100 protein-coding genes and 2 pseudogenes (1 of these 102 running past the window's edge) are annotated in these 115,343 nt (G+C 33.6%); 62 read left to right on the top strand and 40 right to left on the bottom strand.

Features of this window, described 5'->3' with window-relative positions; translation table 11 throughout:
* From BAQ44_RS09350 to BAQ44_RS30300, 8 genes are all read left to right on the top strand, one after another.
* Positions 1-276, top strand: the end of a protein-coding gene (locus BAQ44_RS09350; RefSeq protein ID WP_000406895.1) for a DUF6094 domain-containing protein. 846 nt of this gene lie to the left of the window's left edge; 276 of the gene's 1,122 nt are visible here — the last part of the coding sequence; the start codon falls outside the window, past its left edge; it ends in the stop codon at positions 274-276.
* 15 nt (positions 277-291) lie between these two features.
* Positions 292-519 carry a hypothetical protein gene (locus tag BAQ44_RS09345; protein ID WP_000114818.1) on the top strand — a complete coding sequence of 76 codons (228 nt, stop codon included), beginning with the start codon at positions 292-294 and terminating at the stop codon, positions 517-519.
* A 71-nt stretch (positions 520-590) separates the two neighbouring features.
* Entirely contained in the window at positions 591-2,270 is a 1,680-nt protein-coding gene (locus BAQ44_RS09340; protein WP_061129934.1) for a DEAD/DEAH box helicase family protein, read from the top strand.
* A gap of 700 nt (positions 2,271-2,970) precedes the next feature.
* Entirely contained in the window at positions 2,971-4,770 is a 1,800-nt protein-coding gene (gene ltrA / locus BAQ44_RS09335; RefSeq protein WP_001272778.1) for a group II intron reverse transcriptase/maturase, read from the top strand.
* A 60-nt stretch (positions 4,771-4,830) separates the two neighbouring features.
* Positions 4,831-6,513: a DEAD/DEAH box helicase gene (locus BAQ44_RS09330; protein WP_080466598.1), complete on the top strand. Its 1,683-nt coding sequence runs from the start codon at positions 4,831-4,833 to the stop codon at positions 6,511-6,513.
* Between the two features lie 16 nt (positions 6,514-6,529).
* Positions 6,530-7,243, top strand: a complete 714-nt coding sequence (locus BAQ44_RS09325) for a hypothetical protein (protein WP_000494456.1) — start codon at positions 6,530-6,532, stop codon at positions 7,241-7,243.
* A gap of 330 nt (positions 7,244-7,573) precedes the next feature.
* On the top strand, positions 7,574-8,203 hold the full coding sequence (locus tag BAQ44_RS09320) for a hypothetical protein (protein WP_000586356.1): 630 nt from the start codon (positions 7,574-7,576) through the stop codon (positions 8,201-8,203).
* Complete coding sequence (locus tag BAQ44_RS30300) at positions 8,203-8,838, top strand: hypothetical protein (protein WP_048558861.1); 636 nt, start codon at positions 8,203-8,205, stop codon at positions 8,836-8,838. The genes BAQ44_RS09320 and BAQ44_RS30300 overlap by 1 nt, the downstream gene beginning before the upstream one ends.
* A 50-nt stretch (positions 8,839-8,888) precedes the next feature.
* Here the strand turns inward: BAQ44_RS30300 and BAQ44_RS09310 are convergent, their stop codons facing one another.
* Together BAQ44_RS09310 and BAQ44_RS09305 are read right to left on the bottom strand one after the other, a co-directional pair.
* Positions 8,889-9,503 carry a hypothetical protein gene (locus BAQ44_RS09310; RefSeq protein WP_000377937.1) on the bottom strand — a complete coding sequence of 205 codons (615 nt, stop codon included), beginning with the start codon at positions 9,501-9,503 and terminating at the stop codon, positions 8,889-8,891.
* Positions 9,487-10,077: a hypothetical protein gene (locus BAQ44_RS09305; RefSeq protein WP_000916415.1), complete on the bottom strand. Its 591-nt coding sequence runs from the start codon at positions 10,075-10,077 to the stop codon at positions 9,487-9,489. The genes BAQ44_RS09310 and BAQ44_RS09305 overlap by 17 nt, the downstream gene beginning before the upstream one ends.
* A gap of 125 nt (positions 10,078-10,202) precedes the next feature.
* On the opposite strand from BAQ44_RS09305, the gene BAQ44_RS09300 reads away from it, so the two are divergent.
* The 15 genes from BAQ44_RS09300 to BAQ44_RS09230 all read left to right on the top strand — a co-directional run bounded on the left by BAQ44_RS09300 (position 10,203) and on the right by BAQ44_RS09230 (position 19,595).
* On the top strand, positions 10,203-10,586 hold the full coding sequence (locus BAQ44_RS09300) for a hypothetical protein (RefSeq protein ID WP_002163370.1): 384 nt from the start codon (positions 10,203-10,205) through the stop codon (positions 10,584-10,586).
* Between the two features lie 16 nt (positions 10,587-10,602).
* A complete protein-coding gene (locus tag BAQ44_RS09295) occupies positions 10,603-11,241 on the top strand; it encodes a nuclease-related domain-containing protein (protein ID WP_000865998.1) in 639 nt (212 codons plus the stop codon).
* A gap of 348 nt (positions 11,242-11,589) precedes the next feature.
* Entirely contained in the window at positions 11,590-11,910 is a 321-nt protein-coding gene (locus BAQ44_RS31370; RefSeq protein ID WP_000439354.1) for a hypothetical protein, read from the top strand.
* A 55-nt stretch (positions 11,911-11,965) separates the two neighbouring features.
* A complete protein-coding gene (locus BAQ44_RS30995) occupies positions 11,966-12,139 on the top strand; it encodes a hypothetical protein (RefSeq protein ID WP_002163368.1) in 174 nt (57 codons plus the stop codon).
* A 56-nt stretch (positions 12,140-12,195) separates the two neighbouring features.
* Entirely contained in the window at positions 12,196-12,621 is a 426-nt protein-coding gene (locus BAQ44_RS09280; RefSeq protein ID WP_001082099.1) for a hypothetical protein, read from the top strand.
* A gap of 41 nt (positions 12,622-12,662) precedes the next feature.
* On the top strand, positions 12,663-13,058 hold the full coding sequence (locus tag BAQ44_RS09275; protein WP_000339405.1) for a hypothetical protein: 396 nt from the start codon (positions 12,663-12,665) through the stop codon (positions 13,056-13,058).
* Positions 13,059-13,062: 4 nt separating this feature from the next.
* A complete protein-coding gene (locus tag BAQ44_RS09270) occupies positions 13,063-13,323 on the top strand; it encodes a hypothetical protein (RefSeq protein WP_000930819.1) in 261 nt (86 codons plus the stop codon).
* A gap of 91 nt (positions 13,324-13,414) precedes the next feature.
* Positions 13,415-13,678 carry a hypothetical protein gene (locus BAQ44_RS09265; RefSeq protein ID WP_011167263.1) on the top strand — a complete coding sequence of 88 codons (264 nt, stop codon included), beginning with the start codon at positions 13,415-13,417 and terminating at the stop codon, positions 13,676-13,678.
* 222 nt (positions 13,679-13,900) lie between these two features.
* The gene (locus tag BAQ44_RS09260) at positions 13,901-14,320 is read left to right on the top strand and encodes a hypothetical protein (protein WP_001104249.1); all 420 of its coding nucleotides are present in this window, start codon (positions 13,901-13,903) and stop codon (positions 14,318-14,320) included.
* A gap of 292 nt (positions 14,321-14,612) precedes the next feature.
* On the top strand, positions 14,613-17,276 hold the full coding sequence (locus BAQ44_RS09255; protein WP_000520749.1) for a type IA DNA topoisomerase: 2,664 nt from the start codon (positions 14,613-14,615) through the stop codon (positions 17,274-17,276).
* 190 nt (positions 17,277-17,466) lie between these two features.
* The gene (locus BAQ44_RS09250; RefSeq protein ID WP_000708141.1) at positions 17,467-18,111 is read left to right on the top strand and encodes a thermonuclease family protein; all 645 of its coding nucleotides are present in this window, start codon (positions 17,467-17,469) and stop codon (positions 18,109-18,111) included.
* A gap of 33 nt (positions 18,112-18,144) precedes the next feature.
* Complete coding sequence (locus BAQ44_RS09245; protein ID WP_001014120.1) at positions 18,145-18,345, top strand: hypothetical protein; 201 nt, start codon at positions 18,145-18,147, stop codon at positions 18,343-18,345.
* Between the two features lie 76 nt (positions 18,346-18,421).
* Complete coding sequence (locus tag BAQ44_RS09240; protein ID WP_000078380.1) at positions 18,422-18,709, top strand: hypothetical protein; 288 nt, start codon at positions 18,422-18,424, stop codon at positions 18,707-18,709.
* Between the two features lie 76 nt (positions 18,710-18,785).
* A complete protein-coding gene (locus BAQ44_RS09235) occupies positions 18,786-19,205 on the top strand; it encodes a disulfide oxidoreductase (RefSeq protein ID WP_000454806.1) in 420 nt (139 codons plus the stop codon).
* A gap of 96 nt (positions 19,206-19,301) precedes the next feature.
* Positions 19,302-19,595, top strand: a complete 294-nt coding sequence (locus tag BAQ44_RS09230) for an ArsR/SmtB family transcription factor (RefSeq protein WP_000207870.1) — start codon at positions 19,302-19,304, stop codon at positions 19,593-19,595.
* A gap of 305 nt (positions 19,596-19,900) precedes the next feature.
* On the opposite strand, the gene hfq is transcribed toward BAQ44_RS09230, so the two are convergent.
* The 3 genes from hfq to BAQ44_RS09220 form a co-directional block, all read right to left on the bottom strand.
* On the bottom strand, positions 19,901-20,086 hold the full coding sequence (gene hfq, locus BAQ44_RS09225; RefSeq protein ID WP_000557400.1) for an RNA chaperone Hfq: 186 nt from the start codon (positions 20,084-20,086) through the stop codon (positions 19,901-19,903).
* A 175-nt stretch (positions 20,087-20,261) separates the two neighbouring features.
* Positions 20,262-20,402, bottom strand: a complete 141-nt coding sequence (locus tag BAQ44_RS30990; protein WP_001233271.1) for a hypothetical protein — start codon at positions 20,400-20,402, stop codon at positions 20,262-20,264.
* Entirely contained in the window at positions 20,399-21,493 is a 1,095-nt protein-coding gene (locus BAQ44_RS09220; RefSeq protein WP_000561969.1) for a Rap family tetratricopeptide repeat protein, read from the bottom strand. Before BAQ44_RS09220 ends, BAQ44_RS30990 begins: the two co-directional genes overlap by 4 nt.
* A gap of 347 nt (positions 21,494-21,840) precedes the next feature.
* Here BAQ44_RS09220 and BAQ44_RS09215 point away from each other — a divergent pair, with 347 nt between their 5' ends.
* Together BAQ44_RS09215 and BAQ44_RS09210 are read left to right on the top strand one after the other, a co-directional pair.
* On the top strand, positions 21,841-22,236 hold the full coding sequence (locus tag BAQ44_RS09215; protein WP_000549611.1) for a hypothetical protein: 396 nt from the start codon (positions 21,841-21,843) through the stop codon (positions 22,234-22,236).
* Positions 22,237-22,412: 176 nt separating this feature from the next.
* Positions 22,413-22,739 (top strand): hypothetical protein, encoded by a 327-nt coding sequence (locus tag BAQ44_RS09210; RefSeq protein ID WP_000749219.1) that lies wholly within the window; start codon positions 22,413-22,415, stop codon positions 22,737-22,739.
* A gap of 71 nt (positions 22,740-22,810) precedes the next feature.
* Here BAQ44_RS09210 and xerS read toward each other — a convergent pair whose 3' ends face one another.
* The 6 genes from xerS to BAQ44_RS09180 all read right to left on the bottom strand — a co-directional run bounded on the left by xerS (position 22,811) and on the right by BAQ44_RS09180 (position 29,246).
* Positions 22,811-23,896 carry a tyrosine recombinase XerS gene (gene xerS, locus BAQ44_RS09205; protein ID WP_000066152.1) on the bottom strand — a complete coding sequence of 362 codons (1,086 nt, stop codon included), beginning with the start codon at positions 23,894-23,896 and terminating at the stop codon, positions 22,811-22,813.
* 27 nt (positions 23,897-23,923) lie between these two features.
* Positions 23,924-25,009, bottom strand: a complete 1,086-nt coding sequence (locus BAQ44_RS09200; RefSeq protein ID WP_002073815.1) for a PD-(D/E)XK nuclease family protein — start codon at positions 25,007-25,009, stop codon at positions 23,924-23,926.
* A gap of 287 nt (positions 25,010-25,296) precedes the next feature.
* Positions 25,297-26,421, bottom strand: a complete 1,125-nt coding sequence (locus BAQ44_RS09195) for a stage II sporulation protein P (protein ID WP_001207347.1) — start codon at positions 26,419-26,421, stop codon at positions 25,297-25,299.
* Positions 26,422-26,588: 167 nt separating this feature from the next.
* Positions 26,589-26,798, bottom strand: a complete 210-nt coding sequence (locus tag BAQ44_RS09190; RefSeq protein ID WP_001198645.1) for a DUF2933 domain-containing protein — start codon at positions 26,796-26,798, stop codon at positions 26,589-26,591.
* 360 nt (positions 26,799-27,158) lie between these two features.
* Entirely contained in the window at positions 27,159-28,526 is a 1,368-nt protein-coding gene (locus tag BAQ44_RS09185; RefSeq protein WP_000822722.1) for a sensor histidine kinase, read from the bottom strand.
* 36 nt (positions 28,527-28,562) lie between these two features.
* Positions 28,563-29,246 (bottom strand): response regulator transcription factor, encoded by a 684-nt coding sequence (locus BAQ44_RS09180; RefSeq protein WP_000565448.1) that lies wholly within the window; start codon positions 29,244-29,246, stop codon positions 28,563-28,565.
* A 164-nt stretch (positions 29,247-29,410) separates the two neighbouring features.
* Here BAQ44_RS09180 and BAQ44_RS09175 point away from each other — a divergent pair, with 164 nt between their 5' ends.
* Both BAQ44_RS09175 and BAQ44_RS09170 read left to right on the top strand, forming a co-directional pair.
* Positions 29,411-31,075: a multicopper oxidase family protein gene (locus BAQ44_RS09175; RefSeq protein WP_000820021.1), complete on the top strand. Its 1,665-nt coding sequence runs from the start codon at positions 29,411-29,413 to the stop codon at positions 31,073-31,075.
* A gap of 207 nt (positions 31,076-31,282) precedes the next feature.
* A complete protein-coding gene (locus BAQ44_RS09170; RefSeq protein ID WP_000512863.1) occupies positions 31,283-32,026 on the top strand; it encodes a tyrosinase family protein in 744 nt (247 codons plus the stop codon).
* 462 nt (positions 32,027-32,488) lie between these two features.
* Here BAQ44_RS09170 and BAQ44_RS09165 read toward each other — a convergent pair whose 3' ends face one another.
* The 3 genes from BAQ44_RS09165 to BAQ44_RS09155 form a co-directional block, all read right to left on the bottom strand.
* Positions 32,489-33,235 carry an amino acid ABC transporter ATP-binding protein gene (locus BAQ44_RS09165; protein ID WP_000511339.1) on the bottom strand — a complete coding sequence of 249 codons (747 nt, stop codon included), beginning with the start codon at positions 33,233-33,235 and terminating at the stop codon, positions 32,489-32,491.
* Between the two features lie 15 nt (positions 33,236-33,250).
* Positions 33,251-33,910: an amino acid ABC transporter permease gene (locus tag BAQ44_RS09160; RefSeq protein ID WP_000007171.1), complete on the bottom strand. Its 660-nt coding sequence runs from the start codon at positions 33,908-33,910 to the stop codon at positions 33,251-33,253.
* 66 nt (positions 33,911-33,976) lie between these two features.
* Positions 33,977-34,750 (bottom strand): amino acid ABC transporter substrate-binding protein, encoded by a 774-nt coding sequence (locus BAQ44_RS09155; RefSeq protein WP_000825672.1) that lies wholly within the window; start codon positions 34,748-34,750, stop codon positions 33,977-33,979.
* A 1,017-nt stretch (positions 34,751-35,767) separates the two neighbouring features.
* On the opposite strand from BAQ44_RS09155, the gene BAQ44_RS09150 reads away from it, so the two are divergent.
* From BAQ44_RS09150 to BAQ44_RS09125, 5 genes are all read left to right on the top strand, one after another.
* Complete coding sequence (locus tag BAQ44_RS09150; protein ID WP_000839996.1) at positions 35,768-36,397, top strand: NAD(P)/FAD-dependent oxidoreductase; 630 nt, start codon at positions 35,768-35,770, stop codon at positions 36,395-36,397.
* Positions 36,398-36,440: 43 nt separating this feature from the next.
* The gene (locus BAQ44_RS09145; RefSeq protein WP_000910569.1) at positions 36,441-36,767 is read left to right on the top strand and encodes a thioredoxin family protein; all 327 of its coding nucleotides are present in this window, start codon (positions 36,441-36,443) and stop codon (positions 36,765-36,767) included.
* 771 nt (positions 36,768-37,538) lie between these two features.
* Positions 37,539-39,350 (top strand): SH3 domain-containing protein, encoded by a 1,812-nt coding sequence (locus tag BAQ44_RS09140; protein ID WP_000721639.1) that lies wholly within the window; start codon positions 37,539-37,541, stop codon positions 39,348-39,350.
* Positions 39,351-40,704: 1,354 nt separating this feature from the next.
* Positions 40,705-41,346, top strand: coding sequence for a DUF1326 domain-containing protein (locus tag BAQ44_RS09130; RefSeq protein ID WP_000047658.1), 642 nt, complete (start codon positions 40,705-40,707; stop codon positions 41,344-41,346).
* A complete protein-coding gene (locus BAQ44_RS09125; protein WP_001095946.1) occupies positions 41,346-42,176 on the top strand; it encodes a DUF2182 domain-containing protein in 831 nt (276 codons plus the stop codon). The genes BAQ44_RS09130 and BAQ44_RS09125 overlap by 1 nt, the downstream gene beginning before the upstream one ends.
* Before the next feature lie 442 nt (positions 42,177-42,618).
* On the opposite strand, the gene BAQ44_RS09120 is transcribed toward BAQ44_RS09125, so the two are convergent.
* Together BAQ44_RS09120 and BAQ44_RS09115 are read right to left on the bottom strand one after the other, a co-directional pair.
* A complete protein-coding gene (locus tag BAQ44_RS09120) occupies positions 42,619-43,350 on the bottom strand; it encodes an urease accessory protein UreH domain-containing protein (protein WP_000493107.1) in 732 nt (243 codons plus the stop codon).
* Between the two features lie 70 nt (positions 43,351-43,420).
* On the bottom strand, positions 43,421-44,425 hold the full coding sequence (locus tag BAQ44_RS09115) for a F510_1955 family glycosylhydrolase (RefSeq protein WP_000721963.1): 1,005 nt from the start codon (positions 44,423-44,425) through the stop codon (positions 43,421-43,423).
* A gap of 556 nt (positions 44,426-44,981) precedes the next feature.
* Here BAQ44_RS09115 and BAQ44_RS30805 point away from each other — a divergent pair.
* Positions 44,982-45,248 (top strand): hypothetical protein, encoded by a 267-nt coding sequence (locus BAQ44_RS30805; protein ID WP_000323414.1) that lies wholly within the window; start codon positions 44,982-44,984, stop codon positions 45,246-45,248.
* A 430-nt stretch (positions 45,249-45,678) separates the two neighbouring features.
* Here the strand turns inward: BAQ44_RS30805 and BAQ44_RS09105 are convergent, their stop codons facing one another.
* The 3 genes from BAQ44_RS09105 to BAQ44_RS09095 all read right to left on the bottom strand — a co-directional run bounded on the left by BAQ44_RS09105 (position 45,679) and on the right by BAQ44_RS09095 (position 47,707).
* Positions 45,679-46,005 (bottom strand): four-helix bundle copper-binding protein, encoded by a 327-nt coding sequence (locus BAQ44_RS09105; protein WP_001180616.1) that lies wholly within the window; start codon positions 46,003-46,005, stop codon positions 45,679-45,681.
* Positions 46,006-46,279: 274 nt separating this feature from the next.
* Positions 46,280-47,113 (bottom strand): prolipoprotein diacylglyceryl transferase, encoded by an 834-nt coding sequence (lgt, locus tag BAQ44_RS09100; protein WP_001050886.1) that lies wholly within the window; start codon positions 47,111-47,113, stop codon positions 46,280-46,282.
* Positions 47,114-47,122: 9 nt separating this feature from the next.
* Positions 47,123-47,707, bottom strand: a complete 585-nt coding sequence (locus BAQ44_RS09095; protein ID WP_000702218.1) for a peroxiredoxin family protein — start codon at positions 47,705-47,707, stop codon at positions 47,123-47,125.
* 257 nt (positions 47,708-47,964) lie between these two features.
* Here BAQ44_RS09095 and BAQ44_RS09090 point away from each other — a divergent pair, with 257 nt between their 5' ends.
* Entirely contained in the window at positions 47,965-48,150 is a 186-nt protein-coding gene (locus tag BAQ44_RS09090) for a hypothetical protein (RefSeq protein ID WP_000747418.1), read from the top strand.
* Between the two features lie 332 nt (positions 48,151-48,482).
* The gene (locus BAQ44_RS09085; RefSeq protein WP_000718097.1) at positions 48,483-49,775 is read left to right on the top strand and encodes a cell wall-binding repeat-containing protein; all 1,293 of its coding nucleotides are present in this window, start codon (positions 48,483-48,485) and stop codon (positions 49,773-49,775) included.
* Between the two features lie 100 nt (positions 49,776-49,875).
* Here the strand turns inward: BAQ44_RS09085 and BAQ44_RS09080 are convergent, their stop codons facing one another.
* Positions 49,876-50,427 (bottom strand): hypothetical protein, encoded by a 552-nt coding sequence (locus BAQ44_RS09080; RefSeq protein ID WP_000109258.1) that lies wholly within the window; start codon positions 50,425-50,427, stop codon positions 49,876-49,878.
* Positions 50,428-50,636: 209 nt separating this feature from the next.
* On the opposite strand from BAQ44_RS09080, the gene BAQ44_RS09075 reads away from it, so the two are divergent.
* The 8 genes from BAQ44_RS09075 to BAQ44_RS09040 all read left to right on the top strand — a co-directional run bounded on the left by BAQ44_RS09075 (position 50,637) and on the right by BAQ44_RS09040 (position 60,745).
* A complete protein-coding gene (locus BAQ44_RS09075) occupies positions 50,637-51,590 on the top strand; it encodes a metal ABC transporter substrate-binding protein (RefSeq protein WP_001228573.1) in 954 nt (317 codons plus the stop codon).
* 277 nt (positions 51,591-51,867) lie between these two features.
* Positions 51,868-52,179 (top strand): metal-sensing transcriptional repressor, encoded by a 312-nt coding sequence (locus BAQ44_RS09070; RefSeq protein WP_000509716.1) that lies wholly within the window; start codon positions 51,868-51,870, stop codon positions 52,177-52,179.
* Positions 52,180-52,191: 12 nt separating this feature from the next.
* Positions 52,192-54,588 (top strand): heavy metal translocating P-type ATPase, encoded by a 2,397-nt coding sequence (locus BAQ44_RS09065; protein ID WP_000360777.1) that lies wholly within the window; start codon positions 52,192-52,194, stop codon positions 54,586-54,588.
* Between the two features lie 20 nt (positions 54,589-54,608).
* Entirely contained in the window at positions 54,609-54,812 is a 204-nt protein-coding gene (copZ, locus tag BAQ44_RS09060; RefSeq protein WP_000156565.1) for a copper chaperone CopZ, read from the top strand.
* 728 nt (positions 54,813-55,540) lie between these two features.
* A complete protein-coding gene (locus tag BAQ44_RS09055) occupies positions 55,541-56,191 on the top strand; it encodes a TnsA endonuclease N-terminal domain-containing protein (RefSeq protein WP_000277808.1) in 651 nt (216 codons plus the stop codon).
* The gene (locus BAQ44_RS09050) at positions 56,184-58,163 is read left to right on the top strand and encodes a TnsB C-terminal domain-containing protein (RefSeq protein WP_000044817.1); all 1,980 of its coding nucleotides are present in this window, start codon (positions 56,184-56,186) and stop codon (positions 58,161-58,163) included. Before BAQ44_RS09055 ends, BAQ44_RS09050 begins: the two co-directional genes overlap by 8 nt.
* Before the next feature lie 15 nt (positions 58,164-58,178).
* Entirely contained in the window at positions 58,179-59,180 is a 1,002-nt protein-coding gene (locus BAQ44_RS09045; protein WP_000134102.1) for an AAA family ATPase, read from the top strand.
* A gap of 38 nt (positions 59,181-59,218) precedes the next feature.
* A complete protein-coding gene (locus BAQ44_RS09040) occupies positions 59,219-60,745 on the top strand; it encodes a hypothetical protein (protein ID WP_001010919.1) in 1,527 nt (508 codons plus the stop codon).
* Positions 60,746-61,293: 548 nt separating this feature from the next.
* On the opposite strand, the gene BAQ44_RS30985 is transcribed toward BAQ44_RS09040, so the two are convergent.
* From BAQ44_RS30985 to BAQ44_RS09030, 3 genes are all read right to left on the bottom strand, one after another.
* Positions 61,294-61,434: a hypothetical protein gene (locus BAQ44_RS30985; RefSeq protein WP_000523765.1), complete on the bottom strand. Its 141-nt coding sequence runs from the start codon at positions 61,432-61,434 to the stop codon at positions 61,294-61,296.
* 15 nt (positions 61,435-61,449) lie between these two features.
* Positions 61,450-62,352 (bottom strand): permease, encoded by a 903-nt coding sequence (locus BAQ44_RS09035; RefSeq protein ID WP_000005252.1) that lies wholly within the window; start codon positions 62,350-62,352, stop codon positions 61,450-61,452.
* A gap of 77 nt (positions 62,353-62,429) precedes the next feature.
* Positions 62,430-62,885 (bottom strand): MarR family winged helix-turn-helix transcriptional regulator, encoded by a 456-nt coding sequence (locus tag BAQ44_RS09030; protein WP_000129743.1) that lies wholly within the window; start codon positions 62,883-62,885, stop codon positions 62,430-62,432.
* A 224-nt stretch (positions 62,886-63,109) separates the two neighbouring features.
* Here BAQ44_RS09030 and BAQ44_RS09025 point away from each other — a divergent pair, with 224 nt between their 5' ends.
* The 4 genes from BAQ44_RS09025 to BAQ44_RS09010 all read left to right on the top strand — a co-directional run bounded on the left by BAQ44_RS09025 (position 63,110) and on the right by BAQ44_RS09010 (position 66,231).
* The gene (locus tag BAQ44_RS09025) at positions 63,110-63,403 is read left to right on the top strand and encodes a carboxymuconolactone decarboxylase family protein (protein ID WP_000880520.1); all 294 of its coding nucleotides are present in this window, start codon (positions 63,110-63,112) and stop codon (positions 63,401-63,403) included.
* Positions 63,404-63,414: 11 nt separating this feature from the next.
* Positions 63,415-64,638, top strand: coding sequence for an ATP-grasp domain-containing protein (locus BAQ44_RS09020; RefSeq protein WP_001064922.1), 1,224 nt, complete (start codon positions 63,415-63,417; stop codon positions 64,636-64,638).
* 6 nt (positions 64,639-64,644) lie between these two features.
* Positions 64,645-64,938 carry an ArsR/SmtB family transcription factor gene (locus BAQ44_RS09015; protein WP_000930885.1) on the top strand — a complete coding sequence of 98 codons (294 nt, stop codon included), beginning with the start codon at positions 64,645-64,647 and terminating at the stop codon, positions 64,936-64,938.
* 150 nt (positions 64,939-65,088) lie between these two features.
* Positions 65,089-66,231, top strand: coding sequence for an inorganic phosphate transporter (locus BAQ44_RS09010; RefSeq protein ID WP_000665209.1), 1,143 nt, complete (start codon positions 65,089-65,091; stop codon positions 66,229-66,231).
* Positions 66,232-66,326: 95 nt separating this feature from the next.
* On the opposite strand, the gene BAQ44_RS09005 is transcribed toward BAQ44_RS09010, so the two are convergent.
* Positions 66,327-67,592, bottom strand: coding sequence for a tetratricopeptide repeat protein (locus tag BAQ44_RS09005; RefSeq protein WP_000901452.1), 1,266 nt, complete (start codon positions 67,590-67,592; stop codon positions 66,327-66,329).
* A 379-nt stretch (positions 67,593-67,971) separates the two neighbouring features.
* Between BAQ44_RS09005 and arsL the strand changes: the two genes are divergently transcribed.
* The 12 genes from arsL (at position 67,972) to BAQ44_RS08940 (ending at position 77,412) form a co-directional block, all read left to right on the top strand.
* Positions 67,972-69,246 (top strand): arsinothricin biosynthesis radical SAM protein ArsL, encoded by a 1,275-nt coding sequence (gene arsL / locus BAQ44_RS09000; RefSeq protein ID WP_001023736.1) that lies wholly within the window; start codon positions 67,972-67,974, stop codon positions 69,244-69,246.
* A gap of 16 nt (positions 69,247-69,262) precedes the next feature.
* On the top strand, positions 69,263-69,985 hold the full coding sequence (locus BAQ44_RS08995; protein ID WP_001205149.1) for an MIP/aquaporin family protein: 723 nt from the start codon (positions 69,263-69,265) through the stop codon (positions 69,983-69,985).
* A gap of 19 nt (positions 69,986-70,004) precedes the next feature.
* Positions 70,005-71,114 carry a GTP-binding protein gene (locus BAQ44_RS08990; RefSeq protein ID WP_000100984.1) on the top strand — a complete coding sequence of 370 codons (1,110 nt, stop codon included), beginning with the start codon at positions 70,005-70,007 and terminating at the stop codon, positions 71,112-71,114.
* A gap of 13 nt (positions 71,115-71,127) precedes the next feature.
* Entirely contained in the window at positions 71,128-71,508 is a 381-nt protein-coding gene (gene vcpD / locus BAQ44_RS08985; RefSeq protein ID WP_001038621.1) for an ArsD-related vicinal cysteine protein VcpD, read from the top strand.
* An 87-nt stretch (positions 71,509-71,595) separates the two neighbouring features.
* Positions 71,596-72,090 (top strand): GNAT family N-acetyltransferase, encoded by a 495-nt coding sequence (locus BAQ44_RS08980; RefSeq protein ID WP_000456785.1) that lies wholly within the window; start codon positions 71,596-71,598, stop codon positions 72,088-72,090.
* Between the two features lie 483 nt (positions 72,091-72,573).
* Complete coding sequence (locus tag BAQ44_RS08970; RefSeq protein ID WP_001188007.1) at positions 72,574-72,921, top strand: ArsR/SmtB family transcription factor; 348 nt, start codon at positions 72,574-72,576, stop codon at positions 72,919-72,921.
* A gap of 29 nt (positions 72,922-72,950) precedes the next feature.
* Positions 72,951-74,006: an ACR3 family arsenite efflux transporter gene (arsB, locus tag BAQ44_RS08965; RefSeq protein ID WP_000072358.1), complete on the top strand. Its 1,056-nt coding sequence runs from the start codon at positions 72,951-72,953 to the stop codon at positions 74,004-74,006.
* Positions 74,007-74,032: 26 nt separating this feature from the next.
* Positions 74,033-74,437 (top strand): arsenate reductase (thioredoxin), encoded by a 405-nt coding sequence (gene arsC, locus BAQ44_RS08960; RefSeq protein ID WP_071721507.1) that lies wholly within the window; start codon positions 74,033-74,035, stop codon positions 74,435-74,437.
* Positions 74,438-74,501: 64 nt separating this feature from the next.
* Positions 74,502-74,861 carry an arsenite efflux transporter metallochaperone ArsD gene (arsD, locus tag BAQ44_RS08955; protein WP_000717835.1) on the top strand — a complete coding sequence of 120 codons (360 nt, stop codon included), beginning with the start codon at positions 74,502-74,504 and terminating at the stop codon, positions 74,859-74,861.
* 18 nt (positions 74,862-74,879) lie between these two features.
* Positions 74,880-76,640, top strand: a complete 1,761-nt coding sequence (gene arsA / locus BAQ44_RS08950; RefSeq protein ID WP_000183539.1) for an arsenical pump-driving ATPase — start codon at positions 74,880-74,882, stop codon at positions 76,638-76,640.
* Positions 76,641-76,678: 38 nt separating this feature from the next.
* Positions 76,679-76,960: a HesB/IscA family protein gene (locus BAQ44_RS08945; RefSeq protein ID WP_001027741.1), complete on the top strand. Its 282-nt coding sequence runs from the start codon at positions 76,679-76,681 to the stop codon at positions 76,958-76,960.
* 26 nt (positions 76,961-76,986) lie between these two features.
* Positions 76,987-77,412 (top strand): protein-tyrosine phosphatase family protein, encoded by a 426-nt coding sequence (locus BAQ44_RS08940; RefSeq protein WP_000186246.1) that lies wholly within the window; start codon positions 76,987-76,989, stop codon positions 77,410-77,412.
* Between the two features lie 374 nt (positions 77,413-77,786).
* On the opposite strand, the gene BAQ44_RS08935 is transcribed toward BAQ44_RS08940, so the two are convergent.
* From BAQ44_RS08935 to BAQ44_RS08905, 7 genes and pseudogenes are all read right to left on the bottom strand, one after another.
* Positions 77,787-78,191 carry a hypothetical protein gene (locus tag BAQ44_RS08935; protein WP_000701128.1) on the bottom strand — a complete coding sequence of 135 codons (405 nt, stop codon included), beginning with the start codon at positions 78,189-78,191 and terminating at the stop codon, positions 77,787-77,789.
* 310 nt (positions 78,192-78,501) lie between these two features.
* The gene (locus BAQ44_RS31365) at positions 78,502-78,711 is read right to left on the bottom strand and encodes a hypothetical protein (protein WP_001021329.1); all 210 of its coding nucleotides are present in this window, start codon (positions 78,709-78,711) and stop codon (positions 78,502-78,504) included.
* A gap of 482 nt (positions 78,712-79,193) precedes the next feature.
* Complete coding sequence (locus tag BAQ44_RS08925) at positions 79,194-80,204, bottom strand: zinc-ribbon domain-containing protein (RefSeq protein WP_000609152.1); 1,011 nt, start codon at positions 80,202-80,204, stop codon at positions 79,194-79,196.
* A 13-nt stretch (positions 80,205-80,217) separates the two neighbouring features.
* The gene (locus tag BAQ44_RS08920) at positions 80,218-80,520 is read right to left on the bottom strand and encodes a hypothetical protein (protein ID WP_000263523.1); all 303 of its coding nucleotides are present in this window, start codon (positions 80,518-80,520) and stop codon (positions 80,218-80,220) included.
* A gap of 1,080 nt (positions 80,521-81,600) precedes the next feature.
* A pseudogene (locus BAQ44_RS08915) lies at positions 81,601-83,443 on the bottom strand (sensor histidine kinase).
* Positions 83,443-84,123, bottom strand: coding sequence for a response regulator transcription factor (locus BAQ44_RS08910; protein ID WP_000756749.1), 681 nt, complete (start codon positions 84,121-84,123; stop codon positions 83,443-83,445). The pseudogene BAQ44_RS08915 and the gene BAQ44_RS08910 overlap by 1 nt, the downstream one beginning before the upstream one ends.
* Before the next feature lie 28 nt (positions 84,124-84,151).
* Entirely contained in the window at positions 84,152-84,967 is an 816-nt protein-coding gene (locus tag BAQ44_RS08905) for a C39 family peptidase (protein ID WP_001997354.1), read from the bottom strand.
* 2,414 nt (positions 84,968-87,381) lie between these two features.
* Between BAQ44_RS08905 and BAQ44_RS08900 the strand changes: the two genes are divergently transcribed.
* The gene (locus BAQ44_RS08900; RefSeq protein ID WP_000589748.1) at positions 87,382-87,912 is read left to right on the top strand and encodes a cysteine hydrolase family protein; all 531 of its coding nucleotides are present in this window, start codon (positions 87,382-87,384) and stop codon (positions 87,910-87,912) included.
* Between the two features lie 477 nt (positions 87,913-88,389).
* Complete coding sequence (locus BAQ44_RS08890; protein WP_071721506.1) at positions 88,390-103,422, top strand: beta strand repeat-containing protein; 15,033 nt, start codon at positions 88,390-88,392, stop codon at positions 103,420-103,422.
* 327 nt (positions 103,423-103,749) lie between these two features.
* On the opposite strand, the gene BAQ44_RS08885 is transcribed toward BAQ44_RS08890, so the two are convergent.
* The 8 genes and pseudogenes from BAQ44_RS08885 to BAQ44_RS08845 all read right to left on the bottom strand — a co-directional run bounded on the left by BAQ44_RS08885 (position 103,750) and on the right by BAQ44_RS08845 (position 113,904).
* On the bottom strand, positions 103,750-104,910 hold the full coding sequence (locus BAQ44_RS08885) for a Ger(x)C family spore germination protein (protein ID WP_061531599.1): 1,161 nt from the start codon (positions 104,908-104,910) through the stop codon (positions 103,750-103,752).
* A gap of 842 nt (positions 104,911-105,752) precedes the next feature.
* Entirely contained in the window at positions 105,753-106,907 is a 1,155-nt protein-coding gene (locus tag BAQ44_RS08875) for a Ger(x)C family spore germination protein (RefSeq protein ID WP_000766211.1), read from the bottom strand.
* The gene (locus tag BAQ44_RS08870; protein ID WP_000881732.1) at positions 106,904-107,599 is read right to left on the bottom strand and encodes a spore germination protein; all 696 of its coding nucleotides are present in this window, start codon (positions 107,597-107,599) and stop codon (positions 106,904-106,906) included. Before BAQ44_RS08870 ends, BAQ44_RS08875 begins: the two co-directional genes overlap by 4 nt.
* A gap of 301 nt (positions 107,600-107,900) precedes the next feature.
* Positions 107,901-108,383: pseudogene (locus tag BAQ44_RS31360) on the bottom strand (sulfotransferase family 2 domain-containing protein); the annotation flags it as partial.
* Between the two features lie 786 nt (positions 108,384-109,169).
* On the bottom strand, positions 109,170-111,437 hold the full coding sequence (gshAB, locus tag BAQ44_RS08860; protein ID WP_000425291.1) for a bifunctional glutamate--cysteine ligase GshA/glutathione synthetase GshB: 2,268 nt from the start codon (positions 111,435-111,437) through the stop codon (positions 109,170-109,172).
* A gap of 74 nt (positions 111,438-111,511) precedes the next feature.
* On the bottom strand, positions 111,512-111,784 hold the full coding sequence (locus BAQ44_RS08855; RefSeq protein WP_000264853.1) for a hypothetical protein: 273 nt from the start codon (positions 111,782-111,784) through the stop codon (positions 111,512-111,514).
* Positions 111,785-111,950: 166 nt separating this feature from the next.
* On the bottom strand, positions 111,951-112,784 hold the full coding sequence (gene fghA, locus BAQ44_RS08850) for an S-formylglutathione hydrolase (RefSeq protein WP_071721505.1): 834 nt from the start codon (positions 112,782-112,784) through the stop codon (positions 111,951-111,953).
* 4 nt (positions 112,785-112,788) lie between these two features.
* The gene (locus tag BAQ44_RS08845) at positions 112,789-113,904 is read right to left on the bottom strand and encodes an S-(hydroxymethyl)glutathione dehydrogenase/class III alcohol dehydrogenase (protein ID WP_000842153.1); all 1,116 of its coding nucleotides are present in this window, start codon (positions 113,902-113,904) and stop codon (positions 112,789-112,791) included.
* A 122-nt stretch (positions 113,905-114,026) separates the two neighbouring features.
* Here BAQ44_RS08845 and BAQ44_RS08840 point away from each other — a divergent pair, with 122 nt between their 5' ends.
* Positions 114,027-114,383 carry a winged helix-turn-helix transcriptional regulator gene (locus BAQ44_RS08840; RefSeq protein WP_000234699.1) on the top strand — a complete coding sequence of 119 codons (357 nt, stop codon included), beginning with the start codon at positions 114,027-114,029 and terminating at the stop codon, positions 114,381-114,383.
* A gap of 699 nt (positions 114,384-115,082) precedes the next feature.
* Here BAQ44_RS08840 and BAQ44_RS08835 read toward each other — a convergent pair.
* Positions 115,083-115,343, bottom strand: a 261-nt coding sequence (locus tag BAQ44_RS08835) for a Tn3 family transposase (protein ID WP_131801853.1), incomplete at its 5' end; no start/stop codon positions are given.

The raw sequence follows: 115,343 nt of genomic DNA, 5'->3' as shown, positions 1-115,343 counted from the left end.
GGAAATGGTTACTCACTTCAAGCTGAGAAAACAGCTGCAGAGAGAGCAAAGATGCCAATTGCTTCTGGACAATTAGGACTATTGCTGATAACGGGTGTGGCAGATGGATTGCTTGGTGAAGGTGATACACTCCATGCTGTTCGTGGTTCTGAAAATGTGTTTTTTGAAACTTCATTCGAGAAACTGGAAACAACAACGAAAGAAGTTGTATTACAAAAACGCCGCGCGAAATTTATCATCGCAACACCAACTGGTGAAGTCAAAGAACTTGTCTAGGAAAGGAAGAGAGATATGTCTGTACTGTTAGGGATAGGAGCACTATACATTGTATGGGAGTTTAGCAATCGTATATTTCGTATTGCTATTGTACTTACAGTTATTTGTTTATGTGCTTCTCAATTAGGTGCAGGTACATCTTTGGAAGTATTAGAGCAATTCTCTGTTTTTCAAGGTGCCAGTGATATGCTCCATGCGGCTGAACAATCATTACCAGAGTGGAAACAGTTTATAGATTTTTAACCAATAAATTGAATGAGTAGGACATGAAACGTATCGAATAAGATGCGTTTTTTATTTTAGGAGGGAAACTTATGTTACAAGAAATAATTCAACAAGATACATTTGACCAGGAACAAACACCAGCGATGTTGCAATTGGAGACAGGCACTGCTTCACATTCAGCTTTCTGCTTTGCTATGGCAGTTAATCATAACAACCAAATGCAATTTGCAGTGTTAGGTGCGAATGACAGTACATTAAAGTCATTCAGAGCAGCCATATCAATGGGTACTAGTCGTTTGTATTTTGGAGAGGGGCAAAAAGAAGAATTACATTATGTATTAGGCAAAAAAATGAATGTAAATTCGAAAGGGCAATTTGAGTTTATAAATACACAAACAGTAAATAGAAAAAAGGCAATTATTGCGTTTTCTAAAGAATTAGAAGAAAAGTATATTGTGGCAATTGATGAAGCACCAGAAATGCAAGTAAGAGATTTCTTAATGGCTCCTCCATATGGTCTCCCAATTTTAGAAGAATGGGCGAAACCAATTTATGAAGAGATGTTAACAAGAAATTTGTTACAACCATTAAATGTGTATTTTGATAGAAATGAATTTACTTCTCTATCTATTGCGCAGGTAGCGTTAAAAGAGGAGGATTGTAAAGAGTTTTTATCAGAAATGATACGTACTGGAAAATGTCAATTCCCGCAAGAGGGTACAGGTGAAAAGATCAATGAAATTAATGATTTAAATGAATATCTATTGGAATATTCGCCTGTCATGCTTGATAAAGTAACAAAATTAGATGAGCCTTTACATCAACCGATGAAAGAACAGGCATTATCTCATTTTGATACATACCAAAGACCATTATTCCCTGTACAGGCACATGTAGCAACAGGTGCAGCAAAAGCATTACAAGTACAAAAAGGGATCATTATACAGGGGGAAATGTCGAGCGGAAAAAGTGCAATTATGACAGCGACAGTAGATGGATATTTCCATTTGACAGGACAAAAAGGATATCGTACCTGCGTATTTGTGCCACCGACTCTAACTGAGAAGTGGGCAAAAGAAGAAATACGACACTTAATACCAGACGCAGATGTACATCTGATTAAACGTACAGAGGATTTAATTCGCATTCATCAATCTTGGATCCAGGCAGGAAGACCAAAACCAGAAAAGCCAACCTTCTTTGTCATTAGTTTTACTACAATGCGAGGGGATTCTATTAAACAGATGCCATTACCTTATAAGCAAATTGCACTTTCCAAGAAATCGGAGGAAGAGGTGCAAAGATATTATAAGAATGGATACTATTGTCCAGATTGTGGTGCTAAGTTACGTAAAAAAACGTCTTCTATTATAGTTCAACAAGCTAATGGTGAACAGAAAGAAGTCTGCCAGTATAAAGATTTTACAGCAAGTGACTTAGATTCGAAAACAAATAAAAATAGTGTATGTGCTGATTGTAATTCAAACATTTGGAGTCCAAAAGTAAAAACGAAATATGCGAGTTTTAAAGATTGGACCAAATATGAAAATAAATTAGTACAAGCAATAAAAGAGGGAAATAAACCGCTGCAAAAACAACTAGAGCTAGAGAATCGTGTGAAGCCATATGATGCGAAACAATCAGGAAGAGCATATCGAAAGGTAGCTACTGTTGAGTATATTCGTAGAAAAATGAAACACTTCTTTGATGCTCTTATCGTTGATGAAGTTCACGAATGTGTGACACGTTACCTTATAAGTGTCGCTTAATTGATACGAAATAGGTGGCCTAAAAGTATTTTAGGTACAACTGATATACCGATGTCAGGAATGAAAGCCGTCATGTTGAGCTGAAACTGACAGTCTAATACTCCTACATGCATTTATCTTGATAGAGATACATTGCGTTATGTATGAAACTAGGTGAAGTCGGCTGAATCTAATTCTAAAGCCACTCTTACAGAGAGGGTATGGTTAGAGATAGGCCGGGACGCTATAAAATACCTATGATGAGAATGTTCCATGGGGAACTGACGAAGACTGCGAATGTACGCGCCTATAGGACTAAAGAATGGGAAACCTTTCTTGCTACTTATGTAGTGTGAGATACCGATGAGTAAGATTATTCGTTATGAAAATCGGCATAGTCAACAAAGAGACTATAAGGCTCACAGGTGTAAAGCAGCCATCTAAGGGTATATGTAAAGCTAGGTATATTGGAACGTGGTAAGCAGCCAACTTCTATACCAAACACCTATCAGTGGGAAGTTCACTATAAGATTCAATAACGAATCGAAATGTGTTTATGGTTGTGAAAGTAGGGTCACAGTACCGTTGAAGCTATGGAAACATAGTGGAGGGATAGGCCCAAGTCTAGTTTTACCAATAGAAATTCGAGTTAGAGTTGTAGCTCATATTTCGGGTAAGAAGGTGAGTTGGAAATCACTTAGAGGAGCTGATTTCTACACCAATGAGCGCGATAGCAAATCGACATAAACAATACTACGATTTCACAGGAATACAGAATGATTTATTCCAAAGAAGTCGTGAGGGTACTAAGAATTTCAAGAACCTACTAGAGATTGTCATTTCGGATGAAAATATTTTATTAGCATATCGGCAAGTTAAATCAAACACCGGTTCAAAAACCCCGGGTACTGATGACAAAACAATTTTGGATCTTGCTAATACTAATCAAGATGAGTTCATTCATTATATGAGAGAACTAGTGTTAAACTACAAACCAAAATCGGTTAGACGTGTATGGATAGATAAAAATTACTCAAAAGGGAAAAGACCTTTAGGTATTCCTTGCATACAAGACAGAATCGTCCAACAAATGTTCCTGAACGTTCTGGAACCAATATGCGAAGGGAAATTCTACAATCATTCTTATGGTTTTAGGCCAACACGTACTACACGACATGCGGTTGCAAGAGTTCAAACATTAGTAAATATCAACAAATATCACTACACGGTTGATATTGATATAAAAGGTTTCTTTGATAATGTAAATCACTCCATTCTTCTTAAACAAGTCTGGAATATTGGCATAAGAGACAAACGAGTAATCGCTGTAATTAGCAAAATGCTTAAAGCACCGATTAAAGGAGAAGGTATACCAACAAAAGGCGTACCCCAAGGTGGAATTCTTTCACCACTGCTATCTAACATTGTCCTCAATGACTTAGACCAATGGGTAGCCGATCAATGGGAATGCTTTGAAACGAGGTACCAATACTCCGTCAACTATTCCAAATACGTTAACCTTAGAAGAAATTCTAAACTTAAAGAAGGATTCTTAGTGAGGTACGCAGATGATTTTAGAATCATGACTAACACTCACGATTCAGCGGTTAAATGGTTTCATGCAGTAGTTGATTTTTTAAATAAAAGACTAAAGCTTGAAATCTCACCAAATAAATCAAAAATTATTAATCTTCGAAAGAAGTCTTCTTCCTTCTTAGGTTATAAATTTAAATCTACTATCAAGGGAAACAAAAGGGTATTCTTCTCGCATATAGATGATGACAAACAAAAACAAATCATCACGAAATTAAAAGAAAGAATCTATGAGATACAAAAGCATCCTTCGGCCGGCAATGCAAATCTTTACAATTCAGTAGTATTAGGAGTCCAAAATAATTTCCAATATGCTACTCACATTGTTAAGGATATGAGCGACATTGAATATAGGGTTTTACGAACTCTTAACAACCGACTGAAAAAAATTGCATGGTATGGCAAGCCCAATGAACTTCCAGAGAAAGGGGCATACCTAAAGTTTTACAAAAATACACGTAAAACATACAGGGTAGCAGGTGTATATCTTTTTCCTATAGGACAGGTTACAACAAAGAATAATCTAAATTATTCACAGTCCATTAACCCCTATACAGATGAAAAAGTATTCGATTGGGACAAAGAACTTACCGAGCTGATGAAATCCAGACTTCCTAATAGAAGCATCGAATATATGGACAATAGACTATCCAAATATTCCGCACAAAAAGGGAAATGTTTTATTACTGGATTACCGCTTAAAGCTAGAGATGTTCACTGTCATCATAAGAAACCCACTTTCCTTGGTGGAACAGATGAGTTTCAGAATCTTATTATCGTTCATAAAGATATCCATACATTAATCCATGCATCACTAGAAGGCACCGTACTAAGGTATGTTAATAGATTACGATTGCACACAAAACAAATTGAGAAAATCAACCAACTCAGGAAGCTATGTAAACTCGAAAGAATTACTATTAGATAAAACTAGAGGGAACGCCGTATGAGCTGAAAGGTTCACGTACGGTGTGGAGCGGGGGAAAAGGTGGAGATTACTTCAAAACCTTACCTATCGCTATTAAAGAGTGAAACAGCACAAGGAACTGCTTTAGGAAGTTTAGCAAGGGTTTGTAAGAAAGTCGTAGCTGGAACAGGTACATTATTTGGTGGGCGCGCAAGCGACGTATTCTATACGTTATGGCGTCTGTTCCCTCAAAAAATGGTGAAAAGTGGGTTTGAATATAGTTCTTTAATGGAATGGAATGAAACCTACGGAAATATCGAGAGAACATATTACCATGATGGTGAGGTCACATCTAATATAGCTTCACGTGGAGCACAAGGTAATTTAGATAAAACCAAGGTCGTACCTGGTATTTCACCTTATGTGTTTACCCAATTTTTAATGGATACAACCATTAATGTGCGCTTAAAAGATGTGTGGCCAAATCCTGTGGAGTTAATTAATGTACCTACGATTCTTGTCGATATGTCGGAAGAACAAAAACAGGCTTATGAGCATATGAAAGAATCTTTTGAGAAGGCGATTGAAGGGGCGAAAGGTACACCAGATGTTGGGAAACTATGGCTCTCTTATATTCGTACAGGAAATTCGTATCCAGACAATATGAATCACTACCCAAACTATCACTTAGATAATGCGGAAAGAGAATTAGTTTGGTCCAACGAAGAATTCAGATTTGATGAGGATTGTATACAGCCGAAGGAGAAGAAGCTGCAAGAAATATTGCATACTGAAATCTCTGAAGGCCGTCCAACCATCATTTATGTATCTGATACAGGATCTACAGTGAAAGAACGAGACATTCAGCCTCGTTTACAAAAGGTTGCAGAGCAAGTGCCTGGGGCAAAAGTAGCTATACTTCGTACGAATACAGTTACTCCGCCAAAGCGCAGTGCATGGTTAAAAGAGCAAGTAAATAGCGGTGTGAATGTTATCATCTGTTCACAAGAATTAGTTAAGGTAGGATTGGACTTGCTGGCGACGCCAACATTAATTTTCTACCAATTATCATTCAGCTTATTTACATTAAATCAGGCTGCAAGAAGACATTGGCGCATTGGTCAAACAAAGCAATGCAGAACTTTCTATCTTGGATATCGAGAAACATTCCAAGAACAGATGGCGCAATTAATTGCCCAAAAGAATAAAGCTGCTGAAGCAATGAATGGTGATGCAACAAGTGATGGACTGAATGCAATGCTTGGTGATACAGGAGATCTTCAGACGTTATTAATCCAAAATATTAAAAGCGGGAATCAATTAAAAGGTTCAACAGAAGAGTGGACACAGGCAGCATCGGAAGAATCTAAGCGAGTACTTGCAAATATCGGTAAAGTAATTACACCAGTGTTTGAATCAATTGAGATCCAATTTACAAACTGGGTGAAAACATTACCGAGTACATTTGACGTATCGTATATGGAAGATGCGAAATTTGTGCAAAAAGCCGTTGAATATATCCAAGAAGAAAAAGTTCCTGGCGTTGTAGTAAAGCAACGTAAACTTGAAATTGACGGGAATGTAGAAGATATCATACGTACTTTAACAACATTGAATGCCGATAAGCGTATGCTTGTACAAAAACAAGACATTACACTCTGGGATGAATTGATTGTGGAAGTAGATGGTTCTCAAAAGAAAGGAAAAGGAAAACGAAAAAATAAAGTAATTGAAGGACAATTTGAGTTTGATTTATTTGGTTAAACGAGAGGGGAAAGTCATGTTTACGAAACTTCTTATCGCACTAATTTGCTATATGGTTTATGTAGTTTGCAAAACCAAAAGAAACATGTTGATAGAAGAGAAGAAAAAAGAAAAAGGGCCAGAACCGGTGGAACGACCTGTTTATTGGTGTCCGAGAGAAAATAGACCTATTGGTAGGGAACAAGAACGTGTTACTGTTCCAACGAAAGAGATTACCTTAGAAAAGGATGTAGCCAATATATACGATTTAGTTGCTACATCTATTCGAATAAATGTAGGCGAAGAAGAAAAAGCGTTTGAGCAGGACAAGGAAGTTGCAAAAGAAGTGGAGTATGCTGAAGAATTTCATCATACTCCTGCTTCTGAAGCAGAATATGAAATTCCTTTTCCGAGCGATGAGGATATACCAGAGGAAGTATTTAAATATGAGGAGATGTTTTCGGAACTAGAACAGTTGCCAATCCCACTAGAAACAGAACAGAATCTACCTTTTCCACAAGGAGTATCAGAGGTAGAAGATATGAATCGGGTTGGGTGGACTGCAAAAGTAATAAGACGAGAACAAGGACTGACACGCGTACTGAATATGTCGGATAACAAGCGTTATTGGATTCATACAGAGGGAGAAATCTTACCAGAAAATCGACCGTTGTATTTAGAATTACAAATTGATTCACCGTATTCTTATACATTAGTTGAATGGAGCGATAGACAACTAGGGAATATATAAATTAATTTCCTAGTTGTATTTTTATAGATAGATAGTATGAATGCAGCATTTTTCCACTCATTTGTACAAGGATAAAACATTTTTTTATTTTTGTACAAATGAGTGGGACAGAATGATTCACCATATAAGAATATTCGACTATAATGAGACATTGTACGTCATTGTAATATTAAAATGTTTAAGATTAAGTGATTATAATCTTAAAACAGGAGAACTGAGAACTCTCCGCAATATAACAATGCTTAAAATAGATTAAATCCAAACATGAGGATTATATGAAGTAAAAATATTTATGATTTAAAAAATAACAATTTTGAAAGGTGAATGTAAATGATTATTAATTCCCTAAGTAACAATGTAGTAGAAAAATTAGAACAAACGGTGCGCTATGAAAAGAAACAAGTTCAGGTATTACGTGTAAGTAAAAGTAGCTCAAATGTACATGCTTATATGATTTTTCCGGAATTCTCAGAGGTTAAAATTTCAAATACCGAACTGGATGAATATATAGAAAACCTGTCAACAAGCGTGAAGTATGTCATTGATCGTAAGTTGAGTCAACAAGAAATCGAAAAGCAAAATCATTCTTTCATTATGACGTGTGAAGTTGAGGAAGATGGTGTGATAGATGATGAAACTCTTCATTTTAATACGACTTATGTTAAACCACCAACAATTGCAAATAAAGTATTTAAATTAGTATGTGGATTAGGAAATCGTCTAGATAGCCTAAAAGAGTTACATATCACAGTACTAAATAATAATATTAATCGAATTGAAATTGAATTTTACAATGAAAATGAAACATACATTGCAGTAGAGAAGGAAGAAATTGCGAATGCTATTATGGGAGCATATACGAAAGCAAATATCTATTATGCAGCAGATCTTTATTATGTTGCGGAAGGAAATCAAATCAAATTAAAAAGCGTTAAACCGAAATTAGCGGGTGATGTGTGATGAAACAAGAAAAAGGGATGATTGGAGTCCTATGTACGCTTATTTTAATGATTTTACTACTTATACCCTTACAAGCGGCTCAAGCTTCTGTAAAACCAAGTTTTAATGAAGGAAAAGGGAGCGAACTTTCGTCGTCCTTTCAAAAGGGATTAAACAATCGAGCAAAAGCAACAGAGAAAGATGATTCATTTGGCTCATCAATCATACAAAAGATTGAAGGTATGTATGCACCGGCTTTTAAAGTAGGAGTAAATATCTTTTCTATTTCATTCGTATTAGGCGTTATTGTCATGGTTATGGCATTAATTACAAAGAATGGTCAATGGATGAAGTGGGCGACTGGGAGTATGATTTTCTCATTTATTAGCATGATGTCCATGAGACTAAGTGTGTACTTCTTATTTAGTTCCGATGTATTTTCGTTTATGAACATCTTTACGGATTTTTTAGACCTGTTTAAAGCAACAGCACTTATTTTCACACCATTTATGTTAATTGCAGGTATTCGTTTAAGAAAGATTCATGAAAGTACGAAACAGCCTGAGTATTATCGTTGGTCTAACCGTGTCATAACAGGATCTTGTTTGCTGTGTATGTTAGCCGTACTCGCTCCATGGCTATTTGCTAATATATAAAGAACCATATATAAAGATGGAAAAGGTACTGAATCTAAATTCAGTACCTTTTATCTACCCATTAGGTTACTTCTTTCATATTCCGCAAATGTTTCCTTAGTTATAGGAGATAATATGCCACTTAGATACACTGCTCTATATAAAAAATATTGTTCATCTTTAGTTTGAATGGTAAGAGTTCCGTGTTCCTCATTATAGGGAATAATTCGATCAATTTTTAGTTGTTTTTTGTCGCAAATGATTTCTTGTATTGTATAGAGATTATGTATTGTCAATCTTTCGATATACAGACAACTACGCTCTAACAGATAGAAAGTGAGTGCCATTTGTAGAATGAACACAACTTGTAGTAGAGCTGGTATGCCTGCAAAACTGACAAGGAAAATGGAAACTAAAATAATATTTAACTCGGAAAACCATTTCTCGTATTGTTTCATAGAAAGAATACTTGTCTTTGTTTGAAAGACTAGGAACCTCGTTATAAGGAACAGAATTGTAAATATCCCTTCATAACTAAGCAAAATATGCCACTCCGAATTAGAAAGTTCCATGGCTAAATATATGATGCTGGTTGAAATAAGAATTGGTACGAGGTGTACCAGGGTAAATACTATTGTATGTTCTAACATTCTTTTCTTATAGATGTGATTAGTCATTGAATCCAAGTTTTCTAACTCCTTCTGCAATTTTCATGATGACACCGCCAATAAGTAGATGGTATTCGCCTATGCCCTTTTCGTTCACATACCAGCACATATAGTGTCTGATGCCTTCTTTTGCTCCGTGATCATGTAAAGGGAAAGGAGAAGCATATTTTTCTGGGCAGTTATTATTAAAAGGAACTTGTTCTGCAAGAGTAAAGCGTTTTTTTGAGTCATTTACAATCCAACAACCAAAATCTATTGTTCCATACCACATTGCATCTTTATGAATCGGATCAATAGAAGGTTGTGCTGGATAATTTTCAGCTAACATTTGCGCTTTTTCTTCACGAAGTCGTTGATGTATATGTGAATTCAATGGATCTTCCGTTCCAATTTCATAGGTTTCTTCAAAGTTCCCACATTCATAAGGGATAAGGGGATTATTTGAATCAGCTGCTAATTGTAGACTGCAAGAATCTGATTTTGAAAGATAATATACGCAGTCTTTGCAGGTGAAAAAGTTAGAAAAAGCTGAATCTGTTTTTGGTTCTGGTTCTGTTTCTGTTACGGTATTATCTACTACAAGTTTTAACATATCTATCACAATCCTTTATAGGCTATTTCAAAATTTAATATAGACGTATCATATCATGCTTATTTTTAAATGTAAATATTTTCCATTTAAAAATACCCTAATTTATTTTGAAAGGAATGTTTGTTTTGAGAAGAAATCGGGAATATATTGCTTTGCGAAATTCTATTTTAATAGGTTGGCTGCTTACAATTATCGTTATAAGTCTATCTATCTATTTTTCATCTATCGTATATTTACTAATTGGATGTTTCATTTTATCGCTAAAATACGGATTAACGGGCACTGTAAAGAATGTGGAAAAGCGTTTGCCTACCTGGGCAAATTTTGGGGTTATTGAAAAACCAGTAAATCGAAGAGTGACAAGACCGTTTCCGTTTAGGGGCGGGCTCCTTCTTTCATTAGCCTTAGGATTTGTAGAGATGGTGATAAAGGGCTTATGTATCTCATATTTTATTTTAGGATTAGAAACGTATATCTATCGTCTAATGCGCAAAAACGTAAGAGTGTGAAAAGGAGGATTTTACAATGAAAGTATTGATATTCGAATTAATTCTCATTGCAATTCTAATTCCATTGAATATTGTTGTGAAAAAACATGTACCAAAATGGAAAGCGAAAGTTGGAGAAAAATTAGTGAAGCGTACATTGAGCAAATTGGATTCAGAAAAGTATTGCGTGTTACATGATGTTACGATTCATACTGAGTATGGTGATACAACGCAAATTGACCATATTGTTATCGCGGAAACCGGTGTATTTGTTATAGAGACGAAAAACTACGAAGGTTGGATCTGTGGAAATGAGAAATCTGCAAGGTGGACACAGAGTATTTTTAGAAAGAAATCTTCTTTTCAAAATCCATTTCGACAAAATTATAAACATATAAAAGCTATTGAATGGGTAATGGAACAACAACTGCCGACCATCTCTATTGCAGCGTTCCATCCAAAATGCAGTCTAAAAAGAGTAAATGTTCAATCTAATGATAAACATGTCCTGTATTATAACGAACTACAAAAATGTATTGAATTATATACTGAAGCGCAACTAACAAATGATGAGGTCCAGCACATCTACCAAACAATATTGCGAGCGAACATTATGGATAAGGATATTGAAAAGAAACATGTGAAATATTTACATAATAAGTTCGCTAAACAATAAGAAATGGGGAAAGAGAGACATGTTATATGTAATAGGGTTCATAGTAATCTCCATAGTATCTATTCGTCTTAACATGAAGTATTATAAGCTAAAAGGAAACCAAAAAGATTTTGAGATGAAAAAGAATGATTAAAAATATATTTTAGAAATAAAGGGTGTATTTTGAGATGTCTGATGGAGTAAATATTATCTGTGATTATATAAATTAAATTGAGTAAGAATATAAAAAGTGTTATAATTAACGTAAGTTAATATATTGATATTACGTTGCAAAAGGACACACCTACGCAGACCACTGCCATAGGTGTGTCCTTTTTTAATGAAATATTAAATAAGGAGGGAGATACGGTGGAAAGATTTAATATTATGCTTAATGGTTGTCTCTTTCTGATCGTGTTTTTGGTTTTAATAATTACAATATATCATTTTACCTTATTTATAGTAAAAAGGAATATGAATAAGATGAAAAAAGAAATTAAAGTTGAAGTAACAAAAGACTCCTATATTTATAATAATAAAGGTGAAGTTATACAGGGTTTAAAAGAAGGTGAGCAATTTGTTGTAAAGTTGAATAATGATACATGGAAGTTCATTTGTGGTGAGATAGTAGTAGCGGAATATAATTACTTTGGAAAAATAAAGATGCATGATGGATTTAAATTAATTTAGGGGAAATTGTTAATTGGTTTTAAATTTGAAATTTGTAGAAAAGGAGCGAATCAAAATGAAAAAAATCAAAAAACGTCAAAATAATTCTCTTGTTCTCGGGAAACCCGGGAAAGGTACAAAGGTCCATTTTTTTGAAGAAAGTAACTTTAAACCGGAGCTTGCACCAAAAGGAGCTAATTTAAAACATATTCAAATTAACGGTAATAATATAGTAGTTATGTCCTATTAAAAATCCGATAATATTCCAATCACCCTGAAAAGGAATAAGTGAGGTGTAACCAATTGATGAATCGTAGTTTGATATATTGGAATGTTGAAGAAATCGATAGAAATATAGTTTTAATTACTTTGAAGAAAAATATTACTGTAACTAAAAAAAGTGTCTTACAACTCTATCAAAGATGCTTAACAATAGGTGAGAGTAGTATACAAATACCTATTACACCACTAAAAGCAAAATTTCACCGGGATTTTTATTCTTTTTATAAAGAGTATGCTCGTAAGAGCGAGGTAGATAACTATATATATTATGAAGAAACAAAGGTTGATTTTAACGAATTAATTATTTTTTTACCTTTCCTCGGTGTTATAGATTGTGATTTTACCAAGGGAGTAATGTTTGGTTACCGAAATGAAAAGGATTTAACGAAACTGCTTAATTTGTTAGATAAATCCTATGCAACTTTTCTTAATGGAAAATTACATAATTAACTTTCGCATAAATCATAATTAATCCAATAGGAGGCAATAGAATGGATGCGCTACAAGAATTAATATCAAAACATAATTGGAATTTACAATGTTGGGAAGATAGATATAGTAGAGGCATATGGGCAGTGGTTGCACCTCATCCGAATCACACATATGAAGTAAGAGAGATTACAGATGGTGAAGGAAAATTGAGTACGGAATTAGGGTTTTATTTCTATAATGAAGGCTCTTGGCTCCCTGTTGCTAATGGAGATAACCTAAAGGATGTATTAATGAAGCTAGATGACAAAATTAAACCGATGATTGATAACACTATATGGAGAAGAAGTGTATATGACACTTTTCAACACTTCCTTGAAGAAAACTATAGTTATTATGAATTGGAAGGTGCTCTTAAAAATAAAGTAAAGGTTTTACTAAAACCAGAGGGACTATAAATAGATGTTAAATTGCGAGGAAAGTGAGGATGAAGAGTTAATGGCAACTGGGAAACATTTTTATAAACATTTAGATAAGGAACAATATTGTAATGTAAATATCGAATTAAATATGGAGCAATTGGCTCAAATGGTTTGTAAAACAAACTATGGACTACATCGTTTTATCTCTGAAGTAATCGATATAAAGAGAACAAGTAAATGGCAAGAAGATAAAGAGTTTGCGGACGGTTTAGAGAGTTTATTGAATAAAGGTTATTTTTAAAGCTAATTGTTATTGTAATTGAGGTTAAATAATATTTTTAAAAATCCATTCGAATGTAGTAGCAAATAATTAAAAGCTTTAAATATAGGAGATGTTTATAGTGGGATTACTTTTTCAATGTGAAGATTGCGGTAAGGAAAACAATATTTCCGATATTAAGGGCACATGTGGAAATTGTGATAATAACAAAATGAAAAATTTTAAAGTTATCATAACTAGTGGAGAGTTAAGAGGAATGAGTGGAATGTATACTCTATCTAAAGCAAAAGAAATATTAGAATCGGCATTGAATAAAGAAAAAATTTTAATAATAGATCCTAAGAGTAATATTAATATGATTTTTATACAGAAATGAGATGATATTTATTGAGTCACGGAACTTTTAAAAGAGTGATTGTATTTATGACAGTTGTTTTTATTATTACTATGGGAATTTCATTTATTCTTAAAATGTTTGGTTGGCTTTAGATTCGAATAAAAATTATTACTTTAATTTAAATATGAGTTGATAACATGGGGACGTTTACAGCATTTCGTGGAAAAGTAATCACTGATGATAGAAAGGTGTGATTTTTAGATGAATTGGAAAGTGAATGCAGGAGCAGTTTTGTTTGGGATCTGCTTGGTATTTGGTTTTGTTTGGTACAGTGAATACCAAGGTAATAAATTGGTGGATCATATGTTGCAGGAACAAAAGGAACACTTAAGTGGCGAAGATAAACAAGGAGTAGTATTAGGGAAAGAGGAAAAGGAAGAAGATCTTGAAATGGATACAACCTTTGATACGTCTTCTATGTTTGTACCGGGTATTAACATGAGTGTACCGATGACAACGACAAGTACAAGCGTTTCTGATGGTGAGAAAAGGTATTATCTAAAAGTAAATGTAGAGGAGAAAGAATATAAAGTGTCAGTTGAGAAAAGCTTGTATGAACATATAAATATTGGAGATAACATCGATGTTGTGGTCGGTGATAATATGATTAGAACAAAATAAGGATATTTTAATTCAATTAAAAAAACAAGAACGATACTTAGTTTGAACAAGGTGAACTTAATAATTACCCTATTGGAGCAATAATATTAATAAGTTTATTATTTGCTAGCAATCTTAGTCTTAATTTCTTTTATTTTATATATATATATAAATACTATGTACGAAACATACAAACATAGATAATGTGCTATAATAGAAATAATCCAATACTAAAAAATCATATTGCAAAAGGACACACCTACGCATAACCATAGCGTAGGTGTGTCCTTTTTTTGTTTAAGGAGGAAAAGTTATGGGGAAAACGCTATTTATTGCAGAAAAATCAAAAGTGGCCAATGAAATTATGAAATCGCCACGATTCCGTCACTCACAAAAGTACATTGGTAGCAAGCCTTATTATGGTTATTATGAAAATGATCATTATATTGTCAGTTGGTGCCGTGGACATTTGCTGGAACTAAAAAATCCGGAAGAGATGGATCCAGAGTATAAAATGTTTAAGTTAGAACATTTACCTTTAATTTATCAGCCAGCTTATAAAGTGATACAAGAAAATGCTGAACAATTACAAATCCTTGTTAAACTACTGCAACGTCCTGATGTTGACCATGCGGTGAACGTATGTGACGCGGACCGAGAGGGAGAGTTAATCTATAGGGAAGTGTACGAATATGCAGGTGTGAATAAAAAGCAATCTCGCGTATTTAAATCCTCTTTTGAAGCTGCAGAACTTGAAGCAGCTCTCAATCGATTAGAAAGCGCATCTAAATACGATGGACTGGCGTATTCTGCTAAAGCAAGGCAGTATCTGGATTATCTATTAGGGATGAATATAACCAGGGGATGTACCACAAAATTAGCACAAAATAAATTCTTATTGTCATCTGGCCGTGTACAAATGTGTTTATTAAATGAGATACGCCAACGCGAATTAGCAATTGAAAACTATAGAGAGCAATCTTATTATCATCTGCAGCTAATAACAGATTTAGGACTTACACCGGTTATGAAAACAGAAGATCAAGTGTTAAACCCATCGCCATTAAGAAGTTTGGGAGAAAATTTGAAAGGGCAATATCTTGTAGTAGAAGAATTTAAAGAGGGAACCAGGAAGAAAAATCCTAAATTGCTATATAACTTAACAGATCTGTATAAAGATGCCCATGCGCAATTGCAAATTAATGCTGAAACTGTAAAAAAACATATTCAGAACTTGTATGAAGAAGGGTTTATTACATATCCTCGTTCATCTTCTAGGCATTTGCCTACAGAGCAAGTAGAGCGTGTAAAAGGTGTTATGCAGGCACTAGCTAAGAGTCAGTATTCTTTACTGGTACAATCCGTAGATATTGAAGCAATTGATGTGAAACATAAAACATTCAACGATGAGCTTGTATCAAGTCATTTTGCTATTATACCTACGACTAAACAATATCAAGAGGAAGGTCGTCCAGAGATTGAAAAACAACTATATAGCCTCGTAGTAAAACGTTTTGTGGGTAATTTCATGCGTCCTGCAGTATACCTGGTAAGAGAAGTATTACTTATTGACGCGATGGGAAATATCTATCAAACAAAAGAAAGTGTACTTCGAGAAAAAGGATTTCTAGAAGTGTTTCAAGAGGAAGTAGAGGAAGAAAGTGTGGAAGTATTTAAAATTCCTATTATGCAGAAAGGACAGGAACTTCAAATCTGCGATTTTGAATTACTAGAATCCAAAACAAAGAAACCTGCTCTACACACAGAAAGCTCCATTCTGACCTTTATGGAAACAGCAGGACGTAAAATAGACGATGAACATTTAAAGGAATTAATGAAGGGGAAAAGAATTGGAACCGTTGCAACCGAAGCAACCTTTATTCCAGCTTTACATGAGAAGAACTATATAGCCATTGAAAAAGGGAAAATTACTACGACTCCAATTGGACGTGCCTTTATTGAACAATTTCCTGTTCAACAAATTAAAGATCCACTATACACAGCTGAAATGGAAGGAATGATACACCGTATTGAAAAGAATGAAATGAGTTATGAAGACTTCATTGCCCAAACAAATACATTTGTACAAAAAATAGCACAAGAGATTATAAGAATACCTGACACGGTTTCGCACAATCTAATAGAGACCTGGAAGCAACAAATAGAAGTATGCCAATGTCCTTGTGGAAATGGAATAATTTTAGATAGAGGGAAATTTTTCGGGTGTAGCAATCATCCAAACTGTAACATTGGATTACCCAAAAGAATAAAAGAAAAAACGATTCCTGCAGCACAAATTAAAAAACTGTTTGAAGAAAATAAAACGGACATTATAAAAGGATTTAAATCTAATGGCAAAGAATTTTCTGCTTATTTAGCATTCGTTAACGGTGAAGTCAGCTTTAATTTGCCTTCAGTTGAAGAATTATCGCTAGGTCAGTGTCCAAAGTGTCAAAAAGGACAAATCCTAAACCGTAAAACGTTTTTTGGGTGCTCAGAATATCAAAACGGATGCGATTTTATGTTGCCGGCTAAAATTAAAGGAAAGAAATTATCCGATAGCCAGATTAAAAAACTAGTGAATAACAATGTAACAGACTTCATTAGTGGTTTTAGTGGAGAAAAAGGAGAATTCACAGCTGCGATTCGATTAAACCCGGACCTTAGTATTTGTTTTGAATTTCCAACTGCAGAGGATCGTACAGTAGGTAAATGCCCATTATGCCAGAGTAGAGTCATAATAGGGAAAACAAACTATCTATGCGAACAGTACAAGAAGGGCTGTGATTTCATTGTTTCAGGAATGATACTTGAAAAAAGAATTACAGCTAGTCAAATCAAGAAATTATTAGAAAAGAATATGACGGATACAATAAAAGGATTCATATCGAAAAAAACAGGAAAATCATTCGATGCGAAATTAACATATGACTCTACACAGAAGAGAGTCACGTTTATATATGAGAAGAAGAAATAATATCGCAAAATCTTAAATTTCATATATAAAATTAATAAGAAATATGATATGATGAAAGTAACAAAATACTTCTAAAACTATCTTGCAAAAGGACACACCTACGCATATATATGCCATAGGTGTGTCCTTTTTTATTTGTTTTTGAGATGCAGCTATTTACGAATTTTGATTAGGAGGAAGAAATTTCGATATGAAAATATGGATTAAGGCTATTTGTTTAACATCATTCGTACTTCAAATGGCAGCATGTAGCAATTCGACACAAATAAATAATGAATCAAGACCTGCCCAAGCAGTACAAAACGGGATACAACAGCACATGGAAGGGAAAGGTATTGTTGATGTTCCAGAAGCTTATAAGGGAAAAATAAAAGACTTAGAGACTGTTAAAGGGAAGGTATTACATATAAAGGACGGAGATACGATAGACGTGAACGTAAAGAGGCAGAAACAGACGGTACGGTTACTGTTATTGGATACTCCTGAGTCTGTATCTCAAAAAATCCCACCACAAAAGATGGGAAAAGAAGCCTCTTCCTTTTTAAAGAAACAACTAGAAGGGAAAAGTGTAACTTTGGTTTATGATCGGGGACAAAAAGAAGACAAATACGGTAGGAAATTGGCTTATGTATTTTGTAACGGAATACATATTAATGAATTAATGGTCAAGTCTGGTTATGGGATTATAGCCTATATCTCTAGACTTAATACTACATTTCTACCTGAAATGCTAGAAGCAGAAAAAGAAGCAAAAGAATTAAAGGCTGGTGTGTGGGGCATTAAAGGATTTGTAGATGAAAAGAATCGGCATTATAACCGTAATGATGCAGCTTAATATCAATACTTATTCCAAAAGGAGGTTTCTTGAATGAATGGGAACAAAAGAAACATGCTCTTATCTTTTTTTATTTCTACTTTTTTTATTTTTTTGAGTCTATTTCCATTTAGCGGTAATGAATTTGTATATGTTATTGCAAAAATTGGAGCTGCAGCCGGTGTAATAAATATTGTGATGATGAGTGTGGTCTTGTATTTTCAAAGCAAAAAAATGAGACACCTCTTAAATTAATACGGCAAAAACGCTTGTTTTCCTTACTCGTATACAAAAGAAAGGGGTAAGGAAAACCGAAAGGGGCATTTTTTAGATGAGTCAAATTCCAGGGTTTTTGAAGTTCGTTTTAGCAAAGGAAAGACGATATGTATATTTGGCTGTAGCAGAAAAGAAAAACAAACGAGTGAAAACACATATTGTATATAGATTCGGTCCACTAGAAACAGCATTAGAAACTATGTACGGAATGCGTGATGATTTTGAGAATTGCTTTCCACCAGAGTTGAAAGATAAGGGGTATGACTGGGAAGATCTAAATGATTGGATACTATCCATTGAAACCGGTTATTCCAAATACGGAAATAAATTAGTGACATTCTAAATAGATAATTGAGATAATATTGCATCCTTATTATAAAACCTTCAATACAATTAAAATCGTGTGAGGAGAACATAAAATGGAATGGATTCGTAAGTACCACATTGCAATTGCTTGGATGATAGCTACTAGTGCAATGCTAATTAGTTTATTTTTTAGTGAATGGATGAAGCTGCCGCCATGTGATTTATGCTGGTACCAAAGAATGGCCATGTATCCATTAGTATTAATATTGGGGATAGGAATGTATAGAAAAGATCCGCGCGTCAGCATGTATGCATTTCCATTTACGTGTATCGGTTTAATATTATCTGTATATCAAATTACAATACAAGCATTTCCTATTAATGAGATGAAGATTTGTTCAGTAGGAGTTTCATGTACAGAAGATTACTTAAATTTATTCGGTTTCATTTCGATACCTATGCTATCTTTTATTGGATTTTTAGTCATCATAATACTTATATATATTGAATCTGATAGAGAGACAAAAGAATAAACATTATAGTGGTTATGAACAATGTACTCAAGTAAACACAACATACTTAAAAATAGATAATTAAAATAAAACAAAATTATAAAAGGAGAAATTAAAATGACAACTATTCAAGCAAGTAATGAAATGTACAAAATCCCAGAGGCGGATGTAGAATTATTAAAGATTATGGCCCATCCAGTTAGGTTACAAATTGTGAAGGAGCTAGAACACCGCAAAATTTGTAATGTAACACAATTAACAGAGCTATTAGATGTCCCTCAATCAACTGTATCTCAGCACTTATCTAAGATGCGTGGCAAGATTCTCCGCTCGGAAAGAAGAGGGTTAGAGATGTACTATCATATTGCAAATTCCAAAGCATGTCAGATTGTTAGTGTACTAGGTTTATAAATACCTCAAATTAAATAGCGGATTATGAAATTAAAAATAAAATAAGGGCAGCCTAGCATAGCTGCCCTTATTTTATTTGTGATTTTGCATATATTTGTGCGCATTTAGTATAGCAAACATTATTCTTTGCTTTCAACCTTCAATATTTTTTGTTTCTCAATATGTTTAGTATGCTTTTATTTTATAATAAACTTAATTCTTTTTATTTATCTATATTTCCTGGGGTGAATCCTTTTATTAAGGATTCCTTTTTTGTTTTTACCACTTTTTAAATTAAAAAAATTCAATTTTAAGCAGATTTATATTTATAAAGAAACCGTTGAAATAGCTTGTTTATAAAGGAATTGTTGCTTTCCGTTACTGGAGACTAGCACTGAAAATTTATCAACAGCAATAATAATGCCAGGTACTCTTACTCCGTTTATTAAAAATATTGTTACTAGTCTTTGTTCCTCTATTAATTTTTTATAGAAATCTTCTTGTGTATGCATTAATAGTTAATTCCTCTCTTAAAATTTTAAGCTCCCTTTTATGGATGCAAAAGGAACCAGTTACTTTTAATTTCTATATTAAGATTCTGAAATGATTGTATTTTGTAATTTTATAATAGGGATCCCCATATAAAAATAAAAGTCCTCACAATGAAGTGAAGACCCTTGTTTTTTATCATCCGCCAGTATGGCCGTGAGCATATTGTACAATTTTTTCCTCACTAAGCGCTTTCTGTGTATCAGTTGCATGGCTAGAATTCAAAATAAATGTGAATGCAGCTGTAATCCCGATTAAGCTAAAAATTACTTTTCTCATTTTAAAGCCTCCTTCTCAAAGTTTTTTTCTTCGGCTTGATGGCTAAGGTAAAAATAATCACTTGCTTTTGAACGGTTATTCTCTTGATGGAATAAAACTGCTAATTTTTTAGCGTATTCTTGTACGTACTCATGTAGGTTTTCTCTCTCAAAATAAGAGATTCCTGTTTTAATTGTCTTTTCTAATTCGTCAGCGGTTACTTTTTGATTTAACTTTTCTAAAATCCAAAAGTGATGTTCGTACTCTTCATTTTTAAGCTCTTTACAAACTTCTAATCCTTTATCTATAAGGTTAGAAGTTTCCTCTGAATCTCCCATTTCCATATGCTCTCTAGCCTTAATAAAGATTGCTTTATAGTCTTTAGGGAGTTCTTGTATTACTTCAGATAAGTATCGTATTGCTAGTTCAGATAAATTTTGGCCAGCATACATTAATCCTAAGTTGTGACGAACAAACGTAATAAATTTTTCTTCACCTGATTTTTTAAATGTATTAATAGCTGTAATAAAGTGTTCTTCAGCTTCTTCAAATTGTTTTAAGTGTGTACAAGCTAAACCAATTAAATTATCACATAACGCAATAGTAGCCTCATATCCTGCATGCTTTTTAAAAATCTCTTTTGCCTTAGTTGCTTCTTTGATAGCCGCCAATGGCTTATAGATATGATAATGGAAAGTGGATAGTTTGAAATAAAATTCTCCATGTTCAACTTCATCCGGGATATGGTTTAATAGTTCTTCAGCTTTGTTGTAATGTTCTTTCGCACTTGTAAAGTTACCTGTAATATTTGAATGAATAGCTTTAAAGAAATGGTAGTAGTACGATAAAAACTGATCTGCAGGCACCTCTAATGATTCAACCTTATCAAAACTGTCTTTTCCAATGCTTAAACTATCAACCATATATTGATGACGAAAATCTAAAAGAGAATAGTATAAAAGCAGGTTTTGGTCCTCTTCAATATTGTGTATTTTTTGATCAATTTCAACTTTTAATTTATGCGCCTTTCCAATATGTCTGGCACGAATCTCTATATACCAGTCATTTAACATTTTTGTGATTTGCTCATTACCCTTTATCGAAGCAATCATTATATATTCCCCCATCCTATAGAGTATCCTATTTATTACCATCATAGCAGAAAAGCAGGATATATTATGTAATTTTAATTTATTTATCAATAAAATTCTGAAAAAAAAGTTAATTCACTCATCGCTCAAAAAACAACAATAAACTTCATTAAGTTTATTGTTGTTTTTCGTATATATAAAATATATAATTTATATATATATTATTCTAAAATTAATACTCTGAAAGGGGGAGTGCCGAGATGAATATTAATAAGCTATAAGTGAAGAAGAAGGAATTCAACTCAGTAAAGAAAGAATTGTAGAAGTAAGAGAGAAGTGATTTTCATAACTGGGAAGGGATAAATATAATGCATAAATCTAATGAAAAAACCAATGCAAATGTTATAGTGTGTTTTTTTATAACTATTATTACGATTATAATTGTGTGGTTTATTTTTCCGGCAATACAGTCAGCTATGACAGAATATGAAATTGAAGAAGAGACAGTAAAAAAAGGAAGGTTAGTACAGGCGAAGGTTATCGATAAAAAATTTATTGAAGGCGATCCTGGAAATCCTCTTATGGGTGATACAGGTTCTCCAGACAAACATCTTATTACATTATATACGAATGAAAAGATGCGAATTATAGACGTGAAAAGTGATGTTTTTAACCAAATTGATGTAGGTAATGAAATAAAGGCTTATGAATATAAAGAACGCATAACAATAGAACAAGAAAAGAGAAAAAGTGGTTGGGATTAAGGGCAACTGCTCCAAGTGAATATGAAAATTTCACCTTTATTTAGTTAAGGGGGGATAGAAAAATTGAACGGTGATTTTTCGTGATTACATATATAATACATAATATAATGATATAATGTATTATATAAAAACCTAATACGTTTAGTTTACATAAATTGAAATGGGGTTGAACAAGAATGAAAAAGAGTTTACTTGAAAAGATTTTAAGTGCATTATCAAATAATATACCCGCTAAGGGGCTTTCAAATTACTTATACCAACAAATTCAACAGTTAACATCACAAAAGGATATTGAAGCCTTTTCAGCTAATTTACAAGAACGAGTCAAGAATATTGAGTCAGCATCTCAATTCGAATTAGTGAATTTAGGCACAGCACTATATGCAGCGTTCTCAGCTGATAGAGAGTATAAAAAAGGTTGGATCGTAGATGCTTATTGGGAAGTGTATAATAAATGTAATTCAGCCAATCAAGCTGTATTAACTGGTGTTTCAGGCTGGTAAGTTTTTTTATCACTGAGTAATAAATTCAACAGTATAAAAACAGGATACTTCTTTAAGGAAGTATCCTGTTTTTATTCAAATTGTCTTTTTTCTAATCGATCAATGGCTTCGCGTTTCTTCTCGTTATTAATATTAGTATAAATACTAGTAACTTCAACAGAGGTATGGCCAAGTTGATCGCGTAATAATACTAGATCCTTATTTTCTTTATAATGATTTGTAGCATAGGTATGTCGTAGTTTATGAGGACTGCGTTTTTCATCAAATGCACTTGTATATTTATCTACTAAATTTTGTATGGCACGGACAGAAAGCTGGGTGTATTTTCCTTGGTACCTTGTTACAAACATAATTTCTTCTTCTGGAGGACAACCATACCTTTCTTGGCGTACTTTCAAATACTCTTGTACATCATCTAGACTGGATTGAGTAGCAAGTATGGATGATTTTTTATTCCCTTTACGAATCACTTTGATAGTTTTTTGGCGGAAATTAACGCTAGATAGGCTAAGACTTGCTAATTCTGATACACGTAGCCCTGTACCTAAAATAAGGCTAATTAAGGCAATATCACGTTCTTTGTCACGTAAAAAGTAATTGTATTTACGAGTAGAAGTTTCTTTCAGAATAAATTCATAATCGTTTGCTAGAAAGCGCAGGAATGCAGCATCATCATTATTATTAAATATCATATTCGCTACATCATCTGCTCTTGCTGCAGCATCTATTTTTTCTTTATGTAATTCTATTTTATCCATTACATTTCGTGAAAGATAGCTATTCCCATATTCATCTTCAGTTTTTTGTGAAAGGTATTTAAAAAGAGATTTTAAAGCCGAAAAGGTCCTGTTAATTGCTTTGATTTCAATACCTTCACTCTTAAGGTACATATGAAATCGATTCACTTCATTTAAAGGTAGGCTTTCTAACAATTCAATTGGAATTTCATGTATTTCAGTTGCGACATTTCCATTTATGACCGCTATTCGTTTCTCAATCATCCATTTAAAAAACTTTTCAAATTCTGTTATATATCCATATAAAGTAGCAGGGGAGAGCATTGCTTTCATTTCTATATATTCTACTACATACCAGGGCATATTTTTTTTGTGCTTTTCGACAAGTGATTTAAAGCGTTCTTTTTCTTTGTTACTCATTTTATACACCTCTAATACTTTGGAGTATTATACTGATTTACTTTTGGGAAATTCCCAATTAGATTTTTTTAATTCGGGATGAATTTTTTGAATAATTAATTCTGCTTTCATCATTATCTCTTCAAAACTCTCCGTTAAAAAGTCAAACTTCCATTTATATAGGGAGTTATATACTCTAGGTATTGATTGCCTACGAGCAATATTTCCCTTAATTTGGGGATTTTTAGATACTATTGAAATAATATTTGATTTTAATTGATGTAATTCTTGACTTGAAAGATACCCTTCCGTTGGTAATTTAACTTTTAAAATAAGATCTTGATAATTAAATTCCCAATAGAATGTTATTTTTTTATTAGAAATGGTTTTATCTAACCATCCTGGTTCCCAATTCATAATTGGATTATTATTACCACTGTAAATATTCCAGGCTATTTCGTTTTTTGAATTGGATTTTAGATGTTTGTAAAGGTAATAAAAAGCAGTGAAATGCGTACGATACCCGTTCTTGCGCCAAGAATCTTTATCTTTAATATTAGTTAAAGTAGGAAGTAAGTTCTTAATGGTTTTACCTTTTTTTAACTCGACTTGCAAAGAGTCCATCCAATCCCTGTATATATAGTGCTCACTATCAATGTTATTAAAGGCAGACATGATATCATTTAAGCAAAAAGTATTAAAGTGCTTATGTTTTGGAATCTGACAAATTTGAGAAGATCCAAACAGGAAAAGAATAAATATAGCATCTTCGCTGCTGTGAAAACCATCGTAGGTTGCAGTAAGTTGGTCTTTTTTGGCTATAGTGTCAACTTTCATTTCGATTACTATATATTTTAGGTCACCATTATTTAGTGTTATTTCAATAACAAGATCCACTCTTTTTCCACTTCCGATAGAAAATTCGGGTTTACACTCTATAAAATCAATATCCGAACTTTTGAAAGGGGGGAGGATGCCACACATTTTATATAAATTGCGAAGCACATTTGATTTTTCGTTGTGATCAATCAATTCATTGCTTGAGTCTAACAACCATTTTATAGCACCTGTATGAACTTTTTCAAACTGATACCCTACAATATCTACAAAATTAGATCTCACAGTAAAAAACATCCTTTCATAGTGGGAAATTTGATTATTGTAAAAAGACATAAAACTCTAAACTAAAATATCATGAGCAATCGTTGATAAACAGCCATTATCATAAAATTTGTAGGTACTTTCATGTCTCAGTGCTGGGACATGAAAGTCTAAACTTTTTGAACAAAGGACAAGAAACTCTAAACTACTTAGTCAGTAATAATACAATAAAATGAAAGTAGCTAACAACCGCGTTATCGATTATGATTTGTGTGCCATGAGTACCTTCTACAATTCACTTGTAATTTCTTATTACTTATTTACTTTTTTGCTTTTTGATAGTAATCGTTAATGGCTTCAGCTAATATATCTACAGTCCGATTTAGTTCATCCAAATTATTATCTACACCGCCAATCTCTACTAGCATAGCATGTGGAGATAAGTCTTGATTATAGACACCATTTCCTTCTCTTCGATCTTTTACGAATATACCTCGACTAATACCATAATAATTTTTGTCTAGATAAGAATTGATGGCTTTAGCAAATTGTAAACTCTGCTGAAAATGTTTATTTTCTTTACCAACAACAAAATAGAGTCGACCATACGATTTCCCGTTTATCATTTTTGTCGTTAACGGTTTTCGAGAAGAATCTCGATGAATATCAACGAGGTACTGGATATCCCTATTTTGTGCAAGAGTTTCTTGGACAACTTCTCTGGAAACGTTATATGAACTAGGATAACTTAATCCTCGTTTTAATAACATATCTACTATGTCTTTCTTATTATTTATAGCACCAATTCCTTTTTCTTCAAGTTTGATTTTTAACCTGTCTCCCAACAAGGACACATTCACTTTATCGCTAGATGCTGCATTAGGATCAGTAGTACCAGGGAGTAAGGGAAGAAAGGATTCTCGACTATGAGAATGGTAAATGAAAATGGATTTTTGCTGAATATTATTTGTTGAATTTTCGGATTGTTTTTTTTGTGTAGCATCTAAATTAGCGTTTCTTTGTTTTGTAAGTTCTTCTAATGAAACATTTGGTTCTTTAGGAATATTACTTTCATTAGTTCCTTCTCCAGCTACAGCAATTTCTGAATAATATGTTGAGAATCCAGGAAGTTCATTCTTTATGAGAGTTGGTATATCGTTTAATTTTATATTGGTTACTAAAGAAAAAATGGTAGAGGAAAGGTTCAATGAATTTGTTTGTTTCTTAAATTCTTGTGTGAAATAATGGTTCTCTGTTTCAAGTGCATATAAAAAACTAGTCAATGATTGAGTTTGTGACCAGTTTTGTAAAAAGGAAGCTTTTAAATGAGATAAGAGAGAAACACTAATAGCAGATAGGAGAAATAATAGTTGAATACAAAAGATAAACGTTAAGATTCCTTTTTTAATACTTATTTTTTTCTTATAGGTATAGTTAAGTGCCAATATACCCCTCCTCTCTCTAAATTATATGTACAAGCTCTTTATATCAGACTATGAAAAAGAGATAGATTTTAAAAAATTAGTAGAGTTTTTCACCAAAAAACGTACATCTCTTTTTGGGATGTACGTTTTTGTGTCTGGGGGAATTGACTTTGATATTAATAATTAAATTATGCTATGTCATTATGATTTGTTGCGTGTTTTAGCTGCTGGATTTCATGTCGAAGTTGCTTGTTTTCAGCTAATAATTTTTGATCCGTATCTGTTTGGTTATTGTGGTTTCCTCCTTTTGAGTGATGGTTTCCTTTACGCATACCTTTCATACAAAATAACATCATGAGAGGGCATAGTAAGATAAGGAGAAGGTTTAACCATTGCATATTTTCAACCTCCATCTGATAAGTAGTGTTTATGCCGTGTTAATTACAGGATGAAGTTCCTGTAGTTACATTATAAAAAAGAAGTTTAAAGAACTTATGCAGAAAAAGTATGGAAAATAATGAATTAAGATTCTTCTTTATTGGTATACCATTTCTTAATTTTTCTTTTGTTTGTATGACAACAACCATTTTTATTTGTTAATCTTATAATGGAAAATATTAAAATAGGGAATAGAATAATGATGAAAAGGCTTAACCATTGCACATAATTCACCTCAGTTTATTTATTATAAATTGTTATTAAACCCTATAATGAAAGACCCGTCAAATTATTGACGAGCCTTTCATTAGGAAAATACTTTACTTTTTAAGAAGAATAGTAAAGATAGTCCCGTGACCCAATTCACTTTTTACAGAAATACTCCCTCTATGCAATTCAATAATTTCTTTTACAATTGCTAGACCTAGACCACTACCACCTGTAGCGCGAGTACGAGATTTATCAACTCTGTAAAATCGTTCGAAAATATGAGGAAGATCTTTTTCAGGGATACCTTCTCCTTCATCTTTCACTATAATTTGGATACTTTCCTTTTTATCTGTAACCATAACAAATATTTTAGAATTTACTTCAGAGTGGGAATATGCATTGTTTAACAGATTGAGTATAACTTGTTCAAAGCGCTGTTCATCAAGTAGAAGAACAAGATCTTCTGGACATGAGAAAATGATATGAATATTTTTTTCAGTATAAGCTGGTTGAATTTTTGCTACTATATGTTTTAACAAATCATATAGATTAGTTTGCTTTGTATTGATAATAAAGTTATGCTTTTCCATTTTAGCTAATTCAAATAAATCTTGAACAAGGCCTGTTACATGATCAGCTTCTTCTTTAATAATAGAAAGATAATGCTTCTGATCTTGTGTAGACATCTTTGTTTTTAAAATAATATCAGCATACCCTCTAATATATGTTAAAGGTGTTCGAAGTTCGTGTGCAACACTTGCTAGAAATTCACCTCGTTCTTTTTTCATATAATTTAAATCGTCTGCTAGCTTTTGAATAGAGTGTGCTAATTCTCCCACTTCATCTTTTCCATTAATATTTAAAGACACTGATAAGTCACCCTTACTCATTGTTTCTGTTGCTTTTTTCATTCTAATTAGAGGCTTTGTTAGAAATCTTGATAATAAGAACATAGTTATAACCGTAATGATGAAAGTAATAGCTCCAACAAATATAAATTGATACGTTAAGCGCTGAATCATTTGTTTAATGGAGTCAGTACCTAAAAACATGTATACATAGCCTTTAATTTCATTATCGATTTGAATGGGACTAATGGTACAAATATAATTAGATGTTTTCCAGTGGTCCTCTGCAACACTACCGTTTGTATTAACATCAGGCATTTTTGTATATAGATGTTTTTCCATGGAAGCATCTACATCGCTTGATTTTGCAAGTATTTTACCAGTTTTAGAAGTGATTACAACTTTTGTTTCAGCTTCAGACTCCATGAGAGCTACATGGGATATCGTTGGATTATCAAAGTATTTCTCCAAAACATCACGGTGACTATTTCCTCTGGCAAGGAGCGATTTCACTTCTTCTTGAACTCTTGTATCGACTAAACTGTAATACAATAAGAGAAATAATATGCTTTCAATTAGAAAGGTGCAAATAAAAAAATAAAATCCAAATTTAACTGAAATACGCTTCATAAAAATCCACTATCCTTGTTGTTTGATAAGATCATATCATATATCTTTCTCTTCATGTGCCCAGCGATATCCAATTCCGTATATAGTCTTAAGGTGCTCATTAATTGGAAATGATGCTTTTCTTAATTTTTCACGTAAGTTTCGAATGTGGGAATCTACAGTTCGATCCTCAGTTTCTGACGCATGCCCCCAAATACGTTCAATCAGTTGTTCACGAGTAAATACGTAATTTAAATTATTTAAAAATAAACCAAGTAGTGAAAATTCAATTGGGGTAAATAAAAGTTCATTTCCATTCATAGCCGCAGTGTGTCTGGCTTCATCCCAAATTAATCCTTTATATTCAATTTTATGGTGACGCTTTGTCCTACGAAGAACAGCTTCTATGCGGGCTAATAACTCTTCTTCATGAAATGGTTTTGTAACATAGTCATCAGCACCTTTTTTTAATCCTTGTATAACATCTTGTGTATCATCACGAGCAGTTAACATAATAATTGGTACGCTACTGAATTCACGGATTTTGTTGCAAGTTTCCCATCCGTTCATTTCAGGCATCATAATATCTAACAATAGTAAGCGAAATTCTTTTGCTTCCACTAAAGAAATTGCTTCTTTACCAGAAGTTGCTTTTATACAGTGATATCCCCGTGGGGTTAAATATAATGAAAGTAAATCTAACATACGTGGTTCATCATCCACCAATAGAATGTCTATCATAAAAATCCTCCTTAAATAAGATAATACCTAAGCAAAAGATATTTTACTAAAAAATATTGAAAAAATTGTGCAGGTCTTTTTTAATTTGCCCATTTTCCATCTCCATAATTTCTCGATAATCGTTTTATATAATAACCTTGAACAAACAGAAGGAGGAGTTTTTCATGAAGAGATTTGTATTAACAGCAGTTACAGTCTCCGCAATATCTTTAATTGCCGCATGTTCTGCGACTACAAATACAACAAGTGATCAAAAAAATATGAATGATAAAAAGGTAACACAAACTGAAACGGCAACAAAGCCGTTACAAGTTGTAAAAGGGCCAGAAGTTACTCTAGTGGCGAAAGAAGAGAAACAAAAACTAAGCAACGGTGTTGTTGTTCCGGTATGGACATTTAATGGATCATCTCCTGGACCAGAAATCCGTGTAAAAAAAGGTGACAAGGTTAAAGTTACATTAAAGAATGAACTATCTGCACCTGCGTCTATTCACTGGCATGGGTATCCGGTTCCAAATAATATGGACGGCATCCCGGGAGTTACACAAGATGCGGTTGAACCTGGAAAAAGTTTTACCTATGAATTTGAAGCAAACGTACCAGGAACGTATTGGTATCATTCACATCAAGACTCTGTTAATCAACTAGATAGAGGATTGTATGGCGCTCTTGTTGTAGAAGATACAAATGAAAAGTATGATAAAGATTACACATTAATGTTAGATGAATGGGTAACAGATAAAAAAGAAATTGATAAGCAAATAAAAGAAATGACAAAAGGTAAAGTAGAAAAAACAGACGGTGATGCGAAAAAGAATGATGATATGAAAGGCATGGATCATTCGGGTATGGACATGGGAAGTGACAAAAAAGACTCTGGTAGTATGGAAGGCATGGACCATGGAAATATGAAGATGGATAAAAATAAAGAGTCGAATGGAATGCAAATGGAAGGCCATGATATGAGTATGTATGATTTATTCACAATCAATGGTAAAAGTGGGGATTTAATAGAGCCATTGAAAGTGAAAAAAGGTGACAAGGTTCGACTTCGATTCGTTAATGCTGGTTATCTATCACATGATATCCATGTTCATGGTCATGATATTAAAGTGATTGCGACAGATGGCCAACCAATTAATGATCCAAAGGTTATAAAAGACCAAGTAATTTCAATTGCACCAGGTGAACGGTACGACGTTGAGTTTACAGCTAACAACCCTGGAAAATGGTATGTTGAGGATCATGCAAAAGATAAAGGGGCAAAAGGAATGAAAGCTGTTATTGAATATGATGGCAGCAAAGAGATGAAAGATAAAGCAAATGAAAAAGAAAAACTTCCAAAATTAGATATGACAAAATACGGTGCAAAGAAATTAGGAGGTTTTACATTAGACCAACAGTATACTGCCACATATACAATGGATTTAAACACTCAAATGAATGGAAATGAAATGGTATACACAATTAATGGAAAAACATTCCCTGATATTGATCCAATTCAGGTGAAAAAAGGAGATTTAGTAAAAGTAAAATTAGTAAACAAATCTAAAACAGATGATCATCCAATGCATTTACACGGTCATTTCTTCCAAGTATTAAGTAAAGATGGAAAGCCAATAGAAGGTTCTCCAATTATAAAAGATACCCTTAACTTGAAACCAGGAGAAGAATATGAAGTAGCCTTTGTAGCAGATAATCCAGGTGAATGGATGTTCCACTGTCACGATTTACATCATGCTTCAGCGGGGATGGTAACAGAAGTGAAATATAAAGATTACAAATCTGATTATGTTCCAAACCCTAATATTCCTAATATGCCAGAGTAATTTTAAAATCACATAACTTACTATATACTAATCTAAAGCAGCTATCTCTAAGATAGCTGCTTTATTGAATAGTTTAATAAAAGAATGTAATTTTGGGATAGCAGAATAAAATATAGCTCGTTTAAACTGTAAAATATTTAGAATAGATTAATATGTAATAGGAAATAACTAACAAACGATATAAAAACTATCGTTTGAGGTGAAAAAATGGGAATAAGAAAAAATCAAGCATGTTTGACAGATGAAGAGAAGGCAGCTTTTGTAGATGCAATTCAGGAACTAAAAAGAAATGGAGAATATCAACCCTATGTTGATGTACATCGTAAACATTTTTTTCATCCTATACATCAAAGTGCAATGTTTCTCCCATGGCATCGTGAATTTCTTCATAAATTCGAAATTGAATTACAAAAAGTTAATCGAAATGTGACAATTCCATATTGGGATTGGACGGTTGATAATTCAATAACATCTTCAATATGGCGAGGAAACTTTATGGGAGCATTTACAGGGCTGAATCGTCAATTAGGTGCAAATCCTTTTTTGCCAACTCGTACTCAAGTTAAGGAAGCTATAGATACAACGCCCTATGATACAGCTCCCTGGAGGCAGGTAACAAGTGGTTTTAGAAGTGCATTAGAAGAGTTGCATAATGGTCCTCATAATTGGGTTGGAGGAGTTATGGCAGGAGCAGGATCACCCGAAGATCCAGTTTTTTGGTTGCATCATAGCAATATTGATCGTCTTTGGGCTATATGGCAAAGAGAACATCTTAATGAACCTTATTTACCAACTAGTGGTACAACAGGTGCAGATGAATTGGGACTAGATGATCCAATGCATGAATTTAGAGAAGGAGAAAAAAATACATTAACTCCGAAAGACGTACTAGATCATACATCTCTTGGATATCAATATGATAACTATTCGTTAGATCCAGTAGACTGTTGAATTTAATTCAGCAGTTTTTTTGAGGAGATGAATTAAAATAAAACAAGACAAGACCCTATTTAATACATATCGGGGGGATAGTTTATTGGTTTATCGAAAAAGAAAGAAGTTTATTTTATTACCAGATTATATAAGTGTAATAAAGAAACCTATATTACACGTGAAGGTGTGATTCTAATATAAATGATTATGATATTGGAAAAATCGTAATGTATTAAAGCGAGGTCTTAAAAGTTTTATTAAAAGGTGACAACAGTTTATTCATTTATAACTTTTTAGAATACAACAAGTTTAATTAAAGAATATATTATTTTTTGAGTTGTGAAAAGACCGTGTGCATTTACTAAATAGGTGGGGCGTTACCCCTTATAGTATGTTTTTGGGCATAGCTTCTAATATAAGGTTCAAACCAAACTATGAATCAAAAAACGCTCCAGAACAAATGCTGAAGCGTTTAAATATTTATTTCAAACTACGATTTAAAAAAGCTTTCGTTCGTTCAAACTTTGGGTTCATAAATAAGTCCGTAGGATTACCCGATTCAACAATCTCTCCATTGTCCATGAAAATAACCTTGTTTGCCACTTCTTTAGCGAACCCCATCTCATGCGTAACCACAATCATTGTCATTTGCTCTTGAGCTAGATCCTTCATGACTTGTAATACTTCACCAGTTAATTCTGGATCCAAGGCAGAAGTCGGTTCATCAAATAACATGAATTCTGGATTCATCATTAACGCTCTAGCAATTGCGACTCTTTGTTTTTGTCCACCTGAAAGGTTAGCGGGGTATGCATTTGCCCGATCAGAGAGTCCAATTCTCTCTAGGAGTTCACCACTTCGCTGATGAATGTCAGCGGATAGTTCCTTTTTTAACATTTTAGGAGCTAGCTCCAAGTTCTCTTTGACCGTAAGATGTGGAAAAAGGTTAAAATGCTGAAAGACCATCCCCATTTTACCAGTAATCTGTCTAATTTCTTGAGGTATTGCGTATACTCCATCTTTCACTAGATAATCGCCAGATACACAGATGCTACCGTTGTCTAACTCTTCGAGATAGACGAGACTGCGAAGCATCGTGCTTTTTCCAGAGCCAGAAGGACCGATTACTGCTATTACATCATTTTTATTTATATCAAAAGAAATTCGTTTTAGCACATCTAGATTGCCATATGATTTTTTTAAATTGGATATTTCAATAATCCCCATACTTACCACTCCTTCCTATTCAAATTTGAATCGACGTTCCAACCATTTAAAGAACATAGTTAATACGAGCGTCATGATTAAATAAATGAGACCTGCCACGAAAAATGGTGTGATTGTAAAGTCCCGATTGACAGCAGTTTGAGCAAAATGTAACAATTCTGGTACAGCAACCGCATAGAGCAGGGCGGTATCCTTAATGAGTGTTACAGATTCGTTAGCTACAGCGGGAAGTGCTATACGAAACATTTGAGGAAGTATAACTCTTCTCATCGTCTGCCATTTACTCAAACCGAGAACTTGAGATGCCTCATATTGGCCTTTATCAATCGCTAAAAGACCGCCACGAAAGATTTCTGCAAAATATGCAGCATAGTTCAAAATAAACCCTAAACAGGCAGCGACAAATCGATCCATAACCAAATATTCACCAATCACAGGTAGCAACGGCAATCCGAAGCATATAAATAGTAATTGAAGTAATAGTGGAGTTCCACGCAATACGTAAATATAACCTTGAGCAAGCCAAGACAGTGGCTTTAAATTACTTCTTACAGCCAGTGTTAATAAAAAACCCATTGGAATTGACACCACAATGGCAATCAAAAATAAGAGGACTGTCATTTGTGCTCCTTCCAGCATTGGCATAAGAATTGAATTAATATAATCAAAAGACATAAAAGGATTCCCCCAAAAGCAAAACAGGGTACCATAGGGAAATCCTGTTTTGCTCTATATTCTTAATTATTTTAGTATTTTATTTTCTCCAAACCACTTTTTAGAGATCTCTGTAGCAGTACCATCCTCATTCATCTCATCAAGTGCTTTTTGAAGTTTCTTAAGTAGGGCATCATTACCTTTCTTAACACCTATTCCATATTCTTCTGGAGAAAGAAACTCGTCCAATATCTTAAAAGTATCTTTCTCTTTAGTCATATAATAATTAATAACGACTTCATCAATAATTACTGCATCTAAACGACCACTCTTTAAATCATTTAAGGCAGAAACATTGTCGGCAAACTCTGTAACGGTCTTAATTTTAGATTTGATAGGATTAGAATTCAAAGCATCTGATGCAGAAGAAAGGGATTGAAGACCTACAACTTTTCCTTCTAAATTATTTAGTTTAGTAATAGGTGAATCAGCCAAAGTGACAACCACCTGTGCATTCTTTAAATAAGGCTTTGTAAAAAGAACCTTATTTTTACGGTCATCTGTAATTGTGTAGCCGTTCCAAATGAGATCAATTCGACCACTACTTAACTCAGACTCCTTTGTTTTCCAATCGATGGGTTGAAACTTAACCTTTGTTCCCATTTTTTCTGCAGCTGCTTTAGCATAGTCAATGTCAAAACCAACAATTTTATTACTCTCATCTCTGAACCCCATAGGTGCAAATTTATCGTCGATACCAATTACTAATGTGTTATCCTCTTTTTCTTTCGGTTTAGAGCAGCCTGTAATAACCGAAAATACCGCCGCTATTATTAAAATTATAGTTATTAGACGTTTCATTTTATAAAATACCACCTTTAACTGAGTTTTATTTTTCTTTAGTTTAGGAATTCCCCTGACATTTTATGAATTTTGTAGATACAGTATTTGAGCCTTAGTAAATACCGAATTTTAGGCATTTCTTACAACAAACAAATGTTATTAAAATCCATAAAGTCTACTTTTCATTTCCATAGCTGTATAACTCCTTTGTATTAGTTTTGTTCACTTATCATTTTTTCTAGCTTTTTTGAAAATAAAAAAGAGCCATGTAGATAAAAAATACCTACATGGCTCTTTGCCTGACGTAGGTACAACGGGAATAACCCTTGTACCTACGCGTAATTTTTCCGCTAGGTTTCAAGGGTTAAGTGTGATGATGATGTTGTTTTTGTGCAAATGTAACTAAAGTTGTATTTGTAAGCATAGTTGTTTGCTCCCTTTCTCCTCTGATTTTGAAGTTAGTATACTACATGTTTTTTTAATTGAAAAGAAAAATATAATTTTTTATAAAAATACATATATATGATTAAAGATTTTAATGGGATTTTATTGTCTTGAAGAATAATGTAAGGGAGAATTAATTTCTAAAGTACTATAGCGAGAGTAGAGAATGTGCAAGGGCTATTTAAATGTTGAGTAAGTATGAACAAGCAAATATGGAGATATAAAATTCAATGAGAAATGGAATTGATTCATTAAAATGAAACAAAAACCTATTTTATACCTATCTAGGGTATGGTATTATACTTTTAACAAAAGAAAGGAGGTTATTTATTATTGAATTTTTTAATTGTTGATAAAGGAACCTGTATTACATGTGCAAATGTGGTCCTAATATAGATGATCAAGATAGTGAAAAATCGGGAATGTATTTGAGTGAGGTCCTATGAGTTTTATTCAAAATTGGAAATACCATATTCATCAATGACTTTTAAGACTACCAAAAAGTTTAACTAAGAAAAATATTCCCTCTTCAGTCGAGAATAGGTAATGAATGTTTATAAATTAATATAAAAATTAAGGTTGTGAATCCAAATGAAATCAAATGAAAAAATGGTTAAAATAGCTGTTAATGGTGGTATATCATTCGGTGCAATGTTGAACGGAAAACAATTGCTAGCAATTGCTGAATATTTGAATGATGGTGATGAACTGGAGCTAACCACTTTCCAACAACTTTACATTGAAGTACCTGAAAGTAATGTAGAACAAGTGAAAGAAAGTTTTAGGGAAGTTGGTTTATCTTGTTATCCAGTGGGCAACTTTACCAAAAGTCTAAGAACCTGTAATTTCTGTAAAGGAGAAGAAGAAGAAGGTATGCCGGTTGCAATTGAATTAAATAAACGAATTGCTGGGAAACCAGTACCTTTTACACTCCGTCCTGCCTATACTGGTTGTCCGGTTGGCTGTGGTGAACCTCTTGTAAATGACATTGGAGTAATGAAAATAAGAAATGGATATGATTTATATATTGGTGGTAAAGCAAAAGGAAAGGATGCTCAAATGGGGGTTTTATTTATGGAGCAATTATTACCTAAACAGCTTTATGAGGCAGTTGAAAAGATAATTGATATCTATTCTGAACATGGTAAAAAGAGAGAGCCTTTTTCAAGGTTTATTAATCGATTTGGATTAGAGAATCTTAGAAGTCAAATTGTCGGATGATTGTTTTTAGTCAGACCTTTAAAATTTTTAGGAGGTATTATGCATGCTAAAGGAAATTAATCTAACTGAGCTTGAACAGCAAATTTCAGTAATAAGTAAACCGATATTATTAAAGTTTACTGCAGAATGGTGTCCTGGATGTAGACAATTAGCGCCAGTAGTTGAAAGTGTTTCTGAGCAATTTGGTAATCAAATTGTATTTTTTGACGTTAACGTTGACAAAGAAATCGATTTAGCAAAAAAGTTTGGTGTGATGAGTATACCGACACTGGTATTATTGAAAAACGGAAAAGAAGTTGATCGTGTCACTGCTCCTGCTCCCAATGAAGATGTAATTGTAAGTTTTATCAAAAATAATTATAATGCATAAATAAAAAGAGTTATGAATTGATTTTTGTTTTTTGTAAAAGTCTATTGAATACAATTAAATCAACCAGATTAAAAATTCGAATGAATTTTTATTTGTAAATATGTATCTATGTAAGAAGAGAAGGGAGAGAGCCCCCTTCTCTTCTTACTTTAATTAAGTAGCGTAAGTATTACTCAATTGAATTAATATTATATAAGGATATATTTATTTAAGAGCACATAACAGAAAATCCCTTATTAATTAGGTTACTAAAAGTTAAAGGGGAAATTTTATTCTTTTCTAATATAGAAACTTTGCACAGGTTCTGCAAAGTTGCTTTGTATAATAACTAAGGGGTATATAGATAAGCTGTTAAAATGAAAATTACCATTGTACTTTGTTTATCTACTGTTGGGAGCAGCAGGAGAATAGTAAGAAATATGAACACTACTCAAAATGTGCATGTTTCTCTAACTTATATTAGCTTACAAAGGATGACTTTGTATAAACAGAAAATGATACCTCTATTTAAAATGGCATATACGGGAGTAGGTGAAATGATATAAGAGAGAAGGTAATAACTAAATAAAACGCTTATGAAGTGTTGTTTTAAGGATACAATATTTTTTCAAATCAGTATAAGACTTATTCTTTTTTGATGTTATAAGTAAAATTAAATGGATTTCTAGGATCAACATCAATAGCTATATAACTTGATAGAGATCAACATGTATTTAAACTCTTTTACTTAAAGAAATGTAAAATATATTTACGGGAAGGTGCCTTACACTTATGAAAAAAATCCTAGCTAGTATGGCAGTAGCTTCTGTTGCAGGAGGCACAGTTATTGGTACTGCTCAAGCACAAACATCTATAGCACCAGAAGACACGCAATCCAAGCAAGCTTCTGATGTAGTAACGCATGAAAATCGAGTAACAGTAAATGTAGACGCATTACGTGTCCGAACAGGCCCAAGTACATCTAATACAATTCTAGGACTGGTATCAAAAGAACAATCTGTACCAGTAGTAGATGAAACTGAAGATTGGTATAAAATTAAATATAATAACACGGAAGCCTATGTAAATAAGGAGTATGCAACTCCTAATCATATAAAAGTAAGTACTACAACTTTACGTGTTAGAACAGGTCCAAGTACATCCAACTCTATCTTAGGACTTGTAGGTGAAGGAGAAATATTACAGGTCACTGGGGAAGCTGATGGTTGGTATAAAATTAAATATAATAATAGGGATGCTTATGTTAGTAAAGACTATGTATCAATTAATAAATCATTAGTAAAATCCAAAAAACAAAAGGTGCAAGCAAGTAGAAGTTATACAGTGAACGTATCTTCTCTTAGAGTTAGAACAGGTCCAAGTATGTCTCATCCAGTAGTGAGTGTAATGAACAAAGGTCAGGTTGTGCAAGTGGTAGGAGAAGTCCAAGATTGGTATAGAGTAAAATTGAATGAGGGATTTGCTTATATAAACAAAGATTATGTATCCCGCGGAACAAATAATACCGCTAACCTTCCACAATCGATACAGACAGAATCTGTTCAACAGAACGGTACATACATAGTAGATGCTGCTGTTCTACGTGTTAGAACAGGTCCCGCAAACTATCATCCTGTTATCGGAGGAGTCCTAAAAGGACAAAGTTTACAAGTAGTGGATATAGAAAACGGTTGGTATAAAATTAAGTATAACAACCGTACAGGGTATGTGAGTGGTGAATTTGTAAAATTTTTAAAAGGTTCTTCTACTCAAGAGCAAACTCAAACAAAAGAGAAACTAGAACAAGCACAGCAACCAAATCATGAGCAAGAGAAACAAGAAGTAGCTCAACAATCAACTCGTGAGCAAGAGAAACAAGAAGTAGCTCAACAACCAACTCGTGAGCAAGAGAAACAAGAAGTAGTTCAACAACCAACTCGTGAGCAAGAGAAACAAGAACCTGCTCAAAACTACTATGTTAAGTCTAGTTCTCTAAATGTCAGAAGTGGAGCAGGTATGAATTATGAAGTAATTGGAGTTGTTGAGCCTAATCAAAAAATTCAAGTTGTTGGACAGCAGGCTGGATGGTATAAAATCAATTACAATGGAAAAACAGGATTTGTAGGTATGAACTATCTTTCAAAAACAAAGGTAGCTACCGTGGAGGAACAACCACCTTCAGAGGTAGGTACAACAAATGAAAATACAGCAAGTGGTTTCATTAAGCCAGCTGCTGGAAGTTATACTTCTGGATTTGAAAAACGCGGTGGACAAATGCATTATGGATTAGATATTGCTGCCTCTGGCACGGTATCCGTTTCAGCAGCAGCAGATGGAGTGGTTACACGTTCTTACTATTCGGAAAGTTATGGGAATGTCGTGTTTATTTCTCATAATATGAATGGACAAACATACACAACTGTATATGCTCATTTAAATAGTCGTTCTGTTTCAGCTGGGCAAAGCGTAAAACAAGGACAACAAATTGGGTTTATGGGGAATACCGGTCAATCCGAGGGACAACATTTGCATTTTGAAGTTCATAAAGGTGAGTGGAATGCTCAAAAGAGTAATGCTGTAAATCCAAAACTATATATTAAGTAAAATGCTTTTTAATTTAAATAACGAAACTAACAGTCACTCATCAAGTTAAAAAAAGGTATTATTTCCAATTTACAAAAGCGCTATTTTTCTGTGGAATTATGGAGAAATAGTGCTTTTGTATGAGTTTTCCAATTCAACATGACCTACAACATCTACTGTTTTCATAGTTATATCGGCATTGCACAAGTTGCTTCGCCTAAAGTAGTGTTTGTTAATATAGGTGCATCGTTTACAATGTCTTTTGTTTTTCACTTCAGTTAATATTATTATTTATTATTGCTAAGGTTTTCAAAAACTAAGAACAAAAGATATATTCGAGAAAATATATCTTTACGATACTAAATAGATTTCAAGAGAATTTTTCCTAATGCTGATTATTACTTTGCTCAATAATGCTTAGACTTTAGAAATAGAAATAGAATTATAAACTGAAAAGGTGTTTTCTGAATGTAAAAACACCTTTGGTTACCACTTTATTTTGCTAAGTTTCCTGTGAAAACTCATCCACTCATTTCTTCACCTATTGAATTCATATATATTACGAATGACCTATTTCATTTTTTCTATTATTATTACAGGTTTATTATAAGGGTATAAATTGTATCAAAAATACGGTGGTATGATCGGAAAACTGGTGTTTCTCGATTGATAACTCGAATTTTATTTATAATATCGAGGACAATCCCGAAATCTTGTTCTAAAGAAGTCTTTATTTGTTTTGCATTTTCTCAAGGTTTATTTTCTGTAAATTCAGAAATACAAAGAACTTTCCTCTTATATATATTTTGTATAGCTGGTGCTATACAAAGTTGATAGATAAAGAGCAAAATGAAAATCAAAAATAGAAAGATAGCTGATGCGTTCTGCTTTATATTGATTGGAAATTCTAATATTTTTGTAGATCAATTATTAATAGTATCAATAATCATTTGAGGAATAGTAGATAGCATATTCAAACTAGATGGAAGGATTGCTATCGTACGAAGTGTGTTCGCTAAAGGGAGCGAATAAGTAAAAGAATTGATAGCTGACAGTAACTTAGTATGTCCTTTCATCATATATTGGAATCTGTGAAGTTGATTGGTTGGTGGTAAAATATTATTCCAATTTATCATACCTAAAGTCGAATTTTTGATATTCAATTTTATTCCTCCTCTTCTAAAAGGCTATCATTTTCTATAGGGAATTTTTCAACTAAATAGAAAAATCAAACTGCAACTTCATTAACATTTTTCTTGCTTTCAGTAGATAATTCCACAATAACTTCTGTACTATATGGCTATCAGTGAGAATATATTTGTCATGTTGAAGGAAGAGAAAAAGTGATTTTATTAAAACGGATGGAGGGATTGATATGTCTAAAACGAAGTGGCATTTAAAAGGTGAGTGGTTCGATGTCTGCAGTTGCAAACTTCCTTGTCCCTGTACATTTGCTCAAGAGCCTACGAACGGGGATTGTCTCTTTACACTGGTATGGCAAGTCCACGAAGGGTATTACAATGACATACGATTAGATGGTTTCGGAGTAGTAGCCCTTGGTGAATTTGCAGGGAATATGTGGATTGGCGATCCCGATGCGACGATGAAGTTGATGTTCTATATTGATGAACGTGCTGATCAAGATCAGCGTAAGGCTCTTGAACAAATTTTCACCGGAAAGGTTGGAGGTTGGGCGGGGGAATTTGGCAGCCTCATTAGCGAACTACGTGGAATTGAGTATGCCCCCATCAAGTTTGATGCTGCAGATGATTTAGCCTATTGGCGAGCAGAAATTCCAAATAAGGTATCCGTTGGTGCTGAAGCTCTTACAGGTCCAACAGCTGATCCAAAGCGTCGAGTTCAACTACACAATCCGCCGGGTTCTGAAACGGGTCCAGGACAAATTGCCACTTGGGGTGTTGTAAAAGAGGATAAAGCCATTGGATTTGATTTCTCTCATGAATATAAAGGAAAATCCAGTAAACATATTCCTTTTGATTGGAAAGTAGGCTCTTGATGAATACCCAAGAAAAACAGCCACTAATTATTCGATTAATTCGATCACGAACGATAGGTAATATTCCTTTGACAGCAATTCTCTTAACGATAACAATTATTGCTTGGATGATTATGCTGGATCACTATAATATGACTAGTAGTAATGGCATGGTTCTAGGTACATTTGGCTGGTATGTGGGTATGTGGGTAACGATGACGGCAGCTATGATGCTGCCATCCGTCACACCCATGGTCATTACCTTTGCTCGCGTGTCAGCAGAGCGTACCCGAAATCTGAAGATTCCACTTGTATCCACATGGGTTTTCCTTATTGGATATCTGATAGCTTGGACTACATATGGCCTAATTGCATATGGTCTTTATTTGATCATTGACTTATTGAATCTTGGTTTCCTTGCATGGAATCAACAAGGGCCTATCGTTGCCGGTCTCACCGTAGCTTTAGGAGGACTCTACCAGCTTACACCACTCAAACAAGCTTGTTTACGACATTGTCGAAATCCTCTTCATTATGTATTAAACGGTTGGCGTAGCGGCCGGCTTGGGGCAATACGTATGGGCGTCGAACATGGATTTCATTGTGTAGGTTGTTGCTGGGGGCTGATGGTTATTTTATTTGCAGTCGGTATTATGAATTTGTTCTGGATGGGGATTATAACTCTGCTTACTTTTCTTGAGAAGATACTCCCCTCAGGTGAATATTTTTCAAAAATAATTGGTATAGGGCTAATAGTATTAGGAATCTGGATAGTGTTTGATCCAAGCAGCGTTCCTTTTTTGGTAGAACCAGATATTTCATCTCATGGTACACATACTTTGAGTGAATAAATGAGGTTACTTTAACAGTATTTTTAGCAGTGTTTTTGGATATAGGTTCAGGCTTAAAGGATAAAGCTAAGATAAATCGAAAAGTAGCTTAATGTCTTCTACAAAATTAATATAAATTATTATTAGGAGTTCTTGTATTTATAAGTAAAAACCAAACCCCAGCCGTTCAAAGCTGAAGGGATGGGGTTTGGTTTTATATTTACTTCTTTTTGCTAGATGAGTTTATACTGACCAATGAAAATCTATTTTAATATTCCGAAGTTTCCCTTCATAGCAATTATATCTTCTACTACAGTGGAGATACGGGAAATATCCAGTTTTCTAGAAGCGTTGTCATGGTCCAATTCCAGTTCTAATACCATAACAACAGATTGCTGCACTATTACAACAATTACATTTTATGTATACGATCAATTCGGTAAAGTATTTTAACTGTTAATTTTTATATCCAGTAAAGAAGAGTATCGTAAATCCCTATAAGAATCATAAAGAGACCCGCTGTAAATTGAATTATTTTTCCAACTCTTCGACTCTTTTTAAGTAAAGAGCCACTTAGGCCAAGATATGCAATAATTAAAAGTAAAAGGATAACTGGGATAGCAGTTCCTGCTGCAAAAAACATTGGAAACCAATATCCATTGTTAGATGATAAAGATAGAGGAATTAGTGTTCCAAAAAATAAAACAAACATGGTAGGGCAGAATGCTAAAGAAAAGATAAATCCCATAAAAAATGAACCAACTTCTTTTTTCCTCTTAAAAGCAAGAATAGGAACATGTAAAGAGAAAGAACTTCTTATTTTTATTATTCTTACTAATATGAGTCCGATAAATATTAGCAACGGACCTATAAATCTACGAAACCATGGAAAGTATGAAGTTAATGATTGTTGTACTTCTTTCCCTAGAAACCATACTAATAATCCAAGGGACGTAAAAGCTACTATTTTCCCTAAAGTAAATAACAAAATATGCTTCCAAGAGATACCTTTCTGTAGAGACTGATTTCCATAGAGAGTCATTGCACTAATGTTTCCTGTCAATTGACATGGTGCAAGAGTACCTACTACACCTAATAAAAACGAAAAAAGAATAGGTATTGATTTAGTGGAGTTAGCGATGTCTATAAAGGGTGACATGAGTTGATAACTCCATTGACTAATTGTTGAAAACAAGTTGTATTCACCTTTCTGAATTATATTTGGGATATATAAGTATCACTCTATTTATTTTTTATATTAATGATTAGTTATATTCTAAATTCCCATTCTTAACGATTTGTTTCCATGTATTTCCGTCATCAGTAGTAAGAAATACATTTGCTTTTATGGTGGCAAAAACTATTTCAGCAGGATTTTGAGGATTTTGAGATATATACATGATTTGATCTTTAGAATCTAAAGCTGGAATGTTTAAATCTGCTCCCTGACTCGTAGCAAGGGGTTGCTTCATCAATTGTTGTTGTTGTTGTTCAGTTATGTAAGAGTAAATAACATCCTCACTTCCCAATGTTAGTGCAGTTGTTTCTTGTGATTTAGAGAACAATTTAAATGTATTACCATTGTCTGTAGATAAGTAGATTCCATTTTTGGTACTCATTGCAACAACACTGGATTTATCAGGATGTACAGCAAATGAGCTAACTGCACTTGAGATGCCATCTAATTTACCCTGCTTCCACGCATTTCCGTTATCTGTACTGTAATAAAATCCATTTTTCAGTTTAGAATTTGGGCGTTCATTATATACATATACAGTTTCGTTATTGTATCCTGCAGCAAGGTTATGGAAATCCGATTCACCATAAAAAGCTAGTTTTTTAAAACTTGCTCCTCCATCATTACTTTTAATTAATCCTAATGGGTTTTTTAAATCCGAACTTGGTTCAGGATGACCACTTGCAAAGAATCCATTTTTTGTAGCTTGAAAGCCCATATAATCATGTTTTTGCTCTTTTGATTCTAACCATTTTCCATTTTGATATATTTTTATTCCACTGTGAGTTGCAATTGAAACTCCGGTTAGGTTTCCAGGGTATCCAATCCCATGTATATGTTCAATTTTTCCTGATGAAATTTCTTTATACAAGTTTTGAGCAATAACATTTGATGTTACATTATTTTCTTTATTTGTATCCCGTCTAGCTTGGGAAACCTCTTCTTTCTTTTGGGATGGTTCTTGTCCATTAGAACAAGCTGTGACTATAAAGATAGATGTAATAGCTAAACTACTGATTAATATTTTTTTCAATGTTGCGTCTCCTTTCTAATATACAATTAATGCTCTAAGTATAATGAAAAATTGTCGAGAAATTATGAAGCTGAGGATAGTGTGAATCCCAAAATACGTTGGGAAAGAAAAATATAATTGCAATAAAAAAGCAGGTATTCGATTGATTTAGAATCGAATACCTGTATATAAATTTTAATAGGAAGGGTACACGGAAAGTAAAGTAAAGATTGCGTGGAGGCAATAGTCAATTTTTAATGCTGTGCCAGCAACTTGATAAATTAAGTATAAAAAACTATTATCAAGAAATTATGGAGAAAATGACGATTTTTATACTCTTTCTAATGATTTATACATTAAAGAGTTTTATGTGTTTACCAGAACATAATAAATCCTTTGCATACTTCTAAAACAGTTTATTATTAATTTAAAGATAACCAGAAAAAATTATTAAGATGTTTAGTTCTAGCAACTTGGAATCTATATAACTATACTTCATTAGATTAAAACGCTTTAACAAAAAAAGGTTGATATATTTTTAATGCATGGTAGCATAATTCTAAATATTACGTAGGGGGTGGCGTATATAAAGTTTAATAAATATTTATTATTTGTATTGTTATTACAAATGTTCTGTATTATTTTATTTTTCAGCACAGCACTAGCTAGATTGCCTGAATTCATCGCGGATATTTTATGGATGGTAGTTACAGTGATTGGATATATATTTGGTTTTGTATCGCTGCTAAAAGAAAGTAAAAAAGAATTGCCTATACTAATAATTCTTCTGTCCTTTGTGATGACTACTTTTTTTGTGTTTGCATTGCTTCTTTCAGGAATGTAATAACTACGTATCGATAATAAAAGGAGTGAAAAAATAAATATTGGTTTAGGTATTACAATCTTATTAGGGATACTTGCATTCATTGTACGAAACAAAAAATGATTCACTTTTTTCAGATTGATTGTGCTAAGTATACTCTTATCTATTTCATTGTTGAAGGGTGTATATGATCCATTTGCAAATAATCATGAAAATCATAACTAAAATAAAAATTTTATAGTTAATAACCTAATAAATTCGAAAAGAATATTTAGAGGATAATTATGAAGACAAAACTCAGGTGTTCAATTTGTAGCGAGCGAGACTTTACTATAAAAAGCTGTTTACTTCAAGATATAGTAAACAGCTTTTTGAGTACAAAATTATTAGTTTTCGTGTTGATTGAATGGCTAATATTTCTAGGAGATTTTAAGCAGTTAATGATTTGAGATTAACTCGCCATTAGCTTGCAAGCTTCTGCGCATCGGAAACAAGCATCGGCACATTCTTTACAATGCTGATGTTCATGTTTTTTACACTCATTTCCACATGCTTCGCAAATTTTAGCGCACAGCTGACAAATTTCTTTCGCGAAAGGGCTATTACTGCTCATTGATTTAGCAGCAAGTGCACAAATATCAGCACATTCTCGATCTAATCGAATACATTCTACCATCATTTTAACGTCTGATTCTTGCAAACATGCACTATAACATGAATTGCAAATTTCCATACATTTTAAACATTCCTCGATACAAGCTTGATACATATTTTGCATTGTTTTTTTCTCCTTCTAATAGTTTATTTATAGTTGTTGAAAATGGATTATCCATGCCTCTATTAAAGTGCGTTTATCTCCAATAATTATGCGGGATTTTTTATTAGTTTATTTATTGGTATTATTTGACAACGAGTAATAATAGCCCAACATTTATTGTGTTGGGCTGTTATTTATATTGCTATTTTTTATGAGATTTCTCATGAAGAGAGAGTAGCTAAATCTTTTGATATAAAAGATAACAAAGGATAGGGTGATATTATGATTATGTCCATTATTCTAATGCATTATTGTTTAGTTCATTATAACGTGTAGTTGCTAAACCTTTTCGTCTACGATAAATCATAAGAAGAAGCGAAATGATGATAAGGGATATTGACATAACTTGAGCCATACGTAAGGAAGATGTAAGCATTAGACTGTCAGTTCGCAGTCCTTCAACGAAAAATCGACCTATAGAATACCAAATTAGATAGCTTAAAAATATTTCACCTCGTTTTAGGCTTCCTTTTCGAAGTATTAACAAAGTAACAAATCCAATTATATTCCAAATGGATTCATATAAGAACGTAGGATGGTAGTAGGAACCATTGATATACATTTGATTAATTATAATATCAGGTAATCGTAAAGACTCTAAAAATGTACGAGAGACTGGACCACCATGAGCTTCCTGATTCATAAAATTACCCCAGCGGCCAATTGCTTGACCTAAAATCAAACTTGGAGCTGCTATGTCGGCTAGCTTCCAAAAAGAAATATTTCGTTTCTTTGTAAACACTATAGTGGTTACAATAGCACCAATGAGTCCACCATGAATTGCAATCCCACCATTCCAAATAGCAAAAATTTCGTTGAGGTGATTTTTATAATAAGCCCATTCGAAAAGTACATAATAAATACGTGCTGACAGAATGGAAATCGGTAATGCGTATAATACTAAGTCTGTAAATGTATTAGAAGGAACTTGTAGTTTTTTGCCTTCACGAGTGGCTAAGATTAATCCGAGTAAAATCCCAATTCCAATAATAATTCCATACCAGTAAACGGTTAAAGGACCAAACTGAATTGCTATGCGATTTAAAGGTTGAATAGATAAAAGATTCATTGTATAGTTTCATCCTTTCTTTATGTTTGCGCTATTTAAAGTTAATTTTTTTATTTTGTCATAAGTAATAGGACCAATAACATTCTCTGCAATTATTCCATTTGAATCAATAATATATGTTGTAGGAATAGTAATAATTTTGTATTGTTTCCTGATTTCTCCCTTAGTATCAAGTAGAATAGGAAACGAAATCTTATATTGTTTAGTAAAATCCTTTACTTGCTTTGTATTAGATTCGTTATCTGTTAAGTTTACTCCAATGATAATAATATTGTTCTTCTTATAATCCGAATAAAATTGTTGCATATCTGGCATCTCAGATTTACAAGGTGGACACCATGTAGTCCAAAAATTGAGTATTACCGTTTTTCCACGTAATGATGATAACTTTACTGATTCTCCAGTCAGTGTTGACAAAGTAAATTCAGGTGCTTGTTGATCTTTTTCTAAACCAACAGAAAATGTAGAAACACTTTTTTTGTCTGTATTGATCGACTGAGGTGCTTGAGCTTTAGGAGTTTCAGATGTAGGGCTTAGGAACTTAAACCCCAATATCAGTACCACTGCAAGGATAGCAACAATTCTGATTTTCAATAAAATACCTCCTTTGTACATGGTTCCTTTACTTTAAAATAAAATTGTGCATTTCTTATGGAGAGGCAAGACAAAAGGAAAATTAAATATAACCTTCATAATTTCTTCATAATTTTGTGATAACATTTGAAAAATGAAAGGTACATTCCAAAGTTTTTTAGACACATTATTTTTGGAACCGCTTTTCTAAAAGGGTATAAGTTACTTCAGCTATTGAAAGACAGAATGTTATTCCTTACAATGAAGGGAAGGGAGATATGAAAAAAAGGTCTCGTATTGCAAAAATTAGATTGGTAGGATTAGTATTTACTTTATCCTTAGGATTAGCTGCATGCAGTAACAATGGGGAGAAAAAAGTGGATCAAAAGGATATGAAGAATATGGATCAAAAAGATATGGATAAAATGGACCATGGGTCTATGAAAAAAGACGAAAAAAAATAACGATCCGAACTTTTTTTAAAATTTATCTAAAAAAGTATTTCTTATAACTTATTCAGCCTATTTAGCCTATCAAAGATGGAATATATTATTTATTATGAATAGGTTTAGTTACATATCACTTGTTCGTATTACTGAGAAAAACACTAGCAAAAGCTCTGCTAGTGTTTTTCTTTGTTTAGATAAGTATGCTGTAAAACAAGTAAAAATGTTTTAAAGCAGAATATCATTTTATTCGTAAAAATATTTAAAAGTGGGGAATGTTAAGAGAGAAAAATGTATAAGTCAAAGTGTTGATATATTTATACATGATTCAAAACGAAGGAGGAATATAAATGAAAAAGATATTTAAATCATTCAATTTAGGAGTAATAGGACTGATATTGCTCTTGTCTTTAGGAGTGGTTGCATGTGGGAAAAGTAATGAAAACAATATGAATCATGAGAATATGAAAGATTTGGATCATGGCTCCATGGATAAAGATGAAAATAATGATATGAAAGATAAAGGAAATATGAAACATAAAGTTATGATTCCAACTGATTTTAATGCTAACGCAACAAATGGACTTTTGGTTACGAATACAAAGAATGTTACGCGCCTTAACACGAGTGATCCAATTCAGTTAGCTATACAGGTCTCTCAAACAATTTGGCCAGCGACGCACAAGGAAAATCAGCCCAGAGCAGTGATTCTTGTACCACTTGGATCATGGCAAATAGATATTGCGAGCGCGGACTTAATTCATCATCCAAATAACGGACCGGTTTTGTACATTGATAAGGATAATGTTCCAACTAGCACGTTAAACGAAATTAAGCGGTTAAACCCAGTCGGAACAAAAGATGGGATACAAGTGATGGTAATGGGAGATGTGAGTAATTCTGTTATTAATTCTCTAAAGGATTATAAGATTAAGCAAGTAAAAGGGACAGATAGTGCGACGTTTGCAAAAGATGTAGATAAATTGTATGCGAATGACACCGATGGATATCCATCAAGTGTTATTATTGGTTCTTCAGATGAAGAAGCGCGTCTATACACGACACCTATTGTAAATTGGATTGCTCATATGCCAGAGCCCTTACTATATGTAACCAAAAATGAAGTTCCTCAAGCTACAATTGAAGCTTTAAAAGAACGTAAAGGAAAAGCAAATATTTACGTGGTAGGACCGGAATCGATTATCTCAGCTGATGTAGAGAAGAAGTTAGGAGAACATGGAACGGTTACTCGGATAAGTGGTAAAGACCCTGTGGAAAATTCTATAGCATTTGCAAAGTTTAGAGACACAAAAACGAAATTTGGTTGGGGGATAACACAACCAGGACATGGAGTATCATTTGTGTCTACAGATTCTCCAGATCTAGCTGTTGTGGGGGCACCTATTTCACATTTAGGAAAACATGCACCAATTATTCTTTTGGATAAAGGAGAACCTACTCAACCGGTTTATGATTTCTTAGCAACTATCAAACCTATGTTTAAAGAATCACCAACTGAAGGCCCATATAATCATGCTTTTTTGTTAGGTACAGAGAAGGAACTTTCTAATAAAACACAAGGTATTTTGGATGAACAATTGGAAATTGTATCAGCAAGTGGAAAAGGTCATGGTGGTCACTAGAATTTTTTATTCAAATCTGTTCAAGAATAAAATAAATGAAATCTATAAAAACACCCCTGATTATATGAAAAGTTTGGGGTGTTTTTATTGACATAAACTGCTAATGTTCATGCATATGTTGCTCATGTTTGGATGAGGATGGAGGAGTAAGTTCTGGGAATGTAATGAATACAGTAAGAACAACTACTACGCTAATTGAAAGTAGTAATAGGAACCTACGGTGAATATAGGAAGAAAAAGTTTCTGACAAGAATTGAATGATACATGAAGTTGTAATGGCTATGGTAAGCAAGAGACTAATCAGGAGTATACTGTGTGCTTGTTGAGCATTCAACATTTCTGTAATCATTGCTCCCATCATACCTGCCATTAATCCAGAAAACATGCCTTCTAAAGCAGAATATAGATGAAAACGTAGGCCGACTAAAAGACCGATAATACTACTAATCAAAATAGCAAGCAAAGTAGAATATAGTAATTCACCTTTAAAGATAATACCTAAATAAAATCCTATACTTAAACCGATACACATACTAAAAGACATAATAAATACCATATACTCCATTAGGGTACCTTTAGATTTAGAAATGTATGTTGTAACAATAACTGATATACAACAAAGCGTTAGGATAGTTAGCGTATAGGTGGACATAATGATACCTCCCTGTCCTTTTATTCATTTCATCATATGTTTAAATGTGGAGTACTTATGCCTATATGTATCTGCAAATTATCTGCATAATCTATGAAAAGTATTTACTTTATTGTGTAAAACAAATATGATAACTTCATTATAAACCGTAATGATAACGATTTATAATGAGATTGAATTCATATATATGATTAGGAAGGAAGAACTTTATGCGAAAGTTAATAAAAGTATGTATTTCTTTATTATTGGTAATTAGTCTTTTTAGTGCATGTGGTGTTAAAAAAGAGAATACGGAAAAAGGGCAACAAAACAGGGTGAAATCCGATAAATTACAAATATATACTACCATTTATCCACTTCAATTTTTAGCAGAGCAGATTGGAAATGGTTATGTAGAGGTAGAAAATATTACTCCTCCAGGAACGGAAGCACATTCGTTCGATCCTACTCAAAAGACAGTGGTGAAAATCGCTCAAAGTGACATGTTTATTTATAGTGGTACGGGAATGGAGGGTTTTGCAGACAAAATTAAACAAACAGTAAAAAATGAGAAGGTTTCAATTGTAAAAGCAGCAGAAGGTATTAAGCTGATTAATGCAAAAAATACTGAAGTACAAGAGGGAAAACAAGAGAAAGAGCTAGATGTAGACCCACATGTTTGGTTGGATCCTATACGAGCCATTAAAATGGCTGAAAATATAAAAGAGGCTCTAATCCAACTGAAACCTGATGCGAAAGACGATTTTGAAAAAAACTTCAATGCATTAAAACTAAAATTAGAAAGTCTAGATCAAGAATTCAGAGATATAGTTACAAAGGCTCCAAAAAAAACCTTTGTTGTCTCCCATTCTGCATACGGATATTGGGAGGATGTATATGGACTGAAACAAATTGGGATTAGTGGACTATCTCCTACTAATGAGCCATCTTCTCAAAAGTTAAAGGAGATTATTGAATTAGCTAAAGAAAATAATATTTCTTATGTATTATTTGAGCCTAATCTTAGTAACAAGGTTGCATCAGTTGTAAAAAGAGAAGTTGGAGCAGATTCGTTAACACTTCATAATTTAGAGAGTTTAACAGCGCATGAGATACAAAATAAAGATGATTATTTAAGTGTTATGAAATCAAACATACTATCACTTCAAAAAGCATTACAATAAGTATGATTGATAAATGAGTATGTAAGAACCTACTGATCATGGTAGGTTCTTTTTTATGGAATGGCTTTTATTAAAAGTAATAGCTCCCCTGAATTTAATAAAGATTATGGAGTGTATAGAGTGAAGTTATTCTGTTGAAAATACATACAGATTAGTTTATTGGCATATACGTTCTAAAAAAAATTTTAAAAATAGGTTTACATACAGTTGCGTTTTATACCCCCTACCCGTATAATGTATTAAAAGAACAATAAATATTATAAATGAGGTGATATTGATGGGGCATTGTGAAGGCAGTGAGATAAATCCTAAAATGGTTCCTCGAACAGAAGAAGAAATTCAAAATGTTATAAAACGTTTAAAACGTATTGAGGGGCAAGTACGTGGTGTCCAAAAAATGGTTGAAGATAATCGTTACTGTGTAGATATTTTAATCCAAATTTCAGCGATTAATGCTGCTTTAAATAAGGTAGGTTTTTCTTTATTAGAACGTCATACAAAACATTGCGTAGCAAAAGCAATTAACAAAGGGGATGGAGATGAATCTATTCAAGAATTAATGAGTGTAATAAGACAATTTTCAAAATAGGAGGGGTATAAAATGGATAAACAAAAGCATGTGACGCTCGGCGTTACAGGAATGACATGTGCAGCATGTGCAACCCGAATTGAAAAAGTGCTAAATAAAATGGATGGGGTAGACGCTAATGTAAACTTGGCTATGGAAAAAGCAAGTATTAAATATGATCCATCACAGCAAGAAATCTCTAATATAAAAAATAAAATTGAAAACCTAGGCTATAACGTAGCAGAGGAAAAAATCACTTTAGATATTGAAGGAATGACATGTGCAGCATGTGCAACTCGAATTGAAAAGGTACTAAATAAAATGGAAGGTGTTTCAAATGCTACTGTTAATTTAGCTACAAACAGCGCGGTTGTTGAATATAATGAAGGTTTAATTTCTACAGAAAATATTTTAGAAAAGATAAAGAAAACAGGATATAAAGGACAAATACGCAGTGAAGATGTAGATCGTTCAGAACGAAAAGAAGAAGTGATTAAGGCAAAAAAACGTCAACTTATCATTTCAATTATTTTATCCTTGCCCTTACTCTATACAATGATTGGACATATGCCATTTGATACAGGGATACCAATGCCACATATTTTAATGAATCCGTGGTTTCAACTTTTATTAGCAACACCTGTTCAATTTTATATTGGTGGACATTTCTATGTAGGTGCTTACCGTGCGCTTCGAAATAAAAGTGCTAATATGGATGTTTTAGTTGCCTTAGGAACATCGGCAGCGTACTTTTATAGCTTATATGAGGCATTGAAAACACTAGGAAACGCAAACTACAGTCCGGATCTTTATTTTGAAACAAGCGCAGTTTTAATTACATTAATACTAGTTGGAAAATATTTTGAGACATTAGCAAAAGGACGTACAACGGAAGCAATTTCTAAATTATTGAGTTTACAAGCCAAAGATGCACTTGTTGTGCGTGATGGTCAAGAAATACGAGTACCACTCGAGGAAGTAGTTATCGGAGATACGATTATTGTAAAACCAGGTGAAAAAATACCAGTAGATGGTATTGTAACCTCAGGGGTATCTTCTGTTGATGAATCTATGATTACTGGAGAATCTATTCCAGTTGATAAAAAAGAGGGAGACGCTGTTATTGGCGCTACTATAAATGCAAATGGAGTTCTAACAATTAAGGCTGAAAAGGTTGGGAAAGATACAGCTTTAGCAGGTATTATTAAAATTGTTGAGGAAGCACAAGGGTCAAAAGCACCTATTCAGAGATTAGCGGACATCATTTCAGGTATTTTTGTTCCTATTGTTGTAGCGATTGCTGTAGTTGCTTTTATTGTATGGTATTTCTTTATCACACCAGGAGATTTACCAAATGCATTAGAAGTTGGGATTGCAATCCTTGTAATTGCTTGTCCGTGTGCGTTAGGTCTGGCTACACCAACTTCTATTATGGTTGGTACAGGAAAGGGAGCAGAGAAAGGAATTCTCTTTAAAGGAGGTGAATTCCTAGAAGGAACGCATAAAATTAATGCTGTATTACTTGATAAAACAGGAACTGTAACAAAAGGGAAACCGGAAGTTACTGATGTCTTAGAATTTGAAGAAGGTATGTTGGATTATGCCATTTCAGCTGAAAGTGCTTCTGAACATCCATTGGCACATGCCATTGTTGAATACGGAAAGCAACAGGGAATTAACTTAAAAGATTTAGCGCAGTTTTCAGCAATCCCAGGCCATGGTATTGAAGCAAACATTGAAGATAAAAAAGTTCTTGTTGGAACACGTAAATTAATGAATGAACAGTCAATTGAGATATCACAGCATGAAGAAGTTATGAAAGACTTAGAGTATCAAGGTAAAACAGCAATGCTTGTCGCGATTGATGGAAAACTTGCTGGAATTATCGCTGTAGCTGATACAGTAAAAGAAAGCTCTAAGGCTGCGATTCAAACATTAAAAGAGATAGGAATCGAAGTATACATGGTAACGGGGGATAATAAACGTACAGCTGACGCAATTGCGAAGCTTGTTGATCTTGACCATGTATATGCAGAGGTATTACCAGAAGATAAGGCTAAAATTGTAGAAGATTTACAAAAACAAGGAAAACGAGTAGCGATGGTGGGAGACGGCATTAATGATGCACCAGCTCTTGCGAAAGCTGATATTGGTATGGCTATTGGAACTGGTGCAGATGTTGCAATTGAGACTGCAGATGTTACTTTAGTTGGTGGTGATTTGTCACACATACCAAAAGCAATTGAATTAAGCCGTAAGACAATGAAAAATATTCGACAAAATTTATTCTGGGCATTATTTTATAATGCAATTGGAATTCCTGTAGCTGCGGCTGGACTATTAGAGCCTTGGGTAGCAGGGGCAGCGATGGCATTTAGCTCAGTATCTGTTGTTACTAACGCGCTTCGTTTGAAACGTGTCAAAATATAAATTAAATGGAGGGATTTATTATGACTATCACATTAAACGTACAAGGAATGACATGTAATCATTGTAAAATGTCAGTAACAAATGCACTTACAGAGTTAGAAGGAGTACAAAATGTTGAAGTACATTTACAAGAGGGAACTGTAAATGTAGAATATGATGATACAAAAGTAGATGTAGAAAAAATGAAAGAAGTTATTGAAGATCAAGGATATGATGTGATATAAAGATAAGTTTAAGGTCCTACAAGAAAAGGTCACTTTAGTAAAAGTGGCCTTTTAAATTTATAAAGATAAATGTTTTTCATTAGATAATTACTTTACCAATAATCGAGATGTTTGCGAATACATTTATTTTTGGGATACATAATTATATTTAGAGAATACCCAGTTTCAGTATTTGAATTTTTAATAAGAAAGGATGCGAAGGAATGAACTCACAGAGACAAGGCTATGAAGGATGGTGGCAAGGAGGACACCGTGGTTGGCCAGGCGGACACGGTGGCTGGCCAGGAGGACATGGGTATTAAAAAATGCTATAAAATCATTTTTTTACGTAGAGTTTGTACATTTGTATCGTTGTATATTTTCAGTAAGTATATAGTGAAAATAGCAAAAAAATACTGTGAAGTAAGGATTCTATCTTGCTGTTTTCACTATATACGTCATGCTGTCAAAATTATTTTAGAATCAATTGTCCAAAACAATGCAATAGCAAACATTTGAGATACTTGATTAGAAAATTTCAAGCATGAGTGTTGTAAAAAGACTTGAAATTCTAAACTAAATTTACAACATAAAATATTGACTAATCTTTACTTATAACCTGGTTTGTAGGTATTTTTTTGTCTTTTTCAGTGGACAAGAATAGAAAAAATTTTTAAACTATAGACATGAAAGTATAAAATTCCCAAAAATATACTTGTAGATGAATTAACAAAAGAAGGGGGCAGTTAATGTATAAACCACTAGTTACTAATGTTAGTAAAAAGTACGGGAATAACAGATGGGTAACGTATAGCTTTAAATTAAAAAGAGAAGTTTTTTTATTTAGTGATTTAGAATACGAACATTGGTTAATGGTAGAATCAAACCCTAAAGTTATAAATTTTTGTGAACAACCTCTAGTTATGACTGCATGTATAAATGGAAAATCAGTGACCTCTATTGTCGATATGTGGGTAAAATATGAAGATGGAAATGAAGAATTTATAGAAATTAAATATTCCACAGATTTAATCAAACAAAGAGTAATAAATCAGATTTTCACACAAAAATATTGGTGTGCAGAAAATGGGTTCCAGCATCGTGTAAGAACAGAAGAAGATATATGTGTAAATCGAATTTTACTCTCTAATTTAAAGGTGCTTGTTAAGGGAAATAAACAACAAACACAACAAATCGAAACAGATAGATATCAAGTTATGAAGATGCTAAAACATAATAAAACACAAAAAACCACACTTAATTCAATAATTACAGCAACTCAAATCCCCTCAAATAGATTATTAATATCCATTGGACAAATGATTTTAACAGGTGAAATATGCTCAAACATATCTAAAGAGTATTTTGGAACAAATACGGAGGTATGGGTTAATGTCTAAACGGGTCTTAGAAGGTTTAAAAATTGAAGATAGTGATTTAGTTATGGCAAATTGGCCCCAAGTATTAATTGAAAATCTCACCGAAGAGGAATTGAATAAATTTTTAATTAGAAAGAAAGCAATTGATTTGTTTATGACAACAAATACAAAAATATATGAGATAGAACAGCAAGTAGGGATACATAGAAGTGAAATATATAGGCTTATTAGAAGATGTTTAGAAAAGGACGAATTTGAGCAAATAATGGGCTATAGAGGACTAGTTCCCTACAAAAGACTAAAAGATTACAATCGGAATGATTTTCCAATGACTAAAGCAGACTCTAAAAATTTTTCAGGTGCTTTCAACTTACTACTTGATACTTATCCAACTCTAAAAGAATTAATTATTAATTCGTATTTCAGCAAGAAAACAAAGGAGCTTCAAGTTACTGAACCTATTATTAACATCAAAAATCTTCATAAAAAGTTTATAGATGAGTGTCGGCATTTGGGAATAAAAATAACTGAGTATCCATTTAACACAAAAACTTTAGCCAAGAAATCAATCGAACGCTTTGTTAGATCTTTATCTAAATCTCATTTTGTTGATGTTGCAAAACGAAATGGTGATCAAGCATTTATGATTGCAAAAAATACAGGAAAGGGCAATAAAAACAACCCTATGATCATAAGACCCCTTGAACGTGTTGAATTTGATGGTCATAGAATTGATACATCTATTGCTATAATTTTTAAAACACCGGAAGGGGATGAGATAGTAGAAGTAATGAATCGTATTTGGATTCTTTCTGTTATCGATGTCGCCACGAGAGCTGTATTGGGATACCATCTTTGTCTAAATAAAGAATATTCCTCGGATGATGTTCTAATGTGTATTCGCAATGCAATCATACCTTGGAAACAAAGAAAATTAACTATTAATGGATTAAAATACTCTTCATCAGCAAACTTCATATCTAATGCTATACCAGAAGCAAGCTATGGTATATGGGATGAATTCTGTTATGACAATGCAAAAGCAAATCTAGCAAAAATTGTACAAAATAAACTTGTAAATTTAATAGGTTGTTCTATTAACACTGGACCTGTTGCAGTACCTATTCGTAGACCAATAATTGAACGTTTTTTCCGCACTTTGGAACAGAACGGTTTTCATCGACTACCTTCGACCACTGGAAGTCATCCAAAAGATACTAAGAGGAAAAAACCAGAAGAAAATGCTGTTAAATACCGTATATCAGCGGAGCATCTAGAAGAATTAACAGATGTATTAATTGCTGAATATAACGGAACACCCCATGAAGGAAATAATAATCTAAGTCCGTTAGAAGTTTTTCAACAAAGAATAAACCGAGGCATGACAATAACTCAATTATCTCAAGAAAGGAGAAATGAAATGAACTTTTTTTCTTTAAAGGTAACAAGGAAAGTTAAAGGTCATAACAAAGAAGGAAGAAGACCTTATGTTTATTACGAAGGTGTAAAATACTCCAATGAAGTATTACTTCGTTCACCCCAACTAATTAATAAATCACTTGAATTACTTATCAATACAGATGATTTAAGGGTTATAAAAGCATTTTTAACAGATGGCAGCGAATTAGGGAATTTAACTGCTATTGGGAAATGGGGTGTAAATCCACATAATCTAAGAACTAGGAAGGCTATAAATAAACTTAAAAATAATAAAATGATACATTTCAATCAATATGAAGATCCCATTAATGTTTATCAAAATTACCTCGAAAAAGAATCCATAAAAAATAAATCTAGTAGGAATAAACTAGCCAGCCTCAATCAAAGTAAAAAAAATAGAGAAAGCCGATATCCTAGAGAGACCCACATTGAAGAAAATACTATTAAAAATAGCGGGAATTTACAACAAAACCAAATGGAACAATCGAAGAAAAAGGCAAATGACAACCAACAAGTAGATCAAAGAATTTTAAAAAATACTATCATTCTTTAATTTGGAGGCCTCAACATGACGGAAGAATTAGAGTTAGAGCAACTTACTAGTAATAGCATACGCCCCTATATTCCTAAAGGTACACATCCAGTTGAAACAGGTAAATATTTAATTTCAACAAATGAGATAGATAGAATGTATCAAACAGTACTTCAATGGATAGGAAACCGAATACCTGGTGCTATTATATATGGTCGCCCAAGATTAGGTAAAACAAGGGCTATTACTTACTTGATGAATTGTTTGCCACAGGACTTTGGAAACAATATGCCGATTTATCATGTGCGTTGTCGTACGTATAAACGGCCTAATGAAAATTCCTTTTTTGAAGATTTATTACTTGCCGTTGGTCATTCAATTGCTATACAAGGTAAAGCAAATGTAAAGAGAAATAGACTTTTGAAATTTCTTGTAGAACGATCTGATTTTTCTGGTACAAATAAAGTTGTTTTTTTCATTGATGATGCTCAAAGGTTAGTTGAAATACATTACGACTGGTTAATGGATTTGTTCAATGAATTAGAACAATATGGCATAACTTTAACAACAATTTTAGTAGGTCAAAAAGAATTAGTTCATCAAAGATCAGCATTTATAAGTGGAGAGAAATTTCAAATAGTTGGTCGTTTTATGAGTCAAGAATATCAATTTAAAGGAATAAAAACTCCTAGAGATTTAAAAATTTGTTTAACAGGGTACGATGAATATTGTGAATATCCTATTAATAGTAATTGGTCCTTTACTAAATACTTTTTTGCCGATTCTTTCATAAGAGGTCTTAGATTACAAAATTCTGCAGAAGAATTGTTTCAAGTCTTTGTTGATTTAAGAAGGGAACATGGATTATCTCAAAAAGTAGAAATTCCAATGCAGCATATAACTTTAACGGTAGAATATGCATTGAAAAATTTTGGGATTGATAATCTTGATTTAACAACAATAGAAAAAACTCATTGGGAAGAGTCTATTAAGAATTCTGGTTATATTCAATCCGAACTATATCAGACAACATATTAAGACACACTGTAGCGTTAATTTAATATGGAGGATAAGTTATGAACTTTCAATTCGCATGGTCTACTGAGTGGATTCAAAAATACGAGTCTCCATGGGGGATAATAGAAAAATTCAAGTATGCTAATGCTATTAACGGTAATATCGTATTAAAGTTAATAGGAAATGAAAAAGTTAGGAACTTCAAAGAGATTTCAAACGCTGGTAGGCATCACCGGGATTTAATTTATTTCCACGGTGTTGATTGCAAATTAAGTAGAAAAATTCTAGGGGTTAATTTAAAACAATATCATGATTATTTATTAGATAAATCACTTTACCCGTTTGCTATCAATAGGAGTAACATGGATTACAATTTTCATCGGCATTTAAATTATTGTCCAGCCTGTCTAAATACGGGTTACCATAGTATATTTCATCAAATTAAGTTTTTTGATCATTGTTTATTTCATCCCCTTCAAAATTTAATAAGTACATGCCCAAAATGTAAACGATCAATGCCAGAATACTCCATAAACAAAGAAAATATAGATGCATACAATTGTATTTGCGGTCACTATTTTTTAAGTTCAAAGAATATAAGGGGCATTTTTTCTTCATGGAAAAAAGAATTAATCGTTCAAAGTAATTTGGTTAATACATGGAAAGCATTACCTAAACATATAATTAATATGTACCATTTAAGTTACCCTTTTTATAACTACAAAAACAATTCTAAATTTGATAAGAAAAATACGACTCAGCATTTAAAAGAGATTCCTCAACTGCTAATCAGTGCTTTTACAGAAAACAAAATAGATAACTCTCAAGTAATGAATATCTACTCTAATGAAAATATTTTTCAAATCAAAGATAATTATCATCATTTAAGCGCAAGTTATAATCAAATTTTCCCTTATCGTACACATAACTTTAAATTAAAAGAAAAATGTCCCACTGAAAGCATCTTCTTTGAAATTTACAAACAAACCAGAATTATATATAAATCAATCAGTAGATATATCCAAAATAAAATAATTAATATACATAAAAAGTGTATAAGAAATTTTGATGATACATATCAAGATGGCCCTATCTGCCTACATGCTTATGCATTTATATTATGGAAATCTGAATGTGAAGGAAGAAGAATATATCCAAGAATTTTAAACCAAGCTCAAATTCCAAGCTTGTCTGATTTTAGATTTCTTAATGATAAATTTAGTATTTTTCCAAAAGGCCCTTTTATGATTCATTTAAAAGAAATATTAAACACTTTTCAGCAAGAACCTGCTATTAATGGAGAAGGGGGATTTAATTTATTAAAATATAATCTTAGTACTATAAGCTATGTTGTTAACAGAATTACATCATATCTATTAATTGAGCGTTACATTAAATGGTTAGAAGTAATGCATCATCCAAAGGAGTTTGAGCTCTTATATCCAAATGCAGATATTCCTGTGTATCTTATAAAAATCCCTTTAGAGAAGAACGAAAGCATCCACTTCTATTTTCCGAGCGGCCGTTCTAATTATATGGAGAGTCTTGTAATGGATATAGACAAAAAACTAACCTGTTACCCTTAATCTAGCGATAAAGGCATTAATAACTAAAGATCATTATTTGAACTAATCAGTAATATTAAATAGTGATGTATTTTTTATATAAAGGTGCCACTCCATTTTGAATGGATTTCATCAATGTATATTTTGTTTTGGTATTAAAATGGATCAATTTAGTTGTGGCCGTCCTAAATATCGTTCTTGGGATTTAGCTACTGCAATCCTCCCGTTTGTTACTGTCAGTATCCCCTAAATAAAACAAAACACCCTAACTCAAATGTCAGGGTGCTTTGTTATACCTATTTTGTTAGTATCTCATGTGAATAGTTAATACTTACTACTTAGCAACATTCTACACAACAAGGTTTTAATTTTCGGCTATTTCTTCGTCTCTCAAATAGATTAATAACCTTATTTTTATAAGAACTAGTTGAACTAGACTCCAAAGTTTTTGACTGAGTTCTTTCTTTTTCTTGCTTCTGTTTAGCGAACATTAAAAACTCATATTCATTGATCAATTTGATCCCATCCCTTCGTATGAAGATTTAGCCGATTTAGGGTAATAATAGATATTATGAATTTTTATCTTCTTTTTCAGTATTCTTAGAGCAGCAACTTTCTTTCTCACTTTGCTCATCTTTTATTTCAATAATTTCAATGTTACAGCAATCCTTTTCTTTTTTGTCCCTTTTAAAAATTGATAGTAAACCCATAGTTATCATCCTCCATTATAAATTTAGTATTAAGAATAAATAGCCAGAGAAAGTGGCCATTGTAAACACAGAGACAATGAATGCACCAAGTAATTTCTTGTGGAAGATACTCTTCAGCATAATAATTTCTGGAAGACTTGCTCCAGCTCCTCCAATTAGTAAAGCCATAGTTGGCGCAATCGGAAATCCTTTAATAAGTAACGCTTGTGCGATAGGTAGCATTGTTGAGAGACGAATATATAATGGCACCCCCACGATAGCTGCAACCGGAACAACCCACCATTGATTTTGATCTGAAATGAACATTAGGAAATTCATTGGAACAGCTTCTTTAATAATTGCTCCAATTAATGCTCCGATTAGAACATAAAGGATTACAGAACGCATTAATTCAACAGTTTCTCTAACAGATTCTTTTATGTTTAAGGCTAAACTCTTTCTTCTTGCTAAATCTTGTTCAGCAAGATTCCCTTTAACCATAACTTTTTTTACATATTTCTTATAATCACGTTTATCTAAGATCCAGCCAATAATCATTGAGAAGAAGAAGGTAGCTACTGTGTAGATTGCTGTTATTTTTACTCCATATATGTAAGCCATCAATCCTAAAATCCAAGGATCAAGTAGTGGAGAAGTAAATAAGAATGTCATTACTGTTTGAAACGGAATGTTTCGATTTATCATTGTGACAAGTAATGGGACTGTAGAGCAAGAGCAAAAAGGGGTAACAAAGCCAAGGATGGCTCCGGATAGATTCCCGATAAATGGATTTTTGCTGCCCATTAATTTTTCAAGTTTGTCAAAAGGTACATAAGCTTGAATGAAGTTAATAAAAAGTGTAATACCGATAAATAAAACTAATAAGTTCTTACTTAATGATAAAAATTCAAAAAATATTCTTGTCAATGTTTCTGACATATAAATCCCTCCTTAATATATAATTGTTATTTTCAATAGTTGTATTTTGCAACTATAGATTTTAGAAGAAGGAGGCTTTAGCAGCAACTACTTCTTTGCATAGCCTCCAATATTAAATCAATACTTTCTAATACCTGCATACGTTTTTCTTTTGGAACATTTGATAGTATTTCTTCGATATATGTGTTCATTTGCTTTCCAATTTCATTTTCGTATTTCTCACCTTCAGGAGTTAAGGTAATAGATAAATATCTTCGATCTGTAGGAGATTGTGTTCTTTCTACAAGATCCTTATTTACAAGCCCCTGAATGTGACGACTTAATGTACTATTATCTAATCCTAATGAAGAAGCTAATTCATTTAAAGAAGGATTTTTCTGACGTTGTACTTCAAATAAGATATGACTTTGTATAAGAGAAACCCCACAACATTGTGCGCCTTCTTTTTCTAATAAACCAAACCTTCTAATTAAAATTTGAAGCATTTGACGAAGTTGATAAGCTTCTTTTTTATAACCTAAGATATCAGTCATACTTCCACCACTTTTCTAAAGTTATCAATTAGTTGTATTCTGCAACTGTTTCTAAATTGATTGTAAAATACAACTAATCACATTGTCAACACGTATTTACTTTTTTATCATTTTTATTTTTCTGAATTTTTGTTGACTGATGTTAATAATATAGGTATTATTTAGTTAACAAAATAATACATTTTTAAAAAAAGTTAAAAATGTTAATGAAAAGGAGAAATATAATGTTAGCATTAAACGAAAAATTAAATGAGAAATTTGAAGGGTTTTTCAATGAGGTTATTGAGGGGGGAGTTCTGACTGATAAAGAAAAAGTTGTAGCTATTCTTACAGCAGCTACTGTAACAGGTAATGAAAAGTTACTGAAAAGTGCTGTGTTACAAGCGAGACAAATTGGATTTACAAAAGAAGAACTTGGTCATGTAAATGCGATTGCTATTGCAGTAAGTGCAGAAAAAACAAGAAGCCTACTTGATATCAAAGTAGAAACAAAACCAACATCGACTTGCTGTGAATAAGGAGGAGCAATATGAATAACCAGTATGTTCTTGTTATTAGTCCTCGAGATAATGAAGTTGATTTAGTAAAAGAATTAGGTTATGGCGTTATTTTGATAAGAAAGAATATTTCCTTTGATGAAATGTTCAGTGTTGAAGTACCAGTAGAAATTGATCTAAATGATGAAGAAATTGTTGTGGGAAAATGTAAGGAGTTAAGTGAGAAATACAATGTAGTAGGCGTTTACACATTAAACGAATATCGTATTCCACTTGCCGCAAAAGTTGGTGAAATTTTAGAGATTAATTCATTCTTATCCTATGAAACGGCAATTACTTGTCGGAATAAGAAATTAGCTCGTAAAAAGTTAAATAATTCAAATGTAAGTTCTGTGAAATTTATTCTTATTAGGAAACTTGATAACTTGAATGAAAAATTAGAAGGCTTTTCTTTCCCGGTAATTGTCAAACCTTCTAATGATTCGGGAAGTAAGAACGTATATCTTTGTAAAGATTACAATGAAGTTAAACAAGCTGTGGATGTAATTAGTAACTCAAAATTAAATCTAGTGGGACAAACTCTAGATCCTGAAGCAATTGTAGAAGAATATTTAGATGGGCCAGAATATAGCATTGAATCTTATACTATAGATGGAAAAACTACTATAGTAGGTGTTACTGAAAAGGTAGTAACTCCTTTTCCCCTGTCTGTGGAGGTGGGACATAACTTCCCAGCAGTTCTTGAGGAAGATATAGAAACATCTATTCACGAGACTGTAATAAATGCTTTAGATGTTATAGGTGTTGACTTTGGGGTAACTCATACTGAAGTAAAAGTGACAAGTGACGGACCTAAGGTTATTGAGGTTAATGCTAGACCTGGAGGAGATAGAATAACTGATCTTGTAGAGTATGTGACAGGAATAGATTTACGTAGAATAGCATTAAGAATTAACCTAGGTTTACCTATTAAAAATAGTTGTTGCAACAAAGAATTAGTTCCTTCTTCTTCAATTCGCTTTTTAATTGCTGATAAAGAAGGTTACATATCTTTCAATGAAAACTTTAGAGCAGAATCTATTAAAGAAATACACTGGTATGTAAATAAAGGGGAAAGAGTAAATAAAACAACTAGTAACTTTGATCGTATCGGTTATTATATTGTTGATGGTAATAAAAAAGAAAGTTCAAAAAAGATAGCTGATTCGTTGAATGAGTGCTTTGAATTAGCTATTAGTGAATTAGTGGAGATGTAGTTTAGGATGCTTAATGACAATGTAATAAAATTCAAGGCACTGGCGGATGAAACCAGACTCAAGATTCTTTATGAAATTTCACAAAATAATCGATTGTGTGTTTCCGATTTACAAGAAATTTTTAAGATGCCTCAATCTAAGATGTCTTATCATTTAAAGCTGTTGTTGAGTAGCAAAATCATAACAAAACATAATCAAGCGCAATGGTCTTTTTATGAAGTAAATCATGAAGAAATCAAGAAGTTAGTTTCTCCAGCGGTTTATGAAATGTTAATTAAAAGAGCAGTGGAATCAAAATGAATTTCATTGTTCTTTTCCTCCAATATGTTGATCAAGAGAAAGTTTTATGTTTGTAAGGGGAGACAACATGAAAATATATAGCATATTGGAACTTGGGTGATGGATAGAAGGGATATTAAAACTAAATATATATTAAGGATGATGGGGTTTATGAAAGAAAGTGTGTATCAACAACCTATTGAAGTTAGTTCTGGACAGGAAACGGTAATAAATAAGAAGTTTAATTTTACATCCAATCCTTTGACAGGATTGGTACTGGCGTGTGTAATTACAATGGCATTTTATGCTTTGGGTATTTTTCCAAGTTATTCATTTATGAGTTTTATTGGTTTAAGTATTGTAGCGTGGTTAGCCGTAGAGAACGGTGGTAATGATGTTTCGAAAGGTGTTGCACCTCTTGTAGCTGCTGAAATTGCTACGGAAAAGACAGCACTATTATATGGTTCTATAATGACTGCAATAGGAGGAGGACTTTCGGTTTTCTTCGCGTCAAAAATATTAAAGCTATTTACAGAGGGATTAATGAACTCTTCTTATCAACTTTCAGCTACTATGGCATTGGCCATGGCTATTGGGGCAACTTTATGGGTGGCACTAGCTACTAAATTTTCATTACCAGTATCAACAACCCACGCAATTATAGGAGCAGTAATTTTGGTAGCTTGTATATCTCATGGTGTATCCAGTGTTTTATGGGGGAATTTAGTGAGCAAAATTGTATTGCCTTTACTTTTGAGTCCTGTATTAGGTCTTGGAGTAGCCTGGATACTTAATCTATTTGTTAATAAAATTCATATTAATCCTCAAGCTGGAAAGGGTATTGCTTGGTTATCTAGTGGACTTATTTGTTTTGTACGATCTGTTAATGATACTCCTAAAATAGTAGCAATCGCGTTACTCGTAGCAACATTAAATGGATTTCAAGAGGGTGGAGATGAATCACACCTATCCTTATTCCTTTTAGTTACTGTTGCAATGAGTATTGGTAGTCTTGTGAAGGGACTAGCTGTAACAAATTTATTAGCACGTAAAGTAACAAAACTTGATGAAAATAGTTCTTTATCTTCTGTAATAACGACAACTTGCTTAGTAATGTCTTCTAGTCAATTAGGGTTACCAGTATCAACAACACATGTAAGTACTTCTGCTATCATTGGAGCAGGTATGAAGCAAGGAGCAAAAACGATTAATTGGTCTGTAATTAGAGATATTATTTTGTCGTGGATAGTGACTCTGCCAGGGGCTGGTATTATAGCGGTAATTGTATATTATCTTTTAAAAGCAATCATTTAATTTATCTATAAAGTTATATAAATTTATATTTTTTATTAGTTAGCATTTAAATAAAAAACAGTGAATTCAATATGAATTCACTGTTCTTTTTTTACTTAGCAACACTCTTGGTAGTAATAGGCAGATTTCTCGAAGTCTTTCAATACAACATAACAATCTCCAATTTTTTTGCAAATTTGTCTACAAACTTGTTTATTATTTGGCGATATAAACTCGGCAATTTCTTTTGCCTCCATATAATACTTTAGTGCTAATTCTTCATTAGATTCTTCAAGATAAATGTCGCCCAGCAATTCATAAGCTTGTGCTTTATGTTTATTCTTCGATTTAGTTTCAATCGTGTCGAAGCAAATTGATTTTGCTGATTCATAATCTTTTTGAGCGAAATAACTTTTAGCTAATTCGACCTGTACGTTCATAATTTCATTAGGTTTTGCATTGTTTTGAGTATAAAGATTAAGAGCTGTTTTAAATGATAACTGAGCTTGATGAAACTCTTTTTTATAAGAAGAAAGAATACCAAGATTCGTGTATGTTCCTGCTTCATAAAGTTTGTTTTCATTTAGCTTGAAAAATTTAAGAGCTTTTTCATTTGCTTTTTTAGCTTGATCGAAGCGTTGGAGTTCCATATTACAAATACCAAGTGCCATATAGATTTCGCCTGCTTTATAATGAGTTCGTGTTTGTTCGTTTTGTTCAATTGCTTCTTCTAAGAAGTTAATTGCTGAATAATATTCGCTTAACCGACCATGAACAATACCTAAATTAGCAAGTAAAGAAACACGTAGAATTCCACTAATTTGTTCATGAATTATTATTTTATAAGCTCTATTCAGTGTAGAGAGAGCTGTTTCGTGATTGTTAATTCTACTATATAAGTATCCTAGAGAATCTAACGATCTAACAAGTTCATTTACATAGTTACCCTCTTTTAATAAGGAAATGCTTTTTGTAAAGTATGGAATAGCGTGATTGAAATCATGAATATGCTCGTAATATTTACCGTGTATCCAATTCAAAATTCCTTCGTCATACTTATTCACATCTGGGTGATTAAAATAGTTCTTTTGCTCAATAAAGTTCTTAACTTTATCCCATAGATTTGCTGTAGTGTGGTTTTCTGCTGCCTTAATATCTTTTTTTATTTGAGAGAGTGTTAATTCTTTGTTTTCCACAACATCGAAGAAATCCTCTACAGAACAGTTTAATTTATTGCTTAAAGCCTCTAATACTTCATAAGAAGGTTGAATTAATCCCTTTTCTATTTGACTTAAATAACTACGTGTAATAATACCATCGGCTAACTTCTCTTGAGTTAGTTTTTTTTGTTTTCTTAGCTCTTTGATACGTTGACCTAACATATTATAACTCCAATCATATTGTGTTTTACTACTTACTCACTATTATTAACAATTTTGAACAAAAAGTAAATGTAAAATAAATGTTAATAATGTATTGACAATGATTACCTGTTGAATTATGATTTAGTTAAAGTTAGTAACAAAAAACTAATTTTATAAAAATGTTAAAAAGGTTAATAACAGGGGGAAATAATTTATGAAAACAAAAGTTCAATTATTTGGGATGAAAGTAGTTCTTTTTGCAGCAACTGTAGTGTTTTTAATTGATCCAGTATGGCCGTAAGTTAACGTTACAAGAAACTTACGTACTGTGTTATTGGTTGATTATGTATAACAAATGATATTGAAATTGTTGAAGTATGAAATAGGGGGAAAGAAGTTGAATATCTTATTGGTTTCTAATTTTGAAGGAGGATTTCAGCCCAACACAATTGCAACAGCTGCTACACCACTGGTTAAAGCGGGCTTTAATGTAGAAATCCTAGATACATATGTAGAAGGTTTAGTTGAAGAGAAATTTAAAGACAAACAATTGGTTGCTATTTCTGTTCCATTATTTGATGCTGTTACAGCAGGAATTGAAGTGGCGAAAAAAGTAGCTGAGATAAATCCTGATGCTCATATAACTTTCTTTGGGCAGCATGCAACTATAAATGCAAATCGACTTGCGGGTCGTTACAGTGATTCTTGTATAAGTGGGGAATGGGAACATCCTCTAACTTTGTTAGCTAAACATTTATCAGGAGAAACGCAAGAGAGCCTACCTGGAGTTTTAAGTGCAGAACAAGCGATTAAAGGAGAATCAGTTCATCCATATATGGCACGCAATCATCTAGATATTCCTTCAAGACATTTACTTCCAGCATTACATAAATATCCACAAAAACAAATCAATCGTTTACTTGGATCTGATCAAGTGGTTGGATCTACTGAAATTGCAAGAGGGTGTCATCATAAATGTTTATACTGCTCAGTATTTGCCGCTTATGATGGAAAAGTTATTTTAGTTCCAGAAGAAATTGTTTTGCAAGATGTTCGAAACTTAGTAGAGGGCGGCATGACGCATTTAACTTTTATTGATGCCGATTTCTTTAATGCTAAATATCATGGCATTAAGATTTTAAGAAAGCTACACGAAGAATTTCCAGAATTAACTTACGATTTTACAACTCGTGTAGATCACATTCTTGAGAACAAGAAGACACTTGCTGAAATGAAAGAACTAGGAGTTAAATTTATTACTTCAGCTCTAGAATTCCCTTCAGAAGAGGTTTTAGATGCGGTAGCAAAAGATACTTCTGTCGCTGATATTGAACAAGGAATTGCATATTTAAGAGAAATAGATATTAAATTAAATCCTACTTTTATTATGTTCAATCCTTGGACAACTTTTGAGGATTTAACAACATTTAGATCATTTGTAGAAGACAATGAGTTAGGGAATATTATTGATCCAATTCAATATGAAACAAGACTTTATCTATATAAAGGGTCTCCGTTATTGCGTAAACAATCTATTCAAGACTTAGAGTTAACAGAATATGAGTTCCATTACGACTGGAAACATCCAGATTCAAAGATTGACGAGTTATATTTTGAAATGTTGACTCCACCGGAGGAAGGAATCTTTAAAAGATGTTGTTTAAAATGTTAGTGAGATGTGAACTTGTATGAGAGATAAATCAGTCGCGAGTTCTTATGTTACCACTGTCAAATTAGACTCTTTTCGTGAAATTGCGTATTCAAAGGAATTAAAAAGGAAATTATTAGCTGAATTTATCGGAACATTCACACTAGTTTTTGCGGGAACGGGCGCAATTATTGTTAATTCTATAACTCAAAGTTTAACGCACATAGGTGTAGCAATCACTTTCGGGTTAGTAGTTCTTGCATTAATCTATTCGTTTGGTCATATATCAGGTGCTCATTTTAACCCAGCTGTGACAATTGCGTTATTATCGGCTAAAGAAATTTCTAGAAGAGAAGCTATCTTATATATTTTAATTCAAATGATTGGTGCTTCATTCGCTAGTTTATTTTTACTTTCCATATTTGGGGACATTGCGAATTTGGGTGCAACATTGCCAAGTCAATCCTGGACACAAAGTTTCATTCTTGAATTTGTATTAACATTTATATTAATGATGGTTATTTTTGCTTCAGCTACACATGGAAAAGCAACAAAATCCTTTGCTGGGGTTGCCATAGGTTCAACTGTAGCACTTGAAGCAATGTTTGGTGGACCAATTAGCGGTGCATCAATGAATCCAGCAAGATCTTTTGGACCTGCTTTAATCTCTGGTACGTTTGAGTACTTATGGATATACCTAGTTGCAACAACGTTAGGAGCGTTATTAGCAGCAATAGTCTATAAATTTATACATGAACAATAGAAAATAGGGGGAACGATAAATGTCTACAGCAAGACTTGTTTTATTAGGAGGATTTTTAGGAGCGGGTAAGACTACGACTATGATTAAATCAGCGTTAAAGTTAGAAAAGGAAGGTTATAGAGTTGCAATTGTAACAAATGACCAAGGGAAAGAGTTAATCGATACTGAATTAGCTCGTGCAAATGGATTAGAGTCTAAAGAGGTGACAGGAGGCTGCTTTTGCTGTCAATTCGATGACTTATACAATAACTTAAATACTTTAATGAAAGAAAAACAACCAGATGTAATTATTGCAGAGGCTGTTGGAAGCTGTACGGATCTTGCTGCCACTGTTATTCAACCGTTAAAACAGTATTATGCAGATAAGTTTAAGACAGCACCATTAACTATTGTAGTAGAGCCAGCAAGGTTGCTACATGAGCTTAATCTTGATGAAAATACGAAACCGTTCTTCTCTCAATCAGTTAGTTATATTTTTGAAAAGCAATTAGCTGAAGCTGATATTATTGCCTTAAATAAAGTAGACCGCTATTCTGAAGAGGAGATTGCTAAACTGAAAGCATATTTACAACAGAGGTACCCGCAAACTATCATTCAAACTTTTTCTGCTGAAAGAGGAGATAACTTAGAAGCTTTAACTCATACATGGCTGACGACTGATTTAGGCGGAGATAAGGTTTTAGATATTGACTATGAACTGTATGCTGAGGGTGAAGCGCAGTTAGCTTGGATGAATATTTTAGGAGATATCAAAGCAGAGCAAGATATAAACCCTCGTGAATGGGCTGAAAAATTGTTGGATAATCTTAATAAGCACTTTATCCGTGAAAAAATGGCTATCGCTCATTTAAAAGTACATGTAGGATTTGAAGGTGGCTATGTAAAAGCTAGTATGGTTCAAACAGGTGATGCACCTACATTTACAGTTGAAAATGTAAAAGAAGGAAAAGAATTTAGAATCGTATTAAATATTCGTATTGAGGCAACTCCTGCTATCCTTAACTTAGTTGTAGCAGATTCTATCGGTGCTATTAATAAAGAGTTAGGTAGTAATTGGAGTGAAACATACAATGAATGTTTTAGTCCATTACCACCTAAGCCAGTACATCGTTTATATGAGACAGTTTAAGGGGGATATGACTATGAATAAAAATGATTTAATAGAGATTTTTCCTAGCGTTGTTACTAACCAAACTGACTGTTGTGACAGTGATAATAATTCAGAAGAGGGTTGCTGCGAAGAGAGCAATCAATTTTTTGAAGAAAGTTTAGAATTAAAGGAACAATTAAAAGAACACTTCGATAAACTGGTTAATGTTCATTTGTATAACTATGAATTGTCAATGGATCGCGTATTAGCTCAAAAGAAATTAAGTCAGTTAATCCAAGAGCGTGGCTTTGGGAATATTAGTGAAGATTCTGTATTGCGTTACGTTACACCGGCGGTAGTGGTGAATGGAACATTAGTGAGTTTTGCTACAAAGCCTCAAATGGAATCCGTTTTGAAAGTTTTGAATAAATAATTACTTTAAGGTCCTTAGCATATTGACTAAGGGCCTTAAAACGTAGTTATAATATTTCAAAGCAAAATAGTAGAAGGGATGAAAGTTATGGAGTATAGTATTGTTCAGCTAACAGAAAAGGATTGGCCTCAGGTTAGTGATATTTACTTGAAGGGTATTTTAACTAAAACAGCTACTTTTGAGACAGAATGTCCGGATTGGTATAAATGGAAAATGAACCGTGATCTTAAGACATGTATTGTAGCTAAAGTGGATCAAATTATTATTGGATGGGCTTCTGTTAGTAAAATATCATCAAGATGTGCATATGTGGGTGTAGGAGAAACGAGTGTATATGTTCATCCAAACTATATAGGGAATAATGTTGGATTCAGATTACTCAAAGAGCTTGTAGATTTATCAGAGGAAAATAGTTATTGGACACTGCAGGCAAATATTTTTGCAGAAAATATTTCAAGCATAAAAATTCATGAAAAGAATGGATTTAGAATTGTAGGGGTAAGAGAGAAAATAGGGCAGGTAAATGGAATTTGGAAAGATAACATTTTGATGGAGAGAAGAAGTGGTAAGATAGGTCGTTAAATAAATGAAATAAGGTGATTATATGATTATTAATAATGGAAGCCAGCTTAGTGTCGAATACTTTAAATCCTATTTTAGATTAGTTATGAATTCTCAGCAGTGTACTGTTATTGAGGCCAAGGAGATTATTTTTAATAGGATTTTTAGAGGAGATCATACTGCATATGGGAATTATACATTTCAAAACTTCGAGCATGCATATAAAGAAATAAGTAAGATTGATGAATTGATTACAAAATAAGAGAAACCTCATATTTTTCTTTATAGGTGTTGTTTAAATAAAACATTCGCATTAAATCCCTAGAAGCAATAATTTTTTCTAGAAATCAGTTATATTACTTGAAACATATAAGTAATTAGTTATATACTTATATCGAATTCAGTCATGATTTAATATTTATTTTGAATAACTGCATAAGGATTTATTTTTTTACCTAACATATAAGTGTATGCTTATATAATTATTTGAAAGGAGGGATTGCGATGCAACAAACAGTTGTAGAGTTAGCTCAAGTATCAGGTGTTTTGAAGCTACTTGGAGATAAAACAAGACTAACAACCATTGCAATTTTAAATGAGCGTAAATGTTGTGTATGTGAACTTCAAGTAGTATTTGATATGAGCCAACCATCTATAAGCCAACATCTTCGAAAATTAAAAGATATTGGATTATTAAAGGAAGAACGGCAGGGACAATGGATTTACTATTCTTTAAATGAGGAAAGTAGTTTTTATCCAATTATTAAAGATATTTTGCAGCATGTACCTGATCAGAAAGAAAACATTCAACAAATTGAAAAGTGTAATCCAACCCTTCGATGTAAATGTTAGTGTGACAATAGGAAAGGGAAGTGAGAAGAATGAGCAACACGGGGAAAAAGCGACTGTCATTTTTAGATAGGTATTTAACTCTTTGGATTTTCCTTGCAATGGCTGTTGGAATTGGAGTTGGATATCTATCCCCTGGTTTTGTTGAGGGAATGAATAGCTTACAGGTAGGAACTACTTCTATTCCACTTGCCATTGGATTAATTTTAATGATGTATCCTCCACTCGCGAAAGTTCGCTACGAAGAGATGGGGCGAGTTTTTAAAGATGTAAAAGTATTAGTATTATCGTTGGTACAAAACTGGATTATTGGTCCTGTTCTGATGTTTGCTTTAGCTGTTATATTCTTACCGGATAAACCAGAATATATGGTGGGCTTAATTATGATAGGTTTGGCTCGTTGTATAGCGATGGTAATCGTTTGGAATGACTTAGCAAAAGGTGATACAGAATATGCGGCAGGATTAGTAGCATTTAACTCTGTATTCCAAATGTTATTTTTCTCAGTATATGCTTATGTATTTGTAACAGTTATTCCAGAATGGTTAGGAATTGAAGGTGCTGTTGTAGATATAACTATGGCAGAGGTTGCAAAATCAGTGTTTATATATCTAGGAATTCCATTCATCGCAGGAATGCTAACACGCTTGATTTTTGTAAAAACGAAAGGGCGAGAATGGTATGAAAAAGTATTCATTCCAAAGATTAGTCCAATCACTTTAATCGCATTACTATTTACAATCATTGTGATGTTCTCTCTAAAAGGAGAAGTGATTGTTAGCGTACCATTTGATGTTGTACGCATTGCAATTCCATTACTCATTTATTTTGTAATCATGTTCTTTGTCTCTTTCTTTATGGGCAAAAAAATCGGTGCAAGTTACGGTGTATCAACAACATTAGCGTTTACAGCTGGAAGTAATAATTTTGAATTAGCAATTGCGGTAGCTGTAGGTGTATTTGGAATTCAGTCAGGTGCAGCATTTGCAGCAGTTATCGGACCTTTAGTCGAGGTTCCAGTTATGATAGCGCTTGTAAATGTAGCACTTTGGTTTCAGCGTAAATACTTTCAAACACAACCAAAATAATTATTCATAATAAAGGTGGAATTATCATGGAAAACAAAAAAACAATTTACTTCTTATGCACAGGAAACTCATGTCGTAGCCAAATGGCAGAAGCTTGGGGTAAAAAATACTTAGGTGACAAATGGAATGTACTTTCTGCTGGCATTGAGGCACACGGAGTAAATCCGAATGCAATTAAAGCAATGAAAGAAGTAGACATTGATATTACGGATCAAACATCGGATATCATCGATCGTGACATTTTAGATAAAGCAGATTTAGTTGTAACACTTTGTGGTCATGCAAATGACGTATGTCCAACACCACCACCAAATGTAAAACGAGTTCACTGGGGATTTGATGATCCAGCGGGTCAAGAATGGTCTGTATTCCAAAGAGTTCGTGATGAAATTGGCGCACGCATTAAAAAGTATGCTGAAACAGGAGAATAATTGAAAACAAAATAGGCCGAGAATTCTTTCTCGGCTTTTTTATAAAGAAGGGGAGAAATCAGAGATGAAAAAAATTGAAATTTTTGATCCTGCAATGTGTTGTTCTACTGGAGTTTGCGGTCCAAGTGTTGATCCAGAGTTAATTCGTATTTCAGTTGCTGTGAACAACTTGAAGAATAAAGGAATTGATGTGACTCGTTATAATTTAGCAAGTGAACCAGACGCATTTGCCAATAATGGTGTTATCAGTCAACTATTAACAGATAAAGGACCAGACGTGTTACCTGTAACTTTGGTGGATGGAAAAGTAGTAAAAGAAAAAAGTCACCTGACAAATGAAGAACTTACACAATTAACAGATATAACAGAAGAAGAGTTGAGTCAAAAGCCAGTCGTACGTTTAAAGCTAAACGTGAAAAAATAGAGAAAGAAGTGAAAGGCAATGACAAACTTATATAACCCAAACACAATAGCATTCACACCATTTTTGTTCTTTACTGGTAAAGGCGGGGTAGGAAAAACATCTACTGCATGTGCAACAGCTATTACGTTAGCTGATATGGGGAAGAAAGTTTTATTAATAAGTACTGACCCAGCTTCTAATTTACAAGATGTGTTCGAAATAGAACTTACGAATAAACCGAAAGAAATTCCAAGTGTTCCAAATCTACAAGTAGCAAACTTAGATCCTGAAACTGCTGCTCATGAATATAAAGAACGTGTTGTTGGTCCATATCGTGGAAAGCTTCCTGATGCTGTTATTGCAACGATGGAAGAGCAGTTATCTGGTGCTTGCACAGTAGAAATGGCTGCATTTGATGAATTCTCTACGTTACTTACAAATAAAGAATTAACATCAAAATTCGATCACATTATATTTGATACAGCACCAACAGGTCATACGTTACGTCTTCTTCAACTTCCTACGGCTTGGAGTGGTTTCCTGGAAGAAAGTACTCATGGGGCTTCTTGTTTAGGGCCATTAGCAGGACTTGGTGATAAAAAAGAGTTGTATAATCAAACGGTTCAGGCACTATCTAATCCAAACCAAACGATGTTAATGCTTGTTACACGACCGGATAGTTCTCCATTACAAGAAGCAGAACGAGCAGCTCATGAATTAAAAGAAATTGGTGTTAGTAATCAATTTCTACTTGTAAATGGGATTTTGAAAGACTATATGCAAAATGATAATGTCTCAAATGCACTGTTTAAGAGACAATCACGCGCGTTAGAAAACATGGCAGAAGAATTAAAAAATCTTCCTACTTATGAAATTCCATTAGTACCGTTTAATGTTACTGGAATAGAGAATATGAGAAAACTGGTTCAACCAATGGAAAATCTCTTGATTTCAGATGAGGAAGCAAATACCGTCTCTATCCCTTCACTTCAGACATTGATTACTAATCTTTCAGAATCAGGAAAACGAGTAATTTTTACAATGGGAAAAGGTGGTGTCGGAAAGACTACAGTAGCTTCAGCAATTGCAGTTGGTCTGGCTGAAAAAGGGCACCATGTACACCTAACTACAACTGACCCCGCAGCACATATTGATTATGTCATGCATGGAGAACAAGGGAATATTACGGTAAGCCGAATTGATCCAAAAGTAGAAGTTGAAAACTATCGTAAGGAAGTCATAGAGCAAGCAAAAGATACAGTTGATGAAGAAGGTTTAGCGTATCTCGAAGAGGACTTACGTTCTCCTTGTACGGAAGAAATTGCAGTCTTTCGTGCTTTGGCCGATATTGTTGAAAGAGCTAATGATGAAATTGTAGTAATTGATACAGCACCAACAGGTCATACATTATTGTTACTAGATGCAGCACAAACGTATCATAAGGAAATTGCACGTTCTACGGGTGAAGTACCACAGTCTGTGAAAAACTTATTACCACGTTTGCGTAATCCAGAAGAAACAAGCGTTGTAATTGTAACACTTGCAGAAGCAACACCAGTTCATGAAGCAAGCCGTCTACAAGAAGATTTAAAACGTGCGGATATTACTCCGAAATGGTGGGTTATCAATCAAAGTTTTTACGCAACACATACAAGTGACTTTGTGTTAAGAGGAAGAGCACAGTCCGAAATACAGTGGATTCAAGAAGTGCAAAAGGAATCACAAAATAACTGTGTTATTATCCCTTGGCAATCGGAAGATATTGTAGGATATGAGAAACTTAAAGAGTTAGTAAAATAAAACATTTTAATTAGTTACTGTGAAGGGGAGAAATAATAATGAATATTACAGATAAAGCAAAAGAATTTATTGAAAATGCCATGAAAGAAAACGGTGTTTCAACATTACGTTTTACATTTGAGGGTGCTGGATGCTGTGGCCCTAGTTACGGTATTAATTTAGGCGAAGCAGAAGAAAGTGATATCACAGAAACAGTAAATGGTGTTCAAGTCGCTATGGATCCAAAAGTAGCTGAAATTGTTAATACTTTAACTTTAGACTATGTAGAGGATCAACAAGGCGCAGGACTGGTTATCAGTGGCGGATCTAACTGCTGCTAACTAATAATTGAAGGAGATTAACAAACATGACTAACTATCACGAATTAGTAAAAGGAAAAGTATATATTGGTGGAGTAGACGCTATACAAGACGCAGTAAACAAGCACGGGATTACAGAGGTGTTTGATTTACGTGCTGGTGGAGAAGAACCAGAAGGGTTTCCGTCTGGGACTAAACGTCATGCTTATCCAATCGTAGAAGGTGTTGAAGGGCAAGATGAATCAGTAAGAAATGCAATTGCGGCGGTCAAGGAAGCTGTTGAACAAGATAAAAAAGTATTTTTCCATTGTTCTGGTGGACGTAATCGTACAGGTACAGTTGCTACAGGGTTGTTAGTAGAATTAGGGCATGCATCTAATGTGGAAGAAGCTGAACAAAAAGCAAAAGAAATCCGTTCAAGCATTAGTATCAAGCCAGAAATGAAACAAGTGTTAAACCGTTTATACGTATAATATATCTAATCCCTAAAAATTCATATTTTTGGGGATTTTTCTTTAATAAATTATATTCTTTCAAATTAATTTGGTTTAACATTATGTTTAATGGATATTATATAAATCTAAAAAATTTTAGTTTAGACTTTCTTGTCCCAACTAAGTTCCCCAAATGATAGTTTAGACTTTCTTGTCTAATTAGTTTAGAGTTTCATGTCTTTGTACAATTATATACGAAGAATAAAAAAACAGCTATCTATTCTTCACGTTAAATACAATTTTAACGAACAAATGTTCTTGTCGTTTTGAAATCATATTCTATTTACTAATTCGCTTGAAAATTTCATTATGGATGATTCATACGTCATTCATACTATAACATTTACAAACTATTATTTAGTGTTGGGAAAGTAGGACTCTGTACTATAAGGCACTCTTGTATTCATTACCTGATAAATGGTTAACTGATCAGCTAATATTTGTTTTTCACTGGCATGGTATTCTTTAAATACTTGTAGTAAATTGAAGTAGACGGGTGTTTCTTCATAATATAATTCATTGTATGCTTCAATAAGATCTTCGAAATTATACTTCAAACCTTTACTGAAACATACTTTTTCATGTTTAAAACGAGGTTCCTCAAAGTAATCTTTTATTTCATTCCAAGCTGTCTCAATGTCTTTTCCGTCTCGTATTCTAGGAATCATTAAACCACAGAATAGTTGTACAAATGTTTCTGCTTGCAAATATCTTTTTTCTACTTTTTTTGTTTTTTCTTTCATAAAAGGAATTTTCATATTAATTCTCCTCAACTTATAATAAATGACAATAACATCATAACATATAAATAAGACAATACCAACTGTTCGTTAAATCGGAATTTAACGAACAGTTGAGGAAATGTGAGTTAAACTCCCCTCCTATCTTAATGTACTGTACAAAGGCATGAAACTCTAAACTCTCATTTTTGGGACTAGCTTGGGCCAAGAAAATCCAAACTAAAGTTTTATAGATTTACAGAACTAAATACATGTGATCTTGTGTGAACGTATATGTTTAAATACTACGTTACTTTTATTTATAAAAAAGGCATCCTAAGATGCCTATCTATTCTGTAACAAATTTAAATACATAGTACATAAAAAATAGACAAGATAGATAGGCTAGCCTGCCAGCAACGGATTCTCTCATAAATTTCATAAGTATGACTTTGACAAGCAATGCTAAGAATAACGGTATAAATAGTACCATAGCAAGTTTGATCGCTATGTCATTCATTATTGGATTAAATGGTTCGAAATTAATTATAATATTCACTTACCTTTCTCTTATCGTTCTATTTAAAGAATAAAATTATACAAATAAACTCGCTAAAAAGATACCATAAGGTTCCTTCCTCCAACTGAACAATCTTAATTTTAACCGGTTCTTTTGCAAATATAAGACGCATTTCAGGGAACAATCAGGATTCCTACCGAAATTGTTCTTTTTTGTCATATGCATGGCTTCTACTCCTATATAATATTATCCTTTATAACAAAAAAGCACTGCTATGATTTCTAGGAGTATTGAAAATGTTCTATCGTACTAAATTCACTTTATAAATAGAACATATAATAAAAGACCTTGCTACACAAAATAGCAAGGTCTAGATATAGTAAAATAAGCACCTTAGAGATTTATAGGTGCTTTTATTTAAATTCATTTCCACAAAATAAAATGTAAAAAACTAAAAAAGCAAAAAGGACACTTTTTTAGTTTTTTAGCTTCCCAGCACAAATTTGAAAAAAGATTTCAAGCTATCCTTCACTATCTTTAAATTTTCCTCTTAAATTCTTCTCAAAGATAACCCTATTATCTTCCATCTTATTATAAGTTTGAAATAAAGCTTCTCTTTTCTTTTTTCTTACCCTTGGTTCTGGAGGATAACATGACGGACATTTTGCAGCCCCTTCATGTCTAGCTTTGACCATTGCTTTATATTCATGTCCACACTTACCACAAATCCACCATGCTCTTTCGTTACATCTGGTAGATGTCTCCTCTGGTGTTGTTACACCATATACTTCTTTATTCTTTGTAGGATGCCATTCTTTTGCTATTTCTGGGTTATGAAGAGCAATTGACTGTTGATACTTTTCACAAGTTCTACATCCCTTACCATTTTTCACTCTTAAATTTATTTTTTCTCTCCACATATGACCTTCTTTACAAACCCACATTACTTCTTCATTTGAAGTATAAATTGCCTCATATGGATTTCGGAATTTCTGCCGATAACATGTGTCAAAGATACAAAACTCCTTTGCTATCTCTGGATACATTGTTGCTAATGAGTTGTCTTTGCAAACTTTCTTATTTGAACAGTATGGACACACAGTTTTATCATGAAGTCTACTTCTAACAGACTCCTTCCACTCATGACCCTTACCACATATCCACCATCTAACATTCCAATTCTCTTCATCAATCATCTCATTATCAGGTGTTACATCTGCATTTCTTTTGAAATTCCATTGCTTAGATAAATCTGGATCAATACATCTAAGTGATTTAGCTTCTATTTTATTAACATTGTTTAATTTATCTAGCTGCTGCTTTTTCTTCATACACTTTGGACAAAGCTCATCTTCAACTTTCAGCCTATCATTAGGAGTTGATCCCCAAACATGTCCCTCAGAGCACTCCCACCAAATATATTCGTAACTTCCATATGTAATATCTTCAGGATTCAAGTGACCATTCTTGATAGGATGCCATTCACTTAACAGCTTTTTAGAAAGACCTGTATTTATAAGTAAATTAATCATAGTATTCTCACCTCTATTTTTCTGATTCAATCCACCATTTGTCTGCGTTCAATTCTTCTGTAGTCATCTCATACTCATCTAATTTAACAATTTCATTTTCCCTATTAAAAAAGCAAGGCTTTACAAATATAGAAGCATTTCTATAACTATAACTTTCACCTTTATACGCTTCAATTTTAGAAATTTCTAGCTTATAAACATATAATGGATGTGAATATATTTGTCCAACTTTAAAAGTTTTATCACTATTGTTTTCCGAAGAAATCTCTTCAACTATCACTTTACTTGGAGTACCATGGAAATGACTATCCCACATTACGTTTCACCCTAACTTTAAATTTATTTAATTCTATTGTATCAGAATATTCACACGTGCAATTAGGAAAAAGGTATAATTTTATCATTATTTTCATCTATTATAATAAAATAAGTTAAAGATATTACTGGCTAAGTAGTTAAGAGTTTTTTGTCCTATGTTCAAAAGGTTTAGACTTTCATGTCCTGTTATTAAGACATGAAAGTACCTACAAAATTTATAATAATGGCTATTTATCAAAGATTCTTTATAAGTTTTTAGTTTAGAGTTTTTTGGAACTTGATTGGATAAGAAAATCAAGTTCCAAAACTTTATTGATATACAGAACTAAATACATGTAATCTTGTGTGAACGTATAGGCTTAAATACTACATTACTGTTATTTATAAAGAAAAGACATCCTAAGATGTCTTTCTACTCTGTAACAAATTTAAATACATAGTACATAAAAAATAGACAAGATAGATATGCTAGTCTGCCAGCAATCGATTCTCTCATAAATTTCATAAGTATGACTTTGATAAGCAAGGCTAAGAATAACGGTATAAAAAGTACCATAGTAAGTTTGATCGCTATGTCATTTATTGTTGGATTAAATGGTTCAAAATCAATTATAATATTTACTTACCTTTATGCAACTTCTTATTTATATAGTTTAATATAAATAAACTCGCTAAAATGATACCATAAAGTTCCTTTCTCTAACTGAACCACCTTAATTTTAACCGGTTCTGGTGCAAATATGCATGGCCTCTACTCCTATATGATATTACCCTTATATAACCAAAAAAAGCAACGCTATGGACGCTTTAGCCTACATATTCTTCAACTTTACTAAAGATACCATTAATAGATGGAGGGGTATAATTATAATCGTTATCAGTGAACATTAAAAAAGATGATTCCGATTGAATATCGGAACCATCTTTTCCGGGCTTGATTTTTCAGTTTTTTTTTATTAAACTGTCCATTTTAAAGGGTACATTTCAGTTGACTCCGCACCTTTTTAAAAATAATTTATATGAATGTAAATCGCCTTTAACACCACAGTAAAATCTATAATATCAATGTTACATCTTACTACTTTGTATCCCATTTTTCTAAATGGAAGTAGAACAATACCCCATCTTTTGTATTAGTTACACCGTACTTTACATTATGTAAATCTAATATATTTTTTACAATTGAAAGTCCAAGACCCGTTCCACCATATACTCTTTTTCTTGATTTATCCACTCTATAGAATTGATCCCATATTTTATCTATGTTTTCTTCTGCTATATGTGCCCCTTTATTTTCAAACCCTATATATACGTCATGTTGTTTCTCGTTTACATCTATCACAATGGTTCGATTCGCATCTGTATAGCGAATCGCGTTGGTAAACAAGTTTGTTATGACCTGTTCTAACAGATGTGTTTTACCTTTAACACAAACATTATCTATATTTAATTTGATGTGTAGTGATTTTTCTTTAATTTGAACTTGTAAATCTTTTGCTGCCTTTTGAATTAAATTCCCTATATTAACCTGCTCCATCTGTATTTGGTACGTTCCGGATTCATATTTAGCCAAATTCAACATTTCATCTATTAACACATTCATTTTCTCTATTTCTTTTTCTAATGCTTCCCAATAATATTGATTCATTTCAGGCGCGATTCCATCTTGCAGCATAGATGCAGATATTTGCATGACACTGAGTGGCGTTTTTAATTCATGCGAAACGCCTGCAATGAAATCTTTTCGTGTCTGTTCTAATTTTTTCTCTTTTTCTAAGTCTGTTTTTAACTGATTGATATATCCTTCCATTCTTTCTGAGAGTTGATTAATATTAGAGGAAAGCTCACCAATTTCATTTTTTGATTTGATAGAAAGCTTATCTTGAAATTGAAATTGCATTATTTTTTTCGTTGCTTCATTAATTTTTAGTAATGGTTTGGTAATAATTCTTGAATAATATAAACATACAACCAGCGATAGAATCAGCACAAATGCTATAATATATATAATAATCACTCATTACATCTGTCACTTTTGTAATCGGTTGTAACGAAGACAATGTATAAATGAATTCATTTACTTGTCCATTTTGCATGAGTGGTTTTATCGTTTCTAGATACTTGATTCCATCTATACTGATTTCATTCTGAACCCATTCGTCTCCTTGTAATTTCACTTTATCGCTGATCCATTCCGATTGAAATTGCAAAATACGATTTGCAAACACCTCATTACTATACAATGTATTATTCATTTTTGAATTGAAGTAAACTGGGAAATTTATCTCTGTTACAATTCCCTCTAAGAAATAATATTTCTCACTTTCTTCTTTTGAAAAAACCTTCATACCATTTTTAGCACCAGACATCATATATTTATCAATCTGATAATAAGTAGGTGCAACAAAATTTCCATCATAACCTTTTATTCTCAATGTTGTAGGAATCACTATGTCTTTATTCGATCTTTTACTTACTGTATCCATGATAGCTAGTTTAGTCGTTTTATTGAGTAAACTTGTAATTAATATACTGAAATTAGGATCCATATCTTTCTTTGCATTGATTAAATTATTAAACACAACCTTAGAGGATCGACTCGAATCATTTTTATCAACTGTTTTTATATAATGATCTCCTGATGGTAATTTCTTGATATTGGCTTCTTTATCGAGCCTAGCAATCATAATACCCTGCTGATTAGCATACGAGAGTTCCTTCCTCTGGAGTGTATTTTCATCCTGTTTATGAGCTTCATAAAATGTATAGTACCGTTGTAATTGCTTCTGAACATTTTCTTTTTCTTTATCTATATATAAGTATTTCATCACATACATTTGTCCGAAAAAGATAGCTGCGATAATCATGCAACATAGTAAAAAGGTAAGAGAAAATAACTGAAACACAATCTTCTTTCTCATCATTTTTCTACCTCAAATTTATAACCCGTACGAACAACTGTAATAATGTGTTTTGCTTTCTCACCAAGTTTTAATCGTACATTACGCATATGTGCAGTTAGTGTTTTATCATCTCCATCATAATCGTATCCCCAAATATTTGTGATTAACTGCTCTCTTGATAGTACTTGTTCCTTGTGTTGCATTAAAGAGTGTAAAATTTCATATTCTGTATGTGTAAAATCTATTTTTTGTCCATCTATTGAAACAGAACGTGCTGATTTATCTAAGCGAATACCACATAAATTAATACAGTCCTGATATTGTACTTGTTGATTTGTATCTTTGAACAAACGTTTTGCTCTCGCTAATAAAATAGACGGTTTAAATGGTTTTGTTACATAATCGTCTGCCCCAAGTTCAAATCCAAGTAACGTATCATCTTCATCACTTCGTGCCGTTAATAGGATAATAGGAACATTAGAATTCTTTCGAATACGTCTACACACTGACCATCCATCCATTAATGGGAGCATAATATCCAAAATAACTAAACTGATATTATGCTCTTGTTCAGCAAACAAATCTAGCCCAATTTGACCATCTTCCGCTGTAATTACTTCATATCCATCATGCGAGAAATAATGGGCTACAGTCTCTCGGATAATCTGTTCATCTTCAACTATTAAAACTTTTTTCATCTCTATTCTCATCCAATCTACGTTCGTTTTACATTGAAACTGTCATCGCTTGTCTTCCCATTTGAATCCAGGCTTGTTCAAAACTATTCCGATCAATTGCTCTGTGTTTGTCCTTCTTTAGTGGATCGTTAATATATACATATTGTTCATCATAATCGGTCACAACGACACTATGCTGGTGATATGTCACTTTCATTTCTCCTGCATCTGTACGCCATGTATAAAATTCATCATCAGGTAACCGTTTAAAACGGGCATTTGTTAATACCCATACAGGTTGCCCTCTGTCTATCGCCTCATATATTTGCTGAGGTTCTTTGTGACTTAGATCCTTCACTTTCTCTTCTGAAACATACTCCTTTGCCAATTCTAAAATCGGCTCTACATAAACACCTAGTCCAGGTTTATCAAATGTAGCTATATCCCCAATAAACCCTTTGTGCATATTCCCCTTTATACCCTTTCCCTGAAATGGTACAGACTTTATCTTTGCAGCGAGTTCCATCTTATCGACTTGTACACCTGAAAATTGCAACACCATAGCAAGGCTCGTTACTTCACAACCTCTCATCAATTCTGGTTTTTGTAGAATCAGCGGCACATCCAATGGCCTTACTATCACTTTTTCTTGCTCTATGGGCCTATTTTCTTTTTCAAGTACCTTTTCTGATTCTACTGATTCATTTCTCATATATTCTACTTCTGATTTTGCATTCTCCTCTTGTGGTATTGCAGGTTGTATTTTAGTAAATATAGGAATATCACCATGTGACATACCAATGTTTGTATTTAATACTGATAGTGTAAATACAAACAGGGTTGTTTTTCTAAATGGATTCATCATTATCTCTCCTCGATGCTTTATAAGGAGAGTGTAATTTGTTTATATTTAGATAAAATCATATTTATAGAAAGACAAAGTAAAATTCATATCAAGATTATATAAAGATAATTGCTTTACGTATTAATCTTATGTGCTACAAATATTGCTTTCAACAAGCAATATTTAACTTCTTTAAGTTCACGTTCTAATTTTTCGTACTTTGCAAAAAGTCCTCGAATTCTTTTCATTAAAGTATAATCTTCGAGATTTTAGGTATGTGGTTTGATTATTATTTACAAATCCTATTGCTATATGGTAATTACTATTTATCAACAATTATTTGTGAGATTTTAGTTTAGACTTTTATGTCTTTCTACACTTGTACATGGACATAAAATAGATACTTTTTAGAAGAGAAAGTATCCATTTTCATGAATATCTTTTGTTACTTATGTAGAATTAAATTTTAGTTGAATTTCACATTTAATTAGGTTTTACTATTTAGTTTTGTTTCAAATGCAGTTAAATTAGTTGAAGCCTTACTAAAATTTGGTTCAGAAAGTTGTTTAGGTCTTCGTACTTCTGTCTTCTATTGGAGCTACACCTTGTATCTCTTGTAATATAGAATTTGCTACATTTTCTCTATAAAATTCTTCAACTATATTTTTCAAATAAATACAATTTCTTTATTCCTTGAATAAAATCAATAACTCGGCATACAATACCTCTGCATCGAGCAGTTAGACTGGGCTAACTGCTCTTTTATTGAATAAATTTTTAGGGCATGTTAACAATATAGGTAATCCAAGTTTGAATACGAATAAACATTGTATTCATAGTATTTACTAGAGCAGTTAGTTTTTTCTAGCTGCCTTTTTGAGTTTTTCCGAATAAAATTCTAAATTATGTGTTCACGAGTAATAATGGTAGATAAAGAAATAGGAATTCATCATTTATTTAGTTGAGTGGATATGCAGGGGAATTTACTCCGTTATTGGATAAGGACGGAAAGTCAATGTTAAAACTATATATTCGAATAAAACAATTTATATTATTCAACTATATGGTAGCTTTAGTTTCACAAGGAAATAAACAACTTTATTATCTGTTTTGATTTCAGAAGTAAAGCTGAACTTAACTTTTTTAAAAGGAGATACTACAATTTAAGCAGTGCCTCCTTTACGTTTTTATAAGTGAGTTTTAATGACCTTATTGTTTCTATTCATTATGTCCAATGCTATAGATGGGCTGATGCAGCTTGAATTCACAGTGACTTCTTTAATTTTGTTTTTCCTTTTCTTCTAGGAATGAGCAGTTAGTTTTCTGCTGAATGCTCTTTTATATTAACTTGTTTGTCATCATATATTACGGATATGTAGCTATTAACTCATAGGGTCTTCTTTTAAAGAGCACTTGTACCTAGTGCTCTTTTTAGTTTCCTTATTTAGCTCACTTTTAATTTTACATAATATTTTTAATTCCGTTTATACTATAGTTGTAACTTTAAGTTACAACGTATTGTGGGTATCGTTATTGTTGGACAATAAAGCAGTTAGTTCATTGAGCTAGCTGCTTTATTATTTAAATAATAACAACATTAAACCTCTCCCTATAAATTGTTATTCATAACATCATTAGTTACTATATTTTAGTTTTATTTCCCACTTTTCCAGCATATTCTTTAAGAAGGGTGTTTAGCTAAAAAAGTTACCTCCTTATCGATGAGCACTCACTTATGTAGTGCTCCTTTTCATGCTGTACAATTCTGTTTTACTTGTATAATTATATATAGTTTCTTTTTTGAACCTCCCACATTCTTTTTTACAAGTTGCAATGAAACAGTTAGCTTTTTTCTAACTATCCTGTTTTTATTTTTCACTTTTTAGTTAAACGTACATATATTAACTTTGAACAATGGCCAATAGGATACTTAACCTACCTCTCTAAGAGCACATTTATATCTGTGCTCTTTTTTGAGTCACTTTAAAATAACGATTTTGTTTAGTTATCATTTGATTAATCATATTTAAAATTTTTTAACATATCTTAATTTTAATCAGGAATTACACTACCCCCCAGTAGATCTGTAGTTCCTGTAATTGAGCCTATAACTCTGATTAGAACCTGTTATAAACAACAGGTTCTATTTATGGTCATTCTTCATCCCCATCGTTGCGATAGGTAAGACTTTGAAGTTATCTCCATCTTTTGCGCCACTTAACACTGTACGTGCGAAATTCACTACATTCAAACACCTCTAGGCTACATTAAGCAATACAAACTTTATTAATGTATTCATTTCTAGCTTGAAGATAAAAAAATTCATGATTCCACATATTTATATTCTCTATCCATTTTGGATACTTTAAAAATGGATACTTATTTTATACATATTTTACTTGTATGATTTTAATCAAAATGTGAGGTGGTCGTTTATGATAAAAGGCTATGCAGCATTGCTTATTATAGATGTACAAGTGGGTTCATTTAAAGAAGAAAGAATGCTATATAAAGGAATTGAATTATTAAAAAACATTCAATTGTTAATCCATAAAGCTCGTACTGTCCAAGCGCCTATTTTTTACATGAAGTTTAATGGGAAAACAGGATCTTTATTAGAGCATGGAAATCCGGAATGGGCAATTCATGAATCTGTAGCTCCACTATCTGAAGATATCGTTCTTGAAAAAAACCACCCTGATTCATTTCATGAAACAAGTCTTCAACAAGAATTGAATAAAAGGGACATCGAACACATTGTGATTACAGGCGTTCAGTCTGAAATATGTATAGATGCGACGTGTCGACGTGCATATAGCTTAGGGTATGATGTTACTCTTGTTGAAGATGGGCATAGTACATATGACACTACATTATTATCGGCATCCCAAATTATTAAGCATCATAACGATATAATAGGTGAATGGTTTGCTGATTTGAAAAAAGCTCAGATAATTGAATTTTAATTAATCTTGAATAGGTTTTTCTTGATAGATATAGTACGAATCATTTAAATTTAGCTAAGGTATTAATCCTGTTTCCTATTATTAAATATATGTTTTACTGTATGCGATAATGTAATAATTATATTCTAATAATTAAATGCCCCTTTTAGGGCTACAGACACACCGTTATTAAGTAACAAAAAGCTTATTTTTTTCATTTTGGGGTAATTCTAAATTCTTAAGTTGATGGGCATGTGGTGCTATCCAAAAGTCAAAATAAACAAAATAGAGGAACAAATGCAGTTTTATAAATCAATGTTTGTGTCCCTGGAGTTTCCTTTAATGTTAATATTAACTGATTTAAAAATAGCCCTTGTTACTATTAAATTCCTTCCAATGATTAAGGAAGGAATTTATAGTTCAATTATACATGTTCCTTTTGATTGTTTATATGCATATCGTATTTTGACCAAAACTATATGCAAATGAGGTGAAAAAATGCCCATTACGAATCGATTTTCTACCACTACTAACGGGGCACTTGCGATTACAGGGAACACACTAGGTTTAAGTAAAATTAGTAACCAAAACCGTGCTGGTACAATCGGGGCAATTGGTGCATTCGTAACTACGAATACCGCTTTACAAGTACCTACTTTTCCTGCTGGTACAACGTTAAACTATACACAAAATAGTTCTACCGCTGTATTAAATATCCCTGCTGGTAGTACGATTCTTTACGCAGAACTCGTTTGGGGTGGAAACTATTTATCTCGTGATCAAAACATTACGAGTGTTTTAGGAAACCCTGTTTCTTTTACTACACCTGTTTCAACATACCCAATTACCCCTTCGGCTGTTACAGCTTCAAATCAAACTTTCGTTTCTGGATCTGTCACATTTGGATTCTATACACGTTCTGCAGATGTAACATCTCTCGTTCAAGCTGCTGGATCTGGCTCTTATACAACTGGCTCTGTCCCTGGACTTGTTGATCCTTTAGATGCTTCTAATGGGGCTATCAATTCTTCTGGATGGACGCTCATTGTCGCTTATCAAAATGGGACATTGCCAGCAAGAAACTTAACCATTTATGTAGCGGGTAACCGTGTTTCTGCTGATACCGGTAGTGCAGATGTAGCTGTTTCAGGATTTTTAACACCTTCCGGAGGACCTGTAAGCGGACGATTATTTTTGAGTTCTACCGAAGGGGATGCTGATTTAATTGGGGATCAGGCTCTATTCGGACCAAATTTCAGTTCATTAAACGCTTTATCCGGACCAAATAATGCCATAAATAATTTCTTCGGTTCCCAAATTAATAATGCTGCAGGAAACTTAGATACAACAGGGACATTTGGAACGCGAAATCAAAGTGCTTCTTCAGGTACAAACATCTCTGCAGGAAGACAAGGCTGGGACATTACTTCCATTGATATTTCTCCCTATTTAACAAATTCTCAAGTATCTGCCGCAATCCGTTTAACAACTAAAGGAGATGCATACATGTTAAATACAGTCGGTTTACAAATTAATATAAACTCACCTAATATACAAGCAACGAAAAGCGTGAATAAAAGTGTAGCTACAATTGGAGACATTCTCACTTATACAGTTACTATCCCTAATACCGGACTTCTTCCCGCCAATAACGTTATTTTGACAGACATTCTCCCTAATGGGACTTCCTTTATACCTGGCACTGTAATGGTAGATAACATACCACAAACAAATGCAAATCCTGCCGCTGGTATATCTCTTGGAACAATCAATAATGGTGCTTCTCGTACAGTAACTTTCCAAGCGACTGTCGTTTCTCTGCCAAATCCAAATCCGATTTCTAACACTGCTAATATTACATTTCAATATACACCAATCGCCGGTGGAACGACCTTTAACGGTCTTGCAACAAGCAACTCTGCTGGAACACAAGTTAACCTCGCAGATATTAATGGCACAAAATCAGTTAATAAACTTTTTACCGATATTGGTGAAACGCTAACTTACAGTATTGCCTTAGCTAATATAGGAAATATCGCTGCAACAAATGTTATATATACGGACCCGATTCCTAGCGGGACTACTTTCATTCCAGGGAGCGTAACTGTGAACGGAGTTACCCAAGCTGGCGCAAATCCCGCTACTGGTATATCAATTGGATCTATTGCTGCTAATTCTACGACTACGGTTTCATTTCAAGTATTCGTTCCTTCTATCCCGCAAACAAATCCCATATTAAATAGTGGTACAACAACTTATCAATACATTCCTGTGCCAAATCAACCGGCAGTAAGCGGGACTGATACGACGAATATTGTCTCCACTCAAGTGAATAATGCTACTGTAACAATGACGAAAGCAGTAGATAAAAATTTTGCAGATATTGGTGATATACTAACGTACACCGTTTCCTTTACAGGTACAGGTAATACGAATGCAAACAATGTTATTTTTACAGATGTCATTCCTACTGGAACAACTTTTGTTGTAAACAGTGTAACAATTGATGGCACGACACAAGTGGGCGCAAATCCCGCTAACGGTGTGAACATTGGATCCATCCCAACTGGTACAACAAAAAATGTTTCATTTCAAGTAGTAGTAAATACAATACCCGCGTCAAACGTCGTATTTAATGGATCAAGCGCTTCTTATCAATATACCGTCAACCCTAGCCAATCACCAGTTACAAAAAACATTTCTTCTAATCTCGTTTCCACTCAAATTAATAATGCGAATGTAACATTAACAAAATCAACTAACAAACAATTTGCCACAATTGGCGAAACGATAAGTTATACAATCCTTATTACAAACAGTGGAAATACAGCTGCAACTAACGTACAGCTAACAGATTCACTTCCAAATGGAACGATATTAACACCAGGTTCGGTAACACTCAACGGTGTTTTACAAAATGTAGATTCACTCGTTTTCGTACCTATTGGTACAATACCAGGAGGAGCTACTTTCACCTTATCCTTTCAAGTAACAGTCATCAATATTACGACCCAAAATCCTATCATTAATAACGCCTTCGCTTCTTATCTATATACTGTAAATCCAAGTTTGCCACCGACTTCAAAAACAGCAAATTCTAATTCTGTTACATCAACAATTAGACTAGCAAATCTCCATGCTAATAAATCTGTAGATAAAACGTTTGCGGAAGTTGGTGATGTATTAACTTACACCTTTGCTCTTACTAACGATGGAAATGTTGCAGCGAACAATGTATTACTATCTGATTCAATTGCGAATGGAACCGCTTTTGTCCCAAACAGCGTTATAGTTAACAGTGTTACTCAGCCAGGCGTTACACCAGCTAGCATCAATATTGGTAGCATCAATGCTAATACTACAATTACAGCTTCATTCCAAGTAGTAATCACTAGCATTCCAAATCCAAACCCTATTTCAAATAGCGCTTCCATCTCCTATAACTTTATCGTTGATCCAAACACTTCACCTGTAAGTAAGAACACTACTTCAACCACTACATTTACTCAAGTAAACGATGCAAATGTCATTTCAGCCAAAACAGTGGATCGAGCGTTCGCTACCGTAGGGGATATATTAACTTATACTGTTACTTTGACGAATGCAGGAAGTGTTTCTGCTGATAGCCCTACTTTCGTAGATACGAATCCAGACGGTACTACCTTTATTCCAAATACTTTTCTTATTAATGGTGTACTTCAAAATAACGCAGATCCAAATATAGGTGTTCCACTACCTTCCATTGCTGCTAATGGCTCACTTACTGTCTCTTATCAAGTAACCGTCACCTCTTTACCAACACAAAATCCAACATTAAATTCATCTAGTACACAGTATAGCTTTATTCTAAATCCGGGCGATCCACCAACTATAGAAACATCTGTAAGTAACACTGTAAGTACACAAATTAATTTAGCAAATGTAGTGATTGTCAAAGAAGTAGATTTAACTATCGCCGATGTCGGGCAACCAATCACATATACAATTTCTTTAGCTAATCTTGGCAATACTACAGCAAATAATGTTATTGTTACCGATATAATCCCTAATGGCTCCACTATCGTACCAAATAGTATTTTTATAGGTGGTACTTTACAACAAGGTGCAGACCCTAGTACCGGTCTTCAAGTCGGCTCCATTCCTTCAGGTGGTTTTACAACGATTGTTTTTCAAATAAGTGCAAATAGTTTACCTTCACCAAATCCAGTTCAAAATAGCGCTGCACTTCAATATAGCTTTATCGCAGATCCAAGTTTACCTGCCGTTGTCAGAAACGCTACTAGCAATATAGTAACGACGCAAATTAATACTGCTAATATTGTTGCCACAAAACTAACAAGTACAAATTTCGCTGATGTTGGCGCTGTCATAACGTATGCAACAATTTTAACAAATAACGGCAATATCCCTGCTTCTAACGTAACGTTTACAGATATCATTCCAGCTGGTACCATCTTCCTTCCTAATACTGTAACGATTAACGGTGTCCCTATAGCAAATGCAAACCCTGCTAATGGCATTTTAATTGGGACGATAGGAGCGAATTCATCACGTACTGTTGCATTCCAAGTTTCTGTACCAACTATTCCTAGTCCAAATCCGATTACGAATCAATCGAGCACTACATTCCAATACACATACGACGCATCCAAATCAGTTGTAACGCAGATGGTGGCCTCTAACACCGTACAGACAACTATTAATAACGCTACGATTGCCGCTGTAAAATCGGCAGATAAACACTTTGCTAACGTAAATGATATTATTACGTATACAACTACTTTAACGAATAACGGGAACACACTTGCATCAAATGTAATTTTTACAGATGTAATTCCAAACGGAACATCATTTATTCCTAATAGTGTAACAGTAAATGGCAATACACTTCCTAATACAAACCCAGCAAGTGGAATTGCAATTGATCCAATAAACCCTAATACAAGTGCAACAATCTCATTTCAAGTAATAGTAAATTCCATTCCTAGTCCAAATCCAATCCCGAACCAAAGCAATACAGCGTACCAATATGTCATAGATCCTAACTTACCTCCAGCGTCCGCCAATGCGTTAAGTAACGTAATAACAACTCAAATTAATAACGCTACAATCGTCGCTACGAAGTCAGTGAATACACCGACAGCTGCAATTGGGGATATCGTTACTTATACGATTGCAGTTACGAACACAGGGAATATCCCTGCTAGCGCTACAGTTTTAACAGATGGACTCGGTGCAGGCGCCTCATTTGTGCCAAACTCTGTAACTATCGATAATATTCCGCAGCCAGGGTTAGATCCATCACTTGGTATTCACTTAGCAGATATTCCCCCAGGAGATACTGTATTCATTACTTTTCAAGCACAAATTTTAGCGATACCACCTAGTGGCACATTAACAAATAATGCTCTTGTAAATTATGAATATACCGTAAATCCAAACCAATCACCCGCTGTTGGTAGTACAGTTACGAATACGACGGTTACGCCAATTATTGATGCAACTCTTTCTATAAATAAAACTGTCAATTCAAGATTTGCTACTATTGGAGATACACTGACTTTCACTGCTATCATTACTAATTCCGGTAATACTACCGCAAACAATGTTATTTTTACAGATGTAATTCCAAATGGTACATCATTTATTCCAAACAGTTTTACGGTAAATGGAACAACTATTCCTAATGCAAATCCACAAAATGGTATCAATATTGGCAACTTGAATTCAAATGCATCTGCTACACTCAGTTTTCAAGTAAACATTACATCACTCCCAAATCCGAATCCAATCCCAAACCAATCATCGCTTCAATATAGCTTTATTGTAGGTATAAATGAACCGCCAGTTTCACGAACAGTTCAATCTAATAAAACTTTTACACAAGTAAATACTGCTTCCGTTATCGCAACAAAAACTGCAAGCAGTGCATTTGCTGCTGTTGGAGATACAATTACGTATACAACTACCCTCACCAATAGCGGAAATACTACCGCAAACACACCTGTTTTTATCGATATATTACCACCTGAACTTTCATTCGTTCCTGATAGCGTACAAATTAATACCATCCCACAACTTGGATTTAGACCAGATAGCGGGATTTCTTTAGACTCAATTCCAGTTGGAGGAACGACAACAATTAGCTTTCAAGCTATCGTTGGCTCAATACCAGTTACAAATCCAACTTTGAACCAGTCTAGCACGACATACTCGATCATTGTTGATCCTACCCAGCCGCCGGTGACAGAAACAGCTACAAGTAATCCAACTTTAGTTCAAATTAACGAAGCGATTATTCAAGCAACGAAAAGTGTGGATCGACTATTTTCTGACGTAGCACCTGGAAATTCATTTTTAACGTATACTGTTTTATTGGAGAATATAGGAAACACAACTGCTACGAATATCATTTTTACAGATCCGATTCCAAATAATACAGTGTTTATAGCGGATAGCGTTCGAGTAGGCGGGGTTTTATTACCTGGGGTAAATCCAGCGAATGGGGTACCAATTGGGGATATTATTGCAGGAGATTTTACAAACATTACCTTCCGCGTGCAAGTAGTTAGCATTCCAAATCCAATTTTCACAATTGGACCTGGGGGGCCAAACTCACCAGTTGTAAATGGCGCTTCTATTGATTATCAATTTATGACAGGACCTAATTTACCACTCGTTTCAAGAAGTACGACATCCAATCCGGTTTCGACACAAATAAATTCCGGAGAAATTACACTTGTTAAATCTGTAGATAAAACTTTCGCAACAATTGGCGATACAATTTCTTATACGATTACATTAAGTAACCCTGGAAATGTTACTTCACAAAATATAATTTTCACAGATATTTTACCTGACGGAACGACATTCATATCTGGCACTCTTACAAACGATTCTGGTACACAGCAGATCGGAAATCCAGCTAACGGGATTCAGATTGGAAATATAAATCCAAACGGAACGGCTGTGATTACTCTCAACGTACTTGTTACAAATATTCCAAGTATAAATCCAATTTCTAATTCTAGTTCTGTACAATTTTCACATGTGGTCGACCCTAGCCAACCTTCCGTATCACAAATGAATGTATCTAATGCTGTTTCGACAACTATTAATAGTGCAATTTTAACAACCCAAAAAAGTGCTGATAAATCTATCGTTTCAGTTGGAGATACGATTACGTATACAACTACTATTACAAATACAGGAAATACAGCCGCTACGAATATTACTTTCACAAGCGCTATTCCAGCTAGCATTACCTTTATACCAAATTCATTCACGATAAATGGCGTTCAGCAGTCTGGTGCACAACCAGCACTGGGAGTAACTATACCAAATATCGCACCGGGTGAAACAGTAACTGTTACTTTCCAAGTAAATGTTATTTCTGTTCCCCCTTCAAATTCGATTATGGGTAATGACACAATTTTATATTCTTATACTGTCGATCCAAACGGAACTCCTATTACAACTTCTATTTCAACAAATATCGTTACAAACCCGGTACTAGATGCTATGATAACGATGGTGAAATCTGTAGATCAAACACTTGTAACACTAGGTGATACCATTACCTATACGACAATTTTAACGAATAGCGGTAATACAAACGCTACGAATATTACTTTCACTGACCTCATACCAGATGGTACGACGTTTATAACTGATAGCGTTACAATAGATGGCATCACACAAATCGGGCTCAACCCTAATACAGGTATTACAATTGGATTAATTGCTCCTAACAGCTCAATATCTATAGCATTTCAAGTTACCGCTACTTCTACACCAGCCCAAAATCCTATTGCCAATTCCGCTACTGCTTCTTACACATTTATCGCTGATCCTAATGCCCCTATTGTTTCAAGGACCGTTACTTCAAACACAGTGTTCACTACGATTAATACAGCTACCATTCTTTCATTAAAACAAGTCGATAAATCCTTTAGTCGTATTGGAGACACACTCACTTATACTGTCGCTTTAACAAACAATGGAAACTCATCTGCGCAAAATGTTATATTCACAGATACCGTACCGAGCGGAACAGCATTTATTGCAGACACATTTTCTATTAATGGAATTCTTCAAAGTGGTGCAAATCCAGTGAACGGTGTAAATATCGGAACTATAACAGCTGGGACTACAGTAACAATTTCGTTCCAAGTTACTGTAACGTCATTACCAACTGAAAACCCCATTGTAAATTTCTCATCAACATCGTACCAATTAGTCTCACCGCCTGATGCAGAAACTTCAATTAGCAATCCTGTTTCAACGCAAATTAAAGAAGCACTATTATCCATGACGAAAAATGAAAGTGTATCCTTTGCAGATATCGGGCAAACTGCTTTTTACACTACTTCTATTTCGAATATAGGAAATACAGATGCAACTAATATTGTATTCACAGATGTATTACCAAATGGAGTCACATTTGTTCCTAACACATTAACTGTCGATGGTGTTTTACAACCTGACGCGAATCCAAATACAGGTGTATTACTTGCAACACTTCCGCCTAATGAAATATATAGTATCGTCTTTCAAGTTACAGTGAACAGCATTCCCCCTATTAATCCAGCACCAAATACAGCATCAACAACATATGAGTTTACTGTTGATCCTGTTAATCCTCCAGTATTAAGTGCGGCTACTTCCAACACTACGCTTCTTCAAATAAACAACGCGAATATTATAAGTACAAAAACAACAGATCTTACTTTTGCGGATGTTGGTAATACAATAACATTTACACTTAACCTCCCGAATACAGGGAATGTGACTGCAACTGATGTTACCGTTATCGATACGCTTGATAGCAATTTAACTTTTGTTCCAAACAGTTTCACAGTTAATGGGCAAACCATTCCAAATGCTGATTTATCTACTGGTGTAAATATCGGTTCAATTAACGGTGGTACTGCAGCAATTATCACATTCCAAGCTACCGTTACAACCCTACCAATCAACAACCCTATTTCTAATTCAGCTCTTACCACTTATCGTTATATTGTTGATCCAGACCAGTCACCTATTACAACTTCCAATCAATCTAATACAACGACAACACAAATTAATAGTGCTATTCTTACTGCACAAAAAAATTCAAATGTGTCAACAGTAGATATTGGGCAAGATATCATCTACTCCGTTACAATTACAAATAGCGGAAATGTTAATGCAACGAATGTTATTTTTACCGACGTTATTCCAGACGGAACTTCCTTTGAACCAAATAGTTTTACACTTAATGGAACTATTATCGAAAATGCAAACACCATTACAGGTGTCCCAATTGGTGATATCGCGCCAAACGAATCTGCCATTGTAGAATTTCATATTACTTCAAATGAAATCCCGGCTATTAATCCAATTACGAATCAAGCTAGCGTTAGCTTTCAGCATATCGTTAATCCAGATAATCCTCCTGTTTCAAAAAACATTACTTCAAATAGTGTTATCACAACAATTGAAAGTGCTATTTTAACTACTACTAAAATCGGTGATAAAGCTTTTGCAACGATTGGTGATACAATTACGTATACAACTACAATTACGAATACTGGAAATATCCCTGCCAATAACGTTATTTTCTCAGACCCGATACCATCGTGGACACAATTTGTTGCCGGATCCGTTATTGTTGATGGCACTCCATTACCATCCACTTCTATTACCAGCGGTATTGGCATAAATACGATCATTCCAAATCAAACTGTAACAATCATATTCCAAGTTCAAATCGTAAGCAATCCATCAACATTCACACCTGAACTCCAAAACTTAGCATTTGTTAACTTCCAATATAACGTAGGCAATGCATTACAGGCTCAGCCTGGCAATGTGGAAACGAACGTCTTCGTTACTTCTATTCATTCAGCAATACTTTCAGCTGTAAAAACTGCTAGTACAGCCTTTGCGAATATTGGAGACACGATCACTTATACAGTTTTAATACAAAATAGCGGCAGTACAAACGCTACGAATGTAAATTTCTCAGACCTCATTCCAGCTGGAACGACCTTTATTGAAAATAGTTTTGCCGTAAATGGAAGTACCATTCCAGGTGCAAATCCAAATAACGGAGTTAATATCGGAACCGTTAGTACGAACAGTTCCTTAACCGTTACTTTCCAAGTCATAGTTACATCTACTCCGCCTTCAAACCCAATTACAAACGTTGCATCCGTTCAATACGAATTTCTTGTTGATCCGACTTCTCCTCCTGTTACAGGCACAATTACTTCTAATAGTGCTTCTACACAAATTAATAATGCTACTGTTACAACGGTTTTAGAAGCAAATCGAACAATTGTATCTATCGGAGATATAATTACGTATACAGCAACATTAACAAACACTGGAAACTTCCCTGCAAACTCGGTATTACTCATTAACGGTGTTCCTGAAGGGGCATTATTTGTTCCCAATAGTGTTACGCTTAACGGAATTTCACTTCCAGATGCAAGTCCAACTCTCGGTATTCCAGTTGGCATTATCGCACCAGGTGATTCTGCTACAATTACGTTCCAATTTCTTGCAAACTCTATTCCGCCACAAGGAGCAATTATAAATCAAGCACTTACAAGTTACACATATATTGTCGATCCAAGTCAACCTCCAGTTACAGCAACATCTTCATCTAATACGGTTAATACAGCTGTCGTTGATGCATCACTATCTGTAATTAAAAATACAGATTCCCTCGTACAGTCTACTGACGGTACAATCACTTACACTGTAGTCGTTCAAAATAACGGGAATACAACTGCAAATACAGTTACTTTAACAGATTTGGTCCCAGAGGGAACTGCATTTATTCCGGATAGTGTGACCATTAATGGTGTTTCAGCTCCAGGTACTGATCCAAACGTAGGGATCTCATTAAACTCCATTGCACCTTCGGAAATCGTCACCGTCACATTCCAAGTTATCGTTCAATCCATTCCAAGCGTGAATCCAATTTCTAATATAGCTCGTATTGACTATACTTTTATCGCTGATCCAACTGCTCCTATCATCTCTCGAACAATTACGTCTAATCCAGCTTTCACACAAATTTCGGATGCGAATGTTCTTTCTTTAAAAGCAGTCAATGCACAACAAGCAACAACAGGTGATATTTTGACCTATACGATAACGCTAGAAAATACCGGAAATATTCCAGCTACGAATCTCATATTTTCAGATACGCTTCCAGAAGGGACTACATTCGTAGACAATAGTTTTACACTTAACGGAACAACTATACTTGGTGCCAATCCAAATGTAGGTGTTACTTTGCCTAACCTAGCAGCAAACGCTACTCACCTTATTGCTTTCCAAGTTCTTATTAACGATCCATTCTCGCAACAATCGATTACAAATCAATCTAATACAACATATACAATTCAACCAGATCCAGGGCAACCGCCTATTACTGAAACATCTACAAGTAATATTGTCATTACAAATTTCGTGCAAGCACAATTAACAATTACAAAAACGTCCAATCCAATAACTGTAGATATTGGCGGAACTATACTTTATATTTCTGAAGTGAAAAATAGCGGCAATGTTGACGCAATAAATATTATTTTTACAGATTCGATTCCAGTTGGGACTACATTCGTTCTCGACAGTGTCACAATTAACGGTGTACTTCAGCCTGATGCAAATCCCGAAAACGGAATACCAATTGGAAAGATTCCACCAAACAGTTCCAAAACAATACTATTTCAAGTACAAACAAATAATCCACCTACTGAAACCGAAATTGTAAATCAATCTTCAGTAACTTACCAATATATAAGTATTCCTACAGCTCCACCAGTGAATCGCTCTGCAAATTCTAACATTGTTACAACATCACTTCAAAATGCGAATATTATTTCCGTTAAAAGCGCAGATGTAACTTTCGTCTCCATCGGGCAATTTATTACCTACACAAATACACTACAAAATATCGGAACGGTTCCAGCTAACAATACGGTGTTCATTGACAACATTCCAGAAGGGACAATATTCATTGAAGATAGCTTATCAATAAATAATGTCATTCAGCCTGGTACGAATCCTGAAAATGGAGTAACTCTCGGCACGATACAACCAGATGAAACAGTCACTATTTCATTCCAAGTACAACTTACAAATATACCTGAAGACAATACAGTCATTAACATCTCAGACACTTCATATGAATACCAAATTGACCCTAGTTCTCCAATTATTCAGCGTAGATCATTATCAAATACAGTAAACACGGAAGTCCGTACAGCAAATGTTAGTGCAATTAAATCTGCTAACAGATCCATTACACGCATCGGTCAAATTATCACATATACCATCGCAGTTACAAATGCTGGTACAGTACCTATTACAAATACTCTCCTAATTGACGCAATCGCTGCTGGCACCACATTCGTTCCAGATAGCATTCTTGTAGATGGCATACCAAGACCTAACGAAAATCCAAGTACCGGAATCTCACTTAATATTATCCTTCCAAACAATACAATTATCGTTACATTCCAAGTAAATGTAGACTCGATACCTTCTCAAAATAACATGAATAATATCGCCGTCATCCACTATGAGTATCAGCCAGACCAAAGCTTACCACCAATTTCAGAAACGACATCTTCCAATACTACAAATATACAATTTATTGATGCCATTCTTATCGCTACAAAATCCGCTAATACAGTATTAGCTAATATTGATGAAACTATTGAATATACAGTACTCATTCAAAATAACGGATCCACTACAACTAACTCCATCTTTTTTACTGATATTATAGAAGATGGAACAGTATTTATTTCGGGGAGTGTAACAGTTAACAACACTGTACTTCCTGCAGCAGATCCGAATATCGGCTTTTCCATCCCGAATATCACATCAGGTCAAGTAGCTACAATAACATTCCAAGTTTCGGTTACGAATTTACCTGCTGCAAACCCAACACCTAATACTGCAAACATCGTCTACGACTTTATTTTCAACCCTGACTTTGCACCAATTCAAAAATCGACTACTTCCAACACTACTTTCGTTCAAATTAATGATGCTGATATCGTTTCACTTAAAACTGTTGATTTGACTTCTGTAACAATTGGTGATGTTTTAACTTATACAACAACTTTAACAAATACAGGGAATACGGATGCTACTGCTCTTGTATTTACAGACAATATTCCTGGTGGAACAACCTTTATAGACGGTAGCGTTTTAGTAAATAACATTCCGCAGCTTAATGCCAATCCAAGTACCGGTATATTGTTAGGAACGATTGCTCCTAACATTTCTATCCCAGTCACATTTTCTGTTACTGTCGTAGCGCTTCCAGCTAGTGGTCGTATTCAAAATCAATCCACTTCTCGTTATACAATTAATAGCGAAGAACAAATATCAACTAGTAATATTACCTTCACTGAAGTTATTTCTGCTAATATAATTGCAACAAAAACAACGCCTATCCAATACGCTGACCTACAAACGATTATCCCTTACACTATTTCCATCACAAACAATGGGAATATACAAGTGGAAAATATTATCGTTACAGATATCATCCCAGCAAATACGAGCTTTATAGAGAATAGTGTTATTGTGAATGGAAGCGCTCGTCCAAATGATAATCCACTTAGCGGGATACAACTTGATAACATTCCGCCTAATACGACAGCAACTATTCTATTCCAAGTACGGGTTACTTCAATTCCGCAAACAAATCCAATCTCTAATACGAGTACAATTGAATACCAATACACGTTACCAAACCAGCCGCCTATTACCGAAACTATTATTTCATCAGCTGCCGTAACAACAATTAATCATGCGACTTTGAATAGTAATAAAACTGTTGACCTTGCATTTGCAACGGTTGGTGATGCGTTAACGTATACGATTACACTAAATCAAACCGGTAATGTTGCAGTAAATGATGTAATCATTCAAGATATTATTCCTCAAGGTACTACGTTTATAGAAAATAGCGTCATTGTAAACGGAGAAACTCTTCCAGGAGTGAATCCAGTAAGCGGCATACCAATTGGTACTATAATTGTAGATGGAGATGCTATCGTTTCATTCCAAGTAACTGTGACTACTATTCCAACACCAAATGAACTAAACAACAACGCAATTACTACTTTTAACTATATAGTCAACCCAAATAACGTACCCGTTACAAATACGACTACAACAAATACCGTCACAACTACTGTCCAAAATGATAATGTCATTGCCATAAAATCTGTTGATGTAACGAATGCCTTACCTGCTCAAACTTTAACGTATACAATTACGATTATGAATAGCGGTAATGTAACGATTGAAGACCTTCTTGTTATAGACACCATACCAATAGATACGACTTTTGTTGCTGGTAGTGTTACGATTAACGGAATCAATCAGCCTAATGAGAATCCGGAAAATGGTATTACGTTAGGAAATCTTGCTCATAATGACTCTGTCATTATTACGTTCCAAGTGACAATATCTTCTTCTACTCTTCAACCTACAATTAATAACGATGCTACTGTTTCCTATACCGTTATCATTGATCCAGATGAACCACCTATTACAATTACAAAGCAAACAAATACCGTTACAACAACATTAATCGAGCCAATAATTAACATTGAGAAAACAGCAGACAAATCTATCGTCGTTATAGGAGATGTTATTACATTCACATTAGAGGTATTTAATGATTCCACAATTCCGACAATTAGTACTTCTGTTATAGACACAATTCCAGCTGGTACAACATTTATAGAAAACAGCGTAACTATTAACGGTACTTCGGTTCCAAATGTTCGTCCAGACACTGGTATTAATATTGGTTCTTTATCTGCAGGTACAGTAGCAACTATAACATTTCAAGTCCTCGTAACTTCTATTCCTTCAAACAGTACAATTATAAATTCTGCAACAGTTACCGCTGCTTTTCAATTGACACCACAGGATCCAATTATTACTTTCATTGTTAATTCAAATATTGTTCGTATACCAGTTCAATTTATAACTACAACAGTCACGAAAAATGCTTCCGTCAGCTCAGCTTATTTAAATCAATATTTTGATTACACGGTACGCATTACAAATACTTCCAAAATTTCACTCTCAAATATTTCGTTACAAGATACTATTCCAGCAGGTTTACAATTTATAAACGGCACTGTCTTTATTAACGGTGAACGCTCTCCACTAGCGAATCCGAATATCGGTTTCCTAGTTGCCACTAATTTAGAGCCAAACGAAACAATTATCGTGTTATTCACAGTACAAGTAATAAGTCCACCTGTTAATAATGAGTTTAAAAATACGGCCAATATTTCGTTACAACTTCAAGTCTCGCCTACCGATCCACCAATTACAGTAACCGTTACAAGTAACGAGAACATCGTCACCTTTGTTCCAGAAAATCCAGATGAAACACTTCCAAATTTAAATTGCTTCTTTGACGGTGAACGCTTCATTCGCATTACTCCTCGAAATATAAGAAATTACCTTTGGGCTTGGATTTGGTGGCAGTAATTAAATAAAAAATAAAAAGCTTGTAATTTGGATGTTATCCAAATTACAAGCTTTTTTGACATGGTACCTCTAGTTACTTAATCTATTTCAAACCTCTGATAAAAAATTATTCAGTCAATTTTTTAGTTGAAAAGAAAATATTAAGAAAAGTAAAAGGTGAAATTGAAAGAAAAGTGTAAAAGCTTGTTCACTTATATAATTTATGTAAGAAATACAGGTAATGTATATGAAGCAATCGAAGTTATGAAAATAAAATATATAATACGGGGTATAGCTAGTATTGATATTTGGCAGCTAATATCTAATTCGGTAACCAATCAAATTAACTCATTTTACTTTCTTGGGTAAAGCTGAACCTGAATGTTCAATTATTGAATGAACATGAACATTAATTTGGGCATCACTAAAATAATTTTCGCCTTGATCCCAATTCTTACGTATTTTCTTCCATTTTTTATAATTATGCCGCTTATATACTTCTCCTAACGCTAATACATCTACCTTATATTTTTTTTGAACAAGCTTTATTGATTTTTGAATCCTTTGTTCCACCTCTTTTGAAATATCCTTCGTTAAGCGTTTTTCATTCATGAATTTTTTATGATCACTAAAATGCAACTCCGCTAAAGCACCTTCGAGAAATAGATGAATATCAAACTTCGGTTTTGTAGTATTTTCAGTAAATACCTGTATTTTTCGGTGTAGCTTATGAATTTCATATGTAATAAGCTGGTCCTTTTTACGTATGGTAAAATAACCTCCTAATTTTTCACCGATTATAAAGTTTATTCCCACTGTCTGTTCGCCGTTTAACATTCCAACACACTTGTTATCCTTCCCACGAAACAACGCAGCCCCATCCATTTCTATCCCCTGTTTTGTAGGTTTTAAGACAGGTAGTACAAAACTTCGGTTTGAAATTATCTTTTCCTGCACGTCACCAATTCTTGCTGCCTCAACCATCTGAGCATTTTTAGGAGGGTGTTCAGCTAGCATATCAATATACTGTGCCGGTAAATTTTCTGATTTTGCATTTTGTTTCAAGATTGCTTCTGCATTTTTCTCAGAAACAAATAGACGAATATTTCTTCTCATTTCATGATCTCGAATGTATACATCTAACGTATTTTGTAAAACATTTGGATTCGATAGTAATTCTTCAGAAAAAATGATTACTTGTATATGTGGAAAAAATAAAGTACGACTAATCTTTTTAGCGATTATTCGTATTTGTTCAAACACACTATCTCCTTTTGCACTCACATCAATATAATTATTCCCTGCGCCTTTTCCACCTTCTTGCGTTAACTTACTGGGAAGTACCATTTGATACGTCCCTTTCATAATTGGATTAGATTTCTTTTCCTTAACAATATCGTAAGCGGCACCTACTACAAAGCCTCTTTCTTCTATCTCCGCTAACTCAGAGCAACCGCTGATAGCCCCAGCTATAAGCGCAATTGTTATAACTTTAAAAAGACATTTCATTTCCACCATTCCTTCATTTTATCTTATATACAATAAAAATTAGTAAAGGCGCTAACACAATAAATCTCATATCAAATCACTTAAAATCCAAATAAGCCCACTGTGTGAAAAGAAAGTTTGGATAGCGATATCTCGAGGCATAGAAGATGCACCTATACATCACTGGTTGAAGATGCCACAAAAAACAAGTTCCCAACATCTAAGTTTTTCATCTCTATACTCAAATGATTTCAATTATTTTTGCTTCTCAAGATTCATTATAGAACCTTTATTTTTTTGATTAACTTAACAATTAATCTTCATGTAATTAAAAAGATAGATTATTGATTTTTATGAAAGGAAAAGATGTTTATGACACTACATGGACGTTCAGAATATTTACTGAAAGAATGAATGAAAAAATTACACTGTAAGAATAAATTTAATTTTGTGTTTTTTGAAGACAGCAGATGCAACGGACCTGAAGGTAGCTGTTTTAAGATGGGTGGTGAATTCGAACTTTTATTACAAAGAGCAGCTAAATTAGATCCCTTGTTTATTATTCATGGAGGAGACAAGGTTTATACAGTAGAAAAGAAATATGTATAACACTAAACAAAATCATTATCCCTAAAAACAAAATATACGGATTAAATAATTATAAAGTAGACTATTTAGAAAAATAATTATATCTTACCCGGCTTAATCCTATTTTAGCAATGCATGCGCAACCTAATATAGGGGTAGCGTCAGGAAAATGCGGATTTACAACGTTAAGGAATTCAATATAAAAAAGCCTAATTTCTCGGTGTTGCAAGAGCTTAGGCCTTTTTAAAAAACTATAAATACCGTTTGAATTAATATTAGGATCCATCTTGGTACTTCAACTTTCCGGAGTTAACTAAATTAACTTTAACTTTTAAATTCTTTATACTGTGTTCATTTAAGTAAAACGAGTCTGTTTTTACTTCTTCTTTCCATTTTCTTGGATTCTGACGGTATAATGATTCACCTAATTTGTAGATATCTGCATTTATTTCTATTCCTTTTTCAAAGGATTTTAGAATTTCTAATTTGATAATATCTTCAGTTTTTGTAATCAACTCTTTATCACTAATTTCCTTGATCTTCTCATTTATTCCAGCTTGAACTTCAACTCGAATATTAAAAAGTATGGGCTTACTACTCATAATAGGGGAAATTGTAATCTTAGGTTTCTCTATCACTACGGAAACAACAGCGCTATCATTCTCAATAATCCACACAGGAGATCGAACGTTTTTTTCATCCATCCATCTTAGACCGTTTAAATCAGTCTCAGAAAGCCATCCTTCTAGGCGATTATTCCTTACAAAGAACGCTCCATCATTTCTTAATAATGGTGCTTTTTTGGATTCTTCTTTCCAATTTTCTGTTGAAATTTTAAGTGATGGGATATAAGCAGTTTGCCCCATCGGATCACTATCTCTAATAAATTGATAAAATTGTTTAGGTTGTATGTAAGACCGTTGTTTATACCTTTCCTTTGGTTCATGGAGAATGGTAGACAACCCCGATAATGTAAAAAAGGCTTTTGTTTTAAGTATATCATCAATGGGTTCCTTTGTAGCGTATAAGAGAATATTATAGCGTATTTCTCGGTACCGATTAATAAAATCAATAGAGTCTTTAATATCTTGTCTGAGCAGTCTTTCGCTTAATATTATTGTAGATACATGTCCCCAAAAAAGTCTTTGTTGAGCATCCTTATATAATTGATTTAATGCTTCCGTAATGGTAAAACCTTCACCTCTTCCTATCCACACTGGTGGTTGTTTATCAGGTCTAGCCCCCTCTAACTTAGCAACGTTAGAAAAGTCAAGTAACTGAGCATAAGCTATATATTTTCCTTCTTTAAAATCTATACCAAGAGCTGCAACATAATAAATATCTTGAACTTCTTTAATATTCCAACATCCAGATAACATTGCACTAGTGATAAGCATCATAATTATTAGTTTTATTTTGTGCAGCTTCACTGTTTTCCTTCTCCTTCGTCCGTTTTAGAACTATCATTGGTTCGGAGATAATCAACTCTATGTCTATAACTTCTCCACGGTAAACGAAACAATCCCTTGAAAAAATCTGAACTAGATTTTGGGAAAACTAAAGCTAAGTAAGGGATTCCAAAGGAACGTAATCTTGAGATATAAAGAACGATTACGAATCCGGCAAGCATAAATCCATATAACCCCATCAAAATTGAACATAATAGTACAAACCCTCTGAGTATGGATACTGCTCCTGCTAATATTTGGTTTACTAAGGTATATCCCGCAATAGCAGATAAAGCAGTAATAACAATGACAGAAGGGGAGATAAAACCCGAACGGATTGCAGCATCCCCAATGATTAGTCCGCCTACCACTGAAAGGGTTTGACCAAGGGGGGAGGGTAATCTTTGACCGGCTTCACGGAACATCTCAAAAAGGAACAAAACAATTATAAGCTCAAGTGGTGCTGGAAATGGTAGACCTGATCTTGCAACAGTCACAGTCGCAAGAAGAGGGAAAGGAATTTGATCTTGGTGATAAGCAAGTAATGCCATCCAAAATCCGGGTAGGAAGACAGCTAAAAGAAATCCTATCCACCGATAAAAGCGTGCAAATGATACAGTTAGAAAATTAAAGTGGGAATCTTCTGCAGCTTTTATTAGGGGTACCGCCAGCATTTCGGAAAAAAACCACGCTAAGAGAATATATATAAGAAAAGAGCCAGAATTTACCCCGCTAAGAGTAAATCGGCTCTTTAATATATAAAGGATGCACAGAAAAACCTAGAGGGGTTCAGCCGAGATACTTGTAGAAATGGGTCATAATCATACATTATTTTACAAATACATCTTATCTTGAAGGTATATGGATTATATAAAGTTAAAAATATAGTGTTAAACCCAAAAAAACACCATAACAGTGTTCACGGTGTTTTCCATATTAAAAATAAGACTATTATTTAAGTACTCTGAAACTGATTCATATTGTAGAAATATCCATTTTAAGATAATGATACGCTTCAAAATCTTCATTAAATATATCTGTAACTAATTTTATAGCCTCCGTATCATAAAAGCTCTGATATGTCGGCAGCCGAGGGAAAGATGGATCTGTAATGTCAGCTTCAGCGTAGTTTCCCTTATGAATCATCTTAGGCGCCTGATGATGCCATGATCTCGTTAATGTGTCTAGTGGGATAGTCTGTAAGTTATATTTGTTTTCTATTTTTGAGATTTCATTAGAGAAATTCTCTAAATATATATAATTGGTTACAAACTCTTCTTCTCCTTGAATATATTGTTGTGAATAGTGTGGATTAAGATAGTCAGAATCTGCCCCATTCGCGTGAAGATAATGTAAAAAATGTTTAAATGATTTTTTCTTTTTGCATGTACTGTCGTTATAAATAAACTTTCTAATAGGTTCCCACTCTGGATTTTCTATACCTGGTGGAGCAATAAGGGGTCACCATACCCAAAAAAGAAAATTGTACATTTAGACAAAATTTAGACACATTTAAACTGATTCCTGTACGTTAAGGAACCGATTACTTAGTTTACTACTTTTTTTAAAGAATCAAATAGTGAAAATTTCGTGGAAATTTGCTTAACGTAAGTTTTATATCAACTATTACGTTGGAGTACAGCCAAGGTACGTGTATTATCTACTATGAAAATCAGGAATATTTAAAGTATTCTAAGAAGAAGAATTGAGTGATAAGCTACGTTAACTACTTGATATCTTAACTAAGTAAATTATGTATTTAATGTATTCAAGGTAGTGCAATGAGAAGGTATCGAATAACCTTGCTTGGATAAACCGTGTCTCTTAAGAGCTCCTTAAGGCGCGTCCGTTACCTTGAGGGCAACGAACGGTTGTAGACTTCGATGTTGCAAGGATCGTTGTCAAACAAATTGTTTACATGTATTCAATGTAAAACTCTTATTAAATTAAGGTTTTTACTCCTAAGTATAGATAACATGTATATCTCGTCTGTATCCCTTTTTGACTTGCTCTTGATTGACCAAATAAGTCAAAATACCTTTCTAAATTTCCCTCTGATATTCCCCTATTTTATCTTATTCAAACTTGCATTCCAATAACCCATTTCTCATACGCCTGTTTCTAAAATAATAATTTAAATTGGGACCTCTGAGAGATCCCAATTAATTAAAAAGTAATGTCTCCTCTTGTTACATCATTTACAATTTTTATACTAATCCCTCTAACATCTCGAAGACTTCTAAATTATTTTTTTGGTAGTTCAGGGAATAAATAATGTAATATACAGATGGTCAAACGTCTGGATTTGCCTTTATACGGATATATATGCATATACATCGATGGATTAAAGTTTGCCTCAATAATTCCATAAGCATTTTTATTAGCTGCAGGAACTTCTGTATTTTCAATAATCAAATCAATACCACTAATATTTGCTCCAAGTGCCGACACAGCATCTACGGCAATTTTCTTATAATCATCGGGAATTTGATCTGTCATATCAATTGAGTCTCCACCTGTACTGACATTAGAATTTTCTCGCAGAAAAACAATTTCATCACTTGTTGGAATAGAATCTTTTCGATACCCTTGAGCTTTAAGCATTAGGACCTCTAATTCACCTAATTGTATATTTTCTAAAGGTGTTCTATGGTCCATTCCTCTTAATGAATTCAGGTTCTTTTGAGCGACTAACTCTTCAATCGTATGTGAACCGTCTCCTATAACATTGGCTGGAATTCGTAATAAAACGGCAGAAACTTTGCCATCTAGCACAAAAAATCGATATTCTGTTCCATTAATAAATTCTTCTATTAATACTGATGAGTCCTCTTTAAATGCTATTGTGAGTGCTTTTTGATAGTCTTCGTAACTTGCTCCGTTTTCTTTAAAGATAGATATTCCTAAACCATAATTTGTTGTTTTTGGTTTAACGACAAAAGGCTTTCCTGCAAATATATCATAGGAACGTAAGGCTTTTTCTATATCACTAAATTCCTCACCTATTGGTACACGAAATCCATGCTGTTGAAGAATTTTCTTTGTTACTGTTTTATTTTCCATAATTAATGGTGATATATAACTATCTTTACTTGTCATATTCCCATTTTTCACATATTCAACATGATTTCCTAACTGTAGTTTTAAAAATTGATCTTGTCGATCTAAAACGTCTACTTGTAATCCTTGTTGAATAGCATCAAACATTAAAATTTGTGTAGACAACTCCATGTCAGTAAATCCTGATAGTTGATATGGTTTATCCCATGCTTTTTTATAATTTTCTTTAGCAATACGGGAAGCTACCTGACTTTGACTACTTTTTATAATCTCTTTATAAAGTCTTCCAGCTAAAGTCTTACTTGGATCTGTTAGCATTTCTCTCAAGTTAACAAATAAGGTATTCGAAACAGTTATGTCTAACAGCCCTGTTAAATGTTCCATCTCATCAATAATACGCTCAGCATCTGTTTTAAATTGCGTATGTTCTAACGGATGTTCAAGAGCCACTAAATTATTTTGAAAATCACCGATTTTTACCCATTCATCATTATTATCGTCTTGATCAATCCAGAGTAAATAGATGAGGAAAAGATGTAGAAATTCTGCTTGTTCATGGCTAATTCCATATGTTTCAAAAGGATTTAAATCTAGGTTTCTTAATTCAATATAACGAATCCCATGATTTTTTAAATCTGAAACTTGAGGACCGCCCCTTAAACGGACAGATGCATAAAATTCTTTTTCTTCTAATAAAACCCCTTTACTTACCAGCGAAGAAAGATCAGATATATAGTTCTGTAAACTACTATAGGATACTTGAACATCATTTTCATTACTATAACCATATTTACTATTTCTAATGCTTCTTACGGCGTCATTTAAAGGATTTATTTCAAAGAAATTCTTTTCACTACTAGGAGAAGCACCGAAGAAATAAGTTATTAACCATCGATAGTGTAAATAATTCCTTGTGACTTTCAGATAAATTTCTGTTTTAAATTGATGATAATCTTTTATTTCTGATTGTAATTCAAATAATGCCTGAATCAAATTATCGCTAAATTCAAAATTGTAATGAATACCACTAATCATTTGTTTTCGTCGACCATAAGAATTAGATAAATATCGACGATATAAAACATTTTCATGATTATTAAGTTTCGCAATAACAATATCTTCTTCTTTTTCGGGCAACTGTGGTGGCATGCTTAATGGCCAAAGCATTTCGTTATTTCCCATAGAACGATAGGCAACATCATGGATAGCTGCTAAATAATTAAATAAATCTCCTAGTGTCTCAGTAACTGGTGTGATTAATTCCATTTGTGTTTCAGAGAAATCTCGCTGAATATAAGGATGTTCATCTCTTACTGAAATACTTTTGGGATGTTCCGTTTTAGCTAAACTTCCTGATAGGTCAACTCGTTGACTTTCTTTTTCAACTCCAAAACGTGCTTTTAATAAATATGGTTTAATACGGTCATTGTTTAACATTTTTTTCATTTCCATACAAACTGTACCTCCCATCAACTCAAATATTTGATATAGAAATAGCTAAAATTATAACCATTATTTTTTTGAATTTAGCATTTGGATATTAATGGCCAAAGCATTTTATTCTTATCCACGGAAAGAGAAGGGATTTCACGAATAGCTGCTAAGTAATTAATCATGTCTTCTAATGTTTTAGTATTAGGCTGAATATATGATCTTGTATCTCTTATCGAAAACGGTTTAGACGTTTCAGTTGAACTTTCAAATAAGTCAACTTGTCGATTTTCCTTTTCAATCTCATAACGAGATTTTAATAAGGATGGTTTAACACGGTAATTAAATAACATTTTTTTAATCCACATGAACTCTTCCTCCCAATTTATTTGTTTTTACAAACTATATAATATGACAAAATATAACAATCAAAAGCACCCACATCTCTACATGCGGATACTTTTGTTACTATATTTTGCTGTAAACTTAAATACTTCATATGCCATTGGAAGTGGGTATTGTTGTAAATAAGAATCATCTTACATACTTCATATGGAAAGAGAAATGCTCATTTAAGAAAGTGGAAATAAAGAAGTAGCTATGATCATAGCCCTCCATTTTTTTATAAGTTACCATTTGACTATTTTTTTGAGCGTTCTCTAAGAAAATATGTTCTTCCAATTGTTTCGGATAAAACTCGTCTTGACTACCTTGCATAATAAGAATTGGTGGAATAGTAGCTTCTTTAATTAATTCTGAAGCATCCCATTCTTTCCAAGAATCTTTGTCTTCACCTAAATAAGAGGTGAAAGCATTTATTCCCCATGGTACTTGACTAGGAGTTAAGATTGGAGAAAAAGCAGAAACCGCTTTGAATCTCTTAGCATTTTTCAAACCGATCACTAAAGCCCCATGTCCTCCCATTGAATGCCCCATTATGCTTTCTTCACCTGAAAAATTAGGTACTATAGTCGAAGCAATGGATGTTAATTCATCTACGATATACGAATACATTTTATAATGCTGTGCCCAAGGATCCTGGGTAGCATTTAAATAAAAACCTGCCCCTTGTCCAAGATCCCATGCTGCAACATCAGAAACGTATTCTCCACGTGGTGAAGTATCTGGCATAATCACTGCAACTTGATGTTTTTCAGCCAAACGTTGAAATCCACTTTTTTGACTAAAATTATCATCTGTACAAGTTAAACCAGATAACCACCATATAAGTGGAATTTTTTTCTTTTCTTTATTTGATGGTAAGTAGATACTAAATTTCATATCACATTGCAAGACTTCGGAATAATGGCTATACTTACGTTGCTCTCCTTCGAAAGAACGATGTTGTTCAATACATTTAAGACTCATTATCTCACTCTCCGTAAGTTAAAATCGTACGAATGGATTCACCTTTGTGTAATAAGTCAAATGCCGCATTGATGTCTTTAAATTCTAAATGATGAGTAATAAATGAATCTAAATCAATATCACCATGCATATAATCTTCGACCATTTCTGGAAGTTCAGATCTTCCTTTAACTCCACCAAAGGCTGATCCACGCCATACTCGGCCCGTTACTAATTGGAATGGACGAGTATGGATTTCTTTACCAGCACCAGCTACTCCGATAATAATACTTTCGCCCCAACCTTTATGACATGCTTCAAGAGCGGATTTCATTACTTCAACATTACCAATACATTCGAAGCTATAATCCACGCCACCATCTGTCATTTCGACTATAACTTCTTGAATTGGGCGATCATAATCTGCAGGATTCACAAAATCAGTCGCTCCCATTTTTTTAGCGAGTTCCCATTTTTGGGGATTCAGGTCAACTGCAATAATTCGGCTTGCTTTTGCTTGAACCAATCCTTGAATAGCTGCTAATCCAATCGCTCCTAAACCAAATACAGCTGTTACAGCTCCTTCTTCAACTTTTGCAGTGTTGTGTACAGCACCAATACCTGTAGTCACACCACATCCTAATAAAGCAACTTTATCTAACGGAGCGTTTTCATCGATTTTCGCTAAGTTAATCTCATTAACAACTGTATATTCACTGAATGTACTAGTTCCCATGTAATGATAAAGGGGCTCTCCATTATAAGAGAAGCGAGTTGTTCCATCAGGCATTAAACCTTTACCTTGTGTTTCTCGTACAGCACTACATAGGTTTGTTTTACCAGAACGACAGAATTTACATTCTCCACATTCAGGTGTATATAGTGGAATAACATGATCCCCAGGTTTTACTGAAGTAACTTCATCACCTACTGAAACGACAACACCAGCACCTTCATGGCCTAATACAGCAGGAAATACTCCTTCTGGGTCGTCACCTGATAATGTAAAAGCATCTGTATGACAGACAGAAGTATATAGTATTTTTACTAATACCTCTTTTGCTTTTGGCTCTTCTACATCGATTTCTACGATTTGAAGTGGCTCCCCTGGCTTAAATGCAACAGCAGCTCTACTTTTCAATTGAATCCCTACTTTCTTTTTTTATTGTTTACACCACTAAGATTACACTTTATAATTTTAATTACAATACTGACAAATTTGTCACTATAAACATTTTTTTCGCGAGAGGAAGGTCAAAAATTATGGTTATTCATTATAAGGACAAGGAATTTTTCACTGGAAAAGATTTAGCTTTATCTGTGATAGGAGGGCGTTGGAAAATAGCAATTATATGGTGTTTGTTACAACGTTCGCCATTAAGATTAAGTGAAATACAAAAAAAGCTGCCTGAAGTTAATCAACGTATGTTGATTAGACAATTAAGAGAATTAGAAGACGATAAAATAATTACTCGATGTGTATACCCCGTAGTGCCTCCTAAGGTTGAGTATGAACTTAGTGAAATTGGTCATCAACTAGAGAATGTTGTAACAGCCATCTGTGATTGGGGAGATGACTTTAGTGATTTTGTAGAAAAAGATTCGGACGAACTTAGTTGAAGAAACAAGTAAATATCGATTCATTAAAAATAGTGCGTAATTGTATGACTTAATCCATAAATTTGCATACAAAAAACCGATAACTTTGCATCGAATGCTGTAAAGTCATACGTAACGACTAGTTAAGATAATTAACGAAAATATACGCTAAGTAAATTTCGACATAAAATGAGCCGAATTTCCTACTCTAAGGGGTCCCGCCAACCAAATGACATAAAACCCACGTTAATAAATTTTATGGAAAATAAAAATCCGGTTTTCCTGTATTAAAAAATATTTTACAAAGAAAAAGCTGATTTCCTTATCTTAAAGAAAATCAGCTTTTGGCGTAGTTATTAATTTAGAGGTTGATGGGGTTCAGCCGAGATACGTGTAAAAACGGGGCATGAGCTGTAATATATTTCCATTGTTGGGTTTTTAGATAAAAATATCTACCTCATGATTAACAAAAAGCTGATTACCTATGCGCTATAAATGAACTGCCCCAATTGTTAAACAAAACCTAGCAATTGGGGCAGTTCATAGTTATCATTTGACTCTTCTAGTGACCTTCTCAAGTAAAGCACCCTTTGGTTGAATAAGATTTATTTATTCATTCCCATCAATCGCTTAATTGTTCTTATTTGGGGTACAGTCAGGAAAATGCGGATTTACAACGCTAAGCCCATTTCCCCGACTATTCCCCCAGTTTTAACAACGTTAAGAAAGTTTCAAGGGTCTTAAAGAATCTAACGAGACCATTTTCTCCGAATTAAAATGGTATTCTCCAAGTAAATTAATATGTTCCCAACCTAGAGGTGACATATGGTGCAATAATTCTTCATTAAAACTACCTGACCGTTTTTGATATTCAACTGCCTTTGTTAGATGTAAAGTATTCCAGATACTGATGGCATTGATAATGATGTTTAAAGCACTGGCTCTTTGCAATTGATGTTGTATAGTCCGTTCCCTAAGCTC

The sequence above is a fragment of the Bacillus mobilis genome (assembly GCF_001884045.1).
GTDB lineage: Bacteria > Bacillota > Bacilli > Bacillales > Bacillaceae_G > Bacillus_A > Bacillus_A mobilis.
This window is presented reverse-complemented; position numbering and strand designations above follow the sequence as displayed.

What these genes read in the sequence shown, in the direction of transcription:
- copZ (WP_000156565.1), top strand. Translation starts at nt 54,609, where the DNA reads ATGACTATCACATTAAACGTACAAGGAATGACATGTAATCATTGTAAA.
- BAQ44_RS09050 (WP_000044817.1), top strand. Translation starts at nt 56,184, where the DNA reads ATGTCTAAACGGGTCTTAGAAGGTTTAAAAATTGAAGATAGTGATTTA.
- BAQ44_RS09255 (WP_000520749.1), top strand. Translation starts at nt 14,613, where the DNA reads ATGGGGAAAACGCTATTTATTGCAGAAAAATCAAAAGTGGCCAATGAA.
- BAQ44_RS09325 (WP_000494456.1), top strand. Translation starts at nt 6,530, where the DNA reads ATGTTTACGAAACTTCTTATCGCACTAATTTGCTATATGGTTTATGTA.
- BAQ44_RS09070 (WP_000509716.1), top strand. Translation starts at nt 51,868, where the DNA reads ATGGGGCATTGTGAAGGCAGTGAGATAAATCCTAAAATGGTTCCTCGA.
- BAQ44_RS09045 (WP_000134102.1), top strand. Translation starts at nt 58,179, where the DNA reads ATGACGGAAGAATTAGAGTTAGAGCAACTTACTAGTAATAGCATACGC.
- BAQ44_RS08980 (WP_000456785.1), top strand. Translation starts at nt 71,596, where the DNA reads ATGGAGTATAGTATTGTTCAGCTAACAGAAAAGGATTGGCCTCAGGTT.
- BAQ44_RS09020 (WP_001064922.1), top strand. Translation starts at nt 63,415, where the DNA reads ATGAATAACCAGTATGTTCTTGTTATTAGTCCTCGAGATAATGAAGTT.
- BAQ44_RS09230 (WP_000207870.1), top strand. Translation starts at nt 19,302, where the DNA reads ATGACAACTATTCAAGCAAGTAATGAAATGTACAAAATCCCAGAGGCG.
- BAQ44_RS09040 (WP_001010919.1), top strand. Translation starts at nt 59,219, where the DNA reads ATGAACTTTCAATTCGCATGGTCTACTGAGTGGATTCAAAAATACGAG.
- BAQ44_RS09165 (WP_000511339.1), bottom strand. Translation starts at nt 33,235, where the DNA reads ATGGGGATTATTGAAATATCCAATTTAAAAAAATCATATGGCAATCTA.
- BAQ44_RS09200 (WP_002073815.1), bottom strand. Translation starts at nt 25,009, where the DNA reads ATGTTTTTTACTGTGAGATCTAATTTTGTAGATATTGTAGGGTATCAG.
- BAQ44_RS09245 (WP_001014120.1), top strand. Translation starts at nt 18,145, where the DNA reads ATGAATGGGAACAAAAGAAACATGCTCTTATCTTTTTTTATTTCTACT.
- BAQ44_RS09210 (WP_000749219.1), top strand. Translation starts at nt 22,413, where the DNA reads ATGAAAAAGAGTTTACTTGAAAAGATTTTAAGTGCATTATCAAATAAT.
- BAQ44_RS09340 (WP_061129934.1), top strand. Translation starts at nt 591, where the DNA reads ATGTTACAAGAAATAATTCAACAAGATACATTTGACCAGGAACAAACA.
- BAQ44_RS30990 (WP_001233271.1), bottom strand. Translation starts at nt 20,402, where the DNA reads ATGAGAAAAGTAATTTTTAGCTTAATCGGGATTACAGCTGCATTCACA.
- BAQ44_RS09180 (WP_000565448.1), bottom strand. Translation starts at nt 29,246, where the DNA reads ATGATAGACATTCTATTGGTGGATGATGAACCACGTATGTTAGATTTA.
- BAQ44_RS09160 (WP_000007171.1), bottom strand. Translation starts at nt 33,910, where the DNA reads ATGTCTTTTGATTATATTAATTCAATTCTTATGCCAATGCTGGAAGGA.
- BAQ44_RS08920 (WP_000263523.1), bottom strand. Translation starts at nt 80,520, where the DNA reads ATGTGGGATAGTCATTTCCATGGTACTCCAAGTAAAGTGATAGTTGAA.
- BAQ44_RS09145 (WP_000910569.1), top strand. Translation starts at nt 36,441, where the DNA reads ATGCTAAAGGAAATTAATCTAACTGAGCTTGAACAGCAAATTTCAGTA.
- BAQ44_RS09010 (WP_000665209.1), top strand. Translation starts at nt 65,089, where the DNA reads ATGAAAGAAAGTGTGTATCAACAACCTATTGAAGTTAGTTCTGGACAG.
- BAQ44_RS09305 (WP_000916415.1), bottom strand. Translation starts at nt 10,077, where the DNA reads ATGTTAAAACTTGTAGTAGATAATACCGTAACAGAAACAGAACCAGAA.
- BAQ44_RS08970 (WP_001188007.1), top strand. Translation starts at nt 72,574, where the DNA reads ATGCAACAAACAGTTGTAGAGTTAGCTCAAGTATCAGGTGTTTTGAAG.
- BAQ44_RS08925 (WP_000609152.1), bottom strand. Translation starts at nt 80,204, where the DNA reads ATGATTAATTTACTTATAAATACAGGTCTTTCTAAAAAGCTGTTAAGT.
- BAQ44_RS09090 (WP_000747418.1), top strand. Translation starts at nt 47,965, where the DNA reads ATGAAAAAAAGGTCTCGTATTGCAAAAATTAGATTGGTAGGATTAGTA.
- BAQ44_RS08940 (WP_000186246.1), top strand. Translation starts at nt 76,987, where the DNA reads ATGACTAACTATCACGAATTAGTAAAAGGAAAAGTATATATTGGTGGA.
- BAQ44_RS08935 (WP_000701128.1), bottom strand. Translation starts at nt 78,191, where the DNA reads ATGAAAATTCCTTTTATGAAAGAAAAAACAAAAAAAGTAGAAAAAAGA.
- xerS (WP_000066152.1), bottom strand. Translation starts at nt 23,896, where the DNA reads ATGAGTAACAAAGAAAAAGAACGCTTTAAATCACTTGTCGAAAAGCAC.
- BAQ44_RS09170 (WP_000512863.1), top strand. Translation starts at nt 31,283, where the DNA reads ATGGGAATAAGAAAAAATCAAGCATGTTTGACAGATGAAGAGAAGGCA.
- BAQ44_RS09155 (WP_000825672.1), bottom strand. Translation starts at nt 34,750, where the DNA reads ATGAAACGTCTAATAACTATAATTTTAATAATAGCGGCGGTATTTTCG.
- BAQ44_RS09085 (WP_000718097.1), top strand. Translation starts at nt 48,483, where the DNA reads ATGAAAAAGATATTTAAATCATTCAATTTAGGAGTAATAGGACTGATA.
- BAQ44_RS09295 (WP_000865998.1), top strand. Translation starts at nt 10,603, where the DNA reads ATGAAAGTATTGATATTCGAATTAATTCTCATTGCAATTCTAATTCCA.
- BAQ44_RS09055 (WP_000277808.1), top strand. Translation starts at nt 55,541, where the DNA reads ATGTATAAACCACTAGTTACTAATGTTAGTAAAAAGTACGGGAATAAC.
- BAQ44_RS08855 (WP_000264853.1), bottom strand. Translation starts at nt 111,784, where the DNA reads ATGTGGATTAAAAAAATGTTATTTAATTACCGTGTTAAACCATCCTTA.
- BAQ44_RS09185 (WP_000822722.1), bottom strand. Translation starts at nt 28,526, where the DNA reads ATGAAGCGTATTTCAGTTAAATTTGGATTTTATTTTTTTATTTGCACC.
- BAQ44_RS09320 (WP_000586356.1), top strand. Translation starts at nt 7,574, where the DNA reads ATGATTATTAATTCCCTAAGTAACAATGTAGTAGAAAAATTAGAACAA.
- vcpD (WP_001038621.1), top strand. Translation starts at nt 71,128, where the DNA reads ATGAATAAAAATGATTTAATAGAGATTTTTCCTAGCGTTGTTACTAAC.
- BAQ44_RS09005 (WP_000901452.1), bottom strand. Translation starts at nt 67,592, where the DNA reads ATGTTAGGTCAACGTATCAAAGAGCTAAGAAAACAAAAAAAACTAACT.
- BAQ44_RS09280 (WP_001082099.1), top strand. Translation starts at nt 12,196, where the DNA reads ATGAATCGTAGTTTGATATATTGGAATGTTGAAGAAATCGATAGAAAT.
- BAQ44_RS09025 (WP_000880520.1), top strand. Translation starts at nt 63,110, where the DNA reads ATGTTAGCATTAAACGAAAAATTAAATGAGAAATTTGAAGGGTTTTTC.
- BAQ44_RS09240 (WP_000078380.1), top strand. Translation starts at nt 18,422, where the DNA reads ATGAGTCAAATTCCAGGGTTTTTGAAGTTCGTTTTAGCAAAGGAAAGA.
- BAQ44_RS09075 (WP_001228573.1), top strand. Translation starts at nt 50,637, where the DNA reads ATGCGAAAGTTAATAAAAGTATGTATTTCTTTATTATTGGTAATTAGT.
- ltrA (WP_001272778.1), top strand. Translation starts at nt 2,971, where the DNA reads ATGAGCGCGATAGCAAATCGACATAAACAATACTACGATTTCACAGGA.
- BAQ44_RS08905 (WP_001997354.1), bottom strand. Translation starts at nt 84,967, where the DNA reads ATGATGAATCCATTTAGAAAAACAACCCTGTTTGTATTTACACTATCA.
- fghA (WP_071721505.1), bottom strand. Translation starts at nt 112,784, where the DNA reads ATGAGTCTTAAATGTATTGAACAACATCGTTCTTTCGAAGGAGAGCAA.
- BAQ44_RS08900 (WP_000589748.1), top strand. Translation starts at nt 87,382, where the DNA reads ATGATAAAAGGCTATGCAGCATTGCTTATTATAGATGTACAAGTGGGT.
- BAQ44_RS09150 (WP_000839996.1), top strand. Translation starts at nt 35,768, where the DNA reads ATGAAATCAAATGAAAAAATGGTTAAAATAGCTGTTAATGGTGGTATA.
- BAQ44_RS09250 (WP_000708141.1), top strand. Translation starts at nt 17,467, where the DNA reads ATGAAAATATGGATTAAGGCTATTTGTTTAACATCATTCGTACTTCAA.
- lgt (WP_001050886.1), bottom strand. Translation starts at nt 47,113, where the DNA reads ATGAATCTTTTATCTATTCAACCTTTAAATCGCATAGCAATTCAGTTT.
- BAQ44_RS09215 (WP_000549611.1), top strand. Translation starts at nt 21,841, where the DNA reads ATGCATAAATCTAATGAAAAAACCAATGCAAATGTTATAGTGTGTTTT.
- BAQ44_RS09345 (WP_000114818.1), top strand. Translation starts at nt 292, where the DNA reads ATGTCTGTACTGTTAGGGATAGGAGCACTATACATTGTATGGGAGTTT.
- arsD (WP_000717835.1), top strand. Translation starts at nt 74,502, where the DNA reads ATGAAAAAAATTGAAATTTTTGATCCTGCAATGTGTTGTTCTACTGGA.
- BAQ44_RS09260 (WP_001104249.1), top strand. Translation starts at nt 13,901, where the DNA reads ATGAATTGGAAAGTGAATGCAGGAGCAGTTTTGTTTGGGATCTGCTTG.
- BAQ44_RS08995 (WP_001205149.1), top strand. Translation starts at nt 69,263, where the DNA reads ATGAGAGATAAATCAGTCGCGAGTTCTTATGTTACCACTGTCAAATTA.
- BAQ44_RS09015 (WP_000930885.1), top strand. Translation starts at nt 64,645, where the DNA reads ATGCTTAATGACAATGTAATAAAATTCAAGGCACTGGCGGATGAAACC.
- BAQ44_RS09270 (WP_000930819.1), top strand. Translation starts at nt 13,063, where the DNA reads ATGTTAAATTGCGAGGAAAGTGAGGATGAAGAGTTAATGGCAACTGGG.
- BAQ44_RS30300 (WP_048558861.1), top strand. Translation starts at nt 8,203, where the DNA reads ATGAAACAAGAAAAAGGGATGATTGGAGTCCTATGTACGCTTATTTTA.
- BAQ44_RS09130 (WP_000047658.1), top strand. Translation starts at nt 40,705, where the DNA reads ATGTCTAAAACGAAGTGGCATTTAAAAGGTGAGTGGTTCGATGTCTGC.
- BAQ44_RS09190 (WP_001198645.1), bottom strand. Translation starts at nt 26,798, where the DNA reads ATGCAATGGTTAAACCTTCTCCTTATCTTACTATGCCCTCTCATGATG.
- gshAB (WP_000425291.1), bottom strand. Translation starts at nt 111,437, where the DNA reads ATGGAAATGAAAAAAATGTTAAACAATGACCGTATTAAACCATATTTA.
- arsC (WP_071721507.1), top strand. Translation starts at nt 74,033, where the DNA reads ATGGAAAACAAAAAAACAATTTACTTCTTATGCACAGGAAACTCATGT.
- BAQ44_RS08870 (WP_000881732.1), bottom strand. Translation starts at nt 107,599, where the DNA reads ATGCTGGCGGTACCCCTAATAAAAGCTGCAGAAGATTCCCACTTTAAT.
- BAQ44_RS09220 (WP_000561969.1), bottom strand. Translation starts at nt 21,493, where the DNA reads ATGATTGCTTCGATAAAGGGTAATGAGCAAATCACAAAAATGTTAAAT.
- BAQ44_RS08910 (WP_000756749.1), bottom strand. Translation starts at nt 84,123, where the DNA reads ATGAAAAAAGTTTTAATAGTTGAAGATGAACAGATTATCCGAGAGACT.
- BAQ44_RS09080 (WP_000109258.1), bottom strand. Translation starts at nt 50,427, where the DNA reads ATGTCCACCTATACGCTAACTATCCTAACGCTTTGTTGTATATCAGTT.
- BAQ44_RS30985 (WP_000523765.1), bottom strand. Translation starts at nt 61,434, where the DNA reads ATGGGTTTACTATCAATTTTTAAAAGGGACAAAAAAGAAAAGGATTGC.
- BAQ44_RS09105 (WP_001180616.1), bottom strand. Translation starts at nt 46,005, where the DNA reads ATGCAAAATATGTATCAAGCTTGTATCGAGGAATGTTTAAAATGTATG.
- arsB (WP_000072358.1), top strand. Translation starts at nt 72,951, where the DNA reads ATGAGCAACACGGGGAAAAAGCGACTGTCATTTTTAGATAGGTATTTA.
- BAQ44_RS09140 (WP_000721639.1), top strand. Translation starts at nt 37,539, where the DNA reads ATGAAAAAAATCCTAGCTAGTATGGCAGTAGCTTCTGTTGCAGGAGGC.
- BAQ44_RS09175 (WP_000820021.1), top strand. Translation starts at nt 29,411, where the DNA reads ATGAAGAGATTTGTATTAACAGCAGTTACAGTCTCCGCAATATCTTTA.
- BAQ44_RS09125 (WP_001095946.1), top strand. Translation starts at nt 41,346, where the DNA reads ATGAATACCCAAGAAAAACAGCCACTAATTATTCGATTAATTCGATCA.
- arsA (WP_000183539.1), top strand. Translation starts at nt 74,880, where the DNA reads ATGACAAACTTATATAACCCAAACACAATAGCATTCACACCATTTTTG.
- BAQ44_RS09030 (WP_000129743.1), bottom strand. Translation starts at nt 62,885, where the DNA reads ATGACTGATATCTTAGGTTATAAAAAAGAAGCTTATCAACTTCGTCAA.
- BAQ44_RS09275 (WP_000339405.1), top strand. Translation starts at nt 12,663, where the DNA reads ATGGATGCGCTACAAGAATTAATATCAAAACATAATTGGAATTTACAA.
- BAQ44_RS09035 (WP_000005252.1), bottom strand. Translation starts at nt 62,352, where the DNA reads ATGTCAGAAACATTGACAAGAATATTTTTTGAATTTTTATCATTAAGT.
- BAQ44_RS08890 (WP_071721506.1), top strand. Translation starts at nt 88,390, where the DNA reads ATGCCCATTACGAATCGATTTTCTACCACTACTAACGGGGCACTTGCG.
- BAQ44_RS08840 (WP_000234699.1), top strand. Translation starts at nt 114,027, where the DNA reads ATGGTTATTCATTATAAGGACAAGGAATTTTTCACTGGAAAAGATTTA.
- BAQ44_RS08885 (WP_061531599.1), bottom strand. Translation starts at nt 104,910, where the DNA reads ATGAAATGTCTTTTTAAAGTTATAACAATTGCGCTTATAGCTGGGGCT.
- hfq (WP_000557400.1), bottom strand. Translation starts at nt 20,086, where the DNA reads ATGCATACACAAGAAGATTTCTATAAAAAATTAATAGAGGAACAAAGA.
- BAQ44_RS09265 (WP_011167263.1), top strand. Translation starts at nt 13,415, where the DNA reads ATGTTTATAGTGGGATTACTTTTTCAATGTGAAGATTGCGGTAAGGAA.
- BAQ44_RS30995 (WP_002163368.1), top strand. Translation starts at nt 11,966, where the DNA reads ATGAAAAAAATCAAAAAACGTCAAAATAATTCTCTTGTTCTCGGGAAA.
- BAQ44_RS09065 (WP_000360777.1), top strand. Translation starts at nt 52,192, where the DNA reads ATGGATAAACAAAAGCATGTGACGCTCGGCGTTACAGGAATGACATGT.
- BAQ44_RS08990 (WP_000100984.1), top strand. Translation starts at nt 70,005, where the DNA reads ATGTCTACAGCAAGACTTGTTTTATTAGGAGGATTTTTAGGAGCGGGT.
- BAQ44_RS08945 (WP_001027741.1), top strand. Translation starts at nt 76,679, where the DNA reads ATGAATATTACAGATAAAGCAAAAGAATTTATTGAAAATGCCATGAAA.
- BAQ44_RS09235 (WP_000454806.1), top strand. Translation starts at nt 18,786, where the DNA reads ATGGAATGGATTCGTAAGTACCACATTGCAATTGCTTGGATGATAGCT.